The 114213-nt window shown below is 67.9% G+C and carries 103 protein-coding genes, 1 tRNA gene, 1 other RNA gene, 1 pseudogene and 1 riboswitch (2 of these 107 only partly in view); of the genes and pseudogenes, 69 read left to right on the forward strand and 37 right to left on the reverse strand.

Annotated elements, in window-relative coordinates; translation table 11 throughout:
- The 3 genes from LRA89_RS11775 to pal all read left to right on the forward strand — a co-directional run.
- Positions 1-521, forward strand: partial view of a cell envelope biogenesis protein TolA gene (locus LRA89_RS11775; RefSeq protein ID WP_230770302.1) — the end only. It extends 541 nt beyond the left edge of the window; the window shows 521 of its 1062 coding nt (coding positions 542-1062); its start codon lies beyond the left edge, outside the window; the stop codon is at positions 519-521.
- Between the two features lie 27 nt (positions 522-548).
- Positions 549-1853 (forward strand): Tol-Pal system beta propeller repeat protein TolB, encoded by a 1305-nt coding sequence (tolB, locus tag LRA89_RS11780; protein WP_230770825.1) that lies wholly within the window; start codon positions 549-551, stop codon positions 1851-1853.
- 70 nt (positions 1854-1923) lie between these two features.
- A complete protein-coding gene (gene pal, locus LRA89_RS11785) occupies positions 1924-2451 on the forward strand; it encodes a peptidoglycan-associated lipoprotein Pal (protein WP_230770303.1) in 528 nt (175 codons plus the stop codon).
- 36 nt (positions 2452-2487) lie between these two features.
- Here the strand turns inward: pal and LRA89_RS11790 are convergent, their stop codons facing one another.
- Positions 2488-2958, reverse strand: coding sequence for an Lrp/AsnC family transcriptional regulator (locus tag LRA89_RS11790; RefSeq protein WP_230770304.1), 471 nt, complete (start codon positions 2956-2958; stop codon positions 2488-2490).
- A gap of 109 nt (positions 2959-3067) precedes the next feature.
- On the opposite strand from LRA89_RS11790, the gene LRA89_RS11795 reads away from it, so the two are divergent.
- Positions 3068-4357, forward strand: coding sequence for a S41 family peptidase (locus LRA89_RS11795; protein WP_230770305.1), 1290 nt, complete (start codon positions 3068-3070; stop codon positions 4355-4357).
- A gap of 45 nt (positions 4358-4402) precedes the next feature.
- On the opposite strand, the gene clpA is transcribed toward LRA89_RS11795, so the two are convergent.
- Together clpA and LRA89_RS11805 are read right to left on the reverse strand one after the other, a co-directional pair.
- Positions 4403-6721, reverse strand: a complete 2319-nt coding sequence (gene clpA, locus LRA89_RS11800; protein ID WP_055755299.1) for an ATP-dependent Clp protease ATP-binding subunit ClpA — start codon at positions 6719-6721, stop codon at positions 4403-4405.
- 125 nt (positions 6722-6846) lie between these two features.
- Complete coding sequence (locus LRA89_RS11805; RefSeq protein ID WP_230770306.1) at positions 6847-7044, reverse strand: DUF1192 domain-containing protein; 198 nt, start codon at positions 7042-7044, stop codon at positions 6847-6849.
- A 65-nt stretch (positions 7045-7109) separates the two neighbouring features.
- Between LRA89_RS11805 and LRA89_RS11810 the strand changes: the two genes are divergently transcribed.
- From LRA89_RS11810 to LRA89_RS11830, 5 genes are all read left to right on the forward strand, one after another.
- The gene (locus tag LRA89_RS11810) at positions 7110-8117 is read left to right on the forward strand and encodes an NAD(P)H-quinone oxidoreductase (RefSeq protein ID WP_443024968.1); all 1008 of its coding nucleotides are present in this window, start codon (positions 7110-7112) and stop codon (positions 8115-8117) included.
- A gap of 127 nt (positions 8118-8244) precedes the next feature.
- Positions 8245-8904, forward strand: a complete 660-nt coding sequence (locus tag LRA89_RS11815; RefSeq protein ID WP_055757125.1) for a DUF1013 domain-containing protein — start codon at positions 8245-8247, stop codon at positions 8902-8904.
- Between the two features lie 338 nt (positions 8905-9242).
- Complete coding sequence (locus LRA89_RS11820) at positions 9243-10388, forward strand: HlyD family secretion protein (RefSeq protein ID WP_230770307.1); 1146 nt, start codon at positions 9243-9245, stop codon at positions 10386-10388.
- A 22-nt stretch (positions 10389-10410) separates the two neighbouring features.
- Positions 10411-11955 carry an MDR family MFS transporter gene (locus tag LRA89_RS11825; protein ID WP_230770829.1) on the forward strand — a complete coding sequence of 515 codons (1545 nt, stop codon included), beginning with the start codon at positions 10411-10413 and terminating at the stop codon, positions 11953-11955.
- Positions 11955-13373 carry an efflux transporter outer membrane subunit gene (locus LRA89_RS11830; protein WP_230770308.1) on the forward strand — a complete coding sequence of 473 codons (1419 nt, stop codon included), beginning with the start codon at positions 11955-11957 and terminating at the stop codon, positions 13371-13373. Before LRA89_RS11825 ends, LRA89_RS11830 begins: the two co-directional genes overlap by 1 nt.
- Before the next feature lie 94 nt (positions 13374-13467).
- Here the strand turns inward: LRA89_RS11830 and LRA89_RS11835 are convergent, their stop codons facing one another.
- Positions 13468-14355: a LysR family transcriptional regulator gene (locus tag LRA89_RS11835; RefSeq protein ID WP_230770309.1), complete on the reverse strand. Its 888-nt coding sequence runs from the start codon at positions 14353-14355 to the stop codon at positions 13468-13470.
- On the opposite strand from LRA89_RS11835, the gene LRA89_RS11840 reads away from it, so the two are divergent.
- Positions 14252-15388, forward strand: coding sequence for an alpha/beta hydrolase (locus LRA89_RS11840; protein ID WP_230770310.1), 1137 nt, complete (start codon positions 14252-14254; stop codon positions 15386-15388). The two genes, LRA89_RS11835 and LRA89_RS11840, sit on opposite strands and share 104 nt — an antisense overlap.
- A gap of 108 nt (positions 15389-15496) precedes the next feature.
- On the opposite strand, the gene LRA89_RS11845 is transcribed toward LRA89_RS11840, so the two are convergent.
- From LRA89_RS11845 to ispH, 7 genes are all read right to left on the reverse strand, one after another.
- Entirely contained in the window at positions 15497-16063 is a 567-nt protein-coding gene (locus tag LRA89_RS11845; RefSeq protein WP_230770311.1) for a TetR/AcrR family transcriptional regulator, read from the reverse strand.
- 472 nt (positions 16064-16535) lie between these two features.
- Positions 16536-18359 (reverse strand): M2 family metallopeptidase, encoded by a 1824-nt coding sequence (locus tag LRA89_RS11850; RefSeq protein ID WP_230770832.1) that lies wholly within the window; start codon positions 18357-18359, stop codon positions 16536-16538.
- A 142-nt stretch (positions 18360-18501) separates the two neighbouring features.
- Entirely contained in the window at positions 18502-19167 is a 666-nt protein-coding gene (locus LRA89_RS11855; RefSeq protein WP_230770312.1) for a hypothetical protein, read from the reverse strand.
- Positions 19164-20378 carry a VWA domain-containing protein gene (locus LRA89_RS11860; protein WP_230770313.1) on the reverse strand — a complete coding sequence of 405 codons (1215 nt, stop codon included), beginning with the start codon at positions 20376-20378 and terminating at the stop codon, positions 19164-19166. Before LRA89_RS11860 ends, LRA89_RS11855 begins: the two co-directional genes overlap by 4 nt.
- On the reverse strand, positions 20375-20830 hold the full coding sequence (gene rnhA, locus LRA89_RS11865) for a ribonuclease HI (protein WP_055755308.1): 456 nt from the start codon (positions 20828-20830) through the stop codon (positions 20375-20377). Before rnhA ends, LRA89_RS11860 begins: the two co-directional genes overlap by 4 nt.
- Positions 20827-21780: a homoserine kinase gene (gene thrB / locus LRA89_RS11870; RefSeq protein WP_230770314.1), complete on the reverse strand. Its 954-nt coding sequence runs from the start codon at positions 21778-21780 to the stop codon at positions 20827-20829. Before thrB ends, rnhA begins: the two co-directional genes overlap by 4 nt.
- Entirely contained in the window at positions 21780-22733 is a 954-nt protein-coding gene (ispH, locus tag LRA89_RS11875; protein ID WP_230770315.1) for a 4-hydroxy-3-methylbut-2-enyl diphosphate reductase, read from the reverse strand. Before ispH ends, thrB begins: the two co-directional genes overlap by 1 nt.
- Before the next feature lie 176 nt (positions 22734-22909).
- Between ispH and LRA89_RS11880 the strand changes: the two genes are divergently transcribed.
- The 7 genes from LRA89_RS11880 to LRA89_RS11910 all read left to right on the forward strand — a co-directional run bounded on the left by LRA89_RS11880 (position 22910) and on the right by LRA89_RS11910 (position 30243).
- On the forward strand, positions 22910-23560 hold the full coding sequence (locus LRA89_RS11880) for a hypothetical protein (protein WP_230770316.1): 651 nt from the start codon (positions 22910-22912) through the stop codon (positions 23558-23560).
- Between the two features lie 306 nt (positions 23561-23866).
- Positions 23867-23955: riboswitch (glycine riboswitch) on the forward strand.
- A 178-nt stretch (positions 23956-24133) separates the two neighbouring features.
- On the forward strand, positions 24134-25318 hold the full coding sequence (gcvT, locus tag LRA89_RS11885) for a glycine cleavage system aminomethyltransferase GcvT (RefSeq protein ID WP_230770317.1): 1185 nt from the start codon (positions 24134-24136) through the stop codon (positions 25316-25318).
- Positions 25319-25329: 11 nt separating this feature from the next.
- Positions 25330-25701: a glycine cleavage system protein GcvH gene (gcvH, locus tag LRA89_RS11890; protein WP_230770319.1), complete on the forward strand. Its 372-nt coding sequence runs from the start codon at positions 25330-25332 to the stop codon at positions 25699-25701.
- A 147-nt stretch (positions 25702-25848) separates the two neighbouring features.
- On the forward strand, positions 25849-27207 hold the full coding sequence (gcvPA, locus tag LRA89_RS11895) for an aminomethyl-transferring glycine dehydrogenase subunit GcvPA (RefSeq protein WP_230770320.1): 1359 nt from the start codon (positions 25849-25851) through the stop codon (positions 27205-27207).
- Positions 27204-28775 (forward strand): aminomethyl-transferring glycine dehydrogenase subunit GcvPB, encoded by a 1572-nt coding sequence (gcvPB, locus tag LRA89_RS11900; RefSeq protein ID WP_230770321.1) that lies wholly within the window; start codon positions 27204-27206, stop codon positions 28773-28775. Before gcvPA ends, gcvPB begins: the two co-directional genes overlap by 4 nt.
- A gap of 49 nt (positions 28776-28824) precedes the next feature.
- Entirely contained in the window at positions 28825-29340 is a 516-nt protein-coding gene (locus LRA89_RS11905; RefSeq protein WP_230770322.1) for a CcdC protein domain-containing protein, read from the forward strand.
- Between the two features lie 36 nt (positions 29341-29376).
- Positions 29377-30243 (forward strand): formate/nitrite transporter family protein, encoded by an 867-nt coding sequence (locus tag LRA89_RS11910; RefSeq protein WP_230770324.1) that lies wholly within the window; start codon positions 29377-29379, stop codon positions 30241-30243.
- Between the two features lie 56 nt (positions 30244-30299).
- On the opposite strand, the gene LRA89_RS11915 is transcribed toward LRA89_RS11910, so the two are convergent.
- Complete coding sequence (locus LRA89_RS11915) at positions 30300-31250, reverse strand: DMT family transporter (protein WP_230770325.1); 951 nt, start codon at positions 31248-31250, stop codon at positions 30300-30302.
- A gap of 98 nt (positions 31251-31348) precedes the next feature.
- Here LRA89_RS11915 and LRA89_RS11920 point away from each other — a divergent pair, with 98 nt between their 5' ends.
- The 4 genes from LRA89_RS11920 (at position 31349) to LRA89_RS11935 (ending at position 34341) form a co-directional block, all read left to right on the forward strand.
- Positions 31349-31558 (forward strand): hypothetical protein, encoded by a 210-nt coding sequence (locus LRA89_RS11920; RefSeq protein ID WP_055755316.1) that lies wholly within the window; start codon positions 31349-31351, stop codon positions 31556-31558.
- 290 nt (positions 31559-31848) lie between these two features.
- The gene (locus tag LRA89_RS11925; protein ID WP_230770326.1) at positions 31849-32247 is read left to right on the forward strand and encodes a hypothetical protein; all 399 of its coding nucleotides are present in this window, start codon (positions 31849-31851) and stop codon (positions 32245-32247) included.
- Between the two features lie 246 nt (positions 32248-32493).
- On the forward strand, positions 32494-32697 hold the full coding sequence (locus tag LRA89_RS11930) for a hypothetical protein (protein WP_055755534.1): 204 nt from the start codon (positions 32494-32496) through the stop codon (positions 32695-32697).
- A 111-nt stretch (positions 32698-32808) separates the two neighbouring features.
- Positions 32809-34341, forward strand: coding sequence for an aminoacyl--tRNA ligase-related protein (locus LRA89_RS11935; RefSeq protein WP_230770327.1), 1533 nt, complete (start codon positions 32809-32811; stop codon positions 34339-34341).
- 136 nt (positions 34342-34477) lie between these two features.
- On the opposite strand, the gene LRA89_RS11940 is transcribed toward LRA89_RS11935, so the two are convergent.
- A complete protein-coding gene (locus LRA89_RS11940; RefSeq protein WP_230770328.1) occupies positions 34478-34954 on the reverse strand; it encodes a DUF3597 domain-containing protein in 477 nt (158 codons plus the stop codon).
- 105 nt (positions 34955-35059) lie between these two features.
- Here LRA89_RS11940 and LRA89_RS11945 point away from each other — a divergent pair, with 105 nt between their 5' ends.
- Together LRA89_RS11945 and LRA89_RS11950 are read left to right on the forward strand one after the other, a co-directional pair.
- Positions 35060-37309: a ribonuclease R family protein gene (locus LRA89_RS11945; protein WP_230770329.1), complete on the forward strand. Its 2250-nt coding sequence runs from the start codon at positions 35060-35062 to the stop codon at positions 37307-37309.
- On the forward strand, positions 37309-38778 hold the full coding sequence (locus LRA89_RS11950) for a DUF389 domain-containing protein (protein WP_230770835.1): 1470 nt from the start codon (positions 37309-37311) through the stop codon (positions 38776-38778). Before LRA89_RS11945 ends, LRA89_RS11950 begins: the two co-directional genes overlap by 1 nt.
- Before the next feature lie 148 nt (positions 38779-38926).
- Here the strand turns inward: LRA89_RS11950 and LRA89_RS11955 are convergent, their stop codons facing one another.
- Positions 38927-40705, reverse strand: coding sequence for an ABC transporter transmembrane domain-containing protein (locus tag LRA89_RS11955; RefSeq protein ID WP_230770330.1), 1779 nt, complete (start codon positions 40703-40705; stop codon positions 38927-38929).
- 172 nt (positions 40706-40877) lie between these two features.
- Between LRA89_RS11955 and LRA89_RS11960 the strand changes: the two genes are divergently transcribed.
- Complete coding sequence (locus LRA89_RS11960) at positions 40878-42110, forward strand: polyhydroxyalkanoate depolymerase (RefSeq protein ID WP_230770331.1); 1233 nt, start codon at positions 40878-40880, stop codon at positions 42108-42110.
- A 53-nt stretch (positions 42111-42163) separates the two neighbouring features.
- Here the strand turns inward: LRA89_RS11960 and LRA89_RS11965 are convergent, their stop codons facing one another.
- Positions 42164-42643, reverse strand: a complete 480-nt coding sequence (locus LRA89_RS11965; protein ID WP_055755324.1) for a pyridoxamine 5'-phosphate oxidase family protein — start codon at positions 42641-42643, stop codon at positions 42164-42166.
- 126 nt (positions 42644-42769) lie between these two features.
- Between LRA89_RS11965 and LRA89_RS11970 the strand changes: the two genes are divergently transcribed.
- Positions 42770-42844: transfer RNA gene (locus tag LRA89_RS11970), tRNA-Gln, on the forward strand.
- A 150-nt stretch (positions 42845-42994) separates the two neighbouring features.
- The gene (locus LRA89_RS11975; RefSeq protein WP_230770332.1) at positions 42995-46336 is read left to right on the forward strand and encodes a PAS domain S-box protein; all 3342 of its coding nucleotides are present in this window, start codon (positions 42995-42997) and stop codon (positions 46334-46336) included.
- Positions 46337-46345: 9 nt separating this feature from the next.
- Here LRA89_RS11975 and rtcR read toward each other — a convergent pair whose 3' ends face one another.
- Entirely contained in the window at positions 46346-47944 is a 1599-nt protein-coding gene (gene rtcR, locus LRA89_RS11980; RefSeq protein ID WP_230770333.1) for an RNA repair transcriptional activator RtcR, read from the reverse strand.
- Positions 47945-48189: 245 nt separating this feature from the next.
- Between rtcR and LRA89_RS11985 the strand changes: the two genes are divergently transcribed.
- From LRA89_RS11985 to LRA89_RS12040, 11 genes and pseudogenes are all read left to right on the forward strand, one after another.
- Positions 48190-49725 carry a vWA domain-containing protein gene (locus LRA89_RS11985; RefSeq protein ID WP_230770334.1) on the forward strand — a complete coding sequence of 512 codons (1536 nt, stop codon included), beginning with the start codon at positions 48190-48192 and terminating at the stop codon, positions 49723-49725.
- Positions 49726-50627: 902 nt separating this feature from the next.
- Complete coding sequence (locus LRA89_RS11990) at positions 50628-51854, forward strand: RtcB family protein (protein ID WP_056493404.1); 1227 nt, start codon at positions 50628-50630, stop codon at positions 51852-51854.
- A gap of 145 nt (positions 51855-51999) precedes the next feature.
- Complete coding sequence (locus LRA89_RS11995; protein ID WP_230770335.1) at positions 52000-52371, forward strand: hypothetical protein; 372 nt, start codon at positions 52000-52002, stop codon at positions 52369-52371.
- A 159-nt stretch (positions 52372-52530) separates the two neighbouring features.
- On the forward strand, positions 52531-53319 hold the full coding sequence (locus LRA89_RS12000) for a nucleotidyltransferase domain-containing protein (protein WP_230770336.1): 789 nt from the start codon (positions 52531-52533) through the stop codon (positions 53317-53319).
- Positions 53316-54329 carry an RNA 3'-terminal phosphate cyclase gene (gene rtcA / locus LRA89_RS12005; RefSeq protein WP_230770337.1) on the forward strand — a complete coding sequence of 338 codons (1014 nt, stop codon included), beginning with the start codon at positions 53316-53318 and terminating at the stop codon, positions 54327-54329. The genes LRA89_RS12000 and rtcA overlap by 4 nt, the downstream gene beginning before the upstream one ends.
- Positions 54330-54591: 262 nt before the next feature.
- Positions 54592-56550: an AAA family ATPase gene (locus LRA89_RS20510; protein ID WP_268934916.1), complete on the forward strand. Its 1959-nt coding sequence runs from the start codon at positions 54592-54594 to the stop codon at positions 56548-56550.
- A 645-nt stretch (positions 56551-57195) separates the two neighbouring features.
- On the forward strand, positions 57196-58260 hold the full coding sequence (locus LRA89_RS12020) for a DUF3616 domain-containing protein (RefSeq protein WP_230770338.1): 1065 nt from the start codon (positions 57196-57198) through the stop codon (positions 58258-58260).
- Positions 58261-58620: 360 nt separating this feature from the next.
- Complete coding sequence (locus LRA89_RS12025) at positions 58621-61497, forward strand: TonB-dependent receptor (RefSeq protein WP_230770339.1); 2877 nt, start codon at positions 58621-58623, stop codon at positions 61495-61497.
- A 75-nt stretch (positions 61498-61572) separates the two neighbouring features.
- Entirely contained in the window at positions 61573-62658 is a 1086-nt protein-coding gene (locus tag LRA89_RS12030; protein WP_230770340.1) for an arabinan endo-1,5-alpha-L-arabinosidase, read from the forward strand.
- A 1-nt stretch (position 62659) separates the two neighbouring features.
- Positions 62660-63667, forward strand: a complete 1008-nt coding sequence (locus tag LRA89_RS12035) for an arabinan endo-1,5-alpha-L-arabinosidase (protein ID WP_230770341.1) — start codon at positions 62660-62662, stop codon at positions 63665-63667.
- A 2-nt stretch (positions 63668-63669) separates the two neighbouring features.
- Positions 63670-64698 (forward strand): annotated as a pseudogene (locus tag LRA89_RS12040) (glycoside hydrolase family 43 protein); the annotation flags it as partial.
- Between the two features lie 261 nt (positions 64699-64959).
- Here LRA89_RS12040 and LRA89_RS12045 read toward each other — a convergent pair.
- The 3 genes from LRA89_RS12045 to LRA89_RS12055 form a co-directional block, all read right to left on the reverse strand.
- The gene (locus LRA89_RS12045) at positions 64960-65916 is read right to left on the reverse strand and encodes an aldo/keto reductase (RefSeq protein WP_230770342.1); all 957 of its coding nucleotides are present in this window, start codon (positions 65914-65916) and stop codon (positions 64960-64962) included.
- Positions 65913-66101, reverse strand: coding sequence for a hypothetical protein (locus LRA89_RS12050; RefSeq protein WP_230770343.1), 189 nt, complete (start codon positions 66099-66101; stop codon positions 65913-65915). Before LRA89_RS12050 ends, LRA89_RS12045 begins: the two co-directional genes overlap by 4 nt.
- A 74-nt stretch (positions 66102-66175) precedes the next feature.
- Positions 66176-66517: a hypothetical protein gene (locus LRA89_RS12055; RefSeq protein ID WP_230770344.1), complete on the reverse strand. Its 342-nt coding sequence runs from the start codon at positions 66515-66517 to the stop codon at positions 66176-66178.
- Positions 66518-66649: 132 nt separating this feature from the next.
- Here LRA89_RS12055 and LRA89_RS12060 point away from each other — a divergent pair, with 132 nt between their 5' ends.
- From LRA89_RS12060 to LRA89_RS12105, 10 genes are all read left to right on the forward strand, one after another.
- Positions 66650-67603: an ArsR/SmtB family transcription factor gene (locus LRA89_RS12060; protein ID WP_056493132.1), complete on the forward strand. Its 954-nt coding sequence runs from the start codon at positions 66650-66652 to the stop codon at positions 67601-67603.
- Entirely contained in the window at positions 67600-68541 is a 942-nt protein-coding gene (gene metF / locus LRA89_RS12065) for a methylenetetrahydrofolate reductase [NAD(P)H] (protein WP_230770345.1), read from the forward strand. The genes LRA89_RS12060 and metF overlap by 4 nt, the downstream gene beginning before the upstream one ends.
- Positions 68542-68557: 16 nt before the next feature.
- Positions 68558-69607 carry a homocysteine S-methyltransferase family protein gene (locus tag LRA89_RS12070; protein ID WP_230770346.1) on the forward strand — a complete coding sequence of 350 codons (1050 nt, stop codon included), beginning with the start codon at positions 68558-68560 and terminating at the stop codon, positions 69605-69607.
- Positions 69608-69769: 162 nt separating this feature from the next.
- Positions 69770-72460 carry a methionine synthase gene (gene metH, locus LRA89_RS12075; RefSeq protein WP_230770347.1) on the forward strand — a complete coding sequence of 897 codons (2691 nt, stop codon included), beginning with the start codon at positions 69770-69772 and terminating at the stop codon, positions 72458-72460.
- 275 nt (positions 72461-72735) lie between these two features.
- Entirely contained in the window at positions 72736-73113 is a 378-nt protein-coding gene (locus LRA89_RS12080) for a MerC domain-containing protein (RefSeq protein ID WP_055755343.1), read from the forward strand.
- A gap of 41 nt (positions 73114-73154) precedes the next feature.
- Positions 73155-73628, forward strand: coding sequence for a Fur family transcriptional regulator (locus LRA89_RS12085; RefSeq protein ID WP_055755344.1), 474 nt, complete (start codon positions 73155-73157; stop codon positions 73626-73628).
- An 86-nt stretch (positions 73629-73714) separates the two neighbouring features.
- Complete coding sequence (gene dxs / locus LRA89_RS12090; protein ID WP_230770348.1) at positions 73715-75637, forward strand: 1-deoxy-D-xylulose-5-phosphate synthase; 1923 nt, start codon at positions 73715-73717, stop codon at positions 75635-75637.
- Positions 75634-76047 carry a hypothetical protein gene (locus LRA89_RS12095; protein ID WP_230770349.1) on the forward strand — a complete coding sequence of 138 codons (414 nt, stop codon included), beginning with the start codon at positions 75634-75636 and terminating at the stop codon, positions 76045-76047. Before dxs ends, LRA89_RS12095 begins: the two co-directional genes overlap by 4 nt.
- A gap of 24 nt (positions 76048-76071) precedes the next feature.
- On the forward strand, positions 76072-76296 hold the full coding sequence (locus LRA89_RS12100) for an AbrB/MazE/SpoVT family DNA-binding domain-containing protein (protein ID WP_055755347.1): 225 nt from the start codon (positions 76072-76074) through the stop codon (positions 76294-76296).
- Complete coding sequence (locus LRA89_RS12105; protein ID WP_055755348.1) at positions 76296-76691, forward strand: PIN domain-containing protein; 396 nt, start codon at positions 76296-76298, stop codon at positions 76689-76691. The genes LRA89_RS12100 and LRA89_RS12105 overlap by 1 nt, the downstream gene beginning before the upstream one ends.
- On the opposite strand, the gene LRA89_RS12110 is transcribed toward LRA89_RS12105, so the two are convergent.
- Positions 76692-77363 carry an RBBP9/YdeN family alpha/beta hydrolase gene (locus LRA89_RS12110; RefSeq protein WP_055755349.1) on the reverse strand — a complete coding sequence of 224 codons (672 nt, stop codon included), beginning with the start codon at positions 77361-77363 and terminating at the stop codon, positions 76692-76694.
- Positions 77364-77531: 168 nt separating this feature from the next.
- On the opposite strand from LRA89_RS12110, the gene LRA89_RS12115 reads away from it, so the two are divergent.
- The 6 genes from LRA89_RS12115 (at position 77532) to bla (ending at position 82284) form a co-directional block, all read left to right on the forward strand.
- The gene (locus tag LRA89_RS12115) at positions 77532-78320 is read left to right on the forward strand and encodes a TlyA family RNA methyltransferase (protein WP_230770350.1); all 789 of its coding nucleotides are present in this window, start codon (positions 77532-77534) and stop codon (positions 78318-78320) included.
- A 39-nt stretch (positions 78321-78359) separates the two neighbouring features.
- Positions 78360-78914 carry a TspO/MBR family protein gene (locus LRA89_RS12120; protein ID WP_230770351.1) on the forward strand — a complete coding sequence of 185 codons (555 nt, stop codon included), beginning with the start codon at positions 78360-78362 and terminating at the stop codon, positions 78912-78914.
- Between the two features lie 40 nt (positions 78915-78954).
- Complete coding sequence (locus LRA89_RS12125) at positions 78955-79260, forward strand: accessory factor UbiK family protein (RefSeq protein ID WP_055755352.1); 306 nt, start codon at positions 78955-78957, stop codon at positions 79258-79260.
- Between the two features lie 401 nt (positions 79261-79661).
- On the forward strand, positions 79662-80162 hold the full coding sequence (locus LRA89_RS12130; protein WP_055755353.1) for a YbjN domain-containing protein: 501 nt from the start codon (positions 79662-79664) through the stop codon (positions 80160-80162).
- A 2-nt stretch (positions 80163-80164) separates the two neighbouring features.
- The gene (gene proC, locus LRA89_RS12135; protein WP_230770837.1) at positions 80165-80965 is read left to right on the forward strand and encodes a pyrroline-5-carboxylate reductase; all 801 of its coding nucleotides are present in this window, start codon (positions 80165-80167) and stop codon (positions 80963-80965) included.
- On the forward strand, positions 80962-82284 hold the full coding sequence (gene bla / locus LRA89_RS12140; RefSeq protein ID WP_230770352.1) for a subclass B3 metallo-beta-lactamase: 1323 nt from the start codon (positions 80962-80964) through the stop codon (positions 82282-82284). Before proC ends, bla begins: the two co-directional genes overlap by 4 nt.
- A 169-nt stretch (positions 82285-82453) precedes the next feature.
- Here the strand turns inward: bla and LRA89_RS12145 are convergent, their stop codons facing one another.
- Positions 82454-82957 carry a MarR family winged helix-turn-helix transcriptional regulator gene (locus tag LRA89_RS12145; RefSeq protein WP_056493395.1) on the reverse strand — a complete coding sequence of 168 codons (504 nt, stop codon included), beginning with the start codon at positions 82955-82957 and terminating at the stop codon, positions 82454-82456.
- A 58-nt stretch (positions 82958-83015) separates the two neighbouring features.
- On the opposite strand from LRA89_RS12145, the gene LRA89_RS12150 reads away from it, so the two are divergent.
- A complete protein-coding gene (locus LRA89_RS12150; protein ID WP_230770353.1) occupies positions 83016-84104 on the forward strand; it encodes a branched-chain amino acid aminotransferase in 1089 nt (362 codons plus the stop codon).
- Positions 84105-84164: 60 nt separating this feature from the next.
- Here the strand turns inward: LRA89_RS12150 and LRA89_RS12155 are convergent, their stop codons facing one another.
- The 4 genes from LRA89_RS12155 to LRA89_RS12170 form a co-directional block, all read right to left on the reverse strand.
- Positions 84165-84710, reverse strand: coding sequence for a hypothetical protein (locus LRA89_RS12155; protein WP_230770354.1), 546 nt, complete (start codon positions 84708-84710; stop codon positions 84165-84167).
- 78 nt (positions 84711-84788) lie between these two features.
- Positions 84789-85967 (reverse strand): acetyl-CoA C-acyltransferase, encoded by a 1179-nt coding sequence (locus LRA89_RS12160; RefSeq protein WP_230770355.1) that lies wholly within the window; start codon positions 85965-85967, stop codon positions 84789-84791.
- A 313-nt stretch (positions 85968-86280) separates the two neighbouring features.
- Positions 86281-87417, reverse strand: coding sequence for a mechanosensitive ion channel family protein (locus LRA89_RS12165; RefSeq protein WP_230770356.1), 1137 nt, complete (start codon positions 87415-87417; stop codon positions 86281-86283).
- A 10-nt stretch (positions 87418-87427) separates the two neighbouring features.
- Positions 87428-88456, reverse strand: coding sequence for a DNA topoisomerase IB (locus LRA89_RS12170; RefSeq protein WP_230770357.1), 1029 nt, complete (start codon positions 88454-88456; stop codon positions 87428-87430).
- A gap of 112 nt (positions 88457-88568) precedes the next feature.
- Between LRA89_RS12170 and LRA89_RS12175 the strand changes: the two genes are divergently transcribed.
- On the forward strand, positions 88569-89123 hold the full coding sequence (locus LRA89_RS12175; RefSeq protein WP_230770358.1) for a DJ-1/PfpI/YhbO family deglycase/protease: 555 nt from the start codon (positions 88569-88571) through the stop codon (positions 89121-89123).
- A gap of 258 nt (positions 89124-89381) precedes the next feature.
- On the forward strand, positions 89382-89945 hold the full coding sequence (locus LRA89_RS12180; protein ID WP_230770359.1) for a hypothetical protein: 564 nt from the start codon (positions 89382-89384) through the stop codon (positions 89943-89945).
- Here the strand turns inward: LRA89_RS12180 and LRA89_RS12185 are convergent.
- From LRA89_RS12185 to LRA89_RS12200, 4 genes are all read right to left on the reverse strand, one after another.
- Positions 89923-90996, reverse strand: coding sequence for an acyltransferase family protein (locus tag LRA89_RS12185; protein WP_230770360.1), 1074 nt, complete (start codon positions 90994-90996; stop codon positions 89923-89925). The two genes, LRA89_RS12180 and LRA89_RS12185, sit on opposite strands and share 23 nt — an antisense overlap.
- The gene (locus LRA89_RS12190; protein WP_056493077.1) at positions 90993-92342 is read right to left on the reverse strand and encodes a DUF5935 domain-containing protein; all 1350 of its coding nucleotides are present in this window, start codon (positions 92340-92342) and stop codon (positions 90993-90995) included. The genes LRA89_RS12185 and LRA89_RS12190 overlap by 4 nt, the downstream gene beginning before the upstream one ends.
- The gene (locus LRA89_RS12195; protein WP_164490748.1) at positions 92335-92475 is read right to left on the reverse strand and encodes a hypothetical protein; all 141 of its coding nucleotides are present in this window, start codon (positions 92473-92475) and stop codon (positions 92335-92337) included. The genes LRA89_RS12190 and LRA89_RS12195 overlap by 8 nt, the downstream gene beginning before the upstream one ends.
- 403 nt (positions 92476-92878) lie before the next feature.
- A complete protein-coding gene (locus tag LRA89_RS12200) occupies positions 92879-94021 on the reverse strand; it encodes a glycosyltransferase family 4 protein (RefSeq protein ID WP_056493075.1) in 1143 nt (380 codons plus the stop codon).
- A gap of 88 nt (positions 94022-94109) precedes the next feature.
- Here LRA89_RS12200 and LRA89_RS12205 point away from each other — a divergent pair, with 88 nt between their 5' ends.
- From LRA89_RS12205 to LRA89_RS12230, 6 genes are all read left to right on the forward strand, one after another.
- Positions 94110-94322 carry a DUF2945 domain-containing protein gene (locus tag LRA89_RS12205; RefSeq protein WP_055755363.1) on the forward strand — a complete coding sequence of 71 codons (213 nt, stop codon included), beginning with the start codon at positions 94110-94112 and terminating at the stop codon, positions 94320-94322.
- Positions 94323-94461: 139 nt separating this feature from the next.
- Positions 94462-94896, forward strand: coding sequence for a hypothetical protein (locus LRA89_RS12210; protein WP_230770361.1), 435 nt, complete (start codon positions 94462-94464; stop codon positions 94894-94896).
- Positions 94897-94959: 63 nt separating this feature from the next.
- Positions 94960-96330, forward strand: a complete 1371-nt coding sequence (gene radA / locus LRA89_RS12215) for a DNA repair protein RadA (RefSeq protein ID WP_230770362.1) — start codon at positions 94960-94962, stop codon at positions 96328-96330.
- Positions 96331-96499: 169 nt separating this feature from the next.
- Positions 96500-97021, forward strand: coding sequence for a CvpA family protein (locus LRA89_RS12220; protein WP_055755366.1), 522 nt, complete (start codon positions 96500-96502; stop codon positions 97019-97021).
- A 191-nt stretch (positions 97022-97212) separates the two neighbouring features.
- Positions 97213-97647: an iron-sulfur cluster assembly scaffold protein gene (locus LRA89_RS12225; protein ID WP_056493068.1), complete on the forward strand. Its 435-nt coding sequence runs from the start codon at positions 97213-97215 to the stop codon at positions 97645-97647.
- The gene (locus LRA89_RS12230; protein WP_230770363.1) at positions 97647-99440 is read left to right on the forward strand and encodes a cation:proton antiporter domain-containing protein; all 1794 of its coding nucleotides are present in this window, start codon (positions 97647-97649) and stop codon (positions 99438-99440) included. The genes LRA89_RS12225 and LRA89_RS12230 overlap by 1 nt, the downstream gene beginning before the upstream one ends.
- Positions 99441-99487: 47 nt before the next feature.
- Here LRA89_RS12230 and LRA89_RS12235 read toward each other — a convergent pair whose 3' ends face one another.
- Both LRA89_RS12235 and LRA89_RS12240 read right to left on the reverse strand, forming a co-directional pair.
- Positions 99488-100489 (reverse strand): GGDEF domain-containing protein, encoded by a 1002-nt coding sequence (locus tag LRA89_RS12235; RefSeq protein WP_230770364.1) that lies wholly within the window; start codon positions 100487-100489, stop codon positions 99488-99490.
- A 188-nt stretch (positions 100490-100677) separates the two neighbouring features.
- The gene (locus tag LRA89_RS12240; protein ID WP_230770365.1) at positions 100678-101235 is read right to left on the reverse strand and encodes a hypothetical protein; all 558 of its coding nucleotides are present in this window, start codon (positions 101233-101235) and stop codon (positions 100678-100680) included.
- Positions 101236-101412: 177 nt separating this feature from the next.
- Here LRA89_RS12240 and LRA89_RS12245 point away from each other — a divergent pair, with 177 nt between their 5' ends.
- Together LRA89_RS12245 and LRA89_RS12250 are read left to right on the forward strand one after the other, a co-directional pair.
- Positions 101413-101775, forward strand: a complete 363-nt coding sequence (locus LRA89_RS12245) for a diacylglycerol kinase (RefSeq protein ID WP_230770366.1) — start codon at positions 101413-101415, stop codon at positions 101773-101775.
- The gene (locus tag LRA89_RS12250) at positions 101772-102107 is read left to right on the forward strand and encodes a DUF423 domain-containing protein (RefSeq protein WP_230770367.1); all 336 of its coding nucleotides are present in this window, start codon (positions 101772-101774) and stop codon (positions 102105-102107) included. Before LRA89_RS12245 ends, LRA89_RS12250 begins: the two co-directional genes overlap by 4 nt.
- A gap of 142 nt (positions 102108-102249) precedes the next feature.
- Here LRA89_RS12250 and LRA89_RS12255 read toward each other — a convergent pair whose 3' ends face one another.
- Together LRA89_RS12255 and LRA89_RS12260 are read right to left on the reverse strand one after the other, a co-directional pair.
- On the reverse strand, positions 102250-103737 hold the full coding sequence (locus tag LRA89_RS12255; protein ID WP_443024969.1) for an anthranilate synthase component I family protein: 1488 nt from the start codon (positions 103735-103737) through the stop codon (positions 102250-102252).
- A 5-nt stretch (positions 103738-103742) separates the two neighbouring features.
- Complete coding sequence (locus LRA89_RS12260; RefSeq protein WP_230770369.1) at positions 103743-105695, reverse strand: peptidylprolyl isomerase; 1953 nt, start codon at positions 105693-105695, stop codon at positions 103743-103745.
- A gap of 131 nt (positions 105696-105826) precedes the next feature.
- Between LRA89_RS12260 and tpiA the strand changes: the two genes are divergently transcribed.
- From tpiA to ffs, 3 genes are all read left to right on the forward strand, one after another.
- Positions 105827-106573 (forward strand): triose-phosphate isomerase, encoded by a 747-nt coding sequence (gene tpiA / locus LRA89_RS12265; RefSeq protein WP_230770371.1) that lies wholly within the window; start codon positions 105827-105829, stop codon positions 106571-106573.
- 140 nt (positions 106574-106713) lie between these two features.
- Positions 106714-107124: a hypothetical protein gene (locus LRA89_RS12270; RefSeq protein WP_230770373.1), complete on the forward strand. Its 411-nt coding sequence runs from the start codon at positions 106714-106716 to the stop codon at positions 107122-107124.
- Between the two features lie 38 nt (positions 107125-107162).
- Positions 107163-107257, forward strand: an RNA gene (gene ffs, locus LRA89_RS12275) — signal recognition particle sRNA small type.
- Here the strand turns inward: ffs and LRA89_RS12280 are convergent.
- From LRA89_RS12280 to LRA89_RS12295, 4 genes are all read right to left on the reverse strand, one after another.
- On the reverse strand, positions 107257-108486 hold the full coding sequence (locus LRA89_RS12280) for a serine hydrolase (RefSeq protein WP_230770375.1): 1230 nt from the start codon (positions 108484-108486) through the stop codon (positions 107257-107259). The two genes, ffs and LRA89_RS12280, sit on opposite strands and share 1 nt — an antisense overlap.
- Positions 108487-108585: 99 nt before the next feature.
- Complete coding sequence (locus LRA89_RS12285) at positions 108586-109797, reverse strand: hypothetical protein (protein WP_230770389.1); 1212 nt, start codon at positions 109795-109797, stop codon at positions 108586-108588.
- 77 nt (positions 109798-109874) lie between these two features.
- Positions 109875-111854 (reverse strand): DNA topoisomerase IV subunit B, encoded by a 1980-nt coding sequence (parE, locus tag LRA89_RS12290; protein WP_230770392.1) that lies wholly within the window; start codon positions 111852-111854, stop codon positions 109875-109877.
- Positions 111855-112014: 160 nt separating this feature from the next.
- Positions 112015-112800, reverse strand: coding sequence for a GcrA family cell cycle regulator (locus LRA89_RS12295; RefSeq protein ID WP_230770400.1), 786 nt, complete (start codon positions 112798-112800; stop codon positions 112015-112017).
- An 82-nt stretch (positions 112801-112882) separates the two neighbouring features.
- On the opposite strand from LRA89_RS12295, the gene LRA89_RS12300 reads away from it, so the two are divergent.
- Together LRA89_RS12300 and LRA89_RS12305 are read left to right on the forward strand one after the other, a co-directional pair.
- Positions 112883-113719 (forward strand): ABC transporter permease, encoded by an 837-nt coding sequence (locus LRA89_RS12300; protein ID WP_230770402.1) that lies wholly within the window; start codon positions 112883-112885, stop codon positions 113717-113719.
- Between the two features lie 97 nt (positions 113720-113816).
- Positions 113817-114213 carry the start of an aspartate aminotransferase family protein gene (locus LRA89_RS12305; protein ID WP_230770404.1) on the forward strand. It continues 794 nt past the right edge of the window, so only the first 397 of its 1191 coding nucleotides appear in the window; it begins with the start codon at positions 113817-113819; its stop codon lies off the right edge, out of view.

Below are 114213 nucleotides of genomic sequence, written 5' to 3' on the forward strand. Positions count from 1 at the left end.
CTCCCAAGGCAGCGCCGGCCAAACCCCCCGCCGCGCCCGCCCGGCCGGCGGCCAAGCCCGCCGCGACCAAGGGGCAGGGGACCAATGCGCAGGCAACCGCGCAGCGACCGCGCGGCAGCCGGCTGGGCAACGACTTCCTGAAGGGCATCGCCGACACCCCGACACCGGGCAAGGCGCAGGCCCCGCGCGCCGCCGCCGTGGGGGCGCAGGACGTCGCGAACCTCGGCAGCGCGATCCGGCGACAGGTGCAACCCTGCGCGAACCGTGTTCCCAGTCCCGGACCGGGCGCGAACCAGATCACGTCCAAGGTCGTGTTGCAGATGCGCCCCGACGGGACGCTCGCGGCGAAGCCGACGATCCGGGGTCAGACCGGTGTCGACTCCGAAAACGAACGCTATGCGCAGCGTGTCGGTGAACTCGCGGTCGCGGCGTTCATTCAATGCGCGCCCTATGAACTGCCGGCCGACCTGTACGAAGGCGGCTGGAAATTCATCACCATCAACTACAAGCTGCCCGGCTGACCGGAGGGATGTATGCGTAAACTCACGATGGCGCTGGCCGCCACGCTCGCGACCGGGATGGCCGCCCCCGCCTATGCGCAGGTCGAGGTGGATATCGAGGGTGGGATTTCCGAACCGCTGCCGATCGCCGTACCGGTCATGCCGACGCCGCAGGCCGCCTCGACCCCCGCCGGCTCCACCGACGCGCTCGGCCGGCAACTGGCCGAGATCGTCGCGACCGACCTGCGCAACTCGGGACTGTTCAAGCCCGCCGGTCCCGCCGGCCTGCCCCCGGTCGCGATGGGACAGGTCCAGTCGCCCGACTATGCGGCGTGGAGCGGCGCGCAGGCGCTGGTGCAGGGCTATGTCCGGGCCGAAAGCAACGGCACGCTCACGATCGGCTGCTATCTCTACGACGTATTCGCGCGGACCGAGCTGACGCGGCAGGGGTTCAACGTCGCCCCGGCCGAATGGCGTCGCGCCGCGCACAAATGCGCCGACGCGGTCTATACCCGCCTGTCGGGCGAGGGGCCGTATTTCGACAGTCGCATCGTCTATGTCAGCGAGACGGGGCCGAAGGGCCGCCGGATCAAGCGGCTGGCGATCATGGATCAGGACGGGGCCAACCACCGTTTCCTGACCAACGGCCAGTCGATCGTGCTGACGCCGCGCTTCGCGCCGAACCAGCAGTCGATCGTCTATATGAGCTATGTCAACGAACGCCCGGCGATCTACATCTATGATCTGGGCAGCGGCAAGCAGCGGTTGCTGGTGCAGAACGCCTCGCTCACCTTCGCGCCGCGCTTCTCGCCCGATGGCCGCTACGTCCTGTTCTCGATGGCGCAGGCGGGCAATACCGATGTCTACCGCGTCCCCTCGGCCGGGGGTTCCCCGCAACGGCTGACCAATTCGCCCGGCATCGACACGGGGGGAAGCTATTCGCCCGACGGCAGCCGCATCGTGTTCGAAAGCGACCGGTCGGGCGGGCAGCAGCTCTATGTGATGAACGCCGACGGATCGAACCAGCAGCGGATCAGCTTCGGCGGCGGGCGCTACGGCACCCCGGTATGGAGCCCGCGCGGCGACCTGATCGCCTTCACCCGGCAGGGCGGCGGATCGTTCCGCATCGGCATCATGTCGCCTTCGGGGTCGGGCGAGAAGCTGCTCAGCGACGCATGGGGCGACGAGGGGCCGAGCTGGTCGCCCAACGGCCGCGTGCTCACCTTCTTCCGATCGGCGCAGGGGTCGGGCCGGACCGAGGTGTGGTCGGTCGACCTGACCGGATCGAACATCCGCCGTATCCCCACCGCGCTCGACGGATCGGACCCTAGCTGGGGACCGATCCGGCCGTAACATTCGCTAACAGGGCTGTTTTCCGCTACAGGGCATTGTGGTGGATGCGTAACGACCAGGGAGTGACCCCATGAAGAAGTTCTCGACCGCATTGATCGTCGCCACCGGCCTGCTGGCGGTGGCCGGCTGCGCCAAGAAGCGCCCGGCGGTGCTGCCGCCCGGCCCCGGCCAGACCGTCGATCCCAACGCGGGCACCGGCGGCACCGGAAGCGGCACCGGCACCGGCGCGGTGGTGCCCGGATCGCGCGCCGATTTCCAGCAGTCGGTCGCCAGCGACACGATCAACTTCGGCCTCGACCAGTATGACATCGATTCCTCGGCACGCGCGGTCCTCGACAGCCAGGCGCAGTGGTTGCAGCGCTACCCCAATGTCCGCGTGACGATCGAGGGGCATTGCGACGAACGCGGCACCCGCGAATACAACCTCGCGCTGGGCGATCGTCGCGCCAATGCGGCGGCCAGCTATCTCGCGGCGCGCGGCATCGCGTCGTCGCGGATCACCACGATCAGCTATGGCAAGGAACGCCCGCTGGCGCTGGGTTCCGACGAAGGCGCATGGGCGCAGAACCGCCGCGCGGTGACGGTCGTCCTCCAGTAATCGACACCGGCGGCGGCGCATGGACGCCGCCGCCGGTCAGTCCATCGGCCGGGCCGCCGACCATTTACGCCGTTTCTTGATGAAGCGGGTTTCATAGCGGCGGATCGTCGGATCGTTCGCCAGCATCGTATCGGCGAAGCGGTTGTACGCCGCCATGTCCGCGACCACGACCATCAGCGTCAGGTCATGCTCTCCCGTTACCTCCATGATCGCCTGCACCCGCGGGTCGGCGTCCAGCCGCCGCAGCAGCCCCTCGACATGGGGCAGGGCGTGACGATCGAGCTGCAACTCCACCAGCGCCGACAGGAACGCCCCGACCCGGTCGGACACGATCGCGACATCGGCGACGATCGTCCCGTCCTCGCGCATCCGCCGCACACGGCGGGTGATCGCCGATGGCGACAGCGCCACGTCGCGCGCCAGATCCTCCGCCGTGCGCAGCGCGTCGCGTTGCAGCCAGTGCAACAGCGCGCGATCATGGGCGTCCAGATCGCGTATTCCCGTCAATGTCCTTCCCCCCGGACGCCGGACTTCGGCGATGACACCGCGATATTTGCCGAAATAGCGCGGGATCGCCAGCGCATAAGGTGGCCGATTGTCACGCGAAGGGGTTCGAATGCGTCACGGAATTACCGCCATATTGTCACCGATCGCCGTCATCGCCCTGTCGGCCGCGCCGGCACGGGCGCAGGACGATCCGGGCACGGTCGCCGCCGCGACGCGGGCTGCCCTTGCCGAACGCTATGTCCTGCCCGACGTGGCGACGAAGCTGGGCGCGGCGCTGGCCTCGCCCGATCGCTATCGCGGATTGCAGGGCGAGGCGCTGGCCGATCGCATCAACGCCGACATGGCGCGGGTCACGCCGGACAAGCATCTGTCGCTGCGCTTCGATCCCAGGACGGCGGCGATGCTCGCCAGCCGGCCGCCTGCCGGGGACGACGACGATGCCCCACTGCCGCCCGGCGTCGCGCGGATGATCCTCCGCCTGAATGCCGGCGTTCGCGCGATGGAGACATTGCCGGGCAATATCCGCATGGTCGCCTATGACGGGTTCATCTGGGGAACGCCCGAAGCGGAAGCGGCGATCGCCGGGGCGATGCGGTTCCTGCAAGGGGGCGATGCGTATATCATCGACCTGCGCCGCAACGGCGGCGGCTCGCCCGAGGCGGTGGCGGCGATCGCCAGCTATTTCGTCCCCGCCGGCACACCGTTGATGCGGTTCGAGATGCGCGGCAAGCCGGGCGAGGCGACCACCGCGCCCGCCGCACCGTTCAGCCTTGCGGGCAAGCCGCTCTATGTGCTGACCAGCGGCCAGACCGCGTCGGCGGCCGAGGAGTTCGCGACGCATGTCTCGGCACTCGGCTTCGGCACGCTGGTGGGCGAACGCACCGCCGGCGCGGGGTTCCGCAACGACATGGTGCCCATCGGCAAAAGCTATGTGCTGAGCGTATCGACCGGCCGGGCGATCAGCCTCAAGACGGGCAAGGATTGGGAGAGGGTCGGCGTGACGCCGGCAATCGTGACCCCGCCGGATCAGGCGCTGGCGGCGGCGAAGGTCGCGGCGATGACCGCCATCGCCGCGCGTGCGCCGGCGGACGAACGCCGCGAGGACGAGCGCCTCGTCGCCTTCTACCGGGCGTCCGCCAATCCGGTGCGGCTGGCGCGGCCGTTGGCGGATTATGCGGGACGCTATGGCAACCGGGTGGTCGCGGTGGCCGACAACGGGCTGACCTCCGCCCGCATTGGCCGCGCGGCATTTCCGCTGGTGGCGGTCGCGGCCGACAGCGTGGTGCCCGAAACCGACCCCACGACCCGTTTTCGCTTCGTCGAGGCCAATGGCCAGATCATCGCCATGGAGGTCGAACGGGCCGACGGATCGACCGAGCGCGCCGACCGGATCAAATGAGCGGCGTCGCCGCCACGCCGGTGGTCCCGGCGTGGCGGCGGGCGGTCATGCCCCGGTCGTCACCTTCGCCTTGCCGCCCTTGCGCGGCTTCTTGGGCGCAGCGGGCACCATCTCGAACGCGAGCGCATTGTCCTTCAGCCGGACCTTCACCTCACCGCCATGGACCAGCTTGCCGAACAGCAGTTCCTCGGCCAGCGGCTGCTTGATCTTGTCTTGGATCAACCGGCCCATCGGCCGCGCGCCGTACAGCTTGTCATAGCCCTTCTCGGTCAGCCAGCTCTTGGCGTCCTCGTCGAGCTGGATGTGGACGCCGCGATCCGACAATTGCAGTTCGAGCTGGAGGATGAACTTGTCCACCACCCGCGCCACGACTTCCGGCGGCAGATAACCGAACGGCACGATCGCATCGAGCCGGTTGCGGAATTCCGGGGTGAACAGCTTCTTCACCGCCTCTTCCTGCACGTCCTCGCGGTCGATCTGGCCGAAGCCGATCGATTCCTTGGCCATGTCCGACGCGCCGGCATTGGTCGTCATGATGAGGATGACGTTGCGGAAATCGACGGTCTTGCCGTGGTGATCGGTCAGCTTGCCGTTGTCCATCACCTGCAACAGGATGTTGAACAGGTCGGGATGCGCCTTCTCGATCTCGTCGAGCAGCAGCACGCAATGCGGCTGCTGGTCGATTGCATCGGTCAGCAGACCGCCCTGGTCATAACCGACATAGCCCGGAGGGGCACCGATCAGCCGACTGATCGAATGGCGCTCCATATATTCGGACATGTCGAACCGCTGGAGCGGAATGCCCATGATCTCGGCCAACTGCCGCGCGACCTCGGTCTTGCCGACCCCGGTCGGACCGGTGAACAGATAGTTGCCGATCGGCTTGTCGGGATCGCGCAGGCCCGCACGGCTCAGCTTGATCGCCGACGACAGCGCCTTGATCGCCGCGTCCTGCCCGAAGACCACGCGCTTCAGATCGACGTCGAGGTTGGCGAGCACGCGGGTATCGTCGGTCGACACGGTCTTGGGCGGGATGCGCGCCATCGTCGCGATGACCTGTTCGATCTCCTTCGACGTGATCGTCTTCTTCCGCTTGGGCGCGGGCACCAGCATCTGCATCGCGCCCACTTCGTCGATCACGTCGATCGCCTTGTCGGGCAGCTTGCGGTCGTTGATGTAGCGCGCCGACAATTCCACCGCCGACTTGATCGAATCGGGGGTGTACTTGACCTTGTGATGCTCCTCGAACGCCGAACGCAGACCGGTGAGGATCTTGATCGTGTCCTCGACCGAAGGCTCGTTCACGTCGATCTTCTGGAACCGGCGCAGCAGCGCGCGATCCTTTTCGAAGTGGTTGCGGAACTCCTTGTAGGTGGTCGAGCCGATGCAGCGAATCTGCCCGCCCGACAATGCGGGCTTCAACAGGTTCGACGCATCCATCGCCCCGCCGCTGGTCGCGCCCGCGCCGATGACGGTGTGAATCTCATCGATGAACAGCACCGCATGCGGCAGCTTCTCAAGCTCGGTCACGACCTGCTTGAGCCGCTCCTCGAAATCACCGCGATAGCGGGTGCCGGCGAGCAGCGCGCCCATGTCGAGCGAATAGATGACGGCGGGCAACAGCACTTCGGGCACGTCGCCCTCGACGATCTTGCGCGCGAGGCCCTCGGCGATCGCGGTCTTGCCCACGCCGGGATCGCCGACATAGAGCGGGTTGTTCTTGGACCGGCGGCACAGGATCTGCACCGTGCGATCGACCTCCGCCGACCGACCGATCAGCGGGTCGACCTTGCCGGTCTTCGCCTTCTCGTTCAGATCGACGCAGAACTGCTTGAGCGCGCTTTCGCCCTTGCCCTTGTCGCCCGTCTTCTGGGTTTCCTTTTCCTCGGCGCCCTTGGGGGCCGGTGTTTCCGATGCGGTGGTGCCGCCCTTGCCGACGCCGTGGCTGATGAAGCTGACCGCATCCAGCCGGCTCATGTCCTGCTGTTGCAGGAAATACACGGCATAGGTCTCGCGCTCGCTGAACATCGCGACCAGCACGTTGGCCCCGGTCACTTCGTCGCGGCCCGACGACTGGACGTGCAGGATCGCGCGCTGCACCACGCGCTGAAAGCTGCTGGTCGGCGACGGATCGGTCGCGGCGTCCAGTTTGAACGTGTCGAGTTCGGTATCGAGATAATGGGCGACGGTCGCCTTCAACTCGTCAAGCTCGACGCCGCAGCCGGCCATGACCTTGGCGGCGTCCTTGTCGTCGATCAGCGCGTAGAGGAGGTGTTCGAGCGTCGCATATTCGTGACGGCGCGAGGATGCGGCCTCGAGCGCCTTGTGCAGCGTGGTTTCCAGTGCGGAAGCGAAGGATGGCATTCAGGTCACTCCGGTCGACCGGCGGGAACGCGCCGGCCCTGCGTCCCGGTTTCCCGGGTCTTCCCCAATGTCGGTATGCCGCCCCCCCGCATCAAGCCATGCCGGCGGGAGGGGGCGGCAACCGGTCACGAACGGAACAGCGCGTCGGCGCTGGAGCGATGATCGCGGGCGCGTTCGATTCGCGCCCGGCAGCGGCCGATCTCCTGTTCCAGCGCCTTGATGCGCGCGGTCAGTTCGTCGATCGACAGCGGGTCGAGATCCTCGCGCACCAGCATCGCCAACGTATTGGCACGATCATGGTTAAGAAAATCGTCGGGTTCCATTGCAATGCAACGTTGACCCTGTCTTGCGGGATGTCAATAACGCGAGGCCATAAGGGGGCGGCGTCATGAACGTACCAGCGACGATGCGTGCGATCGATCCGGCGGAAGCCGGCGGGCCGGAGGTGCTGACGCTGGTCGACCGGCCGGTGCCGGTGCCACGCGCGGGCGAGGTGCTGATCCGCGTCGTCGCCGCCGGGGTCAACCGCCCGGACGTGTTGCAGCGCACCGGCGGCTATCCGCCCCCGCCCGGCGCGCCGTCGATCCCGGGACTCGAGGTCGCTGGCCACGTCGCCGCGCTCGGCGACGGGGTGGCGCGCGAGCTGCTCGGCCAGCCGGTCTGCGCGCTGCTCGCCGGCGGCGGCTATGCTGAATACGTCGCGGTGTCCGCCGGGCAATGCCTGCCGGTGCCCGACGGGCTGTCGCTGGTCGAGGCGGCGGCCCTCCCCGAAACGCTCTTCACCGTCTGGACCAACCTGTTCGACCGCGGCTTCGCGGCGGAGGGCGATACGGTGCTGGTCCATGGCGGCACCAGCGGCATCGGCACGATGGCGATCCTGCTCGGCAAGGTCTTCGGCCTCACCGTCATCGTCACGGTCGGATCGGATGCGAAGGCGACGGCGGCGCTCGACCTTGGGGCCGCTCATGCGATCAACTATCGCACCGAGGATTTCGTCGAGCGGGTGGGGCAGATCACCGGCGGCAGGGGCGTCGCGGTGGTGCTGGACATGGTCGGCGGCGACTATGTGCCGCGCAACCTGAAATGTCTGGCCGAGGACGGTCGCCACGTCTCGATCGCGGTGCAGGGCGGTGCGGTCGCCACCGTGCCGCTGTGGGATGTCATGCGCCGCCGCCTGACGCTGACCGGATCGACGCTGCGCGCGCGCGACGCGGCGTTCAAGGAAATGGTGGCCGACGAACTGTCGCGCTCGGTCTGGCCACATATCGCCGGCGGCCGGCTGCGCCCGGTGATCGACCGTACCTTCCCGATCGCACAGGCCGCCGATGCGCATCGCCGGATGGAAGCAGGCGATCATGTCGGCAAGATCGTGCTGGTGGTGGGCGACGTCGACTGACCGTCCGGCCCCCCGCGCGGCACGGCGCTTGCCCTTTCGTATCCTTGCCACTAAGTCCGTACCCAGTGTGGCCGCCCGGATTGGGCGGCCCTTTCTATTTCGGAGACCCGTCGTGGCCCAGCCGCTGATGCCGCATGCGACCGCTTCCTGGCTCGTCGACAATACCGCGCTGTCCTTTCCGCAGATCGCCGACTTCTGCGGCCTACACGTCCTCGAGGTTCAGGCGATCGCCGACGATACCGCCGCGACCAAGCTGACCGGGCGCGATCCGGTCCGCGCGCACGAACTGACGATGGACGAGATCGAGAAGGGACAGAAGAACCCCGACTATCGCCTTGTCATGATGAAGGGCCCCGATCAGGTCCGCCGCACCAAGGGCCCGCGCTACACGCCGGTCAGCAAGCGGCAGGACAAGCCCGACGGCATCGCGTGGATCATCCGCAATCACCCGGAGATCACCGACGGCGCGATCGGCAAGCTGATCGGCACCACCCGCACCACCATCGCCGCGCTGCGCGATCGCACCCACTGGAACATCGCCAACATCACGCCGAAGGACCCGGTGACGCTCGGCCTGTGTTCGCAGCGCGAACTCGACGCGCTGGTCGGCAAGGCGGCGAAGGCCGCCGGCATCGAAGCTCCGACCGACACCCGGCTGGAAGGCGACCGCGAGGCGCTGATCGAACAGCTCCGCAACGAACGGACGCAAGCGGCCCGCGACGCCGAACTGGCCGCCAGCGGCGAGCAGCCGACGATCGGCGGCTTCATCGATCCGTTCAAGCGCTGATCCGGGGGCGGTCGGGGTTTCCTGTCCCGACGAACCACTCTCCGCCATCACCCCGGACTTGTTCCGGGGTCCACGGTGCGGCGATCGGTGCGGCGCAAGGCACCAGCGGCAACGCTTGCGGCTTGGTAGACCCCGGAACAAGTCCGGGGTGACGATCGGGAGGGGAATACCGACCCGGTCTTAAGCGTTCAGAACCAGCCCCGACGGCCCGGTTGCCCCACGGCAACCGGGCCGTTCGCGTTTCCGCCGATCGTGCTTGAACCGGACACGATGTCCGCTTATGTTGCGCCGCATCATCGATGACGGCCGCGCCGGCCGTCGCACCCGGACCGCCGCCCATGACCGACCAGACCGCCGACCCCATCGTTCCCGACGACGCACCGCCGCCGTCGAAGCGGCCAAGCGGCCGGGCGAAGGTCATCCTGATCGTCCTGCTGCTCGCCGCGATCGTCGGCGGGATCGCTTGGTTCCTGAACTACCGGAACGTCGGCCGCTTCATGGAAAGCACCGACGACGCCCGGATCGAGGCGGACATGGTCACGGTGTCGCCGCGTGTCTCGGGCTATGTCGCGCAGGTGCTGGTGCGCGAGAATCAGGACGTTGCCGCCGGCCAGCCGCTGGTCCGCATCGACCGCCGCACGATCGATGCGCAGGCGGCGCAGGCCGACGCGCAGATCGCTGTCGCCACGGCACAGGCCGACGCCGCCCGCGCGCAACTGAACGAACAATCCGCCGCGATCGCGCAGGCGCAGGCGCAACTCGCCTCCGCGCGCGCCAAGGCGATGCACGACGCCGCCGAGGTCGCGCGCTACCGCCCGCTCGCCGAAAGCGGCGCGGAGACGCGCCAGCAACTCGCCACCCTCGAACTCGCCGCACGCCAGTCCGCCGATCAGGTCCGCGCGCAGGCGGCGGCACTGGTCATCCAGCAACGCCGCGTCGCCTCGGTCCGCAGCCAGATCGCGCAAGGGACAGCGCAGCAACAGGCCGCCCGCGCCCAGCGCACCGCCGCCTCGGTTGACGAGGATGCGACCTTGCTCACCGCCGCCGTCGCCGGTCGGATCGGCGACCGCACCGTGACCCCCGGCCAGTACGCGCAGGCCGGCAGCCGCCTCATGTCGATCGTGCCGCTCAACGCGCTCTACGTCACCGCCAATTTCAAGGAAACGCAGCTCGCCCTGATGCGCCCGGGCCAGCCGGTGCGGATCGAGGTCGATGCGCTCGACGGCGTCGAGTTGCGCGGCCGGATCGAAAGCCTGTCGCCGGGCACCGGCGCGCAATTCTCGATCCTGCCGCCGCAGAACGCGACCGGCAACTTTACCAAGATCACCCAGCGCGTGCCGGTGCGCGTCGCGATTCAGGCGACACCGGCCGCGCGCCGCCTGCTCGTGCCCGGCCTGTCGGTGACGGTCACGGTCGACACCCGCTCGGCCAACGGCGACCTCGAGCGGATTCGCGAACAGCAATCGGCGGCGGTGGCCAAGTAACGTGGCCGTCGCCGCCCCGGCCATGACCGCCGCCGCCGATCCGCCGCAGCGCGCCGACCTGTCGGCATGGCTGGCGGTCGCGGCGGGGACCTTGGGCGCGTTCATGGCGACGCTCGACATCTCGATCGTCAATTCGGCCTTGCCGACGATCCAGGGCGAGATCGGCGCGAGCGGCACCGAGGGGACATGGATCGCCACCGCCTATCTGGTCGCGGAGATCGTCGCGATCCCGATGGCGGGCTGGTTGCAGCGTGTCTTGGGCCTGCGCACCTTCCTGTTGATGGCCGCCGGGCTGTTCACCGCCTTTTCGGTCGTCTGCGGCGTCGCCACCACGCTGGTGGTGATGATCCTCGGCCGGGTGGGGCAGGGGTTTTTCGGCGGGGTGATGATCCCGACCGCGCAGACGGTGATCGCCCAGCGCCTGCCGCCGGCACAGCAGCCGGTCGGCGTCGCCGCCTTCGGCGTGACCGCGATCATGGGGCCGGTGCTGGGGCCGCTGATCGGCGGCTGGCTGACCGAGAATATCAGCTGGCACTATGCCTTTTTCCTCAACCTGCCGGTTTGCGCGATCCTCGCCGTGCTGCTGCTGGTCGGGCTGCGCCACGAACCCGCCAAATGGCACCTGCTGCGCGAGGCCGACTGGCGCGGCATCATCGGCCTGACCTTGGGCTTGGGCGGCCTCACCGTGTTCCTTGAGGACGGGCAGCGCGAACAATGGTTCGATTCGTCGCTGATCCGCTGGATGGCGCTCATCACCGTGACCGGCATCGGCTTCCTGTTCTGGGGACAGACAGCGGCCAGGCGGCCGATCATCAAGCTCAAACTGCTGCTCGACCGCCAGTTCGGATCGGTCGCGATCATGGGGCTGGTCTTGGGTGTCGTCCTCTACGGCACCAGCTACGTCATTCCGCAGTTCCTCGCGACGCTGGCCGGCTACAACGCGCTGCAATCGGGCAAGGTCGTGCTGCTGTCGGGCATCCCCAGCCTGTTGCTGATGATGCTCGTGCCGGTGCTGCTAAAGCGGATCGACATCCGCATCGCGGTCGGCGGCGGCCTCGCGATCATGGCCGGCGCGGCGCTGCTCGACGCGAACCTGACCGCCGCGTCGACCGGCAGCGCGTTCACCGTGTCGCAGTTGCTGCGCGGCGTCGGGCAGATCCTCGCCATGCTGTTCCTGTCCCAAGCCGTCATCCGTTCGGTCCCCGCCGCCGATGCCGGCGATGCGTCGGGTCTGTTCGGCGCGGCGCGCAATCTGGGCGGCAGCCTTGCGCTCGCCGGCATCTCGATCTTGCAGGAACAGCGCGTCTGGCTTCATTCGCGCCGGCTGGAAGAATCGCTGAACGCCAACAGCCTGAGCGTACAAGACTATCTGACCGGCCTTGGCCGCAGCGCCGGCAGTCCCGACGCGGGGCTGCGCCTGATCGGCCAGCAGATTCAGGGCGAGGCGCTGACCATGGCCTATAATGATATTTTCTGGGTGATGGGGATGGTGACGCTGGCCGCGCTGCCGCTGATCCTGTTCCTCCGCCCGTTACCCCAAGGCGCCCCGGCGGCGAGTGTGCATTGATGCGTCGTTCCCTCCTCCTCGTCACCGCCGGCCTGCTCGCGGGCTGCACCGTCGGTCCGAACTACGACGGACCGCCCGCGACCGCCGGCGACGCGGTGACGCGCGGCAGCTTCGTCCGTGCGACCGATCCGGCCTTCACCGCCGCCCCCGGCCTCGCCCGCTGGTGGGAGGCTTTAAGCGACCCGCTGCTCACCCGCCTGATCGACGAAGCGCTCGCCGACAGCCCGACCGTGGCACAGGCCAGTGCCCGCATCCGCGAGGCCGAGGCGCAGCTTCGCCAGCAACGCACCGCCAACCTGCCCGCGCTCAGCGCCAACGCCACCGCGATCGGCGCGCGCCTGCCCGGCATCGATCTGGGGCAGGGGGCATCCTCCAGCGAATCGCTCCAGTTCTACAACGCCGGCCTCAACGCCTCATGGGAGGCCGACCTGTTCGGCGGCGGCCGGCGGGGCATCGAACAGGTCCGCGCGACCGTAGGCGCACGCACCGCCGACCTCGCCGACGCACAGGTCTCGCTCTCGGCACAGGTCGCGCAGGCCTATGTCAGCCTGCGTGACCTACAGGCCCGCATCACGCTCAACGACGCCGCGGCCCAGGCGCAGCGCCAGCAACTGGCGCTGCTGCGCCAGCGCTTCGAGCGCGGCACCGCCTCGCGGCTCGACCTCGAACGCGCGCAGGGCCAGTTGGAGAACACCACCGCGCAGACGATCCCGCTCGCCGCGCAGCGCGACGAGCAACTGGGGCTGCTCGCGATCCTGACCGGGCGGACGCCGGGCACGCTCGATCCGGTGCTGGCGACCCCCGCGCCGGTCCCGCTCCCCCCGGCGCAGGTGCCGATCGGCAACCCCGCCGCGCTGATCGCGCAGCGCCCCGACGTGCGCGCCGCCGAACGCCAGCTCGCCGCCGGCACCGCCGCGATCGGGGTGAACAAGGCGAAGGAACTGCCCGGCGTCCGCTTCATGGGGCTGCTGGGCTTGGGCGGCACCTCGGTCGGCGACGTGTTCGATCTCGGGAATCTGGCGGCACTCGCCGCGCCGTCGCTCAACTGGTCGTTCCTCGATTTCGGCCGCGCCCGCGCCGCCACCGCCGCGTCGGAGGCGCAGCGCGACGGCGCCGAAGCCGCCTATCGCCAGACCGTCCTCGAAGCGTTGCAGGAATCCGAAACCGCGCTGTCGCGCTTCGGCAACGCCCGCGCCCAGCTCGGCCGGCTGACACAGGCGGAGGCCACCGCCACCCGCGCCGCGACGCTCAACCGCCAGCGGGTGGCGGCCGGCACCGCGACCCGGATCGAGCAACTCGACCTTGAGCGCCAGCAACTCGCCGCGCAAATCGCGGTATCGCAGGCCCGCGCCGCGCTGACCGGCAGCTACATCGCGGTGAACAAGACGCTGGGATTGGGGTGGCGCGCGAGCAAGTGAGGGGGCGTCCGGCCGGCCGTAACGCCGCGACGATGCCCGCCAGGTGATGGAGGTCGGGGACCGCCGGTACGGGCGGGCAGCGGGATGCCGGACGTCATATATTCTGCGCCAGCAGATCGATGAAGCGCCGGACTTTCGGGGCAAGGTGGCGACGACTGGGATAGATCGCGCTGATCGGCACCGGGGGTGCGGCATAGTCCGATAATAATGCGATCAGCCGGCCATCGGCCAGATCGCGATCGACGACGTAACTGGGCAGGAACGCCAGCCCCGCCCCCGCGACGGCCGCGTCGCGCAACGCCTCGCCGCTGTCGAGCGAAAGCCGGGATCGCGGCCTTACTGCCACGGTCCTGCCCTCGATCGCGAAACGCCAGGCCCGCTTCCTGCCGGCGCTCACATAGTTCAGGCAATGGTGGCCCATCAGATCGTCGGGATGCCGTGGTGCCGGATTGGCCGACAGATAGGCCGGGCTCGCGACGATCAGGTCATGCTGATGGGTCAGGGTTCTGGCGATGAGGCTGGTATTTTCGCGGGTTTCGCCGATGCGGATGGCAAGATCGATACCGTCCTCGATGATGTCGCTGACCCGGTCCGTGAAGCTCACGTCCGCCTTGAGCCTCGGCCACGACGCAAGAAAGTCGTTGAGCAGCGGCAGGACCATGAGTCGCCCGAACGTCATCGGCGCGGTCATCCGGAACAGACCCTGGGGCTGCCCGCCGCCATCCGACATCGATGATTCCGCTTCGTCGAGATCTGCGAGGATCTGCGTGCAGCGATCGAGGAAGACGCGGCCGTCGTCGGTCAGCCCGAGGCTGCGCGTCGTACGGTGGAACAGCCGGACGCCCAGCCGATCCTCCAGCCGCGCCACGCTCTTGGCGATGCCGGACCGCGTCATTGATCGCGCGCGTGCGGCCCTGACGAAGCTGCCCGCTTCGGCCGCCGCCACAAAGGCGACGATGTCGTTGATATTCCCCGGTGCCATGAGACGCTCCCCTTCCTCCGCAGTGTCGACGCCCGCTCGCCAATCAATCGCCTATATTAATGATCTGAACAGATTAACGGCATCAGGATCAACTACCATGGCTTTCAACGACACCGTGACGCACCGCCTCAACCAATGGGCCGAAAGCCTGCAGGACCTCGGCCCCGTCATCCTCGGCGAGAATACCGCTGTGACGATCGATGAAATCCGCGAATCCTACGTCCGCAAGATGGCCGAGCATCCGACATCCGCCGACGTGCGCATCGAACAGGTCAACATGGGCGGCGTCCCCGCGACGCTTGTCACGCCCAAGGATGTTCAGGGCGACCGCGTGCTCTTCTACATCCACGGCGGCGCGTACATCGTCGGCGGGCCGGGTGGCTATCACGGGCTGGCGGCTGCCTTCGCAACGGCGATGAAGGCGCGCGTCTACCTGCCGGATTACCGACTGGCGCCGGAACACGCATTTCCCGTTCCGATCGAGGATACGTTCGCGGCCTATCGTTGGCTGATCGACCAGGGACAGAATCCCGAATCGGTAACGTTCGCGGGCGATTCGGCGGGCGGGGCGATGGTGGTTTCGGTCATGGTCATGGCGCGCAACGCCGGCGTACCGCTCCCGGCGGGCGGGGCGGCGCTCTCGCCCTGGGCGAACCTTGAACACACCGGCGCGTCGATGTTCAATCGCGAGGGACTGGACCGGCTGAACACCAAGGCCGGCCTTGACCTGATGGCCCGGACCTTCCTGGGCGACGCGCTGCCGAACAGCCCGGAGGCATCGCCGGTCTTCGCCGATGTCCGTGGCCTGCCACCCATCATCGTACAGATCGGCGAAAGCGAACTGATGCTGAGCGACGCCATCCGCCTCGCGGCGCATCTGGGCGAGAACCGCGTCCGCGTCTCGCTGGAAATATGGCCGGGCATGTTCCACGTCTGGCACATGTTCCATGCCGAACTGGCCGAAGGGCAGGCGGCAATCGCAAACGCGGCGGCGTTTCTCGATCAAGCCATCACCACGGCGCTGGCGAAGTAGGCAGCGAGACGCGCCGCGCATGGGTCATGCGTGGCGCGTTTCCCGTCTGCTATCGGTTGATGCGAACGCCGTTCCCGATTCGGCGCCGCGCATAATGCAAAACGGCGATCATCGGCCAGGCCGCGGCCGCATTCCCCCCAGCAGCAGCCGCGCCGCCGCGCCGATCGTCTCCGCCACTTCCGCCGGCGTGAAGAACGATCGCAGCAGCCCGCCGACCATCCTGAGCGCCAGCACCACGTCGCGCGGAGTCACGCCGCCTGCCACCTCGCCCCGTGTCTGCGCGGCGGCGAGCACCGGGGCCAGTACGGTCTCCATCCGGTCGCCCAGCGCCAGGAACGCCGCGCGGTTCTCGCCATCGGCCAGCAGTTCGGCCGAAATCCGCCCGAACAGCGTCAGCGTCGGCGCGCCTTCGTGCAGGATGCGCTCGAACGTTGCGTCGAATGGCACCGCCGGATCGATCGCCGCCGCCATCCGGTCGACCTCGCGCGAGAAGATGGCGAGCGCCAGCGCCTCGCGATCCTTGAAGTTGCGGTACAGCGTGCCGCGTCCCACCCCGGCGCGCGCCGCCACCGCCTCGAACGGCACGCGATAGCCATCCTCGCGGAAACACACCGCCGCCGCCTCGATCAACGCCTCGCGCCGCATCGCCGCGTCGCTGCGCAGGGGGCGTGCCACCGGATCATTCGTTTCGTTCGTCACCATCGCCGCTGGGTAGGGAATCGAAACCGAACGCGAAACCCCGCATGGTGGCTGTCCTACAGCGGCGGCACCATGGCAGGATCGCCGGTGGCCCGACCAGCCCCGCTCCTTCTACCGTCCGTCTGTCCGAAAAACGCTCGCCGCGATGTGCGGCCATGGCGTTGCGAGTTGAGAAGCATTCGCAACGCCATGCGTCGTTAGTGTAAACTTTGTAAACTTTGGCGCGTCATGGGCAAAGCCCATGCCGTCGGTCGGCGCTGGATGCGCCGCCGGCCGGACGCGCCTTGTGCGGCGTGGTGCAGCTTTCGCTGCACCTTGCCCGGCGCGTCGGTAAACTTTGGACCGTCATGGGCAAAGCCCATGCCGTCGGTCGGCGCTGGGTGCGCCGCCGGCCGGACGCGCCTTATGCGGCGTGGTGCAGCTTCCGCTGCGCCTTGCCCGGCGCGTCTTACCACCCCGTCGGCTTGCCCTTGTTCTGCTGATCCAGCCACGCCTTCAATGGCGCGAAATAGTCGACCATCGCCTTGCCCGACATCGCCCTAGTGCCGGTGAACGCCTGCAACGCATCGGGCCACGGCTTCGACGCGCCCATCTCCAGCATCGCGTTCAGCCGCTGGCCCACCTGCTTGTCGCCATAGAAGGAGCAGCGGTGGAGCGGCCCCTTCCACCCGGCCTGATCGCACGCCGCCTTGTAGAACTGGAACTGGAGGATGCGCGCGAGGAAATAGCGCATGTACGGCGTCGACGCCGGGATGTGGTACTTTGCCCCCGGATCGAATTTGCTCTCGTCGCGCGCCACCGGCGCCTTGATCCCCTGATATTCCAACCGCAGCGCATCCCACGCCTTCTGGTAGTCGCCCGGCGCGATCTCGCCCGAAAACACGCCCCAGCGCCACTTGTCCATCAACAGGCCGAAGGGCAGGAACGCGACCTTGTCCATCGCCTGCCGCAGCAGCAGGCCGATGTCCTTGTCCGGCCCCGGCACCTTCGCCCGGTCGAGCAGGCCGATGCTCACCAGATAATCGGGCGTGATCGACAGCGCGACGAAATCGCCGATCGCCTCGTGGAATCCGTCGTTCGCACCGTTCAAGTAGAGATACGGCTGGTTCTTGTACGCGCGCTGGTAGTAATTGTGGCCCAGCTCATGGTGGATCGTCACGAAGTCATCCGAATTGACCTTCGTACACATCTTGATGCGAATATCGTCCTTGTTGTCGATGTCCCATGCCGATGCGTGGCAGATCACCTCGCGGTCGGCCGGCTTCACGATCTGCGACCGGTCCCAGAAGGTCTGCGGCAACGGCTGGAAGCCCAGCGAGGAATAGAAGCCCTCGCCGGTCCGCACCATCTTCACCGGGTCATAGTTCTTGGCCTTGAGCAGATCGCCGATCTCATAGCCCAGGTCGCCCGATCCGGCGGGGGCGACGATGTCGTAGATGCCGCCCCATTCCTGCGCCCACATGTTGCCGAGCAGGTCGGCGCGGATCGGTCCGGTCCTGCCCTGCACCCCGTCGCCGTATTTCTCGTTGAGCTTCCACCGGACATAGGTGTGGAGCGACTGGTAGAGCGGCTCGACTTCCTTCCACAACTGGTCGGTCAGCTTGGCGAAATCGTCGGCGGGCATGTCATATCCCGACCGCCACATCGCGCCGGTATCCCTGAACCCCAGTTCCTTCGACCCGGCATTGGCGATGGTGACGAGCCGCTGATAGTCCTTGCGCATCGGCGCGCCGACGTTGTCGTGCCAGCTTACCCACATCTCCTGCAACTTGGCCGGATCGCGGGTGGTGCCCATCGCCGCCTCGATGTCCGATCCGTTGATCGGCTGGCCGCCCAGCGTCCCCTTGCCCTTGCCGTACGCCGACGACAGTTTCGTCGAGATGTTCGCCAGTTCGGTCGCCGCCCCCGGCGTGGTGGGGGCGGGCAGCACGATCGCCGAGCGCAGGATGCCGATCTTGCGCGCGGTGTTGGGGGACAGTCCCCGGATGCCGGCATAGCGCGCCGATTCCAGCGCATATTTCACCGCCATCTCGGTGCCGATCGCCCCTGATCGCGCCGCCAGCGCATCGGTATCGTCGGTGATATAGGTCGCGTTGACCCATGCGATCCGCTGGGCATCGATCGAATAGTCGAACATCGCCTTTTCGGTAGAGGCGACGAAGCGGTCGGCATCGGCCGCGGTCGGCGGCGTGGCTGGGGAGGGGGCGGGGGCCTGCTGCGCCAGTGCCGGGGTGGCGAGCGTCAGGGCGATGGCGGAAACGGCGGTACGCAGGGTCAAGGCGACAGGTCCTCGGAACAGGGAAGGTATCGCGTGAAACTGCTCTCGCCTCGCTGCCGCCGTCAAGGGCTGGATGGGCCATCAAGGGGATGTCGCGCTTCTCCCCTCCCTTGTCAGGGAGGGGAGCAATTCGGACCTAACGCCGCCCGGCCAGCCAGATGACGTGTCGCGCGCCCTTGGTGCCGCGCGCCCGCACGACCTGCTCGTCGACCGCGTAGCCGCAATCCTTCAGCCGCTTCGTGAACGCCGCATCGGCATAGGCCGACCAGATCGCCAGCACGCCCCGCTCGCGCAACCCCGCCCGCGCGATGCGCAGCCCCCGCTCCGAATACAGCTTGTCGTTGCCGGCATGGGTCAGGCCGTCGGGACCGTTGTCGACGTCGAGCAGGATCGCATCCCACCCGCCGCTGCCGATCCCCAGTGCCACGTCGCCCAGCACGATCGACACCCGCGGATCGTCGAGGCACCCGTCGAAGATGTGCGCCAGCGGCCCGCGCGCCCATGTCACGATCTCGGGCACCAGTTCGGCGACGACGATCTCGGCATCGGCCGGCAGGATGGCGAGCGCGCGGCGCAGCGTGAACCCCATGCCGAGGCCGCCGATCAGCACGCGCGCCCGCTTGCTCTGGCGAAGATGCGCACAGCCCAGATCGGCCAGCGCCTCCTCCGACGCCGACATGCGACTGCTCATCAACTCGTTGCGGTCGAGCACGATCATGAAGTCATCGCCACGCTGCACCAGCCGCAGTTCGACGCCGTCGCCCGGCACCTTCGCGGTATCGATCAGGACGCGCGGGATCATGCCAATACTCCTGCGGCACGCGCCGCCTTCAACCATGCCGGAAACTCGCCGAGCAGCCGCCGGTACAGCTCCTCGTCGCCTATCTGCGCCAGATCATCGACCGCGAAGAAGCCGGCATTGTCGACCAGCCGCCCGTCGATCGTGTCGAGATCGCGCAGGATGCCATAGCCCGCGCGGCCGATGCCGACATATTGCCAGAAGATCGCCCGGTCGGACGTGCGGCGCAGCAGGTCCTTGATCGCCTCGGACTTGCTGCCCGAAATGCCGCCGTCGGTCAGGAACAGGATCAGCAGCGGCTGCGTCCGCCGCGCCGGTTCGCGGGCGAGGATCGCCTCCATCACCAATGGTTCGTTGTTGCCCGCGCCGATCCCCGGACCGCCGGCGACCTTGGCGCCTGGATAGGGCAGGGTGCGCGCGACGAAGCCCTCGACGTTGCCGGCATCCAGCGGATCGACCTGCCGGCATTTGGCGGCATAGAACCACGTATCGAGCCTGCCGTCGTCGTCCAGCCGCAGCGCCACCGGTACGATCCGCTCGACCGTCTCCTGCACCGTGCCATCGGCGAACAGCCGCGCCATCGATCCGCTGGCGTCGATCACCAGCAGCACCTCGGCGCGCACGCCGTCGATGCCGAGCTTGGCGAGCGTGACGCCGACCTGCTGCTTGCGCAGGTCGACCTTCGACAGCGATACCGGCGGGGCAGGCGGCGGCGCATCCTCCGCCACCTCGCCGCCCAGATGCCGCACCAGCGCCGCCAGCCCCTCGGCGAACCCCTGTACCACCGCCGCGACGCGCCAGTCGCCGCCATGCCGATACAGGTCGAGCAGCGTCACCGCGCGCTCGTCGCCGAGGCCGGTCGCCTCGATCGTCACCGCATCGGCGACCCGCACCGACAGCCGCGCACGACCCAGCGCCAGCGTGTCATGCGCGGCGGTGATCGCGATCCGGGCGATCGACGCCGGCAGTGCGTCGAGCGCGATCGTCAGCACGCTCCGCCCGGCTTGCGGATCGATTCCGATCGCGCCCTCGGGACTGCGGCGGTTGCTGAACAGCACGACATAGCGGTCGTCGCCGATCCGGCCATCGGCGCCAAGACCGAAGGCGGCGATGTCGATGTCGCTTGGGCTATGCTCGACGACGATCTCGATCGTCCGCTTCGCCGTCAGCGCGGCGATGGGCGCGCGCTCGCCGGGCACCATCGCGCGGGTCATCGCTGTGCCACCGCCGCGTCGCTCGCCAGCTTGTCGGCGCGCTCGTTGTCGGGGTGGCCGGCATGGCCCTTCACCCACGTCCATTCGATGCGATGCGGCTTGGCGGCGGCGAGCAGCGCCTGCCACAGCTCGGCGTTCTTGACCGGCTGCTTTGCGGCGGTCTTCCAGCCGTTCTTCTGCCAGCCCTTGATCCACTTGGTCAGGCCGTCCATCACATAGCGGCTGTCGGTCGACAGGATCACCCGGCACGGGCGTTTCAGCGCGTTCAGCCCCTCGATCGCCGCCATCAACTCCATGCGGTTGTTGGTCGTGACCGACTCGCCACCCGACAATTCGCGCTCGCGCCCGTCGGCGGCACGCAGCACCGCGCCCCAGCCGCCGGGACCCGGATTGCCCTTGCACGCGCCATCGGTCGCGATCTCGACGCGGGGGAGTTCGGCGGTCTCGCTCATGCAAAGGCCCGTGGGTTGGCTTCATACCATTCCAGCCGGCGCAGATAGGCCAGCGGGTCCTTGCGCGTCACCAGCGCGTCGGCGGGCGTGTTGATCCAGTCCCATGCGCGGGTCAGCAGGAAGCGCAGACAGGCCCCCCGCGCCAGCAGCGGCAGCGCGGCGACCTCCGCATCCGACAGGTCCGCGCGCGTGGCATAGCCCGCCAGCAGCGCCCGCCCGACCGCCGGATCGATCGGCGTACCGGCGGCATCGAAGCTCCACGCCGAATGGGTGATCGCGACGTCATAGGCGCGGATGTCGGTACAGGCGAAATAGAAATCGATCAGCCCCGTGACCCGGTCGCCGAGCATCAGCACATTGTCGGGGAACAGGTCGGCATGGATCGCACCGGTCGGCAGATCGTCCGGCCATGCCGCGATCACCGCGTCCAGCGCATCCCCGACCCGCGCGCGGAGCCCCGGCTGGATCGTGTCGAGCTGATCGGCGCAGTCGGCGTACAGCCCGGGCCATGCCGCCACGCCCATCGAATTGGTCCGCACCGGTGCGAAATCGGTCAGGCCCGCGTGCAGTGCGCCCAGCGCCGCGCCCGCCGCATGCGCCTGTCCGGGCGTCGGATGGCTGACCGAAACGCCGGGCAGGAATTCGATCAGGCAGGCCGGACGGCCCTCCAGTGTCTGGATCACCTGACCGTCGCGGTCGGGCAATGCGCGCGGGACCGGGTTGCCGGTGTCGGCCAGTGCGTCGGTCATCGCGAAGAAGAACGGCAGGTCGCCCAATTCCACGCGCTTTTCGTACAGCGTCAGGATGAACCGTCCGGTCGTGGTGTCGACCAGATAGTTGCTGTTCTCCACCCCCTCGGCAATGCCCTTGGCCGATACCAGATCGCCATGGTCATAGCCCGACAGGAAGCGGCCGAGCGCCTCCGCCGACACCTGCGTATAGACGGCCATCAGGCGGCTTCGAGGCCACGCGGCAGTTTGAAGGCGATCGTCTCGCGCGTCATCTCGACCTCGCGCTCGCTGACCTCGAACCGCTCGGCGATCCGGTCGACCACTTCGCGCACCAGCACCTCGGGGGCCGAGGCCCCGGCGGTGATGCCGAGCGTGCCGACGCCGTCGAGCCATGCGAAGTCGAGATCGACCGCGCGCTGGATCAGCCGCGCGCGTGTGCCCTCGCGCTCGGCGACTTCGACCAGCCGTACCGAATTGGACGAATTGGGCGCGCCGATCACCAGCATCATGTCGCAGCTCTGCGCGATCGCCTTGACCGCCGCCTGCCGGTTAGAGGTGGCGTAGCAGATGTCGTCGGCCTTGGGCGCGATAATGGTCGGGAAGCGCGCGATCGTCGCCTCCACGATCGCGCGGGTGTCGTCGACCGACAGCGTCGTCTGCGTCAGGAAGGCGAGGTTGTCGGGATCGGCCGGGGTCAGCGTGGCGACATCCTCGACCGTTTCGATCAGCGTCATCTGCCCCTCGGGCACCTGTCCGAACGTGCCGATCACTTCCGGGTGGCCGGCATGGCCGACGAACAGGATGTGGCGGCCCGACGCGACCAGCCGTTCGGCTTGCCGGTGGACCTTCGACACCAGCGGGCAGGTGGCGTCGAGATATTCGAGCCCGCGCTGGCTCGCCGCCGTGGGCACCGACTTGGGCACGCCATGCGCCGAGAACACGACCGGCACGCCATCGGGCACCTGATCCAGTTCCTCGACGAACACCGCGCCCTTGGCGCGCAGCGAATCGACGACGAACTTGTTGTGGACGATCTCGTGCCGGACATAGACCGGCGCGCCGTGCTTCTGGATCGCCAGCTCGACGATCTGGATGGCGCGATCGACGCCGGCGCAGAAACCGCGCGGGGCCGCGATCAGGAGTTCGATGACGGGGCGGGTGGGTTCGGTCATGGCTCCAGCGCTTACAGCTTGTTTGGTGGCACGCCAAGTCGTGGCGGGCCGGGGCGAGCGGGCCGGTGCCGTCCCAAAACACGCGATTGCTTGCACGCGCGAAAGCCGGTTCCTATGAAGCGGGCCTGTCAGGAGGCGCGGCACCGCCGCACCCGTGCATAAGGTAGCCCGTTCCCGTGACCCTCCGCCATCCCGTCGCCATCGCCCTTTTCGCCACTCTTGCCCTTGCCGGCTGCAAGCGTTCGGGCGAGCTCGATACGTCGCAGGGCGTCGGCGTCTCGGCGGTCCGTTCGGCTTGCCCCGTGGCGGGCGTGCCGGCGGGGACCGGCGACATCACCCTGTTCGATCCGGCGACCAGCCGCGACGCCAGCGCGATCGACGTGGTGGCCACGCTCACCAACGTGCGCGCCAACTGCGTCGAGGGGGCCGACACCATCACCAGCACGTTGAGTTTCGACGTGCAGGCGCGCCGCACCCGCACCGACGCTGCGCGCACGGTGACGCTGCCGTATTTCGTCACCGTGCTGCGCGGCGGCAATCAGGTGGTGTCGAAGCGCCTGGGCCAGGTGACGCTGACCTTCGCCGCCGGCGCGGCCCGCGCGCAGGCGCAGGGACAGGGCAGCGCGATCGTCGACCGCGCCGCCGCGACCTTGCCGCAGGCAACGCGCGACCAGATCAACCGCCGCCGCCGCCCGGGGGACCAGGATGCGGCGGTCGATCCGCTGTCCGATCCGGCGGTCCGCCAGGCGGTGCTCGCCGCCACGTTCGAGGCGATGGTCGGCTTCCAGCTTACCGACGATCAGTTGCGCTACAACGTCACGCGGTAAGCGGCCGTTTGAAAACGCGCCGGTGCGCGTTTTGCGGTGCCAGCCCGCTCCCCCACCCGGCCACCCATTCAGGATACGCTGTGGGTGGCCGGGTGGGGGAGCGGGCTGGCACCGCGCTCAAGCCACATCTCCCGTCACCCCGGCGCAGGCCGGGGTCCATGGACAGGTGACGTCGCGCTTCGATCGATACGGCCCGTATCCGTGGATTTCGGCTTTCGCCGGAATGACGGAGGATAAGGACCGCTTTCCCGATTGACTAATTCCGGGGGCCAAGCCAGAGCTTGCCCCATCCAAGGCTTACAGCCGCTGCCACGCGCGGGAGAGTGCGGACGTGTCCGCCGCCGAAGGAGCAACCGCCCCGGAATCTCTCAGGCAACAGGGACCGCGCGGGGTACAGGATACTCTGGAAAGCGTCACGACCCAAAGGGTCGGACCACCGAAGGGGTAAGCGTGCAGGGTCGGCATCCGGCCCCCATGCGAAAGCTCTCAGGTTCCGTGACAGAGGGGGCGATGTTGGACAGGGCCGGCCGTGCCTTGTCGGGCATCGTTGGACCCATCACGAAGGACGTGGCCATGAGTGAACTGATCGTCGAACCCGCCCATGAACTGCGCGCCGATGGCACCGATCCGGTCGAGGATCTGCCGCCGCAGACGCTGCCGCTCGACGCATGGCACCGTGCGAAGGGCGGACGGATGGTCCCGTTCGCGGGCTATGTCATGCCGGTCCAGTATGATGGCATCATGGCCGAACATCTGTGGACCCGCAGTTCCGCCGGCCTGTTCGACGTTAGCCACATGGGTCAGTTGCTGATCCATGGGCAGGGCGCGACCGCCGCGCTGGAGGCGCTGCTGCCCGGCGATCTGGCGATCCTGAAGCCCGCGAAGATGCGCTATTCGCTGCTGCTGGCCGACAATGGCGGCATCCTCGACGATCTGATGGTCACGCGGCTGGGCGAAGCGCAGCCGTTCGGCGAGGCGGAGGGCGAGGCGTTCTACATGGTCGTCAACGGCGCGACCAAGTATGACGACATCGCGCATCTGCGCGAACACCTGCCCGACGACATCACGCTCAACCACCTTGACGAGCGGGCCTTGCTGGCGGTGCAGGGGCCGCAGGCGGTCGACGCGCTCGACCGGATCGTGCCCGGCGTCGCCACGCTGACGTTCATGACCGCCGGCGCGTTCGACTGGCAGGGGCATGCACTGTGGATCAGCCGCTCGGGCTATACCGGCGAGGACGGCTATGAAATCTCGCTGCCGGCCGACGCGGCGGAAGCCTTTGCCGATGCGATCACCGCCGAGCCGGAAGTGAAGCCGATCGGGCTTGGCGCGCGCGACTCGCTGCGCCTCGAAGCCGGGTTGCCGCTGTACGGCCACGACCTCGACCCCGAGACGACGCCGGTCGCCGCCGATCTGGGCTTCGCGCTGTCGAAGCGCCGCCGCGAGGAAGGCGGCTTCCCCGGTGCTGGGCGCATCCTCGCCGAGCGCGCCGAGGGGCCGGCCACCAAGCGTATCGGCCTGATCGTCGAGGGGCGGCAGCCGGTGCGCGAGGGTGCCGAGGTGATCGACGCCGACGGCAATGTCGTCGGCCGCGTGACCTCGGGCGGGTTCGCCCCCAGCGTCCAGGCGCCGATCGCTATGGCCTATTGTCCGCCCGCGCTGGCGGAAAGCGGGGTCGTCACCCTGCGCCAGCGCGGCAAGCTGCATCAGGCGCGCGTCGTGCCGATGCCGTTCGTCCCCCATCGTTACGTCCGCTGAAGGGAAACCCCATGAGCCGTTTTTTCACCCAGGAACATGAATGGATCGAAGTCGACGGTGAAGTCGCGACGGTCGGCATCACCGAATACGCCGCCGGGCAGCTTGGCGACATCGTGTTCGTCGACGTGCCCGCCGAAGGCCGCCAGTTGACCAAGGGCGACGAAGCCGCCGTGGTCGAGTCGGTCAAGGCCGCGTCGGACGTCTATACCCCGGCGTCGGGCACCGTGCTGGAGGGCAATCCGCAACTGATCGACAATCCGGCGCTGGTGAACGAGGACCCCGAAGGTGAAGGCTGGTTCTTCAAGCTGACGCTGCGCGACGATAGCGAGCTTGGCGAGCTGATGGATGAGGCGAAATACGCCGACTACATCGCCCGGCTGTAACGACCACCGCCGAACCACCGTCGTCCCGGCGAAGGCCGGGACCCATGGATACGGGCCGCTCCGGCTCTGTCGATGCCGCCCGTGTCCATGGATTCCGGCCTTCGCCGGAAGGACGGACCCGCTGGTTCGGCGCTTAGTAGGACCATCATGCGCTACCTGCCCCTGACCCCGACCGATCGTGCCGACATGCTGCGCGTCATCGGTGCCGACAGCATCGACGACCTGTTCGTCGACGTGCCCGAATCCGCCCGCCTCGACGGTCCGGTCCCCGGCCTGCCCAATCACGCCAGCGAGCTTGCGGTCGAACGCCATCTCTCGAAGCTGGCGGCGAAGAACGTGGCGGCGGGATCGGTGCCGTTCTTCCTCGGCTGCGGCGCGTATCGCCATCATGTCCCCGCCAGCGTCGATCATTTGATCCAGCGCGGCGAGTATCTGACCGCCTATACGCCGTACCAGCCGGAAATCGCGCAGGGCACGCTCCAGATGCTCTTCGAGTTCCAGAGCCAGGTCGCCCGCCTGCTCGGCTGCGACGTCGCCAATGCGTCGATGTACGACGGGTCGACCGCTTGCTGGGAAGCGGTGACGATGGCCAGGCGGGTGACGCGCAAGGCGAAGGCGGTGTTCTCCGCCGGGGTGCATCCGCATTACGTCTCGGTCGCGACGACGATGGCGAAGTTCACCGGCGACGTGCTCGACGTGGAGCAGCCCGAGCTGGTCGCCGAAACCGACGACGACCGCGTGATCGCCAAGATCGACGCCGATACCTCGTGTGTCGTCGTCCAGTATCCCGACATCCTCGGCCGCATCCCCGACCTCAAGCGCATCGCCGAAGCGGCGCATGCGGTGAAGGCGCTGCTGATCGCGGTCGTCACCGAGCCCGTCGCGCTGGGCGCGATCGAGGCACCGGGCAATCTGGGCGCCGACATCGTCGTCGGCGAAGGCCAGAGCCTTGGCGTCGGCCTCCAGTTCGGCGGCCCGTATGTCGGCCTGTTCGCCTGTTCGGACAAGCTGGTGCGGCAGATGCCGGGGCGGCTGTGCGGCGAGACGGTGGATGCGGAAGGGAAACGCGGTTTCGTGCTGACGCTGTCGACCCGCGAGCAGCATATCCGTCGCGAAAAGGCGACTTCGAACATCTGCACCAATTCGGGGCTGTGCGCGCTCGCCTTCTCGATCCACCTGACGCTGCTGGGTGAGAAGGGGCTGCGGCAACTGGCGAGCGTCAACCACGCCAGGGCATGCGCGGCGGCCGACCGGCTGGCACAGGTGCCCGGCGTCGAGCTGGTCAACACCAGTTTCTTCAACGAATTCACCGTGAAGCTGTCCAAGGAAGCACGGCCGGTGGTGCGCGAGCTGGCCGATCGCGGCGTGCTGGCGGGCGTGTCGCTCGGCCGGCTATATCCGAACGAGGAAGCCCTTGCGAACGGGCTGGTCGTCGCCGTCACCGAAACCGTGACCGACGAGGATATTGAGGCGCTGGCGACCGCGCTTGAGGAGGTACTGGCATGAGCGTGAACCAGAGCGGCTGGCGCCCCGAGATGGGCGACGCGACCACGAACGCGCGGACGACCTTCACCGGCAACCGCGCGCTGATGCTCGAAGAGGCGCTGATCTTCGAGATCGGGTCGACCGAGACGACCGGCGTCGACATCGACGAGGTTCCTACCGTGGCCTCGCGGCTTGGCAATCATGCCCGCACCTCGCCGATCGGCCTGCCCGGCCTGTCGGAGCCCGAGGCGGTGCGCCACTATACCCGCCTCAGCCGGCAGAATTACGCGATCGACCTCGGGCTGTTTCCGCTGGGAAGCTGCACGATGAAGCACAACCCGCGTCTCAACGAACGGATGGCGCGGCTGCCGGGGTTCGCCGATCTCCACCCGCTGGGGCCGATCGACACGGTGCAGGGTGCGCTGGAGGTGATCCATCAGCTCGCGCACTGGCTGGTCACGCTGACCAACATGGATTCGGTGGCGATGAGCCCCAAGGCCGGCGCGCATGGCGAGCTGTGCGGCATCCTCGCGATCAAGGCAGCGCTGGAGAAGCGCGGCGAGGGGCATCGCAAGGTCATCCTGGTGCCCGAGAGTGCGCACGGCACCAACCCCGCCACCGCCGCCTTCGCCGGGTTCAAGGTCGAGGATATTCCCGCCACCCCCGACGGCCGGGTCGATACGCAGGCGCTGAAGGACCGGCTGGGTCCCGACGTCGCCGGCGTGATGATTACCAACCCCAACACCTGCGGGTTGTTCGAGCGCGACCTGAAGGACATTTCCGACGCGGTCCATGCGGCGGGCGGTTATGTCTATTGCGACGGGGCGAACTTTAACGCGATCGTCGGCCGGGTGCGGCCGGGCGACCTCGGCGTCGATGCGATGCACATCAACCTGCACAAGACCTTCTCGACGCCGCACGGCGGCGGCGGGCCGGGATCGGGGCCGGTGGTGTTCTCGAAGGCGCTGACGCCGTTCGCACCGCTGCCATTCGTCGAGCAGCAGGACGGCAAGTTCGTGCTGGTCGAGGAAGAGACGGCGGGCGAGCATCATGCCGACAGCTTCGGCCGCATGGTCGCCTTCCACGGGCAGATGGGCATGTTCACCCGGGCGCTCAGCTATATCCTCAGCCACGGGGCCGACGGGTTGAAGCAGGTGTCGGAGGATGCGGTGCTGAACGCCAATTACGTGCTGCGCAGCCTCGACGACACGCTCGACGCCCCGTTCGGGCAAAGCGGACCGTGCATGCACGAGGCGCTGTTCAGCGATGCCAATCTGGCCGACGGCTTCTCGACGCTGGACGTCGCCAAGGGACTGATCGACGAGGGCTATCATCCGATGACGGTGTATTTCCCGCTGGTCGTCCATGGCGCGATGCTGGTCGAGCCGACCGAAACCGAGAGCAAGGCGGCGCTCGACCAGTTCATCGGCGCGCTGCGATCGGTCGCGGAACGGGCGAAGGCGGGCGATCAGGACCTCAAGTCCGCGCCGCATTTCGCGCCGCGCCGCCGACTGGACGAGACGCTGGCCGCGCGCAAGCCGGTGCTGGCGTGGAAAGACGCCTTGCCGACCGCCGAGGCCGCCGAATAAGCTGGACCCTGCCCCGGCGGATCGACCGCCGGGGCAGGGGGAGCTACCTATGAACGGACAGACGGGCTGGTTGCCGACGTTGATGCCGATCGGCATCGTCGCGCTGGTCGTCGCCCTGCGCTGGTGGCGCGGGCAGAAGATGCGGCGGTTGCGGCTGGAGACGATGTGGGTGTTGCCCGCATTGTTCACGGTGATCGCCGCCATGTTGTTTTCGGCGATGCCGCCATCGGGCTGGGGCTGGGCGCTGTGTGTCGTCACGCTCGGGATCGGCCTGGCGCTGGGGTGGCAGCGCGGGCGGTTGATGCGGATCGAGATCGATCCGGCGACGCACCGGATCAACCACCGCCCGTCGCCCGCCGCGCTGCTGTTCATCGTCGCGCTGCTGCTGGTGCGGACCGCCATCCGGCAGGCGATGGCGCATGGCGGGGCGACGATGCTCCACCTGAACGCCGCGACCGTCACCGACGCGCTGATGGCGATGGGATGGGGGCTGATCGTCGCGCAACGGATCGAGATGTTCCTGCGTGCGCGGGCGTTGCTGGCGGCGGCGCGGATCAAGGCATGACGGAACACCGCCGCGCGCGATCGGTTCGAGTGGGTGATGAACGAACCCGACCGGCAGGAAGCCGCCATCGACGATGAGGAGCGCAAGGTCGCGCTCGACCCCGAGCAGGAGGATGTCGTCGACGACCGGCGCGCCGCCTCCGCGCTGATTGTCCATGAGATCGTCCGGCGGCAGGGGATCGAGGAGCTCGAACGGCCCGCCGCGTCGTTGTGGTGGTCGGGGCTGACCGCCGGCATCGTCATCGGCCTGTCGCTGCTGGGCAAGGCGGTGATGGAAACCGCGGTGCCGGCCGGGCCATGGACGCCGCTGCTGCAGGCGCTGGGCTATGCGCTCGGCTTCGTCGTGGTGGTGCTGGGTCGCATGCAGTTGTTTACCGAGAGCACGTTGTCGGCGGTATTGCCGCTGGCGACCGATCCGTCGGCGCGCAACATGGTACGCACGTTGCGGCTGTGGGGGCTCGTGCTGCTCGCCAATCTGGTCGGCACCTTCGCCTTTGCCGGGTTCGCGATGCTCGGCGGGCTGGGTGTCGAACAGTCGCGCGAGCTGGTCGAAGCGAGCGGGGTGATCTTCGAGCATATGGGCATGGCCGGGTTCCTTGCTGGCATTCCGGCGGGCATCCTGCTGGCGAGCGTGGTGTGGACGCTGCCGAGCGCCGAGGGGCAGAAGGTGACGCTCATCATCCTGCTGACCGGGCTGATCGACCTTGGCGGCTTTGCGCATATCGTCGCCGGATCGGCCGAGATGTGGGTGCTGATGCTGCACGGCGACCTGTCAGCGGGACAGGGGCTGGCGTTCTTCCTGCCGGTGCTGGGCGGCAATATCGTCGGCGGCAGCGTGTTGTTCGCGCTGCTGGCGCATGCGCAGGTGCGCGGCGAGATCGAGAGCGATCCGGTGCGACGGTAGCACTTTCGGCGCAATCGGCAGGCGTGTTTCGGCACTGTCTGCACCATTGCGGCGGATCAATCGTCCTCGGCCACCGCGCTGCGCACCTTCTGCCGGCCGAGGCGGTGTTCGCGCCAGACGATGAAAAGGCCGCTCATGATGATGACCGGCGCGCCGACCCACGTCATCGGCGTCGGCAGTACGCCGAACAGCACGAAGCCGTAGAGCGTCGCCCAGACCAGCCCCGAATAGTCCATCGGCACCACTGCCGCGACCGGCGCTGCGCGCGAGGCGGCGGTGAGCGCGATCTGCCCCATGCCGCCGACCAGCCCGATCGCGACCAGATTGACCCATGTCAGCCAGTCGTGGCCGCGCAGTTCGAACGCATAGCCGATGGCGATGAACGGCAGCGTCAGCGTGGAGAACCAGAATACGGTGGTGCCCGCCGGTTCGTCGCGAAGCTGGCGCAACAGGATGGCGACGATCGTGACGAACAGCGCGGCGAGCAGCCCGACGATCGCACCGAACAACGGCACATGGCTGCTTCCCGGCTGCACGACGATCAGCACGCCGATAAAGCCGACCAGCACCGCGCTCCACCGCTGCCACCCGGTTGCCTCGCGCAGCACCAGCGCGCCGAGCAACGTCGCGAAGATCGGCACGGTGAACTGGAACGTCGTCGCCTCCGCCAGCGGCAGCAGCAGCACCGCGCCGAAAGTGAAAACCATGCCGACCAGCCCGACCATCGACCGCGCGAGATGCCCCCTGAACCGGGTAGTTTTGAGCGAGGCGAGGCCGGGTCCGGCGGCGACGAACGCCAGCACCACCGGCAACGCGCAGAATTGCCGCCAGAACATGGTTTCGGGCAGCGACGCGCCGCGCGTCTCGGCCAGCTTCACCAGCGCCGACATGGTCGAGAGAAAGAAGATGGCGAGCAGGCGAAGCGCCAACCCCTTGAGAACACGGTCGCCGGGCATGAGGAGCGTGTAGGCGGTGATGGTGCGGCGCACAACCGCCGGTGCGGGCATCGGTGTCGGGCGGGGCGACGGAGCCTTTTGCGAGGATCGTGGTTCGTCGTGCAGGCGGGCGATGGCCCGCGAACCCGTCGATCGAGGAGGCATGGACCATGAACAAGCGTACCGGGTATGTCGTCGCCGGAGCATTCGGTGCCCTGTTCCTCACCGGTGCGGTAGGTGCCGGCTATGTCCAGCGCCAAGTCGACGCCAGATCGCCGGCGCGGGTCGCGATCGGCAAATCGCTGTCCGAGCGGCAGGTGATCGAACGCCGTCGCGGGCGCATGGCCGAAGTCGCTATCGTGGGGACGACGATGCAGTAGCGTTTGACCCATCGAACCAGAAACGTCACCCCAGCGAAGGCTGGGGCCTCGAGCAGTTCCTGCGGTGCGCTACCACCGGGAGATCCCAGCCTTCGCTGGGATGACGCCTGACTCGAGCGGCAAGGACCAAATTCCAGCGCGGAGCGCTTTTTTCGCGTGGCGCGCCTGCCGGGTTGGTCGACCTTGGGTTGCGGGCAGCGCGGTCATCTGGAAAGCGGACTGCATGTTTTAGGCGTGCGGGCAAGTTGCCAGACGTTCGCGGTCTACCACCGGACCTGCTATCAGAGCTTATGGCATTCAAGTACAGCGTCTCCCTCCGAGTCAGACATCCCGACGTCGATCCAGAGAAGATGATTGTCGGGATAGGCCGTACGGCCCGTCGATACTGGACAGTGGGCGAAGAACGGAAGACGCCCAAAGGCACACCGCTACCCGGCATCTATCGCGAGAGTTATTGCGCATTCGACCTCGGCGAGAGCGAAGACGGTCAGCTTGCCGATTTCCTTCGTCAAACACTTGTCGAGCTTGAACATGCCGCCGAATTCATAAGGGACCTGCGACGTACCGGCGGTGAGGTCAGCTACTATGTGTCTTGGTTCCCCGGCGACACTGGAGAGACTTTCGATGTTGATCTCCTCGCGGACATGGCCCGGCTGGGGATCGATCTCGGAATAGTGCCGGTTTGTTGAATGACCGTTCACAATCAGGAGGTGGCATGCCGGGTAAGAGTTTACATAATTAGGCGTTCGCGGACGATGGGTATTCGCCGCGCAGGTCGGCGTATGATTGGTTCGCGCGTCCGTGGCGATGCGTCGTAGCGTTGAGAAAATCCTCCCCTCTGTCTCGGCCGGCATCGAAACGCACGCCCCGTTGAGCGATAGCACTGGCCGGCGTATTCCATCCCGATGGATGCGCCCCGACCGACCCGGCTTCTCATGTTACTGTTCGGTCTGTCCGTCCTCGCTTTGCCGTGGATGGTCTTTACCTTCACGGCGATCATGATGCTGCCAGCGCTCGGATTGGGGCCGGTGGCGACCCGGATTGCGGCACTGCCGACCATCGTCGCTGCCTTCGCCTCTTACGGCTATGTCGCTGGCCGGCTGTTCGGACCGGCCCTGTGGGGGCGGCAGGACCGGTAAGGCGGCGGCGTGGCGGAATCGACCGCGCGATCGGGGACGGTTGCGGCGGGCGAGCGCGATCCGCCGCCTCCGGTTGCGGCACCCGCCGCTTTGCGGCTATCGCGCATTCCCATGAAGCATGCTCTCAACGTCACGCGCGAACAGGATTTCGCCGCCTGGTATCAAGCCGTCATCGCCGAGGCCGATCTGGCCGAGGAGTCCGGGGTGCGCGGGTGCATGGTCATCCGGCCATGGGGCTATGGCATCTGGGAGCGTATCCAGCGGCTGCTCGACGACCGGATCAAGGCGACGGGGCATGAGAACTGCTATTTCCCGCTGTTCATCCCCTTGAGCTATTTCGAGAAGGAGGCCGAGCATGTCGACGGCTTCGCCAAGGAGATGGCGGTCGTCACGCACCACCGGCTGGTCGGCGACGGCAAGGGCGGGCTGATCCCCGACCCCGAAGCGAAGCTGGAGGAGCCGCTGGTCGTGCGGCCGACGAGCGAGACGGTGATCGGCACCGCCTTTTCGCGCTGGGTCCAGTCGTGGCGCGACCTGCCGGTGCTCATCAACCAGTGGGCGAACGTGGTGCGGTGGGAGATGCGGACGCGCATGTTCCTGCGCACCGCCGAGTTCCTGTGGCAGGAGGGGCATACCGCGCACGCCACCGCGCAGGAGGCGCGCGAGGAAACGCTGAAAATGCTGGAGGTGTACCGCGAGTTCGCCGAAACCTGCCTCGGCCTGCACGTCATCGCCGGCGAAAAGCCCGAAAACGAGCGGTTTCCGGGCGCGGTCGCGACCTATTCGATCGAGGCGATGATGCAGGACGGCAAGGCGCTGCAGGCGGGCACCTCGCACTTCCTCGGCACCAATTTCGCGAGCGCGCAGAACATCCGCTTCCAGAACAGCGAGGGGCAGTTCGAACTGGCGAACACCACGTCATGGGGCGTGTCGACGCGGATGATCGGCGGGGTCATCATGGTGCATGGCGACGACGACGGGCTGCGCGTGCCGCCCGCGATCGCGCCGTGGCAGGTGGTGATCGTGCCGATGCTGCGCGATGCGCCCGAGGACGAGGCGCTGATCGCCTATTGCCGCGAATTGCAGTCTTCGCTCGCCAAGCAGTCGGCGCTGGGCGAGCCGGTGCGGGCGCTGCTCGATCTGAAGCCCGCCAAGGCGGCGACCAAGCGCTGGGGCTGGGTGAAGAAGGGCGCGCCGCTGATCGTCGAGGTCGGCGGGCGCGACATGGCCGGCGGCAACGTGTCGGTCGTGCGGCGCGACCGGCTGTACAAGGACGGTGGCAAGCTGGATTCGGCGATTCTGGCGAAGGACGATTTCGTGGCCGGTGTCGGCGCGACGCTGGCGAAGATTCAGGCCGCGCTGCTGGCGCAGTCGACCGAGCGGTTGCGTGAGCGCATCGTGCCGGTCGACGACTGGGCCGGAGTCGAGGCGCATTTCGCTTCGGGTGTGAAGAACCCCGGCTGGGTCGATGTTCGCTGGTCGAAGCCGACCGGTGCGGCGCTCGACGCGGTGGTGCAGCGGTTGAAGGCGCTGAAACTCACGATCCGTAACGCGCCGCTGGGGCAGACCGGGTGCGACGAGGGGCCGTGCGTGTTTACCGGTGAGGCGGCGGTCGAGCGGGTGCTGATCGGGCGGGCGTATTGATCGTTGAGGGGGAAGGGGGCGCTTGCAGGGCAAGCGCGCGAGCCTTTGGCTCGCCTTCCCCTCTCCCGACCTTCGCTAGCCAGCAAGCTGGCAAGCTTCGGTAGCCCTCTCCCCTGAAGGGGAGAGGGACGGTGGATCAGTCCTTCAGTTTCTCCGGCACATGCCCGCCGGCCTTGCCGAGTTCGCGCAGGACCGCGGCGTGGAGCCAGATGTTCATTTCGGCGCTGCCGTCCTTGGCGCCGGTATATCCCAGCTCGGTCGCCAGTTCCTTGCGGTTGTCGAGGCTGGAGTCGAGGTCGAGCAGCTTCATCAGGTCGACGATCGACGTCTGCCAGTTGAGCGGCGGGTTGCCCTTCTGCTCGGCGATGCGGGCGATGGCGGCGCGGGCGTCGACCGGCTGGGCGGGGGCGGTCGCCGGGATGGCGGGCGCTGCCGGGGCGGCGGGTGCGGCGGGTGCCGCAGGGGCGTGCTGCTGGACCGGGGCGGGCGCAGGGGTCGGCACGGGTGCGGGTGCCGGTTTGGGCGCGTCCTTCTTCTGGCCGAAATAATTGTCGCCGAACGGGCCGCCGTCCTTGCCGAAGATCTGCGTCTTGATGCGCTCGAAGATGCCCATGACTGGCCTTTCTGGATGGTTGTCGCTTGGGCCACGTAACGGACGGGCGGGCGATCGGCTCCCTGTTGCTTGGGTTTGCGGCCAAGTCGCCCTATGTCGTGGCCGATGGTATTTTCTAAAACGCCGCAAGGGCTGCCCACGCGCGAGCAGGTGCTCGATTTCATCCAGTCGTCGGACACGCCCGCCGGCAAGCGCGAGATCGCCCGCGCGTTCGGCCTGTCGGCGCAGCAGAAGATTTCGCTGAAGGCGATGTTGAAGGACATGGCCGACGAAGGGCTGATCGACGGCGCGGGCGGGCGTGCGTTCCACAAGATGGGTGGGCTGCCCAAGGTGACGGTGCTGCGCGTCGCCGATGTCGACGACGGCGGCAACGTCTGGGCGGTGCCCGAACGCTGGGAGGCGGAGACGCCGCCGCCCAGGGTGCGCGTGCGCGAGCGCGGGCGGCGCAGCGCCCTTGGCATCGGCGACCGCATCCTTGCGCGGACCGAGGAGGCCGGCAACGGCTGGGCCGCCTATCCGATGAAGAAGCTCGACCGGGCGAGCGAGGCGGTGCTGGGCGTGCTGCGGCAGGACGGCGACCGGTTATGGTTGCAGGGCGTCGACAAGAAGGAGCGGCGCGAGCTGCCGGTGTCCGACGCGGGAGGGGCTGCGGCGGGTGATCTGGTGCTGGCGCAGATGGCGGGGCGGCCGCCGCGGATCACCGCGAAGGTGGTGGAGCGGCTGGGCGATCCGTTCGCGGCGCGCAGCTTCTCGCTGATCGCGATCCATAAGCATGGCATCCCGCATGTGTTCGCCGAGGAAGTGCTGGCCGAGGCGCGCGCCATGGCGGCCACGCCGCTGGGCGAGGGGCGCGAGGATCTGCGCCACCTGCCGATCGTGGCGATCGATCCGATCGATGCGCGCGACCATGACGATGCGGTGTGGGCCGCGCCCGATGAGGATGCGGGCAACGACGGCGGCTGGAAGGCGATCGTCGCGATCGCCGACGTGTCCTTCTATGTCCGGCCGGGGTCCGAACTCGACAAGTCGGCGCGCTCGCGCGGAAACAGCGTGTATTTTCCCGACCGGGTGGTGCCGATGCTGCCCGAAATCCTGTCAGCCGACGTCTGCTCGCTGAAAGCCGGGCAGGACCGCGCGGCGCTGGTATGCCACCTGACGATCGCGAAGGACGGCAAGCTCAAGGACTGGCGCTTCACCCGCGCGGTGATCCGGGTCGCGGCGAACATCGCGTACGAACATGCGCAGGCCGCGATCGACGGGGTGGCCGATGCGCCGGTGCCGGCCGAACTGGTTGCGGGCGCGCTCAAGCCGCTGTGGTCGTGCTGGGCGGCGCTGGCGAAGGCGCGCGCCGAGCGCGAGCCGCTCGACCTCGACCTGCCCGAGCGGCGGATCGTGCTCGACGAGAAGGGGCGCATCCTGTCGGTCGCCCCGCGCGAACGGCTCGATTCGATGCGGCTGATCGAGGATTACATGATCGCCGCCAACGTCGCCGCCGCCAAGGCGCTGGAGACGAAGAAGGCACCAGTGATGTACCGCGTCCACGAACCGCCGACGCGCGAGAAATTGGTGGCGCTCAAGGACTATCTCGACAGTTTCGACGTGCCGTTCGCGCTGGGGCAGGTGATCCGCCCGGCGACGTTCAACCATGTGCTGGCGCGGATCGGCGAGGCCGATTTTAAGCCACAGGTGATGGAACAGGTGCTGCGCACGCAGACGCAGGCGTTCTACGGCCCGCAGAACCATGGCCATTTCGGACTGAGCCTCGGCAGCTATGCCCATTTCACCTCGCCGATCCGGCGCTATGCCGATCTGATCGTGCACCGGTCGCTGGTGCGCGCCTATGGCCTTGGCGACGGGGCGCTGGCGGAGGCCGACGCCGCGAACATGGAGCGGGTGGGCGAGGCGATCAGCGGCCTCGAACGCCGGGCGATGGAGGCCGAGCGTGAAACCGTGGATCGTTACGTCGCCGCCTATCTGGCCGAGCATGTGGGCCAGGTGATGGAGGCGCGGATCACCGGCGTCGCGTCGTTCGGCTTCTTCGCGACGGTCGAGGGGGTCGGCGGCGACGGCCTGGTTCCCGCGCGCGATCTGGGACAGGAATATTTCCGCTTCGACGAGGCGACGCAGTCGCTGATCGGCGACCATAGCGGCGAGACGTTCGCGTCGGGGATGCGGTTGCAACTGCGGCTCGCCGAGGCGAACCCGGTGTCGGGCGCGCTGCGCTTCGAACTGCCCGACGGCAAGGGATCGGCGGGGAGCAGTGACACGCGAACGATCCGCCACAAGGGCGCGCCGCGCACGCTGAAACGCCGGGGCCGCCCCGCCAACATCCGGCATCAGGGGCGCAAGCGGTGATGCCGGCCGTGCTGGCACGGCGGGGCAGGTTCGGGCGGTGGTGGCGGATGAAGGTGATCGGCAGCGTCGATCACGATGCGGTGCTGCGCCAAGTGGCGGAGGAAGCCGGCTGGTCGTGGCGCTATGGCTTCATGATCGTCGTGTCGATGGCGCTGTCGCTGCTCGGGCTGTTGATGCCGTCGGTCGCGGTGCTGATCGGGGCGATGCTGGTGTCGCCGCTGATGATGCCGATCATTGGCCTCGGCTTCGGGATCGCGGTGCTCGACGTGCCCGACATCCGCAAGTCGTTGTTTGCGCTGGCGCTCGGCGCGGGGTTGGCGGTGGGGCTGTCGGCGCTGCTGGTGGCGCTCTCGCCGATCCAGACGATCACGTCGGAGATCGCGGGGCGGACGCGGCCGACGCTGTTCGACCTGCTCGTCGCGTTCTTTTCGGCGCTGGCCGGGGCCTATGCGCTGATCCGTGGGCGGGGGAATACGGTGGTCGGCGTCGCGATCGCGATCGCGCTGATGCCGCCGCTGTGCGTCGTCGGCTTCGGCATCGCCACCGCCAATGCGACGGTGGCGGGGGGCGCGCTGCTGCTGTTCCTCACCAACCTCGTCACCATTGCGCTCACCGCCGCGTTCATGGCGCGGCTGTACGGGTTCGGGCGGCATCTGACCCCGCGCAACACTACGTTTCAGGTGGTGCTGTTCGCAGGGGCGATGCTGGCGCTGTCGGTGCCGCTGGTCGCCGCGCTGCGCCAGATCTCGTTCGAGGCGGTGGCGCAGCGGCAGGTGCGCAGCGCGATCCTGGCGCGGTTCCCCGACGATGCGCGGATCAGCCAGTTGGAGATCGATTACCGGTCGTCGGGGGTGCGGGTGCGCGCGGTGGTGCTGACGCCGAAGTTCGACAGCGGCGCGGACCGTGCGCTGAACGGCGAGCTGGCGGCGCGGCTCGACCGGCGGGTCGACCTGCACGTCGACCAGATCCGCAGCTCGCTCGACCCGCAGGCGACCGAGGCGGCGCAGATCGCCAAGGCGGGATCGGGGATCGCTCCGGCGCGCGACCGGATCGTCGGACAGGTCGCGCTGGTGACGGGGGCAACGCCCGACTCCCTTGCGGTCGACGACGAGGCGCGGATCGTGCGCGCGACGGCGGCCGAACTGCCCGGGCTGCCGGCGGCGGGCTATCGCGCGGTCGAGGCGCGGGCGCGGGCGGCGGCACCGGGATGGCAGGTCGAGGTCGTGCCGCCGGCATCGGATGCGCCGCCACCGGTGATCGGCTTTACCGCCGGGATCGCCGACGTGCGCGCGATTGACGATGCGGCATGGCTGTCGGCGCGGCAGGGGCGGGTGCTGGCGGTGCTGGGCGGCGTCGCGGCGCAGCGCGAGGCGCTGGCCGGGGCGATCGTTGCGCGTGGCGGGCAGGCGCGGGTCGGCGATGCGGCGGGGGCGTTGCGGCTGGGGTGGGTATCGGACGGTCAGCGGTAAGGCCGCGCCGGTCCAGCGCAACACCATCGTCACCCCGGACTTGTTCCGGGGTCCACGGGTCCGCATGCGCAACGCCGGGCGTGTTCGTGGCGCGGTGGACCCCGGAACAAGCCCAGAGTGACGAAAACTACGCTGTTCTACGTTGGGGTCAGGCCGGTTCGTGGAACTGCAAATTCGCCAGCCGTGCGTACAGCCCGCCCTGTGCGATCAGCTCGGCGTGGCGGCCGGTTTCGACGATGCGGCCCTGTTCCATCACGATGATCCGCGAGGCGGCACGGACCGTCGCCAGTCGGTGGGCGATCACCAGCGTGGTCCGCTTCGCCATCAGCCGGTCGAGCGCGTCCTGCACCAGCCGTTCGCTCTCCGCGTCGAGCGCCGAGGTCGCCTCATCCAGCAGCAGGATCGGCGCGTCGCGCAGCAGCGCGCGGGCGATCGCCACCCGCTGGCGCTGGCCGCCCGACAGGCGCGCGCCGCTCTCCCCCAGATAGGTGTCGAGCCCCTGCGGCAGATCGCGCAGGAAGCTGGCGGCGTTGGCCGCTTCGGCCGCCGCCCACAGCGCGTCGTCCGACGCATCCCAGCGGCCATAGCGCAGATTGTCGCGCGCCGAGGCGGCGAAGATCACCGTTTCCTGCGGCACCATGGCGATGCGGCTGCGCACCGCCGCCGGATCGGCGTCGCGCACGTCGACCCCTTCGATCAGGATGCGGCCGTGTTCGGGATCGTAGAAGCGCTGGATGAGCTGGAACAGCGTCGACTTGCCGGCCCCCGACGGGCCGACGACCGCGACCGTCTCGCCGGGTTCGACGTGCAGCGTGAAGTCGGCGAGCGCCGCGACATCGGTGCGGGTGGGGTAGCGGAAGGTGACGTGATCGAAGCCCAGCGCCCCGCGCGCCGGTTCGGGCAGCGCCACCGGCTTGGCCGGCGCGGCGATGACCGGGCGTTCGGCGAGCAGGTCGGCAAGCCGTGCCGCCGCGCCCGAGGCACGCAGCAGGTCGCCATAGACTTCGGTCAGCGCGCCGAACGATCCGGTGACGAGCCCGGCGGTGATGACGAAGGCGGTGATCGACCCGCCCGTCGTCCGACCCGACGCCACGTCGCTGACCGCGTCCCACATGATGAGGGTGATCGCGGTGAACAACATGCCGATGACGAAGGCGGTCATCACCGCGCGGGTGGCGAAGCGCAGTTTCGCGGTCTGGAACCCGCGTTCGACCGCGCCCTCGAACCGGTCGCCCTCGCGCGGTTCCTGCCCGAACGCCTGGACGATCTTCATCGCGCCCAGCGTCTCCGACGCGATCGAACCGATGTCGGCGATCCGGTCCTGGCTGGAACGCGACAGGCGGCGCACGCGACCGCCCAGCCACATGATCGGCAACACGATCAGCGGAATGCCGACGATCAGATAGGCGGCGAGCTTGGGGGCAAGCGCGAAAAGATAGATCACCCCGCCCACGCCGACCAGCAGGTTGCGCAGCGCGACCGAGACGGTGGTGCTGACGATCCCCTCGACGATCGCGGTATCGGCGGTGAGGCGCGAGGCGATTTCGGACGGGCGGTTCTCCTCGAACCAGCCGGGCGACAGGGTGAGCAGGTTGCGATGGACCGCGATGCGCAGGTCGGCGACGGTGCGCTCGCCCAGCCACGACACGAAATAGAAGCGCCCGGCGGTGGCGAAGGCGAGGATCACGACGACGCCGAGCAGCCCTTCGAAATAGGGCGCGATCGCATCGGCCTGCGCGCCGCCCGAAAAGCCGTTGTCGACCACCTGCTTGAAGGTGCGCGGAATCCACAGCGTCGCGACCGCCGCCGTCACCAGCGATACCAGCGCGCCGACCAGTTGCAGCTTGTACGCAATGGTGAAGCGCCACACGAGGCCCAGCGCGGGCAGCATCTTCGAGCGATCGGGGGCGGGGACCGGGTCTGCCATGCGCGGTGCCTAGCGTGATTGCGGGGGAAGGGGAACCACCCGCCGGTTCGTTGCTTGGGTACAACGAATGTTCACCATTGCCGCGCTACCTTCGGATCGTTGCCCGATAGCGTGAATTATCCTAATTTTACGAGGAACGGGTATTTCCCGTGGCCTTCATCCGGGGAAGTCGATGCTCTACAATGCGTATGAATGGCAGCGCTCGATGCTGGCGGGGGCTAGCGCCATGGCCAATGTCGGTGCCGGCCTGCTCCAGAATCCGAGCAATCCGTTCGCCTATTTCGGGGGCGGTCCGGTGCTGGGATCGGCGCTGGCGGTGTTCGCCCATGCCTCCGCCCCGCGCGGCAAGCCGGCGTTCGGGCTCGACCATACCGAGATCGACGGCAAGCAGGTGGCGGTGCGCGAGGAGATCGTGCTGCGCCGCCCGTTCGGCCAGTTGAAGCGTTTCGTCCGCGAAGGGGTGGAGGGCAGCCCCAAGCTGCTGATCGTGGCGCCGATGAGTGGGCATTATGCCACGCTGCTGCGCGGCACCGTCGAGCGGATGCTGCCGTTCGCCGAGGTGTATATCACCGACTGGCGCGACGCGAAGCTGGTGCCGATCTCGGAGGGGCGCTTCGACCTCGACGATTATATCGATTACGTCGTCGCCTTCCTCGAACAGATCGGTGCCGAGGGCGACCGCCGAGCACATGTGCTGGCGGTGTGCCAGCCTTCGGTCCCGGTCTATGCCGCCACCGCGCTGATGGGTGCCGACAAGCACCCCAACCGGCCGCACACGCTGACGATGATGGGCGGGCCGATCGACACGCGCGAGGCGCCGACGGCGGTCAATACGCTGGCGACGCAGCGTCCGCATGCGTGGTTCGAGCAGAATGTGATCGCGACGGTGCCGGTGACCTATCCGGGCGCGGGCCGTCGGGTCTATCCGGGCTTCCTGCAACTCGCCGGGTTCATGAGCATGAATCTGGGCAGTCACATGATCTCGCACTACGAGATGTTCAAGCATCTGGTGCAGGGTGACGGCGAGGGCGCAGGGACGACGCAGCGTTTCTACGAGGAATATCGCGCGGTGTGCGACATGACCGCCGAATTCTATCTCCAGACGATCGACCTGGTGTTCCAGACGCACGCGCTGCCCAACGGCACGATGAAGCATCGCGGCCGCCCGGTCGAGCCGGCCGCGATCACCGACACCGCGGTCCTCGCGATCGAGGGCGAGCGCGACGATATTTCGGGACTGGGGCAGACCCGCGCCGCGCTGACGCTGGCGACCGCGCTGCCCGATGCGATGAAGCAATATCATATGGCGCCGGGCGTGGGTCATTACGGCATCTTCAACGGATCGAAGTGGCGGACGCTGATCGCGCCGGTGCTGGAGGAATGGATGACCCGGCACGGCGGGTAACAAAGATTCGTTCGGAAACGAGCGGGGGAGCGTTTCCCCCGCCCGTATTCGGGTCAGACGGCGACCTTGGCGTGGCTGCCGGCTTCGTCGCGGCCACGGATCGTCTGGCCAGTGAACATCTTGAGCTTGCCGAGCAGCGACTGGTCGGTTTCCCAGATTTCGGCGCTGTCGAGGTCAAAGCGCAGCATCAGCAGCGAGGGATCCTGCCGGCCCTGCTCGTACCATGCCTCGACATGGGTCGACCAGTATTTGTCGATGATCGCCGGGTCGGTTTCCTCGGTCAGCGTGCCGGCGATGCAGGCGAACAGGTCATGCCCCTTGGCGATGAACTGCACCATCGCCGCGCCGCCTTCGGCCGCGCGATTGTCGCGCTTGGTATAGAACCAGAATTCGCTGTCGGCATCCTCGTCGAGCACGGCGTACATCGGTTCGCTATGGGTGTGCTTGCCGGTAAGGCCGAGCATGACATAGGGGCTGGCGGCCATCGCCTTCCACATCGCTTCGCGGATTTCGGTCGGGCTCTTGTCGGACATGGTGCGTTCCTTGGCTGTGGTGGCAGCAGAACGGCCGAACCCCGCGAGGTTTCCGTATGCTTTGCCATTGCGCAGCGCCGCCGATCTTCGTAGGACGCGCGCCTGCCGCGAACCTTTCGCGGTCGCTGGGGCGTAGCCAAGTGGTAAGGCAGCGGCTTTTGATGCCGCGTACCGCAGGTTCGAATCCTGCCGCCCCAGCCAGTTTTGGCTCGGCCGAAACGATCCGGCCGGCTACTCCTCCGATCCCGCCGCGATAATCGCGTGCCGCGCCGCATCCGCACGGAGACGGCGGGAGGTTCATGCGTTCGGAACGTTGAGCTGCATGTTGGAAAGCCTCGTCGGTACGTGACTATGACCCCACCCGTCTGCGATTTCGGTGTCGGCCCGGCAGGGTGGAGCGAGACCGAGCGTGTCGCCGCGCTCGGGCGGTATGCGATCCTTGATACGCCGCGCGAACAAGTGTTCGACGACATCGTCCGCCTTGCGTCCGATATTTTCGATGCGCCGATGGCGGTCGTCAATCTGGTGGCGGGTGGGCGCCAGTGGTTCAAGGCGGAGGTCGGGATCGGCGCCGACGAGTTGCCGCTCGACGTGTCGATCTGCGTTCATGCCATCCGCCAGCACGGCATCTTCGTCGTACCCGACATGACGCTGGACACGCGCTTCGCGGCCAACCCGCTCGTCACCGGCGCGCCGGGGCTGCGCTTCTATGCCGGTGCGCCGATCGAAACGCCCGAGGGGCTGCCGATCGGCACCGTCTGCGTGCTCGACACCCGGCCGCGTCCCGACGGCATCACCGATCGCCAGCGCCTCACGCTCGAACTGTTGGCGCGGCAGGTGATGACCCAGTTGGAGCTGCGCCGCCAGCTTGCCGTACAGGACGAACGGGCGCGCGCGCTGGAGGCGGAGATCGCGGCGCGGCGGGATGCCGACGACGCGCTGCGGGCCAGCGACCGCAAGCTGAACGCCGTGCTCGACAATACGCGCATGGCGGTGTTCCTGATGAACGAGGAGCAGCACTGCGTCTATGCCAATGCCGCCGCCGAGGAACTGACCGGCTATTCGCTCGCCGAGATGCAGGGGCGGCCGCTGCACGACGTGGTCCACCACACCCGCCCCGACGGCTCCTTCTACCCGCTGGCCGACTGCCCGATCGATCGGGCGTTTCCCGAACGGGCGCAGATGGAGGGCGAGGAGTTGTTCGTCGCGCGCGACGGCAGCTTCTACCCGGTCGCCTTCACCGCCAGCCCGCTGCTCGACGACGCCGGCCGCCCCGTCGGCACCGTGATCGAGGCGCGCAACATTCAGCATCGCCGCGCGCGCGATGCCGCGCTGCGCGAATCCGAGGCGCGGTTCCGCAACATGGCGGACCATGCGCCGATGATGATGTGGGTCACGGACGTCGACGGGCGCTGCACCTATCTCAACCGCGCATGGTATGACTTCACCGGGCAAAACGAGCGCGAGACTGTCGCCGACGGCTTCGGCTGGCTCGACGCGGTCCATCCCGACGATCGCGGCTGGTCGGGCGAAACCTTCCTTGCGGCGAACGTGGAGCATACGCCGTTCCGGCTCGAATACCGGTTGCGCCGGCACGACGGGGCGTATCGCTGGGCAATCGATGCCGCCTCGCCACGGTTCGACGGCGAAGGGGCATTCCTCGGCTATGTCGGGTCGGTGATCGACATCGGCGAACGGCGCGAGATGGAGGACGCGCTACGCCGGAGCGAGGAACGCTATCGCACGCTGTTCGACACGATCGAGGTCGGCTTCTGTATCGTCGAGGTGATGTTCGACGGCGACCGGGCGGTCGATTACCGCTTCGTCGAGGCCAATCCGGCGCTGGAACGGCAGACCGGGCTGGTCGGCGTGGCCGGACGGACCGCGCGCGAGCTGGTGCCGGGGCTGGAGCAACGCTGGTTCGACCTGTACGGCGGCGTCGCGACGAGCGGCGACGCGATCCGGTTCGAGGACGGATCGGACGTGATGGGTCGCTGGTTCGACGTCCATGCCCTGCGCGTCGGCGACCCCGCCGACCGCCGTGTCGCGATCCTGTTCAACGACATCAGCGATCGCCGCCGGGTGCAGATCGAACTCGAACGGCTCAACCGGACGCTGGAGGAACGGATCGACACCGCGCTCGCCGAGCGCAAGCTGTGGGCCGATGTGGTCGAGAACAGCGATGCGCTGATCGGTATCCTGTCGCCCGACTATCGCTATCTCGCGCTCAACACCGCCTATGCCGACGACTTCGCGCGGGTCTACGGCGTCCGCCCGGTGGTCGGCGATACGCTGACCGGGCTGATGGAGCAGTCTTCGGGCGATCTGGACGGCGTGATGGCCATGTGGACCCGCGCGCTGTCGGGCGAGGAGTTCACGATCACCGAGGATTTCGGCGATCCCGATCTTGACCGGCCCTATTACGAACTGCGCTTCAACACGCTGCGCGACGAGCGCGGGCGGCGCATCGGTGCGTTCCAGTACGCGGTCGACGTGACCGAGCGCCTGCGCAACCAGGCGCGGCTGACCGAGGCTGAACAGCAGTTGCGGCAGGCGCAGAAGATGGAAGCGGTCGGCCAGTTGACCGGGGGTATCGCCCACGACTTCAACAATATGCTGGCGGTGACGATCGGATCGCTCGACCTGCTCGACCGGCGGATCGGGGCCGGCGACGCGCGGGCCAAACGCTATATCGCGGCGGCGACCGACGGTGCCCGCCGCGCGGCGAACCTGACGCAACGGCTGCTCGCCTTTTCGCGGCAACAGCCGCTGCGCCCCGAACCGGTCGATGCGAACAAGCTGACCGCCGGCATGTCCGACCTGTTGCGCCATTCGCTGGGCGGCGACGTGCGGCTGGAAACGGTGCTGGCCGGCGGGCTGTGGCGGACGTGCGTTGATGCCAACCAGTTGGAGAACGTGATCCTGAACCTCGCGATCAACGCGCGCGATGCGATGGCGGATGGCGGGCGGGTGACGATCGAGACGCAGAACGCGCATCTCGACGATCGCTATGCCGCCGCGCATCCCGGCGTCGCGGCGGGGCAATATGTGCTGATCGCCGTCACCGATAGCGGGACCGGCATGCCGCCGGCGGTGATCGCCAAGGCGTTCGATCCGTTCTTCACTACCAAGGAAGTCGGCAAGGGCACCGGGCTGGGGCTGAGCCAGACGTACGGCTTCGTCAAACAGTCGGGCGGGCACGTCAAAATCTATTCGGAGCCGGGCGAGGGGACGAGCGTCAAGGTCTATCTCCCACGGCTGCTGAACGACGTTGCCGAGGCTCCGGCATCGGAACAGACCGCTGATCTTCCGGTCGGGCACCAGCGCGAGGTGGTGCTGGTGGTCGAGGACGAGCCGTCGGTCCGCCAGTTCAGCGTCGAGGTGCTGTCCGAGCTGGGCTATCGCACACTGGAGGCGGATTCCGCCGCGATGGCGCTGCGGCTGCTCGACGCGCACCCTGAAATCGCGCTGCTGTTCACCGACGTGGTGATGCCGGAGATGAACGGTGCCCGGCTGGTGGATGAGGCGCGGCGGCGGCGCGGCGACCTGAAGGTGCTGTTCACCACTGGCTATACCCGCAACGCGATCGTCCACAACGGCGTGCTGGAACCGGGAGTCGACCTCATCTCCAAGCCGTTCACGATCGAGGAACTCGCCGCGCGAGTGCGCGCGGTGCTCGACAGGCCGCTGTAGCGGCGGCGGCTACCCCGCCGCGGCGGTGATGTCGCCCCAGCTTAAACCGAAGCGCGCCAGATATTTGCGCAGCCGGTCGGCGTCGTTGGTGCTGCTGCGCTGACGCAGCGACGCGGCGAACAGGGTGCGGCCGGCGTCGGACAGCGTGCGGCTGGCGCGGCAGACGGTGACGACATGGGCGAGCTGGACGCGGTCGAACGGGTCGAGCGCGTCCTGTTGATCGGGAGAGAGCAGGCCGGCCAGCGGATCGGCGGCGGGGGCCGCGCCGCCGGTCCACAGGCGTTGCAGCCGCGCGATCTCGGTGGTCACGCTGTCAAGGTTGATGCGCCCGGCGGGGCTGAAGGTCGCCATGCGGGTGACGCTGGCGGCCAAGTCCCGGAAATTGCCGGGCCATTTCGCCTGACCCCCGGTGGCAAAGGCGAGGTAGCGGTCGCGCGCTTCCTTGTTGAAGGTGATCCGCTCGCCTTCGCGCTCGGCATGGCGATCGAGCTCATAGTCGAGGTTGGGAGCGATGTCCTCGCGCCGTTCGGCCAGACCGGGGAGGGCGAAGGTCCACAGGTTGAGCCGGGCGTAGAGATCGTCGCGGAAGGTGCCGGCGGTGACGCAGGCGGCGAGGTCGCGGTTGGTGCCGGCTATCAACTGGAAATCGCTGGCACTTTCCTTGTCGGCGCCGACAGGGAGAAAGCGTTTGTCCTCGATCGCGCGCAGGATCATCGCCTGTTCGTCCAAGCCCAGTTCGCCGATCTCGTCGAGGAAGAGTACGCCGGTGTCGGCGGTGCGCAGCAGTCCGGCGCGGTCGGCGGCGGCGCCGGTGAAGGCACCTTTACGGTGGCCGAACAGCGCCGACATCGCGCCGTCGCCCTTCAGCGTCGCGCAATTCACCTCGACCAGCGGGCCTTTTACCTGTCGTTTCAGGCGTTTGAGTTCGTAGATGCGGCGGGCGAGCTGGCTCTTGCCCGCGCCGGTCGGCCCCATCAGCAACAGGGGCGCGCGGCTGCGGATCGCGACCTGTTCGATCTCGTCGATCATCGCGTTGAAGCCGGCGTTGCGGGTTTCTATCCCTGATTTCAGGAAGTTGGTGCTCTCCCTCGCGTCGGCGGCGAAGCGGGTGGCGATGCTGTCGTAGCGCGACAGGTCGAGGTCGATGATGTTCCAGCTTCCCGCCGCCTCGATCGTGCCGCGACGCGGCTGGGTCTGGAGCAGGCGGCCGGGGAGGAAATGTGCCTCGCTCAAGAGGAACAGGCAGATTTGCGCGACGTGGGTGCCGGTAGTGATGTGGATGAGATAGTCCTCGGCCTCCGGGTCGAAAGGATAGGCACGGGCGAAGTCGAGCAGTTTGCCGTACATCTCTTCGAAATCCCATGGATCGTCGAAGTCGAGGATGTGCGGTTCGACTTTAGTTTCGGGCGAAACATCGGCGATGTCTCCCGTGACATAATCGGCAAGGCGCTGATGTTGCGAGCCGTGGAGCAGGATCAGCCGGTCTACTCTCAGATCGTCGTGCATCGTCAGGCCGACTGTCGGCCGCCATTTGGCCCAGCGCGAGGGGCCGAATTTGCTCGCATCGAGCGTGGAGCCGAGAAAGCCGAGGACGACGGTAGAACGCATAACGATACGCTAGGATAAATGTCTATCCGTGTCGATCGGGCAGTTTCCAAGTTGAATACTCGCATCCCGTAATTTTCGGGATAAAATCATTACAAGACAATGGTTTAAGATTTTCCGAGGCGCGTTTTTCGCGTTTGGCACGGCTTTCGCAACGCTATTTGCGTCGGTCCGCAAGGGAATTTGGTCCGGCAGATGGCTGGGGCGACCGGAATAGGCCGGTCGCCCCCGGAATGTGGAGTTGGACGATGGCCAACAAGGGATTGTTCGCAAGTGCTGTGGCGCGGTTGCTGCCGCGTGCCGATGTGCCGAACCGCGAGGCCGCGCCGGCCTATGCGTACGGCCCGCAGGCGAAGCTGGCGCAGTTGGCCGCCACCGGCACGCTGGCCGATGGCTTCTATGCGAGCGCCGGGACGCAACTGGCCGAGGTGCTGGCGGCGGCGCGCGATTGCGATCCGGCGTTCGTTGCCAAGGCGGCGGTCTATGCCCGGCGATCGGGGGCGATGAAGGACATGCCGGCGTTGCTCGCCGCCTATCTGACCATCGCCGACCCCGACCTTGCGGTGCGGGTGTTTGCCCAAGTGATCGACAACGGGCGGATGCTGCGCAACTTCGTCCAGATCCTGCGGTCGGGACAGGTGGGGCGGACGTCGCTCGGTTCGCGGCCCAAGCGGCTGGTCGTGCAGTGGCTGGAGCGGGCATCGATGCGCGACCTGATGGCGGCGGCGACGGGGACGGCCCCGAGCCTCGCCGACATCGTGCGGATGGTGCACCCGAAGCCGGCGGATGCGGCGCGGCGGGCGTTCTATGGCTGGCTGATCGGCAAGCCGTATGACGTGGTCGCGCTGCCCGCCGAGATCGCGGCGTTCGAGGCGTGGAAGCGTGAACCCACGCTGCCATTGCCGCCGGTGCCGTTCGAGTGGCTGACCGCCTTTCCGCTCAGCGCGGAGCAATGGGGCGAGCTGGCGACGCGGATGGGGTGGCAGGCGTTGCGCATCAACCTGAACACGCTGGCGAGGAGCGGCGCGTTCGCGGTGCCCGGCGTGGCGAAGGCGGTCGCGGCGCGGCTGGCGACGCCGGCGCCGGGGGTGCTGCCCTACCAGTTGCTGGTCGCGTTGCGATCGGTGGGGGAGGGCGTGCCGCTGACGGTGCAGGCCGCGCTGGAAACCGCGCTGGAGGCGTCGCTGGCCAAGGTGCCGGCGGTCGCGGGGCGGGTGGTGGTGTGTCCCGACGTGTCGGGATCGATGACCTCGCCCGTCACCGGCTATCGCAAAGGGGCGACGAGCGCGGTGCGCTGTATCGATGTCGCGGCGCTGGTCACGGCGGCGATGCTGCGGAGCAACCGGGATGCGCGGGTGCTGCCGTTCGAGTGGGACGTGGTCGATGTGACGATCGATCCGTACGCCCGGCTGGCGGTGAATGCCCAGAAGCTGGCGGCGATCGGCGGGGGCGGGACGTCCGTTTCCGCGCCGCTCGCCCGGTTGAACCGGGAGAAGGCGGCGGTCGATCTGGTCGTGATCGTGTCCGACAACCAGTCGTGGGTCGACGCCACCGGAAGCGGGGCGACGGCGACGATGCGCGAGTGGGACCGGTTGCAGCGGCGCAATCCGGGGGCGCGGCTGGTCTGCGTCGACATCCAGCCGCACGGGACCACCCAGGCGGCGGGGCGGCCCGAGATATTGAACGTCGGGGGCTTCTCCGACGCGGTGTTCGATGGAATCGCGCGCTTCGCCGAAGGGCGGACGCGGGACTGGGTCGAACTGGTCAGCGAAACGGAGGTGTGAGGAACAGGGTCGTGGCGAATGCCGGTGGGACTACATTGCCGCCCGAGACGTCGGTTCGAATCCGACCGGGTCAGCACGGCTTCAGGCCGACTGATCCGTCGTCCAGCGGTAGGACACGGGCAATGTCTCGCCAATTTTCGTCGCCGCGACCCGGTGGCGGGTGTGCCATGCAGGTGTCGCACGTTTTCGTCATTCCCGCGCAGGCGGGAATCCATATCCGCCAACGTTTGGACAGGAGCCGCGACGACTGCGTGTATGGATCCCCGCCTTCGCGGGGATGACGAAGGGGGCGGGCGCTGGCGTGTCCCAACGGGCCGACCCACCCCCAGCCCCTCCCTGTCAGGGAGGGGAGCAGGCGCGCGCCGATTTCGAGGCTTGCCCACGGCGAATGCCGGCCGGACTACATGGATTGTGATTCCCCAGGATGCGGGTTCGAGTCCCGCCCCGGCTTTCAGCCGGGTAGCTCAATCGGTTGGAGCAGGAGAGGTCCGGTCAAACCCTTGTCGCCGTGGGTCAAGCACAGGCTGGCGAATGCCGGCGGGACTACAATGTCGGGGGTTCGAGTCCCCTCCCGTCGCACATGCGCCGGGTAGCTCAGTGGTAGAGCATGTCCCGTCGCCCCCTCGTCGCCACGCCTTGTTTTCCGAAGGTCGGCGTTTTGGAGCGTCGGCCGTCTCTCCTCGCTGACAAGGGAGGGGGCGAGCGTTTCCGTGCCCTCGCGGGCCGACCCACCCCCGACCCCTCCCTTCCAGGGAGGGGAGCAATAACGCTGGCGAATGCCGGCGGGACTACATTGGTCAAGGCCCCAAAAGGGCTGTGCGGTTCAAATCCGCCCCGGGGCAACCCGGGAATGTCCCGCCAATCCTCGTCGCCGGCACCGGAATTTGATGAAGGAGGTCGTGATGACCCAGACGAACTATGACTATACCGAAGTTCCCGGCGGCGTGCCGATCAAGGCGTGGACGCGCGGCGTGCCCGTCGACGACAAGGCGCGCGACCAACTGGCGCGGGCGGCGCGGATGCCGTTCATCTTCAAGCATGTCGCGGTAATGCCCGACGTGCATGTCGGCATCGGCGCGACGGTGGGTTCGGTGATCCCGACCAAGGGCGCGGTGATCCCGGCGGCGGTCGGCGTCGACATCGGGTGCGGCATGATGGCGGCGCGGACCTCGCTGATGGCGAGCGACCTGCCCGACAGCCTCGAGGGCGTGCGATCGGCGATCGAGCAGGCGGTGCCGCACGGGCGCAGCGTCGGCCGGGGCAAGCGCGACAACGGAAGCTGGGGTAGCCCGCCGCCGGCGATCGTCGCGGCGTGGACGACGCTGGTGGAGCGGTTCGACCGTATCTGCGAGAAGCATCCGCGGTTGAAGAACACCAACAACCTCGTCCATCTCGGCACGCTGGGCACCGGCAACCACTTCATCGAGCTGTGTCTGGACGAGGCGGGGGCGGTGTGGGTGATGCTGCATTCGGGGTCGCGCGGCGTGGGCAATGCGATCGGCAGCTTCTTCATCGAACTGGCCAAGCAGGACATGCGCAAATGGCACCTGAACCTGCCCGACGAGGATCTGGCGTATTTTCCGGAAGGGACCGATCATTTCGACGATTATGTCGAGGCGGTGGGGTGGGCGCAGGATTATGCCGCGCTCAACCGGCGGATGATGATGACCAACGTCATCGCCGCGCTGCGCGGGGCGATCGCGAAACCGTTCGAGGCGGCGCTGGAGGCGGTGAACTGTCACCACAATTACGTCACGCGCGAAAACCATTTCGGCGAGAATGTGCTGGTGACGCGCAAGGGCGCGGTGCGCGCGGCGAAGGGCGTGATGGGGATCATCCCCGGATCGATGGGCGCCAAGTCGTTCATCGTCCGGGGGCTGGGCAACCCGGAGTCGTTCGATAGCTGTTCGCATGGTGCCGGCCGGGTGATGAGCCGGACGCAGGCCAAGAAGCTGGTGACGCTGGACGAGCATATTGCCGACACGGCGGGCGTCGAATGCCGCAAGGACGAAGGCGTGATCGACGAGACGCCGCGGGCGTACAAGCCGATCGAGGCGGTGATGGCGGCGCAAGCCGACCTGGTCGAGATCGTCCATACGCTGAAACAGGTGGTGTGCGTGAAGGGGTGAAGCGGCGGCGACAGGCCGGGGGCCTGTCGCCGCCGCTTCACCGGGCGCGCGGGTGAGCGGAAGGGGAGCCGTGCCGTTGGCTGGGCCGGAATGGTTGGAGGATGCGATGCAACAGCGATTGATATGCCGTGGCTGTAGCGCGGAATTGAGCGGGATGCTGACGATCCTGTCGACCAAGGACCCGGCGGTGACGGTGCCCGACCATCGCGACGGCGAGCCGTTCGGTCCGCCGGGCGTGGCGTACAAGTCGTGGGAGCCGCTCGCCAAGGCGTTCGAGGGGCCGCCGGTGCCGTTGCAGTTCGTGCCGCAGTTCTGGCTCAACCCGGCGGATGTTGCCGGGCGGGTGCGGGATACGACGAACCGCTGTCGATTGAACGGCTGTTGCGGCCTTGATGGAATGAATGGACCCAACCAGCAATGCGCTTGTGGAGCCGAGGTCGGCACACTGCAAAGCGATTGCTGGACCGCCCACATCTTCGTGCCCGAACCGGATGCGACCGAGTGGCGCGATGGATGAGGGCCGCTCGGTGGCCCGGGCCGTACCCCCGCGCAGGCGGGGGGCCAGAGCCAAACGCGATGGCCGGTATGCGTGGCTCTGGATCCCCGCCTGCGCGGGGATACGGCCAAGACGGGGATTTCAAGTTTCGCAGCGGAGTCCTGCGGAAAGGATCGAACGATGACGACGATCGACACTGCCATTCCCGCCGAGGTGCGGGCCGAGATCGCCGCGCGCCTCGCCGCGGTCGAGGCGGCCGAAGGCGTGCGGCTGTTGTTCGCGGTCGAATCGGGGTCGCGGGCGTGGGGGTTTCCCTCGCCCGACAGCGATTATGACGTGCGCTTCGTCTATGTCCGGCCGCGCGACTGGTATCTGTCGTTGAAGGGCGGGCGCGACGTGATCGAGGCGCCGATCGTCGATGACATCGACCTGAACGGGTGGGATGTGCGCAAGGCGCTGGGGCTGTTGCTCAAGTCGAATGCGATTCTGGGCGAGTGGATCGGGAGTCCGATCCGCTACCGCGCCGACGATCCAATAGTGGCCGATCTCGCCGCGCTGGCGGAGGCGGTGTGCGATCCCCATGCCGTGGCGTGCCATTATGCGAAGCTGGGGCGGACGGCTGCAGGGACGTGGCTGGCGGGCGACGGGGAGGTGGCGGTGAAGCGCTATTTCTACGCGCTGCGGCCGGCGCTGGCGATCCGGTGGATGCGGGCGCATGCCGGTGCGCGGCCGCCGATGGACCTGCCGTCGCTGCTGGCGGGCGTGCGGCTTGACGATGCGCTGGTCGAGGCGATCGGGCGGCTGGTCGAGGCGAAGGCGGCGACCGCCGAGCAGGGCGCGGTGGCGCGGCATGCCGCGCTCGATGCGATGATCCGCGACGAATTGTCGCGGGCGGATGATATTCCCGCGCGGGTCGTGGACGGTCTGGCGCAGGCGGATGCGCTGTTTCTGGAACTGGTGAACCGATGATCGAGATCGATGGCAGCGAGGGCGAAGGCGGGGGGCAGGTGGTGCGCAATGCGTGCGCGCTGTCGCTCGTCACCGGCGAGGCGGTGCGGATTTTCAACGTGCGCGGGGGGCGGAGCAAGCCGGGGCTGATGCGCCAGCATGTCACCGCGATCGAGGCGGCGTGTACCATCGGCGGCGGGGTGTGCGACGGGCTGCACGTCGGATCGTCCGAGGTGAAATTCTGGCCGGGCAGGGTGACGCCGGGCGAGTATCGCTTCGCGGTGGGGACGGCGGGGTCGACCGGGCTGGTGTTGCAGACGGTGTTGCTGCCGCTGTTGCTGGCCGATGCGCCGTCGACGCTGGTGCTGGAGGGGGGCACGCACAACATGCTGGCGCCGCCGTTCGAGTTCATTGAGCGGTGCTTCTTGCCGGTGGTGCGGGCGATGGGCGGGCATGTCGCGGTGCGGCTGGTGCGGCACGGCTTCTATCCGCGCGGCGGGGGGCGGATCGAGGTGATCGTCGCGCCGTCGCGGCTGACCCCGATCGAGCGGGTGGCGCGCGGGGAACTGACCGGCGTGTCGGCGTGCGCGCTGTTCGCCGGGCTGCCGTTCGACATCGCCGGGAGCGAGATCGCCGTGGTGCGCGACAGTCTGGGCTGGTCGGAGCGCGAGTGTTTCGTGCGCGAGCTACCGGTGGATCAGGGGCCGGGCAATATCCTGCTGCTCGAAGCGAATTTCGAGCATGGCACCGAGATCGTCAGCGGCTTCGCGCAACTGGGGGTGCGCGCGGAAAGGGTTGCCAAGACGGCGGTGGGGCGGATGCGCGGCTATCTGGCGAGCGATGCGTTCGCCGGGCCGTATCTGGCCGACCAGTTGCTGTTGCCGATGGCGCTGGCGGGCGGGGGCGTGTTCACCACCGTCCGGCCGAGCGAGCATGCGCGCACGGCGGCGGCGGTGATCGAGCGGTTCACCGGGCGGCGCACCCGGTTCGATCCGGTGGAAAAAGGCGTCCACCACGTAAGCGTTGGTTGATTGCGCGGGCGGCGACACCATGCTAAGTCGCCGCCCGTGCCCGGTCCGCATGACGCGGGCGAATCGGAGACATGCCTTGTTCGACCTTGCCGCCCTGCGCGGTGCCCGGGTCGGCGGTCTCCGGCCTTTCGCATAGCGCGTCGACTGGCGCTGCGACGGGCCGGCATCCGCCACCGTCGCACCTGAACCCCTATCGTCAGGAATGCCGTCGACGTGCGCCCTTCGTGCGTGCGTCCGACGCGATGCGACATGTGGAATCGACATGGATGAACTGAATATCGTCCGGGGCCTGATGCTCCGGGCGGCGGGAACGCTTCCCGCAACCGCACCGCTGGTGAAAGCGCTGCTGGAATGGGCGCAGCCGCATGGCGAGTGGCTGGTGCCCGGCCATGCAGGCAAGCTGAAATGGAAGGCGTTGCGTGCGACGCTGGAGGAACCGGTCGTGACGCCGTTGCGCGCCCCCGCGCTGGGGCTGGCGCGGACGGTCGCGCATCTGCTGGCGTTGCCGCCGGTGGATGCCGAGCTGTTGCGGTTGATGGTCGCGTGCGACCGGTTGCCGCGCGCGGCGGCGCTGGCGAAACTGCTCGACCGGCAGGGGCGGGGCCTGCCGCACCTGCTGGGCGAGATGGCGGGGGCCGAGGGCAGCGATGCCGACCGGGTCGCGCGGCGCGGCACGCTCGCCCGGCTGGGGCTGGCGAGCTTCTACATCAATCGCGATGGCGGTGCCGAGATCGACATCGCGTGGACGATGAAACGCCTGCTCGACCGTGCGCCCGCCGACGATGCCGGGGTGCTCGACCTGCTGGTCGGCCCGCGACAGGCGGCGACGCTTGGCGTGGAGGCGTTCGGGCATATCGGCGAGGTCGGTTTCCTCGTCCGGCTGCTGCGCGGCGCGCTTGCGGCGAAGGCCGCCGGGGTCAACATCCTGATCCACGGGCCGCCGGGCACCGGCAAGACCGAACTGGCGCGCACGCTGGCGCAAGGCGCGGGCGCGGTGCTGCACGGCATCGGCGAGGCGGACGACGACGGCGAGGAGCCGAGCCGGTGGGACCGGGTGATGGCGCTGACCCTCGGCCAGAAGCTGCTGGCCAAGCGCGGCGACACGGTGCTGCTGTTCGACGAGATGGAGGACCTGATCGGCAATGCCAGCCCGTCGGCGGGCGGCGACTGGTTCCGCGCGCGCGAAGGGAGCAAGGTGTTCGTCAACCGGCTGCTCGAGGCCAATCCGGTGCCGGTCATCTGGACCACCAACGCGATCGGCAATGTCGACGCGGCGATCCTGCGGCGGATGAGCTTCGTGCTGCGCATGGACCTGCCGTCGCGTGCCGCCGCGCTGGCGATGCTCGAACGGGTGGCGCGCGAGGAGGCGGTGGCGCCGGGGCCGGGGTTCGCCACCTTGCTCGACGCTGCACCCGAGGCGGCGACGGTGCTGCGCGTCGCGGCACGCGCGGGCAAGCTGGCGGGCGAGGCCGATGGCGGCAGCGTCGCGGCCGAGGCACTGGTGCGGGCACTCCGGGGTGGCACGCTGCCGCATCCGGGGCCGGGCGGGTTCGACCTCGACCTGTTCGAGAGCGACCGGCCGATCGAACCGCTGTTCGCGGCGATGGCGGGGGAGGGAGCAAGCGACGTCTCGCTGCTGCTGACCGGGCCGCCCGGCACCGGCAAGACCGCGTTCGCCCATCATCTGGCGCGCGCGCTCGACCGGCCGCTGCTGGTCAAGCGCGCGTCGGACCTGTTGTCGAAATGGGTCGGCCAGACCGAGGCGCAGATCGCCGAGGCCTTTGCCGAGGCGCGGCGGCAAGAGGCGGTGTTGCTGTTCGACGAGGCGGATTCGCTGCTGTTCGATCGCACTACTGCGCGCAATAGCTGGGAGGTGGGGCAGGTGAACGAGCTGCTGACGTGGCTCGACCGGCATCCGTTGCCGGTGGTGGCGGCGACGAACCACGAGGCGAAGCTCGATCCGGCGACGCTCCGGCGGTTCGTCTTCAAGCTGCGACTGGGGCCGCTTGGTGCCGCTCGGGCGAAGGCGGCGTTCGCGCGGTTCTTTGGGGAAACGGCCCCGGCGGCGCTGGGCGAGGTCGACGGGCTGACGCCCGGCGACTTCGCGGTGGTAGCGCGGCAGTTGCGCCACTGGCCGGCGGCGGATGCGGGGGAACTGGTCGAGCGGTTGCGCCGGGAGGTGGCGGTGAAACCGGCGCGGGCGGTTCGGGTGGGGTTTTGAGGGGAGGCTCCTTCGCCGGCCGGGCGAGTGGCGGGGGCGGGTCGAGTTTGTCCCTCTGCCATAGGGCCGATCGACCTTCACGCTCCCATCGTCACCCCGGACTTGTTCCGGGGTCCACCTGGCTCTAAACGCTGTCGATACAGCCTCAAGGCGCACCGATTGCCGCGCCGTGGACCCCGGAACAGGTCCGGGGTGACGAAAGGGATAGCTGTTTCGGCCGAAAACGACGAAGATCGGCCCGCAATGCTGAATGTCGATCCCGCCTAAAGCGTCGCCCCAGCGAAGGCTTGGGCATCAAGCGGTTCCTGTCGTGCCCTGTACCCGGAGATCCCAGCCTTCGCTGGGATGACGTTTGGTTCGGGGTGGATGGATCGGTCGGTCGCCTGCCCGATCTGCTCCCCTCCCTGACAGGGGAGGGGCCGGGGGTGGGTCGGCCCGCGAGGAAACGTGCGCGCTTCACAACCGGCCGACCCACCCCCAACCCCTCCCTTCCAGGGAGGGGAGCAGGTTATGCGGGTCCTTCGTTGACTATCGATCCGGCTGACCCACCCCCGGCCCGGCCCTTTCAGCGAGGGGAGCGGTAGACAGCGCTGGCGTCGCGGCTCGGCCCGGCGCAGCATGGCGCGGCAATCATCAAGGGAATCCATGCCGATGCCGATCACGCCGCCCGACGATTCGCTGTGGCTGTACCTTGGTGCCGATGCCGCCGGTGGCGATGACCCGACGCTCGACCTGTCGGCGGCGGCGCGGCATGGCGATACGCTGTTCCTCGGCAGCGACGAGGGGGTCAGCCTCGAACGGCTGGCGCGCGGCGACGACGGGTGGAGCGGGCACCAGCGGATCGCGCTGGGCGACATCTTGCGCCTCGACACCTCGGGCGAGGCGGACATTGAGGGGCTGGCGGAGGACGACGGCTGGCTGTGGGTGCTGGGGTCGCACGCGCGAACCCGCCCCAAGATCGGCAAGGCGGGTGACGACCGGATCGACCTGACCGCGTTCGCCGGGTTGAAGGATACCAGGCCGCGCTGCGTGCTGGCGCGGTTGCCGCTGGCACCCGACCCGGAGGCGCCGGGGCTGGTGCTGCCGGTCGCCGCCTATGCCGACCGGCGCGCGGGGATGCTGCGCCAGACGAAGCGTGGCAACCGGTTGGCGGCGATGATGGCGCGCGATGTGCTGCTCAAGCCCTTCACCAAGATCGCGTCGAAGGAGGGCGGGGTCGATCTGGAGGGGATCGCGGTCGCGGGCAACCGGGTGGCGATCGGCATGCGCGGGCCGGTGATCCAGAATTATGCGGTGCTGCTGGAGTTCGAGGCGGCGTTCAAGAAGTCCGGGCGGATGACAATCCCCGGACCGTTGCACAAGCGGGTACTCGACCTGAACGGCCTCGGCATCCGCGACCTGAAGCGCGATCGTGCCGACCTGTTGATTTTGGCGGGGCCGACGACCGGGCTCGACGGGCCGTGCGCGGTGTATCGCTGGGCCGACTGGCTGGGCGATCCGGCGCGCGACGACCAACTCGTCCGGCGGCATCGCCCCGAGCGGATCATCGAGCTGCCGTACGGGATCGGCGACGATCACCCCGAGGGGCTGTTGCTGCTCGACGGGGCGGAGGGTGCGCGCGATCTGGTGGTCGTGTGCGACAGTCCGGCGAAGGACCGGCTGGACAAGGCGCGGCGCGGGGTGCGGTGCGACCGGTTCCGGCTGCGGTAGGGGCGCAGTAGGTCGAACTGCCGGCTTGTGGTGGTGTTCTGTCTGCTCCCCTCCCTGACAAGGGAGGGGTTGGGGGTGGGTTGGTCGGTTGTGGGGCGGTTGCGGTTCCTCTCGGGCCTACCCACCCCCGGCCCCTCCCTTGTCAGGGAGGGGAGAGGCTGTGAACCGCCGTCCGGCTGGATGTTGATCGCTGCGACACGCTTGCCCTGCGAAATACCGATCCGCCCCCAAACCCCCGCCATGCCCTAACGGCAGGGAATGGCACAATTACTCATACTTTTCCCATTGCACCTGTTCGAGTTTCTCCGTATTTGTCCGAGTATATCGAAGCCGCCAACGGCTCGAGGCAGGGAGAGGGAAATGGGTTTAAGACCAATCATTCTGGCGTCGGCATCGTCGCTGTCGCTGCTGTGCGCGCCGGCACTGGCGCAGACCACGCCGGGGGCCAACACGCCCGATGGCATCGGCGCGCCGCTCGGCACGCCCAGCGATGCGCCCGAACAGGCGTCCGACGGCACGCCGGCGCGTCAGGCGACGTCCGACGAGGCGGACGAGATCGTCGTCACCGGCGTGCGCGCGTCGATCCTCGGCGCTCTGAACGTCAAGCGCAACGCGACGCAGGTGGTCGATTCGATCGTCGCCGAGGATGTCGGCAAGCTGCCCGACAACAATGTCATCGAAGCGCTCCAGCGCGTGACCGGCGTGCAGGTGACGAACCGCGCCGGGGGCGAGGCGGCGGGCATCTCGATCCGCGGCCTGCCCGATGCGCTGACCACGATGAACGGGCGCAACATCTTTACCGCATCGGGGCAGGCGTTCGCGCTGGCCGATATTCCGGCGAACCTCGTCAAGCGGATCGACGTGTACAAGACGCGCGCCGCCGACCAGATCGAAACCGGCATCGCCGGGCAGATCGATGTGTTCACACGGCGTCCGTTCGATTTCGACGGCTTCGCGCTGTCGGGCGTGGCGCGCGGCATCTACAACGAACAGGCCGATACGTTTAACCCCAACGTCTCGGGCCTCATCAGCAATCGCTGGGAAACCGGGATCGGCGACATCGGCGTGCTGGTCAGCGGCAGCTATGCGCGGACCAAATACCGCGACATGAGCGTGACGTCGGGCGCGATGGTGCCGTTCGTCACCCAGAATCCGCCGCCGGGCTTCGTGCCCTTGCAGCGCGTGTTCCCTGAATCCGGCGCATGGCAGCCGGGCACCGAACGCGGGCTGCCGACCGCCGCCGGTTCGACCTTTCTGCTCGGCGGGCGGCAGGTGCCCTATTATCTGTCGCGCGACGCGGTGTTCAGCCCCGATGTCGCCGGCACGCGCGAACGCCCGGCGGTGAGCGCGGCGGTGCAATGGTCGCCCAGCAGCGATGCGACCTACACCGCCGAATTCTTCTGGAACCAGTTCAAGTCGACGACGCAGAACAGCCTGTTCTTCAGCTTCGTCGACTGGTGGGGGGCGCTCGGCACCAATCCCGGCTCGACGATCGAGCTGTATCCCGACACCAACATCATCAAGGCGCGCTCGGTCGGCGACGTGTTCGGCTTCAACAGCGGCGACTATACCCGCTCGAAGACCGACAGCTTCGTCTACGCGCTGAACGGCGACTGGAAGGTGGGCGACAATGCGCGCGTCACCGCCGACCTGTCGTACCAGAACAGCCAGTTCGACACGCAGTTCCTGGCGATGCGGCTGACCCGTGTGGCGCGGCGGATCGACGTCGATTTCAATACCCGCAACGGCATCCCGTCGTACAACTTCGACAACAACGACCTGCTGGTCGATCCGACCCAGTGGGACGTCGGCGAATTCTACGACAATGCCAACCGGTCGAAGGGCGATGCGATCACGCTGCATCTGGACGGCGAGAACCGCTGGGACGACGGTTTCCTGCGCCGGGTGAAGGCGGGCATCCGCGTCGACAGCCGCAACGCGATGGATTCGGTCCGCACGCAGGATGCGCCCGGCCTCGGCCGCAAGTTCTCGACGCTCGATCCCGGGCTGCAACTGGTCAACAAGGACTTTTTTCAGGGGCGCGCCAGCGTGCCGACGTCGTGGCTGGTCCCCAACGGCACCTATATCTACGACAATGTCGACGCGATCCGGCAATTGTATCGCGGCTCGGTCGATCCCGGCATCCAGTTGTCCGACCAGTTGAAGATGATCGACGTGTTCGACATCAACGAGATCACGATGACCGCCTATGCGATGGCGGACGGGCAGTTCGACCTGTTCGGGCGGCCGTTCCACGTTCAGGCGGGCGTGCGCTATGTCGATGTCGATACCGATCTGGTGTTCACCGACCGGCTGAGCGGTGCCGTGACCGGCGCGTCGCAGGGCACCACCCGCTTCCTGCCCAGCGCCACGCTGCGCTGGGAGATCACCGACAATTTCCGGGTCCGCTTCAACTATGGCGAGACGCTGCGCCGGCCGGGGTTCGCCGACCTGAACCCCAATTTCAACCTGACCGGCGACCTGACCAGCATCGGGCGCGGCAGCGGCAGCGCGGGCAATCCCAACCTGCGATCGACGACCTCGAAGAATTTCGACCTGTCGGCGGAATGGTATTTCGAGCGCAACAGCGCGATCTATGGCACGCTGTTCCGGCGCGAGATCGACGGGCTGGTCGTGCCGCTGACCTCGGTGCTGACGATCCCGAACAGCGGGCAGAACACCAACGTCTTCGCCGTCACCCGGCCGGAGAACGCATCGAACGGCGTGCTGAAAGGCGCGGAACTGGGGCTGACGTACTTCCCGACCTATCTGCCCTCGATCCTCGACGGGTTCGGGTTCCAGGGCAGCCTGACCGTGCTGAGTTCGCGGCAGAATATCCCGCTGTCGGATTCGGCGGGCACTATCGTCGGCGAGGATGAATCGTCGTTCTTCAACGTGTCCGACCTGTCGACCAACGCTACGCTCGCCTATGACAAGAACGGGCTGGGTGCGCGCCTGTCCTATGTGTGGCGCAAGGCGTTCCTGACGCGCAACGAGGCGCGGCTGTTCGCCAATCCGATCGGCGTGTGGCGGCGGCCGGAGAGCAGCCTCGACTTCCAGCTCACCTACGGCATTACCGACCGGCTGGGGCTGACGCTCGATGCGGTCAACCTGACCAACCAGACGCAGCAGGAATATTACCGGTTCGACGACAGCGGCAACGCCGACCAGTTCAACCTGGGCACCACGTTGCTGTCGCGGACCTTCGCGGTGGGCCTGCGCTTCTCGCTCGACTGATCGGTGTCCGTGCGGGCGGCCGCTTTGCGCCGCCCGCCGCCCGTTCGCCGACCCCCCTATTCTCGGAGTGATTCCATGATCCGGTCCACGCTTCCGCTCGCCGCGCTCGTCCTGCTCCTCGCCGGATGCAACGGCATCTCGGGCACCGATGCCAGCGGCAATATCTCGGCACCCGTCTATCCCGCGCCGACGCCGACCCCCACGCCGACGCCGAACGCCACCGCGACCCCGGTCGGCCTCGCGCTCACGGGCGATACGATGCCGGTCCATGATCCGGCGATCATCAAGGACGGCAACACCTATTACCTGTTCGCCACCGGCGCGGTCGGCGACCGCGAAGGGCTGCTCGCCACGCGCACCTCGACCGATCTGACCGCGTGGACGTGGCGCGGGGCGGCCTATGCCGCGCTGCCGTCGTGGGCGACGACGGCGGTGCCGGGCACCACCGGCATCTGGGCTCCCGACATCGTCAAGCGCGGCGGCGAATATCGCCTGTATTATTCGGTATCGACCTTCGGGCGGAACCAGTCGGCGATCGGGCTGACCACCAACAGCGCGCTGAACCTCAATTCGCCCGCCGCCGGATGGACCGACAAGGGCGCGGTGATCCAGTCGCAGACCACCGACAATTTCAACGCGATCGACCCCGCCGTGTTCACCGACGCCGACGGGCGCGAATGGATGGCCTTCGGCAGCTTCTGGTCGGGGATCAAGCTGATCCGGCTCGATCCCGCCACCGGCCTGCGGCTGGCGAGCGACCAGACGATCTATCCGCTGGCGACGCGACCCGCGCCGGGCGCGGTCGAGGCACCGTTCGTCGTGCGGCGCGGCGAATTCTACTACCTGTTTGCGTCGTTCGACGAATGCTGCAAGGGCGCGGACAGCACCTACAACACCGTCGTCGGACGCTCGAGGACCGTGACCGGGCCGTATCTCGACAAGAGCGGCAAATCGATGCTCGACGGTGGCGGGTCGGCGGTGCTGGCATCGGGCCGGGGCACCGGCGCACGCTATGTCGGGCGCGGCCATGTCGCGGTGTTGCAGGAGGCGGCGGGCGATTACATCGTCTATCATGCCTATGACACGCAGCGGAACGGCGCGCCGACGTTGCAGGTGCAGAAGCTGAACTGGGATGCCGACGGCTGGCCGGTGGCGCAGTAGGATGCGCCCGCGCCGTATCCTCGCGGCGATCGCGCTGCTGGCGGCGGGGGCGCAGACCGCGCCGCCTGCCGCCGATATCCGCCCGGTCCACGATCCGGTGCTGATCCGCGAGGGGGCGACGTGGCACGTCTTTTCGACCGGCATCGGCAAGGACGGGCAGGGGCTGATCGCCGCGCGTACCTCCGCCGATCTGGTGACATGGGCACCGGGCACGCCGCCGTTCGCGAGCCTGCCCGAGTGGGCGGCGCGCGCCATTCCCGGCGCGCGCAACCTGTGGGCTCCCGACATATCGTTCGTGAACGGGCGCTACCGGCTGTATTATTCGGTATCGACCTTCGGGTCGAACCGATCGGCGATCGGGCTGGCGACGACGCCGACGCTTGACCCCAAGCGGCCGGGCTATGGCTGGCGCGACGAGGGGCTGGTGCTGGAGTCGCGGCCGGGCGATGCGTATAACGCGATCGATCCGGCGTTCGTGGTGGACCGGCAAGGGCGACACTGGCTGTCGTTCGGCAGCTTCTGGAGCGGGTTGAAGCTGGTCGAGCTGAACCCTGCGACCGGCAAGCCGCTGCGCCCCGCCGCCCGGCCGCTGGCGCTCGCCAGCCGTCCGGTGCCCGCCGGCGCGCCGTCGATCATCGAGGCGCCCTATATCTTCGAGCGCGGCGGCTGGTACTGGCTGATCGCCAGCTACGACTATTGCTGCAAGGGTGTGAACAGCACCTATTATACCGTGATCGGCCGGTCGCGGACGATCGCCGGGCCGTATCGCGGCAAGGACGGCAGTTCGATGCTGGCGGGTGGCGGCACGATGTTGCTGCGCGCCGATCTGGAGGAGAAGGGGCGGTTTCGCGGTCCCGGCCATGCCGGCCAGTATCGCGGGGCCGATGGTGTCGACCGCCTCGTCTACCATGCCTATGACAAGCAAAACGCCGGCGCGCCGACCCTGCGGATCGCGACCCTGCACTGGGGTGCGGACGGCTGGCCGGTGGCCCGGCCCCAAGGAGAGTGACCATGACCCTATCGCTTACCCGCCGCTCGGTTCTGGGCGGCATGGCGGCGAGCGCAGCGCTGCCCGCGTTCGCGCAGCGGCGCTCGACCCGGATCGTCAACCCGCTGGTCAAGAACCGCGCCGATGCGCAGGTGTTTCGCCACACCGACGGCTGGTATTATCTGACCGGATCGGTGCCTGAATATGACCGGCTGGTGCTGCGCCGGTCGCGCACCATCGCCGGCCTTTCCACCGCGCCCGAGAAAGTGCTGTGGCGGCACGAGGCGAAGGGGCCGATGTCTGGGTTCCTGTGGGCGCCCGAACTGCACCGGATCGGCAACCAGTGGATCATGTATTTCGCCGCCGGTCCCAGCGGCGGCGGCGAGGATGTGTTCCGCATCCGCACCTATGCGGTGGTGTGCGACGGCCCCGATCCGATGACCGGGAAGTGGACCGTGCTGGGCCAGTTGCAGACGCCGTGGGACAGCTTCAACCTTGATTCGACCAGCTTCGTCCATCGCGGCACCCGCTATCTGGCATGGGCGCAGCGCGAACCGGGGATCGAGACGAACTCGAACCTGTATCTGGCCCCGCTGGCGACGCCGCTGACGCTGGCGGCGAAACCCGCACGGCTGACCGTGCCGACGCTGCCGTGGGAAATCCGGGGGTACAAGGTGGCCGAAGCGCCGGCGATCCTCGCGCGCAACGGGCGGCTCTTCCTGACCTATTCGGCGAGCGCGACCGATGCGCGCTACTGCCTGGGCATGCTGACCACGCGCGGCGATGCCGACATCATGGACCCGGCGGTGTGGCGTAAGTCGCCCGAGCCGGTGATGAAGACTTCCGCCGAACACAAGATTTTCGGGCCGGGCCACAACAGCTTCACCGTCGACGAGCGCGGGCGCGACATGCTGGTGTTCCATGCGCGCGATTACGAGAAGATCACCGGCGACCCGCTGTTCGATCCCAACCGGCATACCCGGGTGCAGCCGGTGCGGTATGATGCGGAGGGCGTGCCGTTGTTCGATCCGCCGGTGGCAAATGGGGCGTTGGTGTAGGCACGTTGCTCCCCGCCCTTGTCAGAGAGGGGAGCGCATTAGCGCCGATCGACATTCAGCCAGACGATGGCGCTTGGCGGCTCCCCTCCCTGACAAGGGAGGGGTTTGGGGGTGGGTGGGCCGGTTGTGGAGCGCTACCGTTTCCTCCCGGGCCGACCCACCCCCAGCCCAGTTTCGGGTGAACAGTGCCCCGCACTGTTCAGGTCATGCCGGGGGCATGACCGACCCGAAACTCTTGTCAGGGAGGGGAGAGGGTCAGATGCCGGCTTCGGTGAGGACCGCCAACTGTTCTTTCGTCAGTTCGAGCCGCCATGATCCCACCAGTTCCTCCAGTTGGTCGACGCTGGTGGCGCTGGCGATCGGGGCGGTGACGCCTTCCTGTGCGGCGAGCCATGCGAGCGCGATCTGTGGCAGGGTCGCGCCGGTTTCCGCCGCGACCGTGTCCATCGCGGCGAGGACGTTCGCGCCCTTGCCGTCGAGCAGGTCGGCCATGCTGGACCCGCGCACGCTCTTGGTCAGGTCGTCCTTCGTGCGATACTTGCCGGTCAGGAACCCGGCGGCGAGGCCGAAATAGGGGGCGACGCCGATGTTGTGTTCGACGCACAAGTTCTGAAGTTCGCCCTCATATTTCTTCCGGCTGACGAGGTTGTATTCGGGCTGGAGGACGTGGAAGCGCGGCAGCCCTTCGGCGGTGGCGAGGTCGAGCGCGGATTTGAGGCGCATCGCCCCGAAGTTCGACGCACCGAGCACGCCGATCTTGCCGGCGTCGATTAACCGGCCGAACGCGGCGAGATAGTCGGCCTGCGGCGTGTCGGGGTCGTCCTGATGCGCGTAATACAGGTCGATGCGGTCGGTGCCGAGCCGCGCGAGCGACGCTTCGGCGGCAGCGGCGATGCGGGCGGGGGCGAGCTTTTCGCCACCCTCGCCCGGCAGCATGCCGACCTTGGTCGCGAGCAGCACCCGGTCGCGCTTGCCCGACCTTTTGAACCACTCGCCGATGATCGTTTCCGATTCGCCGCCTTTGTGCCCATCGACCCATGCCGAATAGACGTCGGCGGTGTCGATCATCGTGCCGCCCAGATCGACGAAGGCGTCGAGGATGCGAAAGGTCTGGTCGCGGTCGATCGTCCAGCCGAACACGTTGCCGCCGAGGATCAGCGGCGGGATGGCGAGATCGGTCGCGCCCAGCGTGCGCAGCGGCAGGTCGGTCATGGTCGTTCCTTGGGTTGGGCCACCGTGTCGGGAGCCAGCGCATTGGCGTCGAGCATCGCCGCCGCGTCGTTGAGCGCAGCCGCCTCGCTCTGCGTCACGCCGCCCGGCGCGGTATCCTTGTCGCCGCCGCTACAGGCCGCGAGGAGGAGCAGGGCGGGGAGGGCAAGGGGGGCGGTGCGGGGCATCAGGCATCTCCAAACGAAAAAGGCCGCGTCCCGTTGCACGGGGCGCGGCCTTGTCGTCTAGCGCAGGTTGTGGATCAGCGCTGCATCTCGCGGCCGGTCTGTTCCAGTTCCTGGCCCGCTTCGCGCTGTGCGCGATCGGTGGCGTTGTCGATGCGGTCGCCCGCACGGTCGGCGGCGGCACCGGCGCGGTCGGCGGCGTTGTCGAGCTTGTCGCCGGCACGGTCGGCGGCGTTCTCGGCGGCACCAAAGGCGCGGTCGCCGGCGGCCTGCACGTCGTCGACGGCTTCGCCGACGGTCGAGTTCACGTCGGCGGCGACGGCGTCGGCGGCCTCACCGGTTTCGTTCTGGGCTTTCTGGCTGCATGCCCCGACCGAGAAGGCGGCGATAGCGAGCGGCAGGAGGAACAGCTTTTTCATGAATGGCCCTTTCTTGATCCCATGATCCGCCGCCTAACGCATGTTCGCGGCGCTGGTTTCATGAACGGAACGATGGCGTGGCGTGGCACTCCGTGATTGACCCCATATAAAGATTTCTTTATATGATGCGCCATGGTTCCGGCTCTCGACATCCTGCGCGCGGCGAGCGACGCCACCCGGCTGCGGGTGCTGACGCTGCTGCGCCACATGGAGCTGTCGGTCGGCGAACTGGCACAGGTGTTGGGGCAGAGCCAGCCGCGTGTCAGCCGCCATGTGAAGATCCTGTGCGATGCGGGCCTCGCGGTCCGGCGCAAGGAGGGAAGCTGGGTGTTCGTGGCGCTGGGCGCGCCGCCGGTGGTGGCGCCGCTCATCGGCGCGCTCGATAGCTGGCTGCCGCAGGGCGATGCGTGGCGCGTCGCCGATCTGGCGCGGCTGGCGGCGGTGCGCGCCGACCGGGCGAGTGCGGCGGCGGCGTGGTTCGAGGCGCATGCCGGCGAATGGGATGCGATCCGCTCGCTCCATGTCGCCGAGGAAGCGGTCGAGGCGGCGATGGCGCGCACGCTGGGGCAGGCGCGGCTTGGCCTGCTGGTCGACATCGGCACCGGCACCGGGCGGATGCTGGAGCTGTTCGCGCCGCAATCGGCCGCCGCGATCGGGATCGACCGCTCGTCGGAGATGCTGCGCCTCGCCCGCGCGAAGCTGACCGAACGCGGATTGGACCATGCCGAGCTGCGCCAGGCGGACCTGTATGCGCTGCCGATCGAGGATGGCGCGGCCGATGCGGCGGTGGTCCATCACGTGCTGCATTTCGCGCAGCATCCCGGCGCCGCGATCGCCGAGGCGGCGCGGGTGCTGCGGCCGGGCGGGCGGTTGCTGATCTGCGACTTCGCGCCGCACGAGCGCGAGGAGTTGCGCTCGCGCGACGCGCATGCGCGACTGGGCTTTTCCGACGAACAGATGCTGCGCTGGTTCGGCGATGGCGGGCTTGCCCCGGTGTCGATCGAGACGCTCGATGGGGCCGAACTGACGGTCAAACTATGGATGGGACGTCGCTTGGGCGACGTGCAAGAGGTGAAGGCGGCATGATTCCGACCATTTCCGATATGGAAGAAGCCCGGCGTGCGCTCGACGCGCCGCTGTTCGCCGATCTGGCGGGCGACTGTTCGGTCAGCTTCGAATTCTTTCCGCCCAAGAACGAGAAGATGGAAGCCGCGCTGTGGGAGACGGTGCGCGCGCTCGAACCGCTGGCGCCGAAGTTCGTCTCTGTCACCTATGGTGCGGGTGGTTCGACCCGCGAGCGCACGCATGCGACGGTCGAGCGGATCGCGCGCGAGACGTCGATGCCCGCCGCCGCGCACCTGACCTGCGTCGAGGCGAGCCGTGCCGAGATCGACGAGGTCGCCCAGGCCTATTGGGCGGCGGGCGTGCGCCATATCGTCGCGCTGCGCGGCGATCCGCCGACGATGGGGCAGAAGTTCGTCGCGCACCCGGATGGCTATGAAAACGCCGCGGCGCTGGTGGCGGGGTTGCAGAAGCTGCACCCGTTCGAGATTTCGGTCGCGGCCTATCCCGAATGTCATCCCGATTCCGAACATCAGGCGGCCGACCTCGACAACCTCAAGCGCAAGATCGATGCCGGGGCGACGCGGGCGATCACGCAATTCTTCTTCACGCCCGAAGCGTTCTTCCGCTTCCGCGACGCGGCGGCGGCGGCGGGGATCAATGCCGACCTCGTGCCGGGCATCCTGCCGGTGTCGAACGTGGGGCAGGTGCGCAAGTTTGCCGGCATGTGTGGTGCCGCGATCCCGCCATGGATGGACCGGCTGTTCGAGGGGCTGGACGATCACCCCGGCGCGCGCGCGCTGGTGGCGGCGACGGTCGCCGCCGAGATGTGCCGCAAGCTGTACGCCGGCGGCGTGCGCGACTTTCATTTCTACACGCTCAACCGCGCCGAACTGTCCTATGCGATCTGCCACCTGATGGGCCTGCGCCCGAAGGCGGCGGCGGTCGCGGCGGCGGCGTGATCCGAGAGGAATTGCCATGACCGATGCTCGCCAACGCCTGAACGAACAGGCCGCCAGCCGCGTCCTCATCACCGACGGCGCGTTCGGGACCGAGATCCAGAACTGGAAACTGTCCGAGGCCGATTATGCCGGCCAACTGATGCTCGGCCACGACCAGAAGGGCAACAACGACATCTTGGCGATCACCAAGCCGGAAGTGCCCGAGACGATCACCCGCGCCTATCTCGACGCCGGGTCGGACATCGTGTCGACCAACACGTTCAGCGCGAACCTCATCAGCCAGGCCGATTACGGGGCCGAGGCGCTGGTCGCCGACATCAATATCCAGAGCGCGCGGATCGCCCGCCGCCTCGCCGACGATTATGCCGCGCGCGACGGGCGGCCGCGCTTCGTGGCCGGGGCGATCGGGCCGACCAACAAGACGCTGTCACTCAGCCCCGACGTCAACGATCCGGGCTATCGCGAGATCGATTTCGATCACCTCAAGGCCGTCTATCGCGAACAGATCGACGCGCTGGTCGATGGCGGGATCGATTTCGTGTTGATCGAGACGGTGTTCGATACGCTGAACGCCAAGGCCGGCGTCATGGCGGCGATCGAGGCGGGGCAGGCGCTCGGCCGCGACCTGCCGATCATGTTGTCGATGACGCTGACCGACCTGTCGGGGCGCAACCTGTCGGGGCACACCGTCGAGGCGTTCTGGCATGCGGTGCGCCATGCGCGGCCGGTGACGATCGGGCTGAACTGCTCGTTCGGCGCGGAGCAGTTGCGGCCGCACGTCAAGACGCTGAGCGAAATCTGCGACACGCTCATCATGGTTTATCCCAACGCGGGGCTGCCCAATGAACTGGGTGCCTATGACGAACTGCCGGCGACGACCGCGTCGCTGGTCGGCGACTGGGCCGATCACGGGCAGGTCAATATTCTGGGCGGCTGCTGCGGATCGACCCCGGCGCATATCAAGGCGATGGCCGAGCGGGTGCGCGGCGTGACCCCGCGCCGGGTGCCGAGCGTGCCAGTGCGGACGCGGCTCGCCGGATTGGAACCGTTCACGATGGCGGCGTGACCATCATAGCCCTCTCCCCCTTGGGGGAGAGGGTTGGGAGAGGGGGTGTCCACGACCGTTGTGGCTTACAGCCCCTCTCCCCGGCCCTCTCCCCCTGAAGGGGAGAGGGAGATTTTCGTACCCCAGACCTTCTCCGGACCGGGAGAGGGAGCAGAAAGTGCCATGACCAACGCTTCGACCAATTTCGTCAACATCGGCGAACGCACCAACGTCACCGGATCGGCCCGCTTCAAGAAGCTGGTGATGGCCGGCGACTATGCCGCCGCGGTCGAGGTGGCGCTGCAACAGGTCGAGAGCGGCGCGCAGGTCCTCGACGTCAACATGGACGAGGGGTTGCTCGACGCGCACCATGCGATGACGACGTTCCTGAAGCTCATCCAGGCCGAGCCGGACATCGCGCGCATTCCGGTGATGGTCGACAGTTCCAAATGGGACGTGATCGAGGCGGGGCTGAAGTGCGTGTCGGGCAAGCCGATCGTCAATTCGATCAGCATGAAGGAGGGCGAGGAACAGTTCCTGCGCCACGCCCGCATCTGCATGAACTATGGCGCGGCGGTCGTCGTGATGGCGTTCGACGAGGTCGGACAGGCCGATACCCAGGCGCGCAAGGTCGAAATCTGCTCGCGCGCCTACGACCTGCTGATGACCATCGGCTTCCCGCCCGAGGACATCATTTTCGACCCCAATATCTTCGCGGTGGCGACGGGGATCGAGGAGCATAACAACTACGGCGTCGACTTCATCGAGGCATGTCGGGAGATCAAGGCGCGCTGCCCGCATTGCCATATCTCGGGCGGGCTCTCGAACCTGTCGTTCAGCTTCCGCGGCAACGAGCCGGTGCGGCGCGCAATGCACTCGATCTTTCTCTATCACGCCATTCCGGCGGGGATGGACATGGGGATCGTGAACGCGGGCCAGCTCGACGTGTACGACACGATCGATGCCGAGCTGCGGGTGGCGTGCGAGGACGTGATCCTCAACCGCGATCCCGGTGCCACCGACCGGCTCATCGCGCTCGCCGAGAAATACAAGGGCACCGATGCGGTGGCGGAAAAGGCGGCGGCCGAATGGCGCTCGCTGCCCGTCACCAAGCGGCTGGAATATGCGCTGGTCAAGGGCATCGACGCGCATGTCGTCGACGATACCGAGGAATGCCGGCAGCAGTTCGCCCGCCCGATCGAGGTGATCGAGGGGCCGCTCATGGACGGGATGAACGTCGTCGGCGACCTGTTCGGATCGGGCAAGATGTTCCTGCCGCAGGTCGTCAAGTCGGCGCGGGTGATGAAGAAGGCGGTGGCGCACCTGCTGCCGTTCATCGAGGCTGCGAAGGAGCCCGGGGCCAAGGGCAAGGGCAAGATCATCATGGCGACCGTCAAGGGCGACGTGCATGACATCGGCAAGAACATCGTTGGCGTCGTCCTGCAATGCAACGGCTTCGACGTGGTCGATCTGGGCGTGATGGTGCCGTGGACCCGCATCCTCGAAGCCGCGAACGAGAATGACGCCGACATGATCGGGCTGTCGGGGCTCATCACCCCCAGCCTCGACGAGATGGTGACGGTGGCCGAGGAGATGAAGCGCGCCGGCATGACCATGCCGCTGCTGATCGGCGGGGCGACCACGTCGAAGGTGCATACCGCGCTGCGCATCTCGCCGGCCTATGATGGGCCGATCGTCCATGTGCTCGACGCATCGCGCGCGGTCGGCGTGGCGACGACGCTGGTCAGCGACACCGGCCGCAACGCCTATGTCGCGCAGATCGCCGCCGATTACGAAGCGGTGCGCGTGGCCCGCGCGGGCAAGGGGCAGAGCGAGCTGACGCCGCTCAGTGATGCGCGCGCCAACCGCTTCACGGCCGATTTCGCGCAGAAGCCCGGCGCGCCGGTGAAGCCCGGCCGGCATGTGTTCGACGATTGGGACCTCGCCGACCTGCGCGCCTATATCGACTGGACGCCGTTCTTCCGCGCATGGGAACTGGCGGGCAATTTCCCGGCGATCCTGACCGATGCCGTGGTCGGCGAGAGCGCATCGTCGCTCTATGAGGATGCGCAGGCGATGCTCGACCAGATCATCGCCGAGAAGTGGCTGACCGCGAAGGGCGTGGCCGCGCTGTGGCATTGCCATGCACAGGGCGACGACGTGATCGTCGACGTGCCCGCCGAGCAGATCGAACCGGCGCTGGAGGCGGGGCGCGTCTCACCGCTGTCGGGGGTGCCGCACGACTTCGCCACGCCGATGCAGACGACCCATGCCACCCACGCGATCCGCATGCCGTTCCTGCGCCAGCAGGTGAACAAGCGCGAGGGGCGCGCCAACATGTGCCTCGCCGATTTCGTCGATCCGGCGGGCGACTGGATGGGCGGCTTCGCGGTCGGCATCCACGGCATCGACCCGCACATCGCCCGGTTCAAGGCGGCGCACGATGATTATCAGGACATTCTCCTGAAAGCGCTGGCCGATCGGCTGGCCGAGGCGTTCGCCGAACGGCTGCACCATCATGTCCGCACCGAATTGTGGGGCTATGCGCAGGGCGAGCAACTGACCAACGAGGCGATGATCCGCGAACAGTATCGCGGCATCCGCCCGGCACCGGGCTATCCGGCCTGCCCCGACCATAGCCAGAAGCCGATCCTGTTCGAGATGCTGGGCGCGACGCAGGGCACCGGCATCACCCTGACCGACAGTTTCGCGATGCTGCCGACGGCGGCGGTATCGGGGTTCTACTTCGGCCATCCCGACAGCGCGTACTTCGGCGTCGCGCGGATCGGGCGCGATCAGCTTACCGACTATGCCGCGCGGCGTGGGGTGAGCGTGGAACAGGCGGAGCGCTGGCTGCGGCCGAATCTGGATTGATCGACATTCCATCGGAACATCGGTGAATTGCTCCCCTCCCTGAAAGGGAGGGGCTGGGGGTGGGTTGGTCTGCGAGGGAAGGCCAAGCGTTCCACAACCGGCCGACCCACCCCCGACCCCTCCCTTTCAGGGAGGGGAGAGCGGAAACGCCTTGTTGCATGACGAAGGGAGGCGTGGGCACGTTCGTTCAATCGAACCAAAGCCCGCCTCCGCCGTTACCCTGCGCAATGAAACGATATGTTGTAACTTCGCGCGCGGTGCGGCATAGCGATGCCATGCGTAGCACTGTCATCCGTCCGGCCGGAGTCGAGGGTCGTCTCGACCGTATCGGCATGGTGTTGTCCGGGCTGTGCGCGGTGCATTGCGTGTCGACCGTCATCCTGACGTTGCTGCTCGCCTCGGTCGGGGGGGCGTTGCTGCATCCCGCGATCCATGAAGTGGGCCTTGCCGTCGCCGTCGCGATCGGGGTGGTGGCGCTCGGCAGCGGCTATTGGCGCCATGGCCGCCGCCTGCCGACGCTGGTCGGTGGTCTGGGCCTGACGATAATGGCCGCCGCGCTGATGCTGCCGCATGGGCTGCCCGAGGCGCTGGCGACGATCGCCGGGGTGGCGCTGCTGGCGTTCGGCCACCATCTCAACCGCCGCGCCGCCTGATCGGCTTGCCGCGCGGTGCGGCCACGCTTATCTTGGATCGCATGGCGCATGAGCATCACGAACATAACGGCCCGGCATGGAACAAGGCCGCCGAGGCGGCGCTGATCCGCGCGGGCGAACAATGGACCGCGATGCGTGCCAGCATCTTCGACGTGCTGGCATCGTTCGACAAGCCGGCCTCGGCCTATGACATCGCCGATGCGGTATCGAAGGCGCAGGGGCGGCGGGTGGCACCCAACAGCGTCTATCGCATCCTCGACCTGTTCGTGAACGCGAACCTCGCCCGGCGGGTGGAGAGTGCCAACGCCTATCTGGCGAACACCCATCCCGACTGCATTCACGACTGCATCTTCCTCGTGTGCGACGCTTGCGGACAGACGACGCATATCGATGACGACAGCATCACCCGCAACGTCCGCTCGGCGGCTTGCGGCGCGGGATTCACGCCCATTCGCCCGGTGATCGAAGTACGCGGCACCTGTGCCCTGTGCAGTGCAGCATCGGCCGTCGCCTGAACCTGCACTGAACTTCCACAATAGTTTGTCCGGCAGCGCGCCTACGGCCAATCGACAGTCCGGTTGACCTGCGATACAGACGGTTGATGGCCGAACCTCTTCACACGCCGCTGCTCGACACCGTTCAGACGCCCGCCGACCTGCGCAAACTGCCCCCCGCCGACTTGCGGCAACTCGCCGACGAACTGCGGCAGGAGACGATCAGCGCGGTCGGCACGACCGGCGGCCATCTGGGGTCGGGGCTCGGCGTGGTCGAACTGACGGTGGCGATCCATTACGTGTTCGATACCCCGGCCGACCGGCTGGTGTGGGACGTCGGCCACCAATGCTATCCGCACAAGATCCTGACCGGGCGGCGCGACCGCATCCGCACGCTGCGCCAGGGCGGGGGGCTGTCGGGCTTCACCAAACGGTCGGAGAGCGAATACGACCCGTTCGGCGCGGCGCACTCCTCCACCTCGATCTCGGCGGCGCTGGGCTTCGCGGTCGCCAACAAGATCGCGGGCACACCCGGCAAGGGCATCGCGGTGATCGGCGACGGCGCGATGTCGGCGGGCATGGCCTATGAGGCGATGAACAACGCCGAACAGGCGGGCAACCGCCTCGTTGTGATCCTGAACGACAACGACATGTCGATCGCGCCGCCGGTGGGTGGCCTGTCGGCCTATCTGTCGCGCATCGTGTCGAGCCGCGAGTTTCTCGGCATCCGCGAGGCGTTCAAGAAGCTGGCCCGCAAGCTGCCGCGCCCGCTGCACACCGCCGCGCGCAAGACCGACGAATTCGCCCGCGGCATGGCGACCGGCGGCACGTTGTTCGAGGAGCTGGGCTTTTATTATGTCGGGCCGATCGACGGGCACAACCTCGACCATCTGATCCCCGTCCTCGAAAACGTCCGCGATGCCGAGGAAGGGCCGATCCTCGTCCATGTCGTGACCAAGAAGGGCAAGGGCTATGCCCCGGCCGAGGCGGCGGCCGACAAGTATCACGGCGTGCAGAAGTTCGACGTCATCACCGGCACGCAGGTAAAGGCCCCCGCCGGCCCGCCGCAATATCAGAACGTGTTCGGCCATACGCTGTCGGCACTGGCCGACACGGACGACCGCATCTGCGCGATCACCGCCGCGATGCCGTCGGGCACCGGGCTCGACCGGTTCGCCAGGGACCATGGCGACCGGTTCTTCGACGTCGGCATCGCCGAACAGCACGCCGTGACCTTTGCCGCCGGTCTGGCCGCGCAGGGGATGCGGCCGTTCTGCGCGATCTATTCGACGTTCCTGCAACGCGCCTATGACCAGGTCGTCCACGACGTCTGCATCCAGAACCTGCCGGTACGCTTCGCGATCGATCGCGCCGGGCTGGTCGGCGCGGACGGCGCGACCCATGCCGGCAGCTTCGACGTGACCTATCTCGCCACCTTGCCCAACATGGTGGTGATGGCGGCGGCGGACGAGGCGGAACTGGTTCACATGACCTACACCGCCGCCGAATATGACGCGGGCCCGATCGCGGTGCGCTATCCGCGCGGCAACGGCGTCGGCGTGGCGCTGCCCGAGATCCCGCAGAAGCTGGAGATCGGCAAGGGCCGGCTGGTGCGCGAGGGGCACAAGGTCGCGATCCTGTCGCTCGGCACCCGCCTCGAAGAAGCGTTGAAGGCCGCCGACGCGCTGGAGGCCAAGGGGCTGTCGACAACGGTCGCCGACCTGCGCTTCGCTAAGCCGCTGGACGAGGCGATGATCCGCCGGTTGCTGACCAGCCACGAGGTGGCGGTGACGGTCGAGGAGAATGCCGTGGGTGGCCTCGGCGCGCATGTGCTGACCTTTGCCAGCGACAACGGGCTGATCGACGGCGGGTTGAAGCTGCGCACGATGCGCCTGCCCGACAGCTTCCAGGACCAGAACGCACCGGCGAAGCAATATGACGAGGCGGGGCTGAACGCGCCGCAGATCGTCGACACGGTGCTCTCCGCGCTGCGCTGGAACGACAGCGGGGTCGCCGAAGTCCGGGCATGACCGGCGGGCAGAAGGCCGCCGCGATCATCGCGCTGGTGGTGATCGCCATGGTCGCGTTCAACTGGTCGCTGTGGCGCCGGCTGAAGGCGGCGCAGGCCGAGCGGGCGGGCTGGAGCGCGGCCGATTTCGACGCGCAACTGGTGGCGAACGGGGTGTCTGCGCAGGTGGCGGTGCTGGTGCGGGAGTTGGTGAGCGCGCCGTTCTATGGTGCTGGCATAGCGCCGCATCCCGATGACGATTTCGCCCGGTTTCTGGCGGTCGATGAAACCGAAGTCGCCGATATTGCCGCTACCGGCTGTGAGGAACTGGGAGCCGACCGGCCGGAGCCGACGGACGTACCCCCGATCCGCGACCTGAGCGATCTGGCGGAGTATCTCCAGTCGGTTGCCGACGCGAGACGAACGGCATAGATTGATCGCCGAGGAGACTGATCGATGAAGGTCGAGAAGATCGGGGACACGCTCGCCGTCCGGATTCCCTATGATGTGGCCACGGCACTCGGGCTGCACGAAGGGGACGGGGTTGCGATCCAGCGGCTTTCCGAACCAAAGCGTCTTGGCGATGCGGAACTGGCGGAGCTATGGGCAAGCATGGACGAGTTGGTCCGCCCGTTTCCTCCAGGATACAAGTTCGATCGCGAGGAAGTGAACGCGCGTTGATGCGGGCGTTCCTCGACACCAATATTCTGCTATATGCCTATGCTGACGATCCGAAGCAGGTTTCGGCACGACGATTGATCGACGGTACACCCATCATCAGCGTTCAGTGCCTGAACGAGTTTGCCGTCGTCAGCCGACGCAAGCAGCAACTGTCGTGGATCGAGATCGCGAGGCGGATCGCGTTGATCCGACAGGGTATGAGCAGCATCGTCCCCCTTACCGAAACGATCCATGCCGACGGCCTGCGCATCGCCGAACGCTACAAGCTCCAGATCTACGACAGCATGATCGCCGCCGCCGCACTGTCGGCCGGGTGCGATCGGTTGTGGAGTGAGGACCTCCAGCACGGCCTGATGATCGATGGCCGGCTGGACGTCGCCAATCCGTTCCTGTGATTACACCCCGTAATAGCGCTGCTGCATCGCATCGGTCGCGCTGACTGCCAGCACCGAACGTGCTTCCGACGGCGCGCGGACGTGGCCGCGCCCGTCGCCCGAGGCGTCGATCACCCGGTCGAGCAACTCCTGCCCTTCCTCCCACCAGCCGATGCCACTGGCGGCGTTGAGATGCCCTTGCGCGCCGGCGTCGACGAAGTGGCTGCCCCAATCGACCGCCATCGAATGCGCCCGCTCGATCGAGATCCACGGATCGTCGGTCGATGCGACGACGATCGACGGGAACGGCAGCGGAATGCGCGGTGCGGGCGCGAAACCCTGCAACTCGATGGGCGCACCGGCGCGGTCGACATCGGCCGGGGCGACGAGCAGCGCGCCCGCGACCGGCCAGCCATAGGGCTGTCCCGACAATTGCGCCCACCATGCGATCGCAAGGCAGCCGAGCGAATGGCCGGCGAGCACCACCGGGGCCTGCGCCTGACGGATCGCCTGGTCGAGCTTCGTCACCCACGCATTGCGCAGCGGCCGCGACCACAGTCCCAGTTCGACGCGCGCGGTGTCGGGCCGCGATTGTTCCCACAATGTCTGCCAATGCGACGGGCCGGAGCCATTGAGGCCCGGCACGGTCAGCACGGTCGGCGATCCGGCGGATAGACTGGAAAACTGGGCCATCGTCCTGCTCCTTGGCAACAACGGTGGAAGCCGGCACCCCTTGGCTTAGGGAGGATCGGGAGTCGGCTTCCGGCACTCAAGATATTCCCACTGTTCCAATAGGCAATAGCCCCGCCGACGAATCGAACGCGGCTTGCGGCCAGCCGAAAGCCGCGCCATGGACGCGCCATGGCCAAGCAGCGCGCAGACCAGCTCCTCGTCGATCGCGGCCTCGCCGAAAGCCGCACCCGCGCGCAGGCGCTGGTGATGGCGGGCCTCGTGTTCGTCGGCGATCGCAAGGTCGACAAGCCCGGACAGCAACTGTCGGACGACGTGGTGATCGACGTGCGCGGGCGCGATCACCCGTGGGTGTCGCGCGGCGGGATCAAGCTGGCGCACGGGCTCGACCGGTTCGGCTGGGACGTGACCGATGCCGTGGCGATCGACGTGGGATCGTCGACCGGCGGCTTCACCGACGTGCTGCTCACGCGCGGCGCGGCCCGGGTCTATGCGGTCGACAGCGGCACCAACCAGCTTGCGTGGAAGCTGCGGCAGGACCCGCGCGTCATCGTCCACGAACAGTTGAGCGCGCGGCTGCTGACCGAAACGCACATCCCCGAACCGATCGATCTGGTGGTGTGCGATGCCAGCTTCATCGCGCTGGAAAAGGTGCTGGCCGTCCCGCTGACCTTCGTGCGCCCCGGCGGACGGCTGCTGGCGCTGGTCAAGCCGCAGTTCGAGGCGGGGCGCGGCGAGGTCGGCAAGGGCGGGGTGGTCCGTGACCCGGCAATCCATGCGCGGGTATGCGACGCGGTGGCGAACTGGCTGACCGGCATCGGCTGGCGGGTCGAGGGGATCGATCCCAGTCCCATTACGGGACCCGAGGGGAACGTCGAGTTTCTCCTTGCGGCACATGCGCCCGCTACCGTTCCTTTGTCCGATATTGACGCACCCGATACACCGCGCCATGCGCCCTAAGCGTGTCGCCATGGCGGCGCGAACCGAAGGGGGTCGGGGATGAGCGAGATCGCATCGAAGGGGCAGTTGCGCGCGGGGTTCCTGCGCTGGGCGGTGGTGACGGTGCCGCTGATCCTGCTGCTGGGGTTCCTGTCGGGGCGGATGGTCCCGGTGGGGTCGGAGAACCGCTGGTATCAGTTGCTCACGCTGCCGGCAGTGCGCCCGCCCGACTGGGCGTTCGGCGTGGTGTGGACCGCGCTCTACATCCTGATGGGGGTGTCGCTGGCGATGATCCTGAACGCGCGTGGCGCGCGTGGGCGGGGCAGCGCGATCGCGATCTTCGCGATCCAGATGGTGCTGAACCTTGCGTGGACCCCGCTGTTCTTCGGCGCGCATCAGGTGTCGGCGGCGCTGATCCTCCTCATCGTGCTGTTCGTCGCCGCGCTCATCACCACTGTCGCCTTCGGGCGCATCCGGCCGCTCGCGGCGTGGCTGCTGGTGCCGTATCTGGCATGGCTGGTGATCGCGACCGCGCTCAACTGGCAGATCGACCGGGCGAACCCGGATGCGGAGGCCCTTGCGTCGCCGCCCGCCTCCACCCAAATCGACCTGTAGCATCGGGCGAAGCGTCGCCCGCCGATCCGAAGGAAGTTCCATGCAGTCCGACAACCGCCTGTTCGACGATTTCGCCAAGTTCGTGAACGGTGCCGCGGGCACGATCGCCGGCATGGCGCGCGAAGGCGAGGCTGCCGCGCGCGAGCGGGCCAAGACGTTTCTGGGCGGCATGGACTTTGTCAGCCGCGACGAGTTCGAGGTGGTGAAGGCGATGGCCGTCGCCGCCCGCGACGAGGCCGACACGCTGCGCGCCCGGCTCGACGCGCTGGAGGCGAAGCATGCGGCGGACGTTCCGGCCCCGGTTAGCTTCGACAAGGAACCGGGGGCGGGCGAGGGCGCGCTCTGATTCTTCCTGCCGGGTCGCTTGGGTCGATTTGATTCACGCGAAGGCGCGGAGACGCGGAGACGCGGAGAAGAAGCAGAAGGATTGTTCGCGCAGAGGCGCGGAGGCGCGGAGAGGTTCCGGGTGGGGCGGTCGTCACCCGCCCGGCGAAGTTCTTCATTTGCCGATCGGTGAGATGGAGAGCCGCTATCGCGGCGGGTCTGACCTATTTGCGCCTCCGCGCCTCCGCGCGAACATCCCTTCTTCTCCGCAATCAGCCCAACTCGCCGCCACTCGAAGCAGCGCGCAACACCCTCGGCGAACGCACCCCCTCCGCGTCTCCGCGCCTTCGCGTGAACCAAACTTCTTCGACCTTCTCACCACGCCCGGTTTCGCGACCGCAAGATTCGTCCTACAGCACCCGCATGATGCTCGACGAAGTGGAAGAAGACGGCGACGACGCCGCACCGATCGATACGCTGGAGCGGTATTTCGCCGCCCATGGCTGGAAGAATGAACGCGACGCCGACGAGATCGTCGCGCAGGTGAAGGGAAGTTGGACCGAATTCGAGCTGCGCGCGATCTGGCGCGGCGAGGACGGGGTGCTGCAATTCCTTGCGCTGCCCGACGTGCGCGTCCCCGACGAGCGGCGCGCGGCGATGTACGAGACGATCGGCCTCATCAACGAACAGCTCTGGATCGGCCATTTCGAACTGTGGTCGTCGAGCGGCATCCTGTTGTTCCGCCATGCCGCGATGCTCGGCGACGAACCGCAACTGACGCTCGATCAGGCCGAGATGCTGGTCGACGCCGCGATCGACGAATGCGAACGCTTCTATCCGGTGTTCCAGTTCGTGATGTGGGGCGGCAAGACCCCGAAGGAGGCGATCGCCGCCTCGATGATCGAGACGCAGGGCGAGGCGTGACGATGGACGGCGGCGCGCTGTGGCTGATCGGCTGCGGCAATATGGGCGGGGCGATGCTCGCGCGCTGGCTGGCCGAGGGTCATGATCCGGCGCGGATCACCGTCGTCACCCGCTCGCCGCGCGCGCTGCCGCCGGGCGTCGCCCATGCGACGACGCTGCCCGAAGGGCCGCCGCCCGCCACCGTGATCCTCGCGATGAAGCCGCAGCAACTGGACGCGGTCACGGCGAGCTTCGCCCCGCGCATCGCCGGCACGCCGCTGCTGATCTCGATCCTTGCCGGGGTCGAGGAGGCGGCGCTGGCGCAGCGGTTCGACGTGGGCACGATCGTGCGCGCCATGCCCAACCTGCCGGTCGCGATCGGGCAGGGGGTGGTGGCGCTCCACAGCCACGGCACGAACGCACCGGCGCGCGACACCGCCGAGGCGCTGATGCGGCCGTTGGGACTCGTCGAGTGGATCGAGGATGCCGCGCTGTTCGATGCGGTAACGGCGCTGTCGGGCTGCGGGCCGGGGTTCGTGTTCCGCTTCGTCGACGCGCTCGCCGCCGCCGGGGCCGCGCTCGGCCTGCCCGCCGATCAGGCGCAGCGGCTCGCGCTGGCGACGGTGCGCGGATCGGCGACGATGGCGGCGGACGCCGACGTGTCGCCGGCGGTGCTGGCCGACCGGGTCGCCAGTCCGGGCGGATCGACGCGGCAGGGGCTGAACGTCCTCGATGCCGACGATGCGCTCAAACGCCTGCTGGTGGCGACGCTGACCGCGTCGGAACGGCGCAATGCGGAGATGGCGGCGGCGGCGCGGGCATGATCCGCGCGCTGTTGCTCGTGCTGGCGTTGCTGGGTGCTGCCCCGGCATGGGCGCAGGGCGCGCCCGCCGACGTGCGCGAACGCCAGCGGGTATGCGCGGGCAAGGACGGCTGGAGCGATCCCGCGCCGCCGGTCCGTATTTACGGCAATACGTATGACGTCGGCACCTGCGGCATCACCGTGCTGCTATTGACCGGCCCGGCCGGCCATGTCGTGATTGACGCGGCCACGGCGCAGGCGGTGCCGTCGATCCTCGCCAACATCACCCGGCTGGGCTTTCGGCCGCGCGACGTGAAACTGCTGCTGATGAGCCACAGCCATGTCGACCACGCCGGCGGGCTGGCGGCGCTGCAACGCGCCACCGGCGCGCGGCTGATGGCGAGCGCCGCCGCGCGCGCGGTGCTGACCAGCGGGAAGGCGGCGGTGGACGATCCGCAGGCGACGATCCTGACCCCGGTCGCGCGGGTGCCGGTGGCCGGCACGGTGGACGATGGGCAGACGCTGAGCGTCGGTCCCGTTCGCATTCTCGCCCATTCGACCCCCGGCCACGCTCCCGACGGGATGAGCTGGTCGTGGACCTCGTGCGAGGGTGGCAAATGTTATCGGATGGTCTTTGCCGACAGCCTGTCGGCGGTATCGGCCGACACCTATCGCTTCATCGACCACCCCGACTATGTCGCCCGCCTGCGCGGCAGCATCGGGCGGGTCGCGGCGCTGAAATGCGACATCCTGCTGACTCCGCATCCGGGAGCCAGCTACATGGGCGAGCGGCTGGCGAACCGGGGGATGCTGGCCGACCCGCGCGGCTGCACCAACTATGCCGCCGAAGCGATGGTGCGACTGGAAAGCCGGTTGCTGCGCGAGGCGAAGCCGGCGGAAGGCCGGACCCCGATCGCCGGCCCGACCGAACCCTTCTGCCCCGACCCGAAGACGCCGCTACCCATTGTTGCCGCGGTACTGTCGCCGGGAATCAAGTTCCGGGTCGAGCCGTCGCCACGCGAGGTGGTCGAGCGCGGAATCCATTATGCGTTCGATGCCCATTCGCCGCTATGGGCCCGGTTCGGCAAGGCACTGTGCGACCCGGATCGCTGGCTGCCCGTCGGGACGCCGCGTGGTCGCTACGCGGAAGTCGTCATCTTTCCCAAGGATCAGCCGGAAGGGCCCTATGTCACGCTGACCTATCCCAGCTCGGAAGACCCGATGGCACCGGTCCAAGCCACGCTCAACGGTCGACCGATGTTGCTGCCGCAGCCGCTGGTCCGGTGGATGCTCGACAGCATCGTCACAATGCGCCCGATCCCCGGCACCGGTCACTACTGACCTGCGACGGGAGATGTCCGATCAGGCGTCCGACATCTCCCCTCCCTGGCAAGGGAGGGGGCGGGGGTGGGTCGGCCGGTTGTGGAGCGCGTCCCCTTCCTCGCTGACCGACCCACCCCCAGCCCCTCCCTTGTCAGGGAGGGGAGCAAGTCTTGCGGCATCGTGGGACCTACCGCCCCAGCGCCGCCACCGCCGCCTTGTCGCCCGCCGGGATCAGCCCCTCCAGCACCGCCCAGAAGCCGCTGACCGCGTCCTGCCCCGCGCCCGAATAGGCGCGCGACAATTTGGCGTTGAGCATCTCGTACAGCCGCGCCTCCAGCGCCTGCCCCTCCGGCGTCAGTTTCAGCAGCCGCTGCCGCGCGTCGCGATCCCCCGCGCGGCTCTCGACCAGCCCGCGTTCGCTCAAGTCGCCCAGCACCCGGCCGAGCGACTGCTTGGTGATCGCCAGCAGCCGCAACAGGTCGCTGACCGACAGGTCGGGCCGCCGTGCGATGAAATACAGCGCGCGGTGGTGCGCCCGGCCCAGCTTCTGGTCGGCCAGCGCCTCGTCGATCGTGCGGGTCAGGTGGCTGTAGCCGAAATAGAGCAGCTCGATCCCGCGCCGCACCTCCGCTTCGCGCAGGAACAGCGCCGATGCGGTCATCGGCTGGGCGGGCGAAATTGGGGCAGTCATGTTGACCTGTTGTGCCATCCGGCCTAACCCGCCGCAAGCATTGATCGATGAGGATGCCATGAGCCAGCCGACCTTCGCCTTCGAACCCCATGCCAACCCGGTGGAGGCGAGCGAGCGCGCGGCGCGGATCGTGAATCCCGGTTTCGGGCGGGTCTTTACCGATCACATGGCGACGATGCGCTGGTCGGACGACAAGGGCTGGCACGATGCGAAGATCACCGCGCGCGCGCCGATCATCATGGACCCGGCCGCCGCCGTCCTCCATTACGCGCAGGAGATTTTCGAGGGGTTGAAGGCCTATACCCTGCCCGACGGCGGCGTTGCGCTGTTCCGGCCCGAACAAAATGCGCGGCGGTTCCAGCGGTCGGCACGCCGCCTCGCCATGGCCGAATTGCCCGAGGAACAGTTCCTCGCCTCGTGCCGCGACCTCGTGCTGGCCGAGCGCGAGTGGATTCCGGGCGGGGAGGGCAGCGCGCTGTATCTGCGCCCGTTCATGATCGCGTCGGAGACGTTCCTCGGCGTCAAGCCGTCGGCCGAATATCTCTACTGCGTCATCGCCTCGGCGGTCGGCAATTACTGGCCGGGCGGCGCGCGGAGCGTGTCGCTATGGGTGTCGCGCGAGTTCACCCGCGCCGCGCCCGGCGGCACCGGCGATGCCAAGTGCGGCGGCAACTATGCCACCAGCCTGCTCGCCCAGTCGGAGGCGATCAAGCAGGGCTGCGACCAGGTCGTGTTCCTCGACGCGGTCGAGCGCCGCTGGGTCGAGGAACTGGGCGGCATGAACATCTTCTTCGTGTTCGACGACGGCACGATGCTGACGCCGCCGCTGACCGGCACGATCCTGCCCGGCGTGACCCGCGACTCGATCCTGACGCTGGCGCGCGACGCCGGCATCGAGGTGCGCGAGGAACGCTATTCGATCGACCAGTGGCAGGCCGACGCCGCCAACGGCCGGCTGGTCGAGGCATTCGCCTGCGGCACGGCGGCGGTCGTCACCCCGATCGGCAAGGTGTCGTCGGCGGATTTCAGCTTCACCATCGGCGACGGCCAGCCGGGCGAGCGGACCCAGGCGCTGCTCAAGTCGCTGACCGACATCCAGCGCGGCCGCAGCAACGATCCGCATGGGTGGATGCAGCGGATCGGCTGATCCCGATAGCCCTCTCCCCTTCAGGGGAGAGGGTTGGGAGAGGGGAAGCGCAGGCCGCCGCTACCCCATCGCCCGCTTGTAATAATGGAACGGCAGGTAGCTCGCGACATGCTCCCAGCCCGCATCTTTCAGTCGCGCGGTGTCGCTGCCGCTGCCGCTGCCGACGCGGCGGCAATATTCCCATTGCCGGTCGCTGGTGCGGAACGTGAGCGTCAGCACCCCGACGCCGGTCAGTTCATGGCCCTGCCGGCCTTCGTCGGCAAGGATGCGCATCTCGTTGAACGCGGTGGCACCGGTGCGGACGACTTCGGCTTCCGCCATCGACGTATCGGTCGTCGTCAGCGCGCGGAAGCGCTGCTGCGCCGCCTGCTTGCTGATTCCCAGCACCTCGCCGATCTCGCTCCAGCTCAGGTCGGCCCGCCTGGCGGCATCGATCCAGCGATGCAGCGTCAACCGCGCCTCATCGGCGACGATATGCGCGGCGACGATCGCCTCGCCATAGCCCGCCTTGTCCTCGCCGCGGAACGGCGGCTCGCGCTCCGCCGCCCAGTCGAGCACGACCGCAGTGGTGCGCGTGCGCAACCGGTGTTCTTCGGCAATGTCCATGGCACGCTCCGTCAATGAAAGACTGACGGAAAGTCAATCGATCATTGACGAAGATACGTCAAGTAATTGTTGACGCTCTCACAACACCTCGAACAACCCCGCAGCGCCCATGCCGCCGCCGACGCACATCGTCACCACGACGTACTTCACCCCACGCCGCTTGCCCTCGATCAGTGCGTGGCCGGTCATCCGCGCGCCCGACATGCCGTAGGGGTGGCCGATCGAAATCGCGCCGCCGTTGACGTTCAGCCGGTCGTCGGGGATGCCCAGCACGTCCTGGCAATGCAGCACCTGCACCGCGAACGCCTCGTTCAGCTCCCACAGGCCAATATCGTCCATGCCCAGCCCAAACCGTTCGAGCAGCTTGGGCACCGCATAGACCGGGCCGATGCCCATCTCGTCGGGCTTGGTGCCCGCCACCGCCATGCCGACATAGCGGCCGAGCGGTTGCAGCCCGCGCTTGGCTGCCAGCGCTTCCTCCATCACGACGCACGCCGACGATCCGTCGGACAACTGGCTGGCGTTACCGGCGGTGATGACTGCCTGTTCGCCCATCACCGGTTTTAGGCTGCGCAGCCCCTCGATCGTGGTGTCGGCGCGGTTGCCTTCGTCCTTGGTCAGCGTGACCTCGTGCGTCGAGACGGCCTTGGTCGCCTTGTCGATCACGTTCATCGTCGCGGTGACGGGGATCAGTTCGGCGTCGAACCGGCCGTTCGCCTGCGCCTCGGCGGTGCGCTGTTGCGAACGCAGTGCATAGTCGTCCTGCCGATCGCGCGAGATGCCATAGCGCTGCGCCACGATCTCGGCGGTCTGGAGCATCGGCATATAGATGTCACCGTGCATCGCCACCAGTTCGGGGTCGAACGCGACACGCATCTGCGGCGTCTGGACGAGGCTGATCGATTCGACCCCGCCCGCGACGCAGATGTCCATCCGGTCGTGGACCACCTGCTTGGCGGCGGTGGCGATCGCCATCAGTCCGCTGGCGCATTGCCGGTCGATCGACATGCCCGACACGCTGGTCGGCAGCCCGGCGCGCAAGGCCGCCATCCGCGCGATATTGCCCGCCTGATGCCCCTGTTGCAGCGCCGCGCCAAACAGCACGTCGTCGACCTCGGCTCCCTCCACCCCGGCGCGCTCGATCGCGGCGCGGATCGAATGGCTGGCGAGGGTCGGGGCGGGCAGGTTGTTGAACGCCCCGCGATAGGCGCGGCCGATCGGGGTACGGGCGGTCGAGACGATGACGGCGGAACGCATGGGGCAGGCTTCCTCTACGGATAGTTCTTGGCGGGACGCCGTTTGGCGCTCCTCTCCTGCCGCCGGGAATAGCCGGATCGTAGTGGCAAGCGCAAGCCGGTGCCGCACCCGTTACCCTAAAACTGCGGTTCACGCCGTATCTGTACCAAACCGATCCTTCTAAAAATGCCGAGGGTCTCGTGCTTCTGTACCATCCGAGTCGTCATCCCAGCGAAGGCTGGGATCTCCCGGTGCGTGTGGGTGACAAGAGCCGCGAGAGGCCCCAGCCTTCGCTGGGGCGACGGTTCGGGGCGGATGGATAAGCCCGACATTCTCACCCCGGATCGACGATCCGCCCATCGGCCGCCGCCGTCAGGTTCACCTGCGTCGGATACGCGATCTCGATCCCCTCGGCGGCCAGCCGGCGCAGGATGGCGAGTCCCACCGCCGTCCGCCCGTCGTAGAAGGCGGCATAGTCGGCGCCGGGCGAATCAAAGATCACCTCGAAGTCGAGGCTCGACGCGCCGAAGCCGGTGAAGCCGCAGCGGACGAACTTGCGATCGTTCGCCTCGACGACCTTGCGCAGCATCGCGGGGATTCGCGCGCAGGTGTCGGCCGGGGTCTGATAGGTCACGCCGATCGCGAACACCGCGCGGCGATGCTCGCGCCGGCTGTTGTTGATGATTTCCTTGTCGAGCAGGTTCTTGTTGCTGATGATCCGCTCTTCGCCGGTGATCGAACGGATGCGGGTAGATTTGAGGCCGATCTCCTGAATCGATCCGTCGGTCTTGTCATAGCTGACGTTGTCGCCGCGCCGGAACGGCCGGTCGAAGATGATCGACAGCGCGGCGAACAGATCGGCGAAGATGCCCTGCGCCGCCAGACCGATGGCGATGCCGCCGACGCCGAGGCCGGCGACGAGGCCGGTGACGTTCACCCCCAGATTGTCGAGAACCACGATCAGCGCGATCGCGAACAGCGCGAAGGTGACGAGCAGCCGGATCAGCCCCATCGCCGATGCCAGCGCCTCGCCATGATAATGGTCGCTGGCGGTGCGCCGCTCGACGACGCCGAGGATCACCTCGCGCGCCCACACCGCCGCCTGGAACACCGATGCCACGGTGAACAGGAATTCGATGGTGTTGGTCACGGCGGGCGGTGCGCTGGCATAGCCGTCGACTAGCTTGGCGGCGAGCGTGACCATGAAGAACAGGCTGGTGCGCGACACCGCCTTGCCGACGATCCCGCCCCAGCCGGCGCGATCGTTCCGGCACAGCCTCAACGCCCAGCGGCGCACCATCAGCAGCACCAGCACGATGCCGGCGCCGACGCCCAGCGCGATCAGCACCTGCAACCACGTGTCGGCGATCCAGCGCGCGCTGTCCTGAAACAACAGTCGCGCCTGTGCCTGCGCGCGGTCGGCGTTGAACGCGCGCTCGACGGTCGCGGCGGGGGTGGCGGTATTGGTCATGGAAACCCTTTCACGCGGCGCGAGGCGCGGCGTCCTTCGCTTCGAGCAGCGCGATCAGCCCGCGCTCGTGCGCGGACAGGTGTTTGGCCGCGCGCGGCAGTGCCAGCGTGGTGCGGAACGCAGCCTGTCCGTCCTTCGCCAGATCGATCAGTAGCGGGTGGACATAGGATTTGCGTGCGATCGCCGGCGTATTGCCCAGCGCCTCGACGACGGGTTCGAGCATCGCCTTCAGGCTGATGTCCGCCTCCGCCTGCGCCAGCGCCTGAAACGCCAGCACGCTGGCCCCCCAAGTGCGGAAATGCTTGGCGGTGAAATCGCCGCCCATTGCCTCGCGGATATACGCATTCACGTCGCTCGACGTCACTGGATGCGCTTCGCCGTCGTCGTCGATCCAGCGGAACAGATGCTGGCCCGGCAGGTCCTGACACTTGCGCACGAAGCTGGCGAGCGAGCGGTCGGTGATGGTCAGCACGCGCAGCTTGCCCGACTTGGCGCGATACTGGAGTTTCAGCTTCGTGCCGGTCAGGTGCGCGTGGCGCTTGCGCAACGTCGTCGCGCCGTAACTCTTGTTGTCGCGCGCATAGCCTTCGTTGCCGACGCGCACCCGCCCCAGATCGAGCAGCCGTACCACCGCCGCCACCGCGCGTTCGCGGCTGAGCTTGCGCGCCTTCAAGTCGCGTTCGACCGCGCGGCGCAGGGCGGGCAGCGCATGACCGAACGCGGCGCAGCGGTCGTATTTCGCCAGCTCGCGCGCCTCGCGGAAGCCGGTGTGATAGCGGTATTGCTTGCGGCCCTTCTCGTCCCATCCGATCGCCTGGATATGGCCGGTGGGGTCGGGGCAATACCATGCGTCGCGATAGGCGGGGGGCAGGCCGATCGCGTTCAGCCGCTCGATCTCCGCCGCGTTGGTGATCCGCTTGCCGTTGGCCGCGGTATATTCCCACCCCTTGCCACGCCGGCGGCGGGTGATGCCCGGCGCGTCGCAGTCGGAAAAGACGCAGCCGGGCGCACAGTCGATCGGTTCGGCGCAGTCGGCCATCGGGGTTCCCGTCTCAGTTGGTCCGATCAATGTTCGGCTCGTCGCTTCGTTCCGGGAACCCCCACCGGATCGACCGGTTGAGAGGCCGATCCCTTTCCACGGAGACTGCCCCATGGCCGACCTCACCAATGCCCGCGTGCTGATCCTCGCGACCGACGGGTTCGAGGAATCCGAACTGTTCGATCCGCGTCAGGCGCTGCTCGACGCCGGCGCGCAGGTGACGCTCGCATCGATCAAGACCGATCCGATCCAGGGCGTCGTCAACGACAGCGAGAAGGCGCGCACGATCACCCCCGACCTGACGCTGGAGGAGGTCGACACCGAACAATATGACATGCTGCTGCTGCCCGGCGGCGTCGGCAATCCCGACAAACTGCGGATCGAGGAACGCGCGGTCGAGATCGTCAGCGAGTTCATGGACGATGACAAGATCGTCGCCGCGATTTGTCACGCGCCGTGGCTGCTGGTCGAGGCCGACGTGGTCGACGGCCGCCGCGTGACGAGCTGGCCGTCGGTGCGCACCGACCTCGAAAACGCCGGGGCCGATGTGGTCGACGAGGAAGTCGTGATCGACGACAACCTCATCACCAGCCGCAAGCCCGCCGACATTCCTGCCTTTTCGAAGGCGATCCTCGAGGCGTTGGCGAGCGAACTGGCCGAGGCGTGAGGGCAGGGCGCGGCGGTTCGCCGCCGCGCCCGACCACCAGGGCCGATTGACATTCGGTTCGCTGACGCGGAACGACGGTTCCATTCCGTTTCGTCACTCCCGCGAAGGCGGGAGTCCATATGCGCCAGCGTCGCGACTCCAGCCGAAACGTCAGCGGTTATGGATTCCCGCCTGCGCGGGAATGACCAAAATCCACGATTGTCCCTCAATGTCGAACGGTCCTAGTGCCGGCGTGTCGTCGGCGCTACGCTCCGGCGCATGCGCGACATGAAGACCGAAGCGGCGTTCCAGTCCTACCTCTTCCCCGGCGAACGCATCCGCTGGTCGGGTCGCCCCAAACAGGGGACCGCGTTCGGCGCGAGGGACGTGTTCCTGATCCCGTTCTCGCTGCTGTGGGGTGGTTTCGCGATCTTCTGGAACGTGATGGTATGGTCCGAACCGTTCGGCGGCGGTGATGGCGCGCCGCCGTTGTTCTTCCGGCTGTGGGGACTGCCGTTCCTGATCGTCGGCCTGTATCTGATCGCCGGCCGGTTCGTACACGACGCATGGCTGCGCAAGGCGCTGCGCTATGCCGTGTCCGACCAGCGCATTCTGATCCTGCGCAACCGCAAGTTCAGCTCGTTTGACATCGAACGGCTGCCGCGCCTCGATCTCACCGAACACCGCGATGGGACGGGGACGATCGATTTCGGCCCTGCCAACATCTTCAGTGCCATGAACGGCATGGACTGGTGGGTTCCGGCGCTGAACCGCTCGGGGCAGTTCTTCCGCATCGCCGCCCCGCGCGAGGTCTATCGCCTCATCCGCGAACCACGCGCCTGACCGGCACTCGCCCCAGGCCGTTGACCCATCGCTGCGCTGGCCGCTCGACGAAGCGGTAGAGCAGCCCCGACGCCACCGCCACCGCCGCGCAATAGGCCACCACCACGCCCCATGGCGCGGCGGCGGCATCGTTCACGAACAACAGCTTGAACACGAACCACATCGGGTAATGCGCCAGATAGGTCGCATAGCTGACCTCGCCCAGCCAATGCACCCAGCGCCCCTCCAGCATATTGCCCGGCCGCCCGGCGGTCAGCGCCAGCGCGAGGAGCAGCGCGGCGAAGCCCGCCGGCACCGCCACGCTCTCGCGCAGCCAGCCGAGAACGAACACAACCAGCGCACCGGTCGCAACCAGTGTCGCCACCGCCGCCATCCCGCGCACCCCCTGCCACCGCCGCCACAGCGCCGCCAGCATCACCCCCGTGCCGAACTCGCAGACGCAGCGCAGGACGCCGAACCGCCCGACGTCGCCGCCCAACCCGTTCTCGCCGTTCGCGGCCAGCACGACCGCCAGCACCGCCAGCATCGAAACGATCCCGCCGATCAGCGCCACCACCGGCCATCGCCGCCAGTCGACCATCACCGCCGCCACCGGAAACAGCAGATACGCCGCGAACTCCGCCGAGATCGACCACGCCGGATCGTTCCAAGCCAGCGTATGGCCGCCGCCCCAGCTCTGTACCAGCACGACATGCAGCGGCAGCGCCTCCCACGGAAACTGGTCCGCCACCGCGCGCCCGCTGAGCGCCAGCACGCCCGCCACCGCCACCGTTCCCACCAGCACGAACCAGTGTAGCGGCACGACCCGCGCCGTCCGCTTGCGCAGGAACGGTCCCGCCGCCCGCCACCCCTCGGCGGCGAAGCGCGGGGCCCATGCCAGCGCGATGACGAAGCCCGACAGCAGAAAGAAGAAATCGACCGCGAGATAGCCCTTGTCGAGCACCGCCATCACCGGGGCCGGCACGCCGACCAGCGAATGGCGCAGGTGAAAGAACACCACCAACCACGCCGCGATCCCGCGCGCGCCGGTCAGCGCCTTCAACTCGCTCATGCCGGGACACGCGCCCGTCGCTGGATCGGCCGCCACGCGCCCTCTGCCCGCTTCCTCGCCAGATAGGTGTCGAGCCCGATCTGCGCGCCGATCAGCATGAACACGAACGGCTGGAACGCGATCGCGATGAAATTCGCGCCGAACAGATAGACGATATGCCCGTTCTGCAACGCCCCCGCCAGCGGTGCGATCCACCCCTCGCCGTCGCCGGGCTTCGCATAGCGCCGCCGCAGCACCTCCATGCGGAACAGCCCGCCAAGGTTGATCGACAGCCACAACAGCAACCCCGGCCAGCCCTGTTCGCCCAGCATCTCGAAATACGCGCTGTGGTACGCACGGCCCTTGTCGACCTCAAGGTCGCGGCGGACCGTCTGGTTGTTGCCCTGTCCGGTCACGGCGACCTTGTCATAGCGGATCTGGTTCTGGCGATACGCCTCGAACCCGCCGCCGAACGGGTGGTCCTTCACATAGTCGAGCGTCCACATCCACACCGCGATCCGCGTCGATGCCGACGCATCCGACTGATAGGTGCCGATCGTCTCCATCCGCTGCGTGAACGCGCTGGGCAGGAACGGCACCGCCATCACCGCCGCCGCGCCCGCCGCCATCAGATAGGTCAGCCGCCGCTTCACATCGCGCAGCATCAGCACGCCAAGCAGCCCGATGCACAGCAACCCCGTCCGGGTCGATGTGCCGACCGGGATCAGCAGGCATGAAAACACCAGTGCATAGCAGAATGCCCGCACCCGCCAGTCGGGGACATAGATCGTGCCGTATTTGCTGAACCACAGGATCAGCGGGATGATCGCGATCGCGACCGTGGAGATCGTCGACCCTTCGTACAGCCCGGCGTTGTTCGACACCATCAGGTTGAGTTCGCCGTATCCGCCGCCCGATCCCAGCGTCTTGATGCCGCCGACGATGATGATCGATGCGGCGGAGAGCACCATGAACAGCAGCAGCGATTCGATCCGCAACTTGGTGCGCAGCGTCAGCGGCAGGAAGATCGCGAAGGCCAGCGCCTTCCACACCCATTCCCATTTGAACTGCGCGTCGACCGGAAAATCGGCACCCTTGGTGGTCCACAGGCAATAGAGCAGCAGCGCCAGCATCAATCCCTGCCGCGGGGCGATGCGCGTATCGCGCTTGTCGTCGACCACCGCCCACGCCCCGATCGCGCACGCGGCGGCGATCAGCGAAATCTGGATCGAGTTGAGCAGCATGTACGTCAGCCGCTGCGGCGCGACGATGTCGATATAGACATAGGTCAGCACGAACACGAACGGCCGGCGAAACCCCATGCCGAACAGCGCGACCAGAAACGCGATGAACGCAAGGTCACGCACCGAAGCGGTCTTTCTTCCTGCGCTGCATCGACTCGACCTCACCCTCGCGGTCAAGGTCGTCGCGGCGCAGCAGCCGCCACACCGCATACAGCATCAGCACATGGGTAAGGCCCAGCGAGAAATTGTCGATCATCGGCCAGACCCTTCGCGTGTCGCGCCAGCCTTAGGCGACGGGGATTGATGCGACGTTAAGGGCGGGGGGGCGGCCCGTCACCCCCGGCCTTCCAGTCATCCCGGCGAAGGCCGGGATCCATGGTCACGAACCGCATCTAGAGAATCGCACAGGCCCGTATCCGTGGATTCCGGCCTGCGCCGGAATGACGAACCAGGCGGGCAACCTTGGAGCAGATCGACATTCAGCCGATTGCTAGGCTTTTTCGTCGTTCCCGCGCAGGCGGGCACCCATAGATGCAACGGGCCTGATTCGATCACCGGCGTCGGCGTGTATGGATTCCCGCCTGCGCGGGAACGACGCGGCGGGGGGGGGGGAGGGCAAGTTCCTCCTGCTGAAACGGAATGTCGACCCCGTCCGGCCACTACCCCCGAACGATCCCCAGATACGCATCGAGCACCGCCTGATTGGCGCGGTCCCATTGATAGCCCCCGGCATCCTCATGGCCCGCGATCCCCATCTGCCACCGCAGCGACGCATCCTCGCACAACCGCGCGATCGCGTCGGCATAGGCGGGCACGTCGCGCGGCGGCACCAGAAATCCGGTGCGGCGATCGTCGACCAGCCCCACCGCACCGGATGCGCGCGCCGCGACGACCGGCACGCCCGCCGCCATCGCCTCGAGCGTGACGTTGCCGAACGTCTCAGTGATCGACGGGTTGAAGAACACATCCATCGACGCGACCGCCCGGCCCAGATCGTCCCCCGAGCGGAAGCCGGCGAACACCGCATGCGGCACCGCCTGCGCGAACCAGTCGCGCGCCGGGCCTTCGCCGATCACGAGGATGCGGTGCTTGACCCCGCGCCGCTGCAATTCCTTGGCGACCTCGGAAAAAATGTCGAGACCCTTCTCCAGCACCAGCCGCCCGAGGAAGCTGACCGCGACCTCGTCGTCACCGATCCCCAGCGACCGCCGCCAGTCGAGATCGCGCATCGCCGGGTGGAACCGCGCATGGTTCACCCCGCGCGACCAGATGCCGATCGGCGAGGTGACTCCCCAGTCGCGCAGCAGCTCGGCCATACCGCGCCCGGGCACCATCACCTGATCGGCGCGGTTGTAAAACCGCTTCGACAACGCCACCGCCAGCGGTTCGAGAAAGCCGATCTTGTAATATTGCGGATACGTCTCGAACCGGGTGTGGAGCGAGGCGAGGGTCGCGACACCCTTGTCGCGCGCCCAGCTCAAGGCGCGGTGGCCGAGGATGTCGGGCGCGGCGACATGGACGATGTTGGGCGCGAACGCCTCCAGATCGGCGCGGACCCGGCGCGGCAGCCCGCGCGCCAGCTTGTATTCGCCGCGCCCGCCCGGCATGCCGAACGCGGGCACGCTCACCAGATCGCCGGTCGGCGGGAAGGCGGGCTTGTCGATGGTCGGCGAATAGACGCGCAACGCGACGCCGCGATCGAGCAGATGGGCTGCTAGCAGGTTCAGCGCCTGGTTCGCGCCGTCGCGGACGTAATTATAGTTTCCGCTGAACATCGCGACGCGCAGGTGGGAAGGCTTCATCGCCGCCGCATAGCGCCGGAACGCAGCGCACGCTACCGGAACGCTTGCGGCCGCTGCCGGTTGACCCCGCCGACAACAGGAGCGGGCAATGAGCGACAGCTATAAAAAGGGTGCGACGGTCGAATGGTCGTGGGGCAACGGCACCGCGACCGGCAAGGTCGAGGAACGTTTCGAACGCCGCGTCCAGCGCACGATCAAGGGATCGAAGATCACCAAGAACGGCACCAAGGACAACCCCGCCTATCTGATCGAGCAGGACGATGGCGCCAAGGTCCTGAAACGCGGCAGCGAACTGAACTGACGCCTTCCCCCCCTCTCCTCCAGGGGAGGGGCCGGGGGAGAGGAAGTCGACCCAAGCCCCCCGATCCCGCCAGCCACCCTTGCGCCACCCCCACCGCGCGCTATCCTCGCCGATACGGCAACGGGGACAGGGCAGGGTGATGCGCGACGAACCTTCGGCGGACCGGGCGCTGCCCGATCCGAAATTCGCCTATGATTATTTCAAGAGCATGGCCTCGGTCAGCGTGGCGACGCTGGGTGGCATCCTGACGCTGGGCGAGGCGGTGTTCGGAACCCGCATCTCGCCGCTGCAAATGGGGCTGGCCGCGTTGCCGGTCGCGATCTCGGGCATGCTGGCGCTCCAGGGCAAGACCGACATCATGCAATATTGTCAGGGGATCAAGCCGCCGCTCGACAGCTCGCGGCTCGCGCTTCGGCTGGTGCCGTCGTTCTACGGGCTGGGCGTCGGCATCTTCCTCGCCTTCCTCACCCTGTCCTATGTCGCGCCCGATGTCGCCGCACGGCTGGGCGCGCGCCCGATCAAGGTGCATGCCACCGGCAACCCCGAAGGCCCGGTCGCCGAACCGCGCCGCTGAACCGCGCCGCTCGCGCGGGGACGGCATATTCCCCTTTCGTTCCCCATCTGCTAGGCCCGGTGGATGGCAAAACCCCAGAAGCGCTACGTCTGCCAGCAATGCGGATCGGTCACGTCGAAATGGGCGGGGCAATGCGTCGATTGCGGTGAATGGAACACGCTGGTCGAGGATGCCGGCGCGGTCGTCACCCCGTTTTCGGCGCGGCATAACCTGCAAAGCGGCGGGCGCGCGATCCTGCTCTCCGGCCTCGACACCGACATCGCGCTGCCCGATCGCCTGACGACCGGCATCGCCGAACTCGACCGCGCGCTGGGCGGCGGCTTCGTCGAGGGATCGGCGACGCTGATCGGCGGCGATCCCGGCATCGGCAAGTCGACGCTGCTGCTGCAGGCCGCCGCGAAGCTCGCGCTGGCGGGCAAGGGCGTCGCCTATGTCTCGGGCGAGGAGGCGGCCGATCAGGTGCGGCTGCGCGCGCGTCGCCTGGGCCTTGGCAACGCGCCGGTGCAACTGGCGGCGGCGACGTCGGTGCGCGACATATTGACGACGTTCGGCAGCACCGCCGCGCCCGCCCTGCTCATCATCGATTCGATCCAGACGATGCACAGCGACCTGATCGAAGGCGCACCGGGCACCGTCAGCCAGGTCCGCGCCTCGTCGGGCGAGCTGATCCGCTTCGCCAAGGAACGCGGCACCGCCGTCGTGCTGGTCGGCCATGTCACCAAGGACGGATCGATCGCAGGCCCGCGTGTCCTCGAACACATGGTCGATACCGTGCTGGCGTTCGAGGGCGAGCGCAGCCACCAGTATCGCATCCTGCGCGCGGTCAAGAACCGCTTCGGCGGCACCGACGAGATCGGCGTGTTCGCGATGGAGAGCGAGGGGCTGTCGGAAATTTCCAACCCGTCCTCGCTGTTCCTGACCAGCCGCGACGAGAACGTCACCGGCACCGTCGTTTTCCCCGCGCTGGAGGGCACCCGCCCGGTGCTGGTCGAGGTGCAGGCGTTGACCGTCCGGCTGGCGTCGGGGGCGACGCCGCGTCGCGCGGTTGTCGGCTGGGATTCGGGGCGGCTCGCGATGATCCTCGCGGTGCTGGAAGCGCGCTGCGGCCTCGCTTTCGCCACGGCCGAAGTCTATCTCAACATCGCCGGCGGCTACCGCGTGACCGATCCCGCCGCCGATCTGGCGGTCGCCGCAGCGCTCGTCTCGGCGCTGTCCGAACGGCCGCTGCCCGCCGACGCGATCGTGTTCGGCGAGATCGCGCTGTCGGGTGAGGTCCGCCCGGTCGCCCACGGCGCGTTGCGCCTGAAGGAAGCGGGCAAGCTGGGCTTCGGCCGCGCGCTCGTCCCCGCCGCGCAGACGGCGGAGGGCGGCGCGCTCAAACTGTCGAGCTTCAAGGACCTGCCGAGGTTCGTCGATCATATGCTGGGGCGGTAGTTCACTCCCCTCCCTGACAAGGGAGGGGCCGGGGGTGGGTCGGCCCGCGAGGAACCGCAGCGCCCGCCCCAAACCGACCCACCCCCAACCGCTCCCTTGTCAGGGAGGGGAGATAGACCGCCACTCCCCAACCTCGACATTCCCCGCCGCCCGCGCCATACCCCCACGCATGGCGCTCACCTCGCTCGACATCGCGGTCATCCTCACGGTCGGCGGGGCGGCGGTCCTCGGGTTCCTGCGCGGCTTCGTCACCGAAGTCCTCTCGCTCGCCGCATGGGTGCTGGTGGTGATCGCGCTCAAGCTGTTCCACACCCCCGTCGCCGCAGCGCTGGCCGGACCCACCGGCACCGCCGGGGGCGCAGCGACGCTCGCCTTCGCGCTCATCAGCGGCGTCGGCTATTTCGGCGGTCGCCTCGTCGCCAATGCGGTCGGCAGCCGAACCCGCGCCTCGGTCTTGGGGCCGCTCGACCGGGCGCTAGGTTTCGGCTTCGGCGCGCTGAAAGGGCTGATCCTTGCCAGCCTCGCCTTCCTGCTGCTGCTGCTCGCCGCCGATTTCGTCGGCGGCGGCCCGACCGGCCGCCCGGCATGGATCAAACAGGCGCGCACCTATCCGCTGCTCAACGCAACCAGCGCCAGCGTCGCCGATTTCGTCGACCGGCGGCGTAAGGGCGAACCGGTGTTCGGCGAGTAGCCACCGCCCCAAACCGTCGCTCCAGCGAAGGCTGGAGCCTCCCTCGGCTCCTGCTGCGCGCTACAACCGGGAGATTCCAGCCTTCGCTGGAATGACGTCCGTCTCGGCGGAGCGGGACCGGACCCGTCGCGGGCTTCCGACTGGACTTTAACGACTCGCCACCGTCCCTTGCCTCCCCTACATCGCTGTGCGTGACCGCACTCTACAACACCGAAATCCTCCGCCTCGCCGCCGATACGGCGCGTAGCGTCCGTCTGGCCGAACCGCATGCCTCGGTCGAGAAACGCTCGCCCGTCTGCGGCAGCCGCGTGACCGTCGACATCGCGCTCGGCCCCGACGATCGCGTGGCTGAGGTCGGCATGCTGGTGCGTGCCTGCGCGCTGGGGCAGGCCTCCTCGGCCCTCCTCGCGCAGCACATCGTCGGCCGCAGCCCACGGGAACTGGCGGACGCCCGCGACGCGCTCACCGCATGGCTGGCCGGGGAGGGCGCCGCGCCCGACTGGCCCGGCCTGACCCTGTTCGAGCCCGCCCGCCCGCACAGCGCGCGCCACGCCTCGATCCGCCTCGCCTTCGAAGCCGCCGCGCAGGCCGCAGAGCAAGCCGCCAGCCACCGGGCGGCGGCATAATGGAGGAGCACGGCACCGCCTCGCTGCTCCATGATTTCGCCCCGCTGCTTGGCGCGGCGCTGGTGTTCGTGCTGATCTTCCGCAAGCTGGGGCTGGGCGCCACGCTCGGCTATCTCGTCGCCGGATCGGTGGTGGGGCCGCAGGTGCTGGGCATCGTCGGCGATGCGGAGGCCAAGCTCGGCATCGCCGAACTCGGCATCACCCTACTGCTGTTCCTAGTCGGCCTCGAACTCTCGCCCTCTCGCCTGTGGCGGATGAAGCAGGACATCTTCGGCCTCGGGCTGATGCAGGTCGCGCTGTGCGGGGTCGCGCTGATCGGGGTCGTGTGGTTCGGCACGCGCTTTACCTGGGGCGCGGTGATCGCGCTCGCGCTGCCGCTGGCGCTGTCGTCGACCGCGCAGGTGCTGCCGATGCTACAATCCGCCGGCCGCATGAAGACCCCGTTCGGCGAGCGCGCCTTCGCGATCCTGTTGTTTCAGGATCTGTCGATCGTGCCGCTCATCACCATCACCGCCGCGCTGTCGCGCAATCCGGCCGATGCCGGCGGCCCGCCGGGCTGGCAACTGGGGCTGTGGACGCTGGGCGCGGTCGCCGGCCTCATCCTCGCCGGGCGTTTCCTGTTGCGGCCGATGTTCCGCCTGATCGGCAACATGGGCGAACGCGAGATGTTCGTCTTCGCCGGCCTGTTCACCGTCATCGCCAGCGCCGCGCTGATGCAGGCGCTCGGCCTGTCGACCGCGCTGGGCGCGTTCGTCGCGGGCGTGATGCTCGCCGACAGCCCGTATCGCCACGAACTGGAGGCCGATGTCGAGCCGTTCCGCTCGATCCTGCTCGGCCTCTTCTTCCTCGCGGTGGGCATGATGCTCGATCTGGGCGCGATCGCCGAGCATCCGGTGCTGGTCGTCGGCATGGCGCTGGCGCTGATCGCGACCAAGGGGCTGGTGATCTTCGGCATCGGCCGCCTGTTCGGCATGCCGTGGCGCGGCGCGCTGGCGCTGGGCCTGCTGCTCAGCCAGGGCGGCGAATTCGGCTTCGTCCTGTTCGCGCAGGCGCAGAACGCGCTGCTGATCGCGCCCGAGGCGGCGAGCGTGTTCGGCGCGATCGTCACCCTGTCGATGGCGACCACCCCGTTCCTGATGATGGCCACCCGCCGCTTCCGCGCCGAACCCGAAAAGCGCGAGGGCGGCACCCCCGAAGGTCCGCGCCACGACGGCGCCAGCGCGGTCGTCGTCGGCTATGGCCGCTTCGGCCAGACCGTGGCGCAGATGCTGCTGGCGCAGGGGATCAGCGTCACCGTGATCGACCGCGACGTCGAGATGATCGAGATCGCCGGCAGCTTCGGCATGAAGGTCTATTACGGCGACGGCACCCGTATCGACCTGCTGCGGCTGGCGGGCGCGCAGGATGCCGAACTGCTGCTGTTCTGCACCGACGGCGATCCGCTGGAGACAGAAGCGATCGAGGCGATCCATCAGGCGTTCCCCAACCCCGGCATCTTCGTGCGTGCGTTCGATCGCCGCGCGGTGGTGAAGCTGGCGGGCGCGCCGATCGAAGGGGTGTTCCGCGAGGTGCTCGATTCGGCGGTGTCGATGGCCCGCGCCGCGATGGTCTGCGTCGGCGTCGACGATGGCGAGATCGACCGCACCGAGGACCTCTATCGCAAGACCGACGCCAAACGCCTGTTCCAGCAGAGCGAAACCGGCGACCTGCGCACCGGCCGCGAGATGATCTTCACCAACGCCCGCGTCACCGCGGCGGCGGGCACGGTGCCGGACGACGCCGGGAAAGAGTGAGGGGGCAGGAACGGCGCGCCAGTGCCATGGTCCGGCCCCAAACCGCGCTACCCGGTGTCGCGGTGTCCCGAACCGACGATCCGTCCCGCCTCGTCGGACCGTATGTCCGCCGTCCCGAAATAGATCCTGTCACGGCCGCTCGTCTTGGCGAGGTAGAGGCTGGCGTCGGCGCGGATGAAGACCGCCTCTTCGGTATCCCCCGGCGAGATATGGGTAAGCCCGCCCGAGATCGTCACCGTGAGGCCGGGGTATCGGGCAGCGGTGTCCATGCCGCCGATGGCCGCGCGCAGCCGCGCCAGCGTTGACCTGACCTCGTCGAACGGCTGGCTGGCGAACAGGATCAGGAATTCCTCCCCGCCAACGCGCCCGAATGATTCCTTCAGATGGACGGTCCTGCGCGCCGTTTGCGCGATGCCGGTCAGCACCTCGTCGCCACCGTGATGGCCATAGGTGTCGTTGATCTTCTTGAAATGATCGATGTCCACCAGGCAGGCCCAGCCATCGCCCCCCTCGGCAAGCAGCTCCTTCAGCTTGCTGAAGATATGGCGGCGGTTGGAAACGCCGGTCAGTTCGTCGGTAAAGGACTGACGGAACAGTTGCTCGTTTGCCAGCCGCAGCTTCCGCTCGGACACGTTGAGCGACGTGATGTCCGTACCGACATAGACGATCCAGCCGTCGTCCCGTCTGGTTTCAGTCACCCAGATGAACCGACCGTCCTGAAGGTCACTCTCATAGGTACGCTGCCGGGATTTGCCCCGGCGCGACCGCACCGACGAAATCCAGTTTTCGATATTGGCGGTTTCGATGATGGTGCCGCGACCCGCCGCGTGATTGCGGCGCATCAGGGCTTGCCAGTCGACGTCTTCTCGCGACTCCACGAAATACGCCGCGCGAAAAGCCGCGTTGCTGTAGCGCAATACCTCGTGCTGGTCGTAAACGCCGATCAAGGCGATCGACTGGTCGAGCAGCGCCGCGACATCGACCGGCAGGTCCCGCAGGACGGGGGTCTCGTTTCCGGCCTGTCTCATTCCCATGCCCCGTGCGCTCAACAAGGGTCCGGCACGTAGGTGGCAAAGGTGAAAAAATGGCTGCGCAATCGATGTGATTTCCGGATCGGAATTCTTGCCGCGCTGGTCAGAACGGCCGGGCCGCCATCACGGTCTGCAAATCAAGGGGGTGTCGATCCCCGCACCGTCCGTTTGCCCGGTGGCTACCATTGCGTCATGGTGTCGTGCGATCACCCGGCGGGTTGGAAGATGGCGGTAGCCAGCACCTGAACCCTGTCCAGTCGCTGCTGCGCTTGCGCCGCGCGACTGATGGTGATCGACAAATCCGGGTCCCGCCGGCTGCGGAACGTCGTTGTCGCCATGCCGTCCCGCGAACTGTTGTTCACCGGCTCCCAGCGGGTGCCGAACCCGGGCGACGCGAGAACGCTCTGAACGCTGGGTTGAAGATCGGTGCCGCCGCCACCGGTAATGTGGCAGATCGGGAGTTGGTCCGAAACCACAAGAACATAGCCGGACGTCGGACTCGAATCGATCCGCCAATAGTGGTTCGCCTTGCGCATCCGCTCCGGCGGCAGGTTGACCTCGTCGACCTTGTCGACCGAACGCATCTGTTCGCCAAGACCGACGGCCTTGATGAAGGCGTCCGTGCCATCCACCCAGCTCGCCGGATTCAGCAACCATTCCTCGCACCCTCGCAGCGCCCCGTCGAAACCGCGTTCAAGCTTTGGCTCGGCCTGGGCAGGCAGAGCGGCCATAAGGGCAAGGAAAGCGGGCAAGGCGTAGCGCATGGCGCGACACTATCCTTGCAGAACGCCGCTTGCCATCATTTCCAGCCGTTCGCTGAACGACAGCCGGCCAAAGCCGGTATCGCCGATCGCCGGCCGGTGGCAGGATCACCACCGGATCGATTCCCCCGCCATCGGAACACCGTCCATGCCCATTCCCCTGCCGTCCGACCGCACGTCATGAAAGGCCGCCCGTTCCGCGAACGCCTTGGCTTCGCGCTGAGCGGCCTGCGCGCCGCATGGGCGCGCGAGGCGAGCTTTCGCACCCATCTGGGCTTCACTGCCGCCGTGCTGATCGCGCTCCTCGCCTTGCGCCCCGCCCCCATCTGGTGGGCGCTGGTCGCGATCACCGTCGCGCTGGTGCTGGCGCTCGAACTGCTCAACGGCGCGATCGAGGGAGTGATCGATCGGCTCCACCCCGACCATCACCGCGAGATCGGTATCGCCAAGGACATGCTGGCCGGTGCGGTCCTTGTCGCGGCACTTGCCGCGCTGGGGGTCGCCGGGGCAATGGTGGTCGACACGCTGGAGATTTTTCGATGAACGTCCTGCTTCTCGCCGCCGCGCTGTCGGGGGCGATGGCCGTCGCCGCCGGGGCGTTCGGCGCGCATGGTGCCTCGGGCGCGGCGGCCGACTGGCTGCGCACGGGCGGCCAATATCAACTGGTCCATGCCGTCGCCGCGCTGGTCGCGCTGCAGATGGGCGCGCGCGGGCCGGGCTGGCTGTTTGTCGCGGGCGGGCTGTTCTTCGGCGGGTCGCTCTATGCGATGGCGCTGGGCGGGCCGCGCGGGGTGCTGGGGCCGGTCACGCCGCTCGGCGGGCTGTTGCTGATCGGCGGCTGGCTCTGGCTGGCGGCCCACGCGCTGCGCCGCTGAACCGCTGTCCTACAATATGGCCGCCGGGGTAGGGTGGGGCCGCTCTTTTGATTCCGTGAACCTGCCCCGAAGCCGACACCGGTCCGCAAGCGCCCCCACCCGGCCGCGAACGGCCCGCAAGTGTAAACTTTGTAAACTTTGCCTATTGCCCGAAGCGCGCCGCCCCCGCTTGAGCCACCGCCTCGCGCGCCGCTGCCAGCAGCGCGCCGGCCTTCGCCTCGCACTCGCGCTGTTCGTACGCCGGATCGCTGTCGGCGACGATCCCCGCGCCCGACTGGACGTGCATCACCCCGTCCTTCACGATCGCGGTGCGCAGCACGATGCACGAATCCATCGACCCGTCGGGGCTGAAATAGCCGACCCCGCCGGCATAGGCCCCGCGCTTGTCGGCCTCCAGCTCGGCGATGATCTGGCACGCCCGTACCTTGGGCGCGCCCGACACCGTCCCCGCCGGAAACCCGGCGAACAGCGCGTCGAGCGCATCGGCCTTTGCATCCAGCGTGCCGACCACGTTGGAGACGATGTGCATCACATGGCTGTACAGCTCGACCGCATAGCTGTCGGTCACGCGCACGCTGCCCGCCGCCGCCACCCGGCCGACGTCGTTGCGGCCAAGGTCGAGCAGCATCAGATGTTCGGCGCGTTCCTTCGGGTCGGCGAGCAGGCTCGTCCGGTTCGCCTCGTCCTCCGCCGCCGTGGCGCCGCGCGGCCGGGTGCCGGCGATCGGCCGGATCGTCACCTCGCCATCGCGCAACCGCACGAGGATCTCGGGACTGGAACCGGTCAGCGCGAAGCCCGGCAGGTCGAGGTGATAGAGGAACGGCGATGGATTGATCCGCCGCAGCGCCCGGTACAGCTCGAACGGTGCGAGCGGAAACGGCGCGGTAAAGCGCTGCGCCAGCACCACCTGAAAAATGTCGCCCGCCGCGATATACTCCTTGGCCGCCGCGACCATTTCGCCATAGCGGCCCTGCGGCAGCACCGGGGTCAGCGCCACCTCGGGCACCTCCGCCAGCCGTGCCGGCGCGGGCAGCGCGGCGGCGTCGAGCGCGGCGCAGGTCGCCTCGATCCGCTCGACCGCCGCGTCGACCGATCCGCCCGGCCACGCCGGCGCGACGACGAACAGCGTGTCGGACAGCCGGTCGAACACCAGCAGCACCGTCGGCCGCACGAACATCATGTCGGGCAGCCCTAGCGGATCGTTCGCTGCCTTGGGCAAGCTTTCGACCAGCCCGACCGTCTCATAGCCGAAATAGCCGACCAGACACGCCAGCGCGCGCGGCAGCGCGGCCGGCACGTCGGTCCGGCACTCCCCGACCAAGGCACGTAGCGCCGCCAGCGTCGGCTCGGCACAGGGGGCGAAGGCATCGCGATCGGTCAGCCAGCGATCGTTGATCGCCGCCGCCGTACCCTCGGCGCGGAACACCAGATCGGGGGCAAGGCCCATCAGGCTGTAGCGCCCGCGCACCGACCCGCCCTCGACCGATTCGAGCAGGAAGTCGCCGCGCCCCGGCTCGATCAGCTTAAGCGCGGCGGCGACCGGCGTCTCGGTATCGGCGACGCGGCTGGTCCACACGAGCGCGCCCTTGCCGTCGCCCAGCGCGGCGCGTGCAGCCTCGACGCCTTCGATGCCGCTCACTGCGCGGGCGCTGCGGCCGCGCCGCCCGCCAGCTCGCCACGCACGCGGGCGATCGCGGCATCGTTGCGCTTCACGCCGACTTCGCGCTTCACCGCCTCGACGAACTGCTCGGCATATTCATTGCCGCCGATCTGGCCCAGCTCGCGCCCGACCCCGGCGATCGCCGCCTTGTCGGCGGAGGCATCGCCGCGCTGGATGGCGTCGAGATAGACGACCAGCCAGCCCGTCCCGTCGGGCGCGGCGGTGATCCGCGCCTTCTTGGGTGCCATCGCGAACAGCAGCGACAGTGCGGGCGGCACCTGTCCACCCAGTTGCGCCAGTTGCTGGCGCGACGCCGTGACCGGGCGCGGTGCCGGCAGGCGGACCCCCGCCTGTGCCACCGCCGCCGACAGCGGGGTGCCGCCGTTGGCCTTGGTCAGTATCGCCTGCGCCACCGCGCGCGCCGCCTTCATCGCCTGATCCTGCCGATATTGCCCGGCGACCTGCTCGCGGATTTCGGTCAGCGGGCGCGGCGCGGCGCGGGTGATGTCCCCGGTGGCAACCAGCGCGAAGGTGCCGTCCGATCCAGTCTGCACCAGTTGCGGCGCGTCGCCCGCCTCGGCGGCGAACCCCGCCTGCAGAATCGGGGCAAGCGCTGGGTCGGGCTGTGCGGGCTTGAGCGGATCGACCCCTTGCGCCGTCACCGGCGCGGTCGCCTGCGGCGTCAGGCCGGCGTCCTTGACGATCTCGTCGAAGGTCGCGCCGTCGGTGATCCCCGCGTCGATCTTCTCCTGCACCGCGCCCAGCGCCGTCGCGCCCTTGGTCTTGGCGAGTTCGGCGACCAACTCGGGGCGCGCCTGCTCGATCGTCTTCCCGGGCACCTGCGTGATGCCATCGACCTTCAGCACGACGAAGCCGAACGGCGACCGGATCGGGCCGACCACCGCACCCTGCTGCGCGGCGAAGGCGGCATCGGCCACCGCCGGCGCGCTGCGCCCGGCGAGCTGTGCCTTGGTCTGGCCGGTCAATGTCGTCGCTTCCAGCCCGGCGGCGCTGGCGGCCGCCGCCACGCTCTGGCCGTCGCGCACCGCCTGCGCGATGCGGTTCGCCGCCGCCTGGTCGGCGACGACGACCTGCGCGACATTGCGCGTCTGCGTCGCGGCGAAACGCGCGGCATTGGCGCGATACGCGGCCTGCACCTCGGCATCGCTCGGCTGCGCCTGCGCCGCGACGCTCGCCGGGGTCACGATCGCGTAGCGGATCACCCGCCGCTCGGGGATCAGGTAGCGCGCGCGGTTGGCGGCGTAATAGGCCTGCACCTGCTGGTCGGTCGGCGCGGCCGGCGCGGGCAGCGCGGCGGTCGGCACGATCGTGACCTGACCCGAGCGCGCTTCCTTGAGCGACGAGGCATAGGTCAGCGCGATCTGCTGCGGCATGAACTTGCTCTCCAGCGTGCGCGCCAGCATCAGCTTGGTCAGCGCCGCCCGGCGGATGTCGTCGCGCAACTGCTGCGGCGTGATCCGCGCGCGCGCCAGCGCCTGTTCGAAGGTGCGCTGGTCGAACTGGCCGTTCAGCCCCTGAAACGCGGCGATGCTGGCGATCTGCCCGTCGACATAGCGGTCGGACACGACCAGCCCATGTTCCTGCGCGAACTGCATCAGCGCGGCATCGCTGATCGCGCGGTCGAGCGATCCGTCGAAGCCACCGGCCGCGATATATTGCGCGACGTCGAGGCCCGGTTGACGCTGACCTGCCACCTGCACGTCGTTGCGCACGCGATCGGTCAGTTGCTGGTCGGTAATCTGCTGATCGCCGATCGTCGCCACCGCCGACCCGCCGCCGCCCAGCGACGCGGGGCGCATGCTGTTCAGATCGGCCATCGCGAACCCGACCGCGATGACCGCAAGGAACGCGAGGCCGACGAAAATGCCGACCTTCGACTTGGTCATGCGCCTGAAGAAACCGAGCATCCGTGCAACCGATCGAAAGAATGGAAACCGGGGTGCTTTAGAAGGCAGGCGCGCACGCTTCAAGGTTGCGCGCACCGTACAAGCCGCTATCGGCTGTAGAACAAGTTAAACGAGCTTTGAAGGGCAGGGGCATGAGTCGTCGCAAGATGGTAGCGGGCAACTGGAAAATGCACGGGCTGCGCACCGGCCTCGCCGAGATCGAGGCGATCGATGCCGCCGCCGTGACCGCGCCGGGGGTGGACGTCGCGCTGTGCGTGCCTGCGACGCTGGTGCATCACGCCGCCGGGATCGTCCGCGCGGTGCGGATCGGCGGGCAGGACGTCCACGCCAATGATCGCGGCGCGCACACCGGCTGCGTCTCGGCGGAAATGCTGCACGAGGCAGGCGCGAGCGTGGTGATCGTCGGCCACAGCGAACGCCGCGCCGATCAGAACGAGACGAGCCACGACGCCTGGGCCAAGGCCGCCGCCGCGCGTCGCCACGGCCTCGACGTGATCCTGTGCTGCGGCGAGACCGAGGCCGAACGCGACGCCGGCCGCGCCGAGCGCGTCGTGCAGGCGCAGATCGAGAAATCGGTGCCCGAAGGGGCCAACGGCGACTGGTTCACCCTCGCCTATGAACCGCGCTGGGCGATCGGCACCGGCCGCACGCCCTCGCCCGAGGAGATCGCGCAGGTCCACGCCATTGCCCGCGCCAAGCTGCGCCAGATGGTCGGCGATGCGGCGGACACGATCCGCATCCTGTACGGCGGGTCGGTGACGGGCGCGAACGTCGCCGCGATCCTGGCGATCGACGACGTCGACGGCGCGCTGGTCGGCGGCGCGAGCCTTACCGCCGACAAGTTCGTACCGATCATCGAGGCGGCGGCCGCACGCTAGAAAGATCGTGGCGGGGGAGGGGGACGCATCCTCCCCACCGCGCGCGCGTTGAGGACGATAGCGAATATGCGCCTCCGTCAGCCTCCGTTCAGCGCTGCCGTGATACCAGGGGCCATCCGCCGACCTTGAGGAGCCGTCCGATGCGTCTGTCCATTCTGCTACCAGGCGCGATCGCGCTGGCCGCCATGACCCTGCCCGCCGCCGCGCGCGACCGCGGTGCCAATGGCGAGGCGGCACTGGCGAAGATCACCGCCGGACGCAGCGCCACCGCGCCGGTTTCCTGCATCAACCTGCGCGACATCCGGTCGAGCGAGATCGTGGAGGATACCGCGATCGTCTATCGCATGAACAACGGCATGCTCTACGTGAACCGTCCCGAAGGCGGCGGGCTGCTCGACCGCGACGATATTCTCGTCACCCGGACGATCTCCACCCGGCTGTGCAGCATCGATATTGTGACGCTGGTCGACCGGGGATCGCAGATGTTCAGCGGCTCGGTCGCGCTCGGCGAGTTCGTGCCCTATTCGCGCCTGCCGGGGCGGCGCGGCTGACGGACTTGCGTTGCCGTCCGGCTTCGCGCATAGGGCGCACGGGAGTCGGGCGGACGATGCCGTCGCCAACCCGGTCAGGTCCGGAAGGAAGCAGCCGCAACGATTTCGCAGCGGGTCGTCCGGCTCCCACCCTCAGTTCGGCGCAGCCAGCCTCAGTGCGCTGCCGACCAGGCCACTGAACTTCAACAGATCGACATCGCTCGCGGAATCGTTCCAGCCGGCGGACAGTGCGGCCCATGCGCCATTCTTGCCCCGCAGCAGGAAGGTCATGGTGAGCACCCCCGGCTCCGATCCGCCCTTGTACCCGACATAGGACCAGCTTTCGGTCGCCGAGGGCAGGCCGGGGTTCTTCGACAGGATCGCGCGCAGTTCAGCTCCGGCCGGTCCCTCGCTGTGCCGCCGCAGCCAGTCCATCGTGCGGATCAGGTCGTTGGGGCTGGCGAACCATTCCAGTTCGGCGATACGCACCGGCTTCTTGTCCTGGAACAGATCGCGCGGGATCGCCGTGATCGGCGTTGCCGCGACCTTGCCGTCGAGCATCCGCCTGCGCCCGACGGCATCGAGCGTCAGATACTCGACCCCCAGCGCCCCGCCATTCACCCCCTTCAGCTTGAAGAGTTCGAGCGCGCCCAGAAACGGCACGTTGCGCCGGCCGCCGTCGGTCATGCCGACGACGGGCAGCATCGCCTCCACCTTCGTCCGGCCCAGATGAAACAGCAGGATGTCGGTCGCGCTGTTGTCGCTGACCGAGATCATCCGCCCGGCCAGTTCGCGCAGCGGGATCTTGGTGCCCTTGGGCTGTTGCGCATAACCGCCGCCGGGCAGCGCGCTGCCGTCGAGCGTCACGACATCGTCCCACTTGCGCTCGCCCGCCGCAATCGACCGGGCCAGTTCGGCAAGGATCACCAGCTTGAACGCCGACCCGATCGCCAGGGGACGGCCGGCTTCACGCCCGGCGGTCAGTGGGCGCGCGCCATCACCCAGCTTCGCCAGCGCGAACCCGGTCCGGCCGGGCAGTGCCGCGATCTGCCGCACCACTTCGTCGACCGACGCCACTTGCGGCCCACGCGGTTCCGCCCCCTTGGCGAGTAGTCCGGTGACGAGATGCGGCGCGGTGGAATCGACCACGATGTCGGCATTGAGCACGCCGCGTTCATAACCGATCCGCACCCGCGCCGACCACGGCGTCACCGCCGTGATCGATTCGACCCCGGTCGGCCTGCCGAGCGCATCGGAGAGTTGCCTGGCGATCGCATCGAACTGCGCCTTGGGCACGGCGTTGCGGAAAGCGGGGGCGAAGGTGGTGTCGTAGCCGCCCTTGTTGTCGAGAAGCCGCAACACATCCTCGGTGCGAGCTCGCACCGCCGGATCATTCGCCACCCCCTGGCGAACCGGTGCCGAACCGAGCGTTGGCGCCGAGGCAACGGCTGCGGCCTGCAGCGCCAACGCGAACCACATGCGTCAGGCCGCTGGTCCGGCGGAGCCCGTCATCGGCGTCCCAAGCGGTGCGGCCGGTTCGATCGAGAGGTCGATCATCTCGACCCTTGATTCGGTCGAACGCTGGCGGATACGGGTTCCAGTGCCCGTCGTGAACGGCGCGGTCTTGGTATAGCGTTCGACCCGGAACAGTCCCGGCGTACCCGCCGCGAGTTTGAGCGGGGCATAGCGCCGCGACTGAACCGATTCGATCACCTTGTCCGCCCAGTCACCGCTGTAGCCCGCGCTGGTCCGCGCCGCCTCGATGTCCTGCGGCTTGCCATCGCGACCGATCATGAAGGTCACGTCGATCCACTGATCCTCGACCGAATCGGTGGCAAGCCGCCGCGTGACCGATCCACCCTCTTCCTCGAGGCGGGTAACGTTCAACCGTATCGGCTCGCCATAGATCAGCGTTGGCCGGGTCGTCGCGGCCAGCGCGGGCATATTGGCCAGCATCTGGTCGCCGCCCTGCTTCCCGCTTTGGCGCGCCGCGATGCGTCCTAGGCCGATCCGCGCGCCATCGACGAATACGGCATGTTCCGGGACGGTGCTGCGAGCGACATCTTGCAGCACGTCCCGGGCACGGCCGCGGAACGCACCATCGGTTTCGGACAGGGCGAGCAGCATGACGCCGCGCCGGAACCGGGCATAGCCCTCCACTTGACGATTGCCGGCGGCACGCGCGTCCGCCTCGATCTGGCGATAATTGGCTTCGGCGATCAGGTAGTTGCCGTTCTTGCCATAGACGTCGGCGAGTTCGATCTGCGCGATCTGAATATCGGGGGTGTTCGCCGGCAGACCCGATTTCAATACGCTGACCAGATCCAGCGTGCTGGAACGTTGCAGGCCAATATCGCCCAGCGTTCCTGACAGCCTCGCATGGGCGCGCAGCAGTCCCGCAACCTCCCGCGGAAGTTCGCGGCCGTAGCGACGGTTGCGGTCGACGCCCGCCGATACCACCCGGTGCGCCATCTGATATTTGCCGGCCACGAACAGATTTTCGGTATGGGCCAGCGTCGCCGCCATATCCTCACGCGGCGAACAATGCTGCGCGAGACAGGATTCAAGCGCCTTGCGGGTGTCTTCTAGTCGCACACCCGTCACGACGATGTCACGGTCGGGGTTGGGGGGCGGTGCCGCCTGCGCGGTGGCCGGTGCTGCGAACAACAATAATGTGGCAATCATCGGTTGCATCGTCGATCGTCCCTTCGGCAGTTCTCCGTCCCCGGATAACAACCTGCGCTTGCCGCGGTTTCGCGTCAATCGCCCGGTCAGGCGTCGATCACCGCATCGTCCAGCCGTGCCGCATTTTCCTGGATGAAGGCGAAGCGGTGCGCCGGGTTGGTGCCCATCAGCCGGTCGACGAGGTCCTTCACCGCCGCGCGTTCCTCATATTCCTGCGGCAGCGTGATGCGGATCATGCTGCGGCTCTTGGGGTCCATCGTCGTTTCGCGGAGCTGCCCTGGGTTCATCTCGCCCAGCCCCTTGAAGCGCGAAACCTCCACCTTCTTGCCTTTGAAGGCGGTGCGTTCCAGCTCGGCGCGATGCGCGTCGTCGCGGGCGTAGAGCGACTTCGCCCCCACGGTCAGCCGGTAAAGCGGCGGCTGCGCCAGATACAGGTGCCCGCGCCGGACGATGTCGGGCATCTCCTGAAAGAAGAACGTCATCAGCAGCGTGGCGATATGCGCGCCGTCGACATCGGCGTCGGTCATGATGACGATGCGTTCGTAGCGCAGCGCATCGGGCTGGCAGTCCTTGCGCGTGCCACACCCCATCGCGAGGATCAGGTCGGCGATCTCCTGATTGGCGACGATCTTCGCGCTGGTCGCCGAGGCGACGTTCAATATCTTGCCACGGATCGGCAGGATCGCCTGGTTCTTGCGGTCGCGCGCCTGCTTGGCCGATCCGCCGGCCGAATCACCCTCGACGATGAACAATTCGGTGCCCTTGGGATCGTCCGAGGCGCAATCGGTCAGCTTGCCCGGCAGGCGCAGCTTGCGCGACGAGGTCGCGGTCTTGCGCTTGACCTCGCGCTCGGCCTTGCGGCGCAGGCGTTCGTCCATCCGGTCGAGCACCAGCCCCAGCAGCGCACGCCCACGCTCCATATTGTGGCTGAGGAAATGGTCGAAATGGTCGCGGACCGCCTTCTCGACGAGGTTCGCGGCCTCGACGCTGGTCAGCCGGTCCTTGGTCTGGCTCTGGAACTGCGGTTCGCGGATGAATACCGACAGCATCAGCTCGCACCCGACCGTCACGTCGTCGGCGGTCATGTCCTTGGCGCGTTTGTTGCCGATCAGGTCGGCGAAAGTGCGCAGGCCCCGGACCAGCGCCTGCCGCAGCCCCTGTTCATGCGTGCCGCCGTCGGGCGTCGGGATGGTGTTGCAATAATAGCTGTAGCTGCCGTCGCTCCACAGCGGCCACGCCACCGCCCATTCGACGCGGCCCGCCTCGCCCGCGAAATCCTGCCGCCCGGTGAAAAAGTCGGCGGTGGCGCATTCGCGTCCGCCGACCTGTTCGCGCAGGTGATCGGCCAGCCCGCCGGGAAACTGGAACACCGCCTCGGCCGGGACATCGGTCCCCGCGACCAGTTCCGGCGCGCATTTCCAGCGGATCTCGACCCCGGCGAACAGATACGCCTTCGACCGCACCAGCTTGTGCAGCCGCGCCGGCTTGAATTGCAGGTCGGCGAAAATCTCGGCATCGGGGGTGAAGGCCACCAGCGTGCCGCGCCGGTTGGGCGCCGCGCCGACATGGTCGAGCGGCCCGATCGTCTGCCCCCGCGAGAAACGCTGGCGATAGAGTTGCCGGTCGCGCGCCACCTCGACCACGGTATCGACCGACAGCGCATTGACGACCGAGATGCCCACGCCATGCAACCCGCCCGAGGTCGCATAGGCCTTGCCCGCGAACTTGCCGCCCGAATGGAGCGTCGAGAGGATCACCTCCAGCGCCGATTTGTCGGGGAATTTGGGATGCGGATCGACCGGGATGCCGCGCCCGTTGTCGATGATCGTCAACCGGTTGCCGACATCCAGTTGCACCTCGATCCGGGTGGCATGGCCGGCGACCGCCTCGTCCATCGCATTGTCGAGCACCTCGGCGGCGAGGTGGTGCAACGCGCGCTCGTCGGTGCCGCCGATATACATGCCCGGTCGGCGGCGAACCGGCTCCAGCCCTTCGAGCACCTCGATCGACGAAGCGTCATAGGCGGGCGGGGTGAGAGCGTTCGCGTCGAACAGATTGTCGGCCATGGCGACGGTATAGAACGAAACGGGGCCATCCGCAAAGGGAGTGGCGGTTGTGGGTCAAGGGTGCGCCATGGGCAAAGCCCATGGCGTCGGTCGCGGCTTTGGGCCGCGCCGGCCGGCTGACCGCAAGGGCGCGGCCGGGCAAATGCCCGGCCTTGCGCGGTCAACGCACCCGTGGCCCACCATAGGGTAGCGGCGGCGGGGGGCGACGGTCGCGGCGCGGGAGCTGCGCCTGATACGCATGGCCGCAATGGTTGACGCAGTACGGAAAGCCCGGATTCACCTTGTCGCCGCAGAAATGAAAGTCGGGTTCACCCGGATGGCCGATCGGCCATTTGCAGATGCGGTCGTTCAGGTCGAGCAGCGTCGTCTTGCCCGAGATCGCATCGCTCGGCCGCGCGGGGACGAGGCGGCGCGGCGGCGCGGGGGTCAGCGGCGCCGATTGCTCGCCGGGGTTCTGGCGCAGGAAGCCGCCGGGGCCGACCGAGCGCAGCACCGGCGCATCGCTGCGCGGTTTCGGCGCGGCGGGGGCATCGTCCTCCTCGTCGTCTTCCTCTTCTTCATCCTCGATCGCATCGGCGAGCGGGGTGAAGGGATCGTCGTCGACCGGTGCGGGTTCGACCGGAGTCGGCGCGGGAGCGGCGACGACCGGTTCAGGCGCCGGCGGCGGCGCAGGCGGCGTTTCCGCTACCGGGGCAGGTGCCGGCTCGGGCGCGGCAGATGCCGGCGCAGGATCGGCTGCTGCTGCCGCCGCCGCTGCCGAGGCTGCCGCCGCCTTCGATTCGGCCGACCGCACCGGCGAGGGGCGCGACTGGAGTCCCAGGCGATGCGCCTTGCCGATCACCGCGTTGCGGCTGATCCCGCCCAGTTCCTCGGCGATCTGGCTGGCGGTCATGCCCGATTCCCACATCTTGGCCAGCGTCGCGATGCGCTCTTCGGTCCAGCTCATGCCCGTACTCGTCCTTCGTTCGATGCGCTTGGGCGACCATGATCCTTGCCGCCGCGCCTGCCAGCGATTAGGCGACGCAGCCATGCAGGAACAATCCCCGTTGCGCGCAAAAATCACTCTGCCCGAACCCGGCGTGCCCGTCATACGGAACGTCAACTGGGGGGGCTTGCGCACGCTCTATATCAAGGAGGTGCGCCGCTTCTTCAAGGTGCAGTTGCAGACGATCTGGGCACCGGCGGTCACGACGCTGCTGTTCCTCGTGATCTTTTCGGTCGCGATGGGCGGGGCGGGACGCACCGTGCTGGGCGTGCCCTTCCCCGATTTTGTCGCGCCGGGGCTGATCGCCATGGCGATGCTGAACAATGCGTTCGCCAATTCCAGCTTTGCGCTGCTGGTCGGCAAGATCCAGGGGACGGTCGTCGATTATCTCATGCCGCCGCTGTCGACCGGCGAGCTGCTGGCCGCACTGGTCGGCGGCGCGGTGACTCGCGCGTTCCTCGTCGGCATCGTGCTGTGGGGGGCGATGCTGTTGTATCCCGGCGTCCATGTGATGCCGCGCCATCCCGGCGCCGTGCTGTGGTTCGGGCTGTTCGGGTCGGTGTTCCTCGCGCTCGCCGGGGTGCTGACCTCGATCTGGGCGGAAAAGTTCGACCATGCCGCCGCGATCACCAATTTCGTGATCGGGCCGCTCACGCTGCTGTCGGGGACCTTCTATTCGGTCGAGGCGCTGACCCCGCTGTTCCGGCAGATCAGCCATCTGAACCCGTTCTTCTACATCATCTCAGGGTTTCGCTACGGCTTCCTCGAACGCGCCGATTCGCCGGTGCTGGTCGGCGGGGCGGTGATCCTTGCCGTCGACATCGCGATGGCGGTCGGCGCGTATGCGCTGCTGCGCTCGGGGTGGAAGCTCAAGAATTGACGTAACGGGGCACGGAGCGGTACAGCGCGCCTCCGGGCGGCCCGGTTGGCCGCCCTTTTGCGTTTACAACGCCGATTTTTCTCAAAGGAGCAGTTCGATGACGACCCCCGCACTGATGCCCGTCTATCCACGGTGCGGCGTGCGTCCGGTCCGAGGCGAGGGCTGCTACCTGTACGGCGAGGACGGCACGCAATATCTCGACTTCGCCGCCGGCATCGCCGTCAATGCGCTGGGCCATGGCCATCCGCATCTGACCAAGGCGATCCAGGAACAGGCCGCGACGCTGATGCACGTCAGCAACCTCTACGGTTCGCCGCAGGGTGAGGCACTGGCGCAGCGGATCGTCGACCACAGCTTCGCCGACACGGTGTTCTTCACCAATTCGGGTGCCGAGGCGGTCGAATGCGCGATCAAGACCGCGCGCCGGTTCCATTTCGCCAATGGCAATCCGCAGCGGCACACGCTGATCTGCTTCAACCAGGCGTTCCACGGCC

It is taken from the genome of Sphingomonas sp. Leaf4 (genome assembly GCF_920939515.1).
GTDB lineage: Bacteria > Pseudomonadota > Alphaproteobacteria > Sphingomonadales > Sphingomonadaceae > Sphingomonas.

What these genes read in the sequence shown, in the direction of transcription:
- LRA89_RS12300 (WP_230770402.1), top strand. Translation starts at nt 112,883, where the DNA reads ATGCAGGAACAATCCCCGTTGCGCGCAAAAATCACTCTGCCCGAACCC.
- clpA (WP_055755299.1), bottom strand. Translation starts at nt 6,721, where the DNA reads ATGCCATCCTTCGCTTCCGCACTGGAAACCACGCTGCACAAGGCGCTC.
- LRA89_RS11935 (WP_230770327.1), top strand. Translation starts at nt 32,809, where the DNA reads ATGAAGCATGCTCTCAACGTCACGCGCGAACAGGATTTCGCCGCCTGG.
- LRA89_RS12025 (WP_230770339.1), top strand. Translation starts at nt 58,621, where the DNA reads ATGGGTTTAAGACCAATCATTCTGGCGTCGGCATCGTCGCTGTCGCTG.
- LRA89_RS12240 (WP_230770365.1), bottom strand. Translation starts at nt 101,235, where the DNA reads ATGCGCTACGCCTTGCCCGCTTTCCTTGCCCTTATGGCCGCTCTGCCT.
- LRA89_RS12050 (WP_230770343.1), bottom strand. Translation starts at nt 66,101, where the DNA reads ATGCCCCGCACCGCCCCCCTTGCCCTCCCCGCCCTGCTCCTCCTCGCG.
- bla (WP_230770352.1), top strand. Translation starts at nt 80,962, where the DNA reads ATGATCCGCGCGCTGTTGCTCGTGCTGGCGTTGCTGGGTGCTGCCCCG.
- tpiA (WP_230770371.1), top strand. Translation starts at nt 105,827, where the DNA reads ATGAGTCGTCGCAAGATGGTAGCGGGCAACTGGAAAATGCACGGGCTG.
- LRA89_RS12115 (WP_230770350.1), top strand. Translation starts at nt 77,532, where the DNA reads ATGGCCAAGCAGCGCGCAGACCAGCTCCTCGTCGATCGCGGCCTCGCC.
- LRA89_RS11810 (WP_443024968.1), top strand. Translation starts at nt 7,110, where the DNA reads ATGAACGTACCAGCGACGATGCGTGCGATCGATCCGGCGGAAGCCGGC.
- LRA89_RS12260 (WP_230770369.1), bottom strand. Translation starts at nt 105,695, where the DNA reads ATGCTCGGTTTCTTCAGGCGCATGACCAAGTCGAAGGTCGGCATTTTC.
- LRA89_RS12195 (WP_164490748.1), bottom strand. Translation starts at nt 92,475, where the DNA reads ATGATCGACAATTTCTCGCTGGGCCTTACCCATGTGCTGATGCTGTAT.
- LRA89_RS12070 (WP_230770346.1), top strand. Translation starts at nt 68,558, where the DNA reads ATGACCGATGCTCGCCAACGCCTGAACGAACAGGCCGCCAGCCGCGTC.
- LRA89_RS12295 (WP_230770400.1), bottom strand. Translation starts at nt 112,800, where the DNA reads ATGAGCTGGACCGAAGAGCGCATCGCGACGCTGGCCAAGATGTGGGAA.
- LRA89_RS12165 (WP_230770356.1), bottom strand. Translation starts at nt 87,417, where the DNA reads ATGACCAATACCGCCACCCCCGCCGCGACCGTCGAGCGCGCGTTCAAC.
- LRA89_RS12245 (WP_230770366.1), top strand. Translation starts at nt 101,413, where the DNA reads ATGAAAGGCCGCCCGTTCCGCGAACGCCTTGGCTTCGCGCTGAGCGGC.
- LRA89_RS12205 (WP_055755363.1), top strand. Translation starts at nt 94,110, where the DNA reads ATGAGCGACAGCTATAAAAAGGGTGCGACGGTCGAATGGTCGTGGGGC.
- metF (WP_230770345.1), top strand. Translation starts at nt 67,600, where the DNA reads ATGATTCCGACCATTTCCGATATGGAAGAAGCCCGGCGTGCGCTCGAC.
- LRA89_RS12060 (WP_056493132.1), top strand. Translation starts at nt 66,650, where the DNA reads ATGGTTCCGGCTCTCGACATCCTGCGCGCGGCGAGCGACGCCACCCGG.
- LRA89_RS11960 (WP_230770331.1), top strand. Translation starts at nt 40,878, where the DNA reads ATGCTCTACAATGCGTATGAATGGCAGCGCTCGATGCTGGCGGGGGCT.
- LRA89_RS12080 (WP_055755343.1), top strand. Translation starts at nt 72,736, where the DNA reads ATGCGTAGCACTGTCATCCGTCCGGCCGGAGTCGAGGGTCGTCTCGAC.
- LRA89_RS11985 (WP_230770334.1), top strand. Translation starts at nt 48,190, where the DNA reads ATGGCCAACAAGGGATTGTTCGCAAGTGCTGTGGCGCGGTTGCTGCCG.
- LRA89_RS12155 (WP_230770354.1), bottom strand. Translation starts at nt 84,710, where the DNA reads ATGGACATTGCCGAAGAACACCGGTTGCGCACGCGCACCACTGCGGTC.
- thrB (WP_230770314.1), bottom strand. Translation starts at nt 21,780, where the DNA reads ATGGCCGTCTATACGCAGGTGTCGGCGGAGGCGCTCGGCCGCTTCCTG.
- LRA89_RS12030 (WP_230770340.1), top strand. Translation starts at nt 61,573, where the DNA reads ATGATCCGGTCCACGCTTCCGCTCGCCGCGCTCGTCCTGCTCCTCGCC.
- rtcR (WP_230770333.1), bottom strand. Translation starts at nt 47,944, where the DNA reads ATGCGTTCTACCGTCGTCCTCGGCTTTCTCGGCTCCACGCTCGATGCG.
- LRA89_RS11975 (WP_230770332.1), top strand. Translation starts at nt 42,995, where the DNA reads ATGACCCCACCCGTCTGCGATTTCGGTGTCGGCCCGGCAGGGTGGAGC.
- LRA89_RS11910 (WP_230770324.1), top strand. Translation starts at nt 29,377, where the DNA reads ATGAACGAACCCGACCGGCAGGAAGCCGCCATCGACGATGAGGAGCGC.
- rtcA (WP_230770337.1), top strand. Translation starts at nt 53,316, where the DNA reads ATGATCGAGATCGATGGCAGCGAGGGCGAAGGCGGGGGGCAGGTGGTG.
- radA (WP_230770362.1), top strand. Translation starts at nt 94,960, where the DNA reads ATGGCAAAACCCCAGAAGCGCTACGTCTGCCAGCAATGCGGATCGGTC.
- LRA89_RS12000 (WP_230770336.1), top strand. Translation starts at nt 52,531, where the DNA reads ATGACGACGATCGACACTGCCATTCCCGCCGAGGTGCGGGCCGAGATC.
- parE (WP_230770392.1), bottom strand. Translation starts at nt 111,854, where the DNA reads ATGGCCGACAATCTGTTCGACGCGAACGCTCTCACCCCGCCCGCCTAT.
- LRA89_RS12145 (WP_056493395.1), bottom strand. Translation starts at nt 82,957, where the DNA reads ATGACTGCCCCAATTTCGCCCGCCCAGCCGATGACCGCATCGGCGCTG.
- LRA89_RS11840 (WP_230770310.1), top strand. Translation starts at nt 14,252, where the DNA reads ATGCCGGACCGCGTCATTGATCGCGCGCGTGCGGCCCTGACGAAGCTG.
- gcvPA (WP_230770320.1), top strand. Translation starts at nt 25,849, where the DNA reads ATGCGCTACCTGCCCCTGACCCCGACCGATCGTGCCGACATGCTGCGC.
- LRA89_RS11925 (WP_230770326.1), top strand. Translation starts at nt 31,849, where the DNA reads ATGGCATTCAAGTACAGCGTCTCCCTCCGAGTCAGACATCCCGACGTC.
- LRA89_RS12170 (WP_230770357.1), bottom strand. Translation starts at nt 88,456, where the DNA reads ATGGCCGACTGCGCCGAACCGATCGACTGTGCGCCCGGCTGCGTCTTT.
- ispH (WP_230770315.1), bottom strand. Translation starts at nt 22,733, where the DNA reads ATGACCGAACCCACCCGCCCCGTCATCGAACTCCTGATCGCGGCCCCG.
- LRA89_RS11815 (WP_055757125.1), top strand. Translation starts at nt 8,245, where the DNA reads ATGCCGCATGCGACCGCTTCCTGGCTCGTCGACAATACCGCGCTGTCC.
- dxs (WP_230770348.1), top strand. Translation starts at nt 73,715, where the DNA reads ATGGCCGAACCTCTTCACACGCCGCTGCTCGACACCGTTCAGACGCCC.
- rnhA (WP_055755308.1), bottom strand. Translation starts at nt 20,830, where the DNA reads ATGAGCGAGACCGCCGAACTCCCCCGCGTCGAGATCGCGACCGATGGC.
- LRA89_RS12125 (WP_055755352.1), top strand. Translation starts at nt 78,955, where the DNA reads ATGCAGTCCGACAACCGCCTGTTCGACGATTTCGCCAAGTTCGTGAAC.
- LRA89_RS12095 (WP_230770349.1), top strand. Translation starts at nt 75,634, where the DNA reads ATGACCGGCGGGCAGAAGGCCGCCGCGATCATCGCGCTGGTGGTGATC.
- LRA89_RS12085 (WP_055755344.1), top strand. Translation starts at nt 73,155, where the DNA reads ATGGCGCATGAGCATCACGAACATAACGGCCCGGCATGGAACAAGGCC.
- pal (WP_230770303.1), top strand. Translation starts at nt 1,924, where the DNA reads ATGAAGAAGTTCTCGACCGCATTGATCGTCGCCACCGGCCTGCTGGCG.
- LRA89_RS11795 (WP_230770305.1), top strand. Translation starts at nt 3,068, where the DNA reads ATGCGTCACGGAATTACCGCCATATTGTCACCGATCGCCGTCATCGCC.
- LRA89_RS11915 (WP_230770325.1), bottom strand. Translation starts at nt 31,250, where the DNA reads ATGCCCGCACCGGCGGTTGTGCGCCGCACCATCACCGCCTACACGCTC.
- LRA89_RS12100 (WP_055755347.1), top strand. Translation starts at nt 76,072, where the DNA reads ATGAAGGTCGAGAAGATCGGGGACACGCTCGCCGTCCGGATTCCCTAT.
- LRA89_RS11830 (WP_230770308.1), top strand. Translation starts at nt 11,955, where the DNA reads ATGCGTCGTTCCCTCCTCCTCGTCACCGCCGGCCTGCTCGCGGGCTGC.
- LRA89_RS11955 (WP_230770330.1), bottom strand. Translation starts at nt 40,705, where the DNA reads ATGGCAGACCCGGTCCCCGCCCCCGATCGCTCGAAGATGCTGCCCGCG.
- LRA89_RS12130 (WP_055755353.1), top strand. Translation starts at nt 79,662, where the DNA reads ATGATGCTCGACGAAGTGGAAGAAGACGGCGACGACGCCGCACCGATC.
- tolB (WP_230770825.1), top strand. Translation starts at nt 549, where the DNA reads ATGGCGCTGGCCGCCACGCTCGCGACCGGGATGGCCGCCCCCGCCTAT.
- LRA89_RS12110 (WP_055755349.1), bottom strand. Translation starts at nt 77,363, where the DNA reads ATGGCCCAGTTTTCCAGTCTATCCGCCGGATCGCCGACCGTGCTGACC.
- LRA89_RS12285 (WP_230770389.1), bottom strand. Translation starts at nt 109,797, where the DNA reads ATGCAACCGATGATTGCCACATTATTGTTGTTCGCAGCACCGGCCACC.
- LRA89_RS11905 (WP_230770322.1), top strand. Translation starts at nt 28,825, where the DNA reads ATGAACGGACAGACGGGCTGGTTGCCGACGTTGATGCCGATCGGCATC.
- gcvPB (WP_230770321.1), top strand. Translation starts at nt 27,204, where the DNA reads ATGAGCGTGAACCAGAGCGGCTGGCGCCCCGAGATGGGCGACGCGACC.
- LRA89_RS11990 (WP_056493404.1), top strand. Translation starts at nt 50,628, where the DNA reads ATGACCCAGACGAACTATGACTATACCGAAGTTCCCGGCGGCGTGCCG.
- LRA89_RS11945 (WP_230770329.1), top strand. Translation starts at nt 35,060, where the DNA reads ATGGTATTTTCTAAAACGCCGCAAGGGCTGCCCACGCGCGAGCAGGTG.
- LRA89_RS12105 (WP_055755348.1), top strand. Translation starts at nt 76,296, where the DNA reads ATGCGGGCGTTCCTCGACACCAATATTCTGCTATATGCCTATGCTGAC.
- LRA89_RS12180 (WP_230770359.1), top strand. Translation starts at nt 89,382, where the DNA reads ATGCGCGACATGAAGACCGAAGCGGCGTTCCAGTCCTACCTCTTCCCC.
- LRA89_RS11950 (WP_230770835.1), top strand. Translation starts at nt 37,309, where the DNA reads ATGCCGGCCGTGCTGGCACGGCGGGGCAGGTTCGGGCGGTGGTGGCGG.
- LRA89_RS12150 (WP_230770353.1), top strand. Translation starts at nt 83,016, where the DNA reads ATGAGCCAGCCGACCTTCGCCTTCGAACCCCATGCCAACCCGGTGGAG.
- LRA89_RS11965 (WP_055755324.1), bottom strand. Translation starts at nt 42,643, where the DNA reads ATGTCCGACAAGAGCCCGACCGAAATCCGCGAAGCGATGTGGAAGGCG.
- LRA89_RS11835 (WP_230770309.1), bottom strand. Translation starts at nt 14,355, where the DNA reads ATGGCACCGGGGAATATCAACGACATCGTCGCCTTTGTGGCGGCGGCC.
- LRA89_RS12200 (WP_056493075.1), bottom strand. Translation starts at nt 94,021, where the DNA reads ATGAAGCCTTCCCACCTGCGCGTCGCGATGTTCAGCGGAAACTATAAT.
- LRA89_RS12160 (WP_230770355.1), bottom strand. Translation starts at nt 85,967, where the DNA reads ATGCGTTCCGCCGTCATCGTCTCGACCGCCCGTACCCCGATCGGCCGC.
- LRA89_RS12020 (WP_230770338.1), top strand. Translation starts at nt 57,196, where the DNA reads ATGCCGATGCCGATCACGCCGCCCGACGATTCGCTGTGGCTGTACCTT.
- LRA89_RS12230 (WP_230770363.1), top strand. Translation starts at nt 97,647, where the DNA reads ATGGAGGAGCACGGCACCGCCTCGCTGCTCCATGATTTCGCCCCGCTG.
- LRA89_RS11860 (WP_230770313.1), bottom strand. Translation starts at nt 20,378, where the DNA reads ATGACCCGCGCGATGGTGCCCGGCGAGCGCGCGCCCATCGCCGCGCTG.
- LRA89_RS12120 (WP_230770351.1), top strand. Translation starts at nt 78,360, where the DNA reads ATGAGCGAGATCGCATCGAAGGGGCAGTTGCGCGCGGGGTTCCTGCGC.
- LRA89_RS12210 (WP_230770361.1), top strand. Translation starts at nt 94,462, where the DNA reads ATGCGCGACGAACCTTCGGCGGACCGGGCGCTGCCCGATCCGAAATTC.
- LRA89_RS12175 (WP_230770358.1), top strand. Translation starts at nt 88,569, where the DNA reads ATGGCCGACCTCACCAATGCCCGCGTGCTGATCCTCGCGACCGACGGG.
- LRA89_RS11805 (WP_230770306.1), bottom strand. Translation starts at nt 7,044, where the DNA reads ATGGAACCCGACGATTTTCTTAACCATGATCGTGCCAATACGTTGGCG.
- LRA89_RS12055 (WP_230770344.1), bottom strand. Translation starts at nt 66,517, where the DNA reads ATGAAAAAGCTGTTCCTCCTGCCGCTCGCTATCGCCGCCTTCTCGGTC.
- proC (WP_230770837.1), top strand. Translation starts at nt 80,165, where the DNA reads ATGGACGGCGGCGCGCTGTGGCTGATCGGCTGCGGCAATATGGGCGGG.
- LRA89_RS12035 (WP_230770341.1), top strand. Translation starts at nt 62,660, where the DNA reads ATGCGCCCGCGCCGTATCCTCGCGGCGATCGCGCTGCTGGCGGCGGGG.
- LRA89_RS11920 (WP_055755316.1), top strand. Translation starts at nt 31,349, where the DNA reads ATGAACAAGCGTACCGGGTATGTCGTCGCCGGAGCATTCGGTGCCCTG.
- LRA89_RS12185 (WP_230770360.1), bottom strand. Translation starts at nt 90,996, where the DNA reads ATGAGCGAGTTGAAGGCGCTGACCGGCGCGCGCGGGATCGCGGCGTGG.
- gcvH (WP_230770319.1), top strand. Translation starts at nt 25,330, where the DNA reads ATGAGCCGTTTTTTCACCCAGGAACATGAATGGATCGAAGTCGACGGT.
- LRA89_RS11930 (WP_055755534.1), top strand. Translation starts at nt 32,494, where the DNA reads ATGTTACTGTTCGGTCTGTCCGTCCTCGCTTTGCCGTGGATGGTCTTT.
- LRA89_RS12045 (WP_230770342.1), bottom strand. Translation starts at nt 65,916, where the DNA reads ATGACCGACCTGCCGCTGCGCACGCTGGGCGCGACCGATCTCGCCATC.
- gcvT (WP_230770317.1), top strand. Translation starts at nt 24,134, where the DNA reads ATGAGTGAACTGATCGTCGAACCCGCCCATGAACTGCGCGCCGATGGC.
- metH (WP_230770347.1), top strand. Translation starts at nt 69,770, where the DNA reads ATGACCAACGCTTCGACCAATTTCGTCAACATCGGCGAACGCACCAAC.
- LRA89_RS12220 (WP_055755366.1), top strand. Translation starts at nt 96,500, where the DNA reads ATGGCGCTCACCTCGCTCGACATCGCGGTCATCCTCACGGTCGGCGGG.
- LRA89_RS12270 (WP_230770373.1), top strand. Translation starts at nt 106,714, where the DNA reads ATGCGTCTGTCCATTCTGCTACCAGGCGCGATCGCGCTGGCCGCCATG.
- LRA89_RS11825 (WP_230770829.1), top strand. Translation starts at nt 10,411, where the DNA reads ATGACCGCCGCCGCCGATCCGCCGCAGCGCGCCGACCTGTCGGCATGG.
- LRA89_RS11940 (WP_230770328.1), bottom strand. Translation starts at nt 34,954, where the DNA reads ATGGGCATCTTCGAGCGCATCAAGACGCAGATCTTCGGCAAGGACGGC.
- LRA89_RS11855 (WP_230770312.1), bottom strand. Translation starts at nt 19,167, where the DNA reads ATGATCCCGCGCGTCCTGATCGATACCGCGAAGGTGCCGGGCGACGGC.
- LRA89_RS20510 (WP_268934916.1), top strand. Translation starts at nt 54,592, where the DNA reads ATGGATGAACTGAATATCGTCCGGGGCCTGATGCTCCGGGCGGCGGGA.
- LRA89_RS11820 (WP_230770307.1), top strand. Translation starts at nt 9,243, where the DNA reads ATGACCGACCAGACCGCCGACCCCATCGTTCCCGACGACGCACCGCCG.
- LRA89_RS12250 (WP_230770367.1), top strand. Translation starts at nt 101,772, where the DNA reads ATGAACGTCCTGCTTCTCGCCGCCGCGCTGTCGGGGGCGATGGCCGTC.